Below are 115,343 nucleotides of genomic sequence, written 5' to 3' on the forward strand. Positions count from 1 at the left end.
CTGCGTGCGGCTCATGCCTGGCCAGCAATCCGCGATGAAGAGCGTTACCGTGCCGGGCAGGGACTCATGCGCGACGCCCTGTGGAAGCGTCAGTCCGGCGAGCAGATAGATATCAGCCATGCAGCTCATTTCCCCGGTGGTAAGTACCTTTGCGCTTATACCGCTTTTTTGCGACGCGTTGCTGGTTTGGCGGTCGGCACGGCGCGAGAGAAACGGGCCGGGAGTGGCGTCTTCGGGACGCCTGTCGAAGCGGCCGATGGCCGGGTTTCCCGCGCACGCGCTTCCGCCTCCCGCAGCGCCATCACCTCCGCCTGCAGCCGCACATTTTCTGCCTGAACAGCATCCAGCCGCCCCTGCAGCACCCCCGCCTGATGACGTGCATCGCCCAGCTGCGCCTGCATGGCTTCGGATGCACGGCGATGGTCGGCGTCTTTCCGGTCCGCGCGACGCGTGGCTTCGTCCAGTTCCTTCTGCAGCTTTGTTGCGGTACTGCGCTCGCGGTCAATCTCCAGCAGCGCGCGCTTTTCAGAAGCGCGCAGCCGCTCCTCCGCGCGTTCAGCCGCTTCGCGCTGCTTTTCCAGATCGCGCGAAAACCCTTCCCTTGCCTCCACCAGTTCGCGCTCGCGCGCGGCCAGCGCCGCCTGGACCCGCGCCAGTTCTGCCTCCAGCGCCAGTCGCTGCGTGTGGCCTTCGGCCTGCGCCCTGTCCAGGTCCCGTACCTCGACCTGCGCGGCAAGCAGCGCCGCGGTGCGCTGCTCGAGCGCGGTCTCGACGCGACCCAGTTCGTCCCGGGCGGCGACGACCGACTGTTGCGCCTCGGCCCGCTGCGCCTCGACTTCGTCACGCAGCGCGTCGAGCGCGGCCCCGGCTGACGCGGTGGCGCGCGTCCAGAGGGTAGATACCAGTTCGCCGGCGGCCGCACCGAGATCGGCGGGCAGATCGGGATGCTCGATGCGCACGCGGCTCTTCTCGCGCAGGTCCGCCCAGAACTCGCCGAGCACGGCGGTCGGCGTGCCCATGCTGCCGCGCCGGACCAGCTGATACAGCCGGTTCGCAGTCGGCGTGATGCCGTGACGGAAGAACAGCAGCGCGCATACCTCGCGATACAGCTCGCGGGTTTTCGGATGCGCGACCTTCAGGCGCTCGATATCGGCGGCAAGGCGGGTTTCGTTGGGCAGGACGTCGGACATGGGCGGAGCTTCCCGAAAATTTATAAAATAATACTACGTAAACCGCCCCATTTCTAACCACATTTACGCGTTACACGACATTAGGTCTATAATGTCGTGTATTTGGTCGCAAGTGCCGGCCGTCACCGCGTCACACCCATAGGAGCCGCCCGAACCGTGTCAGATACCCGGATTGCGTCCGTGCAGCCCGTCGAGTCGCTTGTCATTCCGGAACGTCTGGACGGGCGCGACGGCACCAACCGCGGCGACGCCCGCAATTCCCAGCTGGCGGCCCGCAATGACCTCGATGCGGTGCGCGCGTGGCTTGCCAACTACGCGGACACGAAGACGACTTTCGACAGTTACCGCAAGGAAGCCGAACGGCTGCTGCTGTGGGCCGTCGTGCAACTCGGCAAGCCGCTGTCGTCGCTCACGCACGAGGATCTGCTGCTGTTCAGGTCGTTTCTCGTCGATCCCCAGCCGGAGCATCGTTGGGTGTCCGCCACCGGCGGCAAGTACCCACGCGGCGACGCCCGCTGGCGGCCGTTCAACGGCCCGCTGTCACTGGCCAGCCAGCGCCAGGCGCTGATCATCCTGAACGGCATGTTCACCTGGCTGGTGGACGCCGGTTACCTGCGCGGCAACCCGATGGCGTTGCTGCGGCAGCGTGGAAAACACGCGGCGCCGCGGGTTACGCGCTACCTGTCGGTCTCGCTGTGGGATGACGTCAAGGGCTTCGTCGCACAGTTGCCGCAGGACACCGCGGTGCAGCAGGCGTACTCCGCCCGCTGCCGGTGGCTCACTACCCTCTTCTACCTGCAGGGCATGCGCGTTTCCGAGGTCGCCGCCGGAAAGATGGGCGACTTCTCGCGGCGGCTCGGCGCCGACGGACGCGAGCAGTGGTGGCTTCACATTGTCGGCAAGGGCGAGAAGGAGCGGATCGTCCCCGCGTCGCCCGAACTGGTCGCCGAGCTGGCCCGCTACCGGAAGGTGAACGGCCTGCCGCCGCTTCCGGGCCGCACCGACGACACGCCGCTGGTCATCCCGTTCAGGGGAAAGCGCCGCTGCATGTCGCGCTCAGCCATGCATGACGCGATCAAAAGCATATTCGGCAACGCCGCCGCGTGGCTGCGCGCCCGCGGACCTGAGTTCACGGATCGCGCCGACGAGCTGGACCGTGCATCGGCGCACTGGCTGCGACATACCTCGGGCTCGCACCAGGCCGACGGGGGTGTCGACCTGCGCACGGTGCGCGACAATCTCGGTCACGTGTCGCTGAACACCACCAGCCTTTACCTGCACGAGGAAGAGGACAAACGCCATCGCGAAACGGTGAAACGCCACCGGATGAACTGGGAAGCGCGGCCTACCCCGGAACCCGGCATTGCGAAGGACGACGCATGAACCCGGACGAGAACGACCAGGCCTGGCGACTGCGTTGAGCCACAGGCCGACCGCCGCATAACGCCGGACGGCCGCGCACTGTCCACGCCAGAGTCAGGCATTTACGGGTATTGGGGAACTGGACGTCCCAGCGAGAAACGCCCTGAGCTTCTGCTCCGCCGCGAGTACTTCGTGCCGTGGCGCACTGGCGAGTTGCGAATCGTAAAGAGCGAGAAGTGCCTCGAAATCGACGATCATTTCGTCTGGTAGCCGCCACTCGCCACATTCGTGAGCATGGGCCAGGGTCGCTTCAACGGCATACTCGACAACCTTGAATTGCCCGGCCGGACAGTTGCCGTATCCGGCTCGCTGCAGAAACCAGCCAGATACACCACTCGCATGAGTTCATTGGCATGGTGTCCGTTTCCGTGACCACTCCGGCATGCGACCAGCGCAAGATGACTGGCGAGAGACTGTGCATTTGCCGACGCCCGATCCATCGGCAACAGAAGCGCCCTGGTCAGCGGTTTATGGTCGCGGGTACTGCGGGACCTATTTCGCCTGGTCGACACGGATTCGAAGTTGCAGGGAGCGGTTTGAGAACTTGCAAATTATATCGGGATTGCTCACTGATTTTTTGCTCCTATTAGCCGTGATGCGCCGCGCCCTCCGTTACCATCCGACTTGTCCGCGTCGATCAGTCCAGGTTTACCAGAACGAACAACCGTCAATGTCGGATCCAGCACGGGCTGCTGGTATGGGTGTCTGGTTGCATGAGCAGACCATCGCTTCTTTATCGACCGGGGTTCGGGGTCGCCGAATGGCAGATCGCGCAAAACGGTTAGTTGCATCCGTTTCTCGACTACCGCTCCGAAGGGTGAGTCATTACGGGAGATCTGAAGGATTGACTCGGTTACGTCTGAACCAGCATCTCCTGATCGAGCCGCCGGCAATTCATTAGTCGACGTGTGAGCGGCACGTTGATGGACGATTGAGGCGGCAGGCGAATGCTCTAAGTGACTGAACCCGGTCCGTCGACGACCGGCTCTGATCGACCGGTTGCGGCCCGTCAACCCAGCGCGACATCTACGGCGGCTTTCAAGCTACAACGGCCGTTGGTCGACTCGCACAGGGAGAGATCGGCCAACTCAGCCGTTCGATGCCGCGTAGCTATACGCCCACTCCCAGGTACAAAGCGACCACGCCAAGGTATGTCCCGGGGTTGCGTCCGTCTGGAACGCACCCGTCCGAACAAAGCTGCTCTGATCGCCTGCGGCGCTCAGAACTGCTCGATCCATGCCGCGAGGCGATCGGCAGGAAACTCCGTTTTGCGTTGAGTGGGTAGGAACGCGATGGCATTACCCTCACGTACCGGATCAAGCGCGAAGTCATTCCCGTCCAGCCATAGAAGGCTTGCCAACCATACAGCGTGTCGCGTCGACACGGCTTTGTTAGTCGCTTCTCCCAGAAATTCGGCAAGCGCGGCAAGCTCGTCCCAGATCAGAGCATCGCCTTCGCGCCGGACCCTGATGCCCGCCTCCTCTAGCGTCTCGGCCATCGCCGCCACTGCGTTGCCAGCGCTAGAGCCGGCGCGCCGGTTACGTAGCTCCGCAAGGTTCGCCGCCACCATGTGGCCAAAAGTCCCGCCCCGGCAACTCTCGGCCGCGACCAGATCAGAGTAGTCCAGCAACTGCCAGTCAGGCTCAGAACTTTGCACATCGGCGAGTACTGCTGCGGCCAGGTAAGTCTCCACCGGCTGGAAACGCTCGGGCCCGATCAGAATGGCAGACAGCGTGCGAATCAGACCGATCCGCGTCGCGAGAGTCTGCTTTTGCAGCACGCCCAGTTTTTCACGCACCAACTGGTCCCGCTCCTTGCGCAGGTCGGCCAGTTCGAGCGCCTGTTTCAGTTCCATGCGCAATGCTGTAATGTCCCACGGCTTTTTGATATAGCGGTGGATATGACCGAGGTTGACGGCCGCGACGGTCTGGTCGATCTCCGAATAGGCGGTGGTCAATATCCGCACGACATGCGGATAGCGCTCGCTTGCATAGCGGAGCAACTCGTTGCCGAACTCGCCCGGCATGCGCTGGTCGGAGACAAGGACCGCCACCTTGTCACCGTGTGCGTCCAGCAACGCCTTGCCTTCTTCCACCGAGCCGCCAGTCAGCACCGGCGCCAGGCTTCCAATGGCACGCTGGAAGTACTTCACGGCAGTGGCCTCGTCATCGACGAAGATGATCGCCGGTGCCGACTCCTGTGTGCCTTTCGCTTCGTTCATCAACAACTCCTGTGCGGTTGACCTTTGATATGGGGGAAATCCAGCATTACGGTGGTGCCAACCCCCGACGTGGACTCGATCCGGAGTCCGCCGCCACAGGACTGCATGACACGGTTGCATAGAATTAGGCCCAAGCCGTTCCCACCGGATTTCGCGTGCGTTGTAATCGGGTCCGTCAACAGACGGGCTTCTATCTCAGACGGGATTCCCGGGCCGTTGTCGCAGATGCGGATGCCGGGGTTGGGTTCTGCTATCACGGTAAAGCGCACCGACGGAGAGGGCACATGCGCAAGCGCGCGTAGCGCGTTGGACAATAGCGAAGAGAGCACAAGCGCCACGCAATTGGGTTGCGTCACCACGGCAAAGTCGCCAATGACCTCGACCTGTACGCACGACCGCTGCGCCGTTGCAAACGGATAGGTATCGAGCAAAGCGGAGATCAGTCCATGCGCCGTGATCTCGCTGCGGGCATCGCCTTCCGCTGGTCTCCGGTGCCCATTGTGGACCGACCGCCAGAAGGACGAGACCATCGCTATGCAGTACTGCGCGCTCTCCCGCATTGATCTGGCGGCTCCGGTAATCTCCCGCTGCGAATCGTGCTCCACGTCGGTGCGATTTTCGATGCTGCGCGCGTTCAAGGTGATGGCGGCGAGCGGTGTGTTCAGTTCGTGCGCCAGAAAGGCCAACGTCTCGTCTATTGCCGTCAACCGTTGATTTTGTATGGCGCGTTCACGGTAGCGCTCGAACGCCATTTGCAGCGTCTCGCGCACGGAAGCCGGCCTAAGCGGCTTTTCAAGGATGCGGAACACCTCACCGGTATTGACCGTCTGCAGCAGCACGTCTATGTCCGCGTAAGCAGTGACCAGAATGCGAACGATGTGCGGGTATTCCTGCGCCACCTGTCGCAACAGGTCGCCACCATCGCGGCCTGGCATACGGAAATCCGTGACTAGCACAGCAATGCGGGCGTTGTCCTGTTGCAGGATAGCGATCGCCTCATCACTGCTGTTGGCGAGCAGGACCTCATAATCCGCACCGACCGCGCGAGCGAAATATTTGCACGCCAACTCTTCGTCGTCGACGTAGAGAAGAGTGGGCTGCGTCTGCCTGATGTCATTCATTGCATTCTCATGGGGCGCGCGACAGATCAAAGCTGAATGATGCCCAACTTCCCAGTTCGCTCTCAGCGTACAGCAGGCCGCCATGGCGCTCGATGACGGCATAGCTGATCGACAGACCCAGGCCCAAGCCCTGTCCTACTTCGCGGGTGGTAAAGAACGGCTCGAACACGCGCGCGAGATGCTCACCCGCGATGCCTGGCCCATTGTCCCGTACCATCACATGTAGGCGTTGCCCCGACCACTTCACTGAGATGTGAATCGCCGGCCCAGCGGTGCCCGCGTTGCGCATGGCTAATACCGAGTTGGAGAGCAGGTTAATCAACACGCCGATGATGGCCGCTTCGTCGCCCTGCACCAGGGTATCCACGGGGAGCTCACGCGTAACTGCGACGCCACGCAATTCATGCGCAATGAGCCGGATTGCCGAATCGAGTGCCTTTTCAAACAGGAAGGGAGTTCCCGCCTCCGCCTCGGCGCCGGGCTTGCGGTAGGCGAAGGTCTTCAGGTCCGACACGATGTGCTGGATCCGCTGCATGCCCTGCCTCGCGTCGACAAGACATTCCTGCAGCGCTGGTTCCGTTTTGGCCATGGGCTCCTCCATCGCGACTTCGATCGCCATCAGGCAAAAATTTACCGGGTTATTGACTTCATGCAACAAGCCCGCTGCAAGCGTACCGACTGCCGCCATTTTTTCCTGCTGTAACAGTTGGCCCTTGATATCGAGCAGCTTGCGGTTGATCACTTCAAGTTCGGCATTTTTTTCGGATACTTCTGCCTTCAGGCGAAACAGCATGAAGCGCACCCGCTCGTTGAAGAAGGTATAGACGGCGCTAGCGGCAGCGGCGAACAGAAGGAGCAATACGTTGACGGTCATCGTGCCGATCGGCACCACGCCATGTGGAGGCAGCAGGCAGGCAAGCAGGTACAGGAAGCAGGACAACACCCCGAAAACCAAGTTTTGCCATAAGCCGAATGGTAATGCAATGCCGGAAGCGAAGATGGCAAGATTCAGACCCATGTAGTATGGCGACTGAACACCATCTGTCTGCCAGATCATCCACGAAATCATGGCCTGCGGTAGCAGCAGCCAGGACAGTGTCAACCATGGAGTCAAGCGTCGCCCTACCACGCTGCCCAGCATTATCACAATGCCACCGATCAGCAGCGAGACGAGCAGACGCGCAACTGCGAACGATGTCTGCAGTTCGGGATACTGCGCGTAATCCAGCCCCACGCCGAGTAGGACGAGCACAATGGCGGTATAGGCACCGCCGCGGCTGAAAGTCACGCGGAAGTCCGCGAGTTCAGTTTGATAGCCTGTGTGCAGTTGACTCATGGATCGGGTGTCTGCTGACGTTTCAGAGGATCGTGGCTTCTGCGAACACATTCACCCCAGTCTCGTCGACATAGAGCTTCTGTTCGGCGGACTGTGCGGGCAGCAGCGAGCGCATACTGCTCTCATTCCGATAGATCAGATACCACTCGAGCAGATGCTCCATGCCGTACTTCTCGGGGTTCGCTGAATGGACGTTGGTGACCAGCAATTGGCCACCAGGTCGCGTACGTGCAGCGAAATAATTCAACAGGCGCGCGCAGACCTTGTCCGACAGATAGTCAAAGAGACCTGCGCAGTACACTGCGTCGAATTCCCGCAAAGCCGCATCTGGTGAAATTTTACGTTTAAGCAGGTCGTGCACCGATTGATGCACCATTTCCACCGGGACCTTGTGCCCACCGTCGCCCGCCGATCGTTCGATTGCGGCCTTGGTGAAAGCCAGTGTTTCCTCGCTGAAGTCGACCAACTGGAACGAGAGCAGATCGGGCTGCGCATATTCGCGCACGAAGCGCTGGATCTCGAAAGCCGGTCCGCAGCCGACGTTGAGTACGCGGAATGGTCTGCCGGCAATGCGCGCCGCTTCGGCCTGACGCGTCAGAAAGTCGATCAGTAGCGTGATCCGGTTCCGATGTGCGGTCGCCACGGCGGCCTTGAGGAACGCCGTATTGACGATCTGGAAGTAAGTGGTCGGTCCCTGCTGCGGATCGCTCAAGATCTGGTTGACCATCTCGTAGTCGCCGGCATAGCCCAGTGGCTTTGTAAAAGTCCGGTAAACGAACGGGGCACGAAGTAGCAACGGATGCAGTGCCGCTTGCGCGTAGGTACGATGCACGGGCGCAATCTCGGCATCGACACGTTCGGCCTCTTCCTCGAGCCGCACGAGGTAAGACTTGACCTTGTGCATGACGGGGGTAGCGAGTTCGTAGAACAGATCCTCGCGCAGCCTGCCGTCGGTCTTCGGCAGGCTCTCGGTCAGATCGACCTGCTCAACCCAACGCGACACTTCCGACAGGAACGCGCGCATCTCGTTGACCACAATCTGATAGTCGCGCCGGATATTAAAGCGCGCGTCCCAGTCGCTGATGAAGAGTTCTGCTTCTCTCCCGACCGACTTGGGTTCATTGGGCAGAACGCTAAGCTCGCGCCACTCGTCGATCAGCGCCAGTGAAACCACCGCAGTGAGACCGGTATTCACCAGACTGACGACCACCGCTTTGCCAAGATAGGCATTCTTGCTGCCCATACGCACGCTCAGCTCGCTTAACACCTCACTGACCTGCACTATGGAGTAGGGGTTATAGACCTCCATCACCAAAGACTTTCTCTGGAGGTTGATAATTGTTCCACGCACCTGCTCGCGCTGCGAGTTGCGGAAGCTGACTACCGGGTCGATTTGCGTTTGAGAGTACACGGTATAAGAACCTGAGGAATCCGGAAAACGCAGTTGGGTGTTGCATGAAGTCCAGTGAATGTTCCGCACGTACGACATCGGATACGAGCCGTCGACGTGGTTCAAACCAGTGTTGCACTGGAACACCAAAACCCTTTGCCAGGATGGCTTCGGCGAGCCGCAGTGTAACATCAACACAGTTAATCCTGAACCATGCCAAATCAGGGATGAAGAACGTACGCAAGTTTGCCTTACAAACATCTACACGCTGTAGAAACTGGATTTTGCGACGAATCATTTTTCTCGGTGACCGCCGCTGTCGACAGGAAGATGGTTGCGATAAGGAATCAGACCGGTGCGCAATAGCGACGCCCGGCTGCGGCGGGTCACGAACGCAGGCGTGAGCTGCGGTGCTGTTCTGAAGTTTGGGGAAGGCCTCTCGAAGTTGGCTCAGCCTTGCTTACAAAATTCGCTTGCTGATCCGCGTATTAGGAAAGTGGTCGGAGCAGGCCACCTCGCTGTCGCAACGCCGGAAAGTGTTGACTGGCCTGCCGCCCGCGCAAGGAGTCGAACCCGGTCGACTCGAGTTGCTCGACACGCCCGCGGCGGGAGTGCCCTAAGCGAACGGCCAGTCTGTAGCGGGGAGCGGTTATTTCAGCGTCGATTAATGAATGTCGGTTTGGCCAATGAAGGAGCGTTGGCCCTTGACAATCGGATGGCCGATTACGGGGGCGGAGCCGACGCCTGAATGTCTGAACGACGACGCATGTGATCGGCGGTTTGTGACCGACTAAAGCCCGACGCGGTCGGCTGACGTCCACGCGTGACGGACTTTCAGCGTTTCAGATAACGGCAGCCCCGTGGGGCTGCATTTGCAGGGGTTACTCGCCACCGGTATGACCTGCAGGTCAGTGCTACTGCTTGCCCGCCGCGTGCAGTGCTGCTCTCATGCTCAGTTCTATGTCGTAAAGTTTCGCGCCGAGCTCCACAAAGCTGCTGCGCCCCTCACCGAATACCTCGCCGTTCATGTAGATCGTCGGCACAACGCTAATATCACGCGCCGACACCTCACTTTGAAAAATTTCTCCGTCGATCGTAATGTTGTGAATCCGTGGATTGATTACCGTCATCATGTTCAGCCCTTGCACAACGTCCACACAGCTTTTGCAAGATAGCGAAATATAGGTCTCGAAATAGTAGTCACGTTCTAGCGTTCGAATCTGTTCAATGGTCGTACGGTCGGCTATTACGGGATGTCCTCCAACCTGGAGTATTGCCAGGATAAGGGACGAAAATTCAGGCCCTGTTGGAGTGGCGGCAAACTGAATGCCGGGTTTTGCTCCCACCTGCCTGATTGAAAATGATCGCTTGCGTTGGTCGCCCTGCTGCTCCTCAATTACCGTCACCAGATCTGTCAACGACGCGATTTCGTTCAACATCGTCAGCATCTCGTGCGATTTTTGACTACCGCCCTGCGACACGATCAATTCGACAGGTCTGCGAATGTTTCGCAGATACGTCTGCAGCTGTGACCTCAGGCTGCCGTTTAACATGTTTCGATCCTGTAACGACTTACAAGTTTATGTCAGGAAGTACCAGGAGCTGAAAGAAATCTGAACAGAACGTGCAGCGCCGATCTGCCATCGGAAGCAGGACGGTGCCAGGCAATGCTCCCTCGACCGTCAGTGCGCTTTGGTGCGCTATCGCACATATTCAAAGTGTTAGCGAATCGTCTGGTATGGGTGCACTCGTGCCTGCTCCGGCGGATACTTCTATAGCAACCGAGCAAGCACGTGAACACTCTGGGCAGCTCATATTGAACGTCCGTTCCTGGCCCAGATTGTGTCAAAACGCTTAGCCGCTGGGAATTGACGAAGTCTGTCGCGGCGCAGGTCGCGGCAGGTGAAGTGCGGGAACACAAACGTCAAATCACTGACATCAAGCGCAACAGCCCATGGCCGCTTCGGCAAGGACGATTTCATTTACGACCCACAGACGAACGAATATCGCTGTCCGGTAGGCGAGCGGCTCATCTGGCGATTCTCGACCGTTGAGCGCGGCCTGAAACTCAGTAAGTATTGGAGTTCGAATTGCCAGCAGTGCTCGTTAAAAGATGCCTGCACGCCAGGTCCTCAACGCCGGGTGACACGCTGGGAGCATGAAACCGTACTCGAAGAGATGCAGGAGCGACTTGATCACGCCCCTGAGATGATGCGAATCCGGCGGCAGACTGTCGAGCATCCATTCGGCACGATCAAGGCGTGGAAAATTTTAACGCTCCAAAAATGCGTTTTGACATAGTCTGGGCCGATGACTGCCCCATGCAAGCGGCATGGATTGGCCCGGATTTCACGCGGCCGCGATCGGCAGCACGCGACCCGCTGCGGCCAGTCCCACAAAATAGATAACTGTCCAGCATAGGTCCGGATGGCCACCCATTGCACCTCCGAAGCCCCCGTTAGGCCCGGCCCGTTCAGTTGGCGTACTGGATCGCGAATGCGCAGGTTCGCAAAATCACCTGGGATCAAACCCGGCGCCAACACAGCGACAGCTTTTGTTACAAAGCGGTTTGCTGCAGTGCACGCTCGGGTTTGCCCGGTTGTCGCGCACGGATGCGAAGCATAGCCTTCGTAATGATCTGGTAAGAATCTATTCGCAGGTTGCCGGGTAAGCCAGCCGTTCTCGCGATCTGCGCAACATGCACAGGTATCTCGACTGCACTCCACAGTTCGGTGCAGGGATGCTTGCCCGTCGTCATATGGGTCACGCTGGCATGTCAAACAATGCTCTGAATGACGACTGAAGTGATTGTTTTGGGGCCCACATGGCTTCGCACAGACCGTTTTACAGATCACTTTATTTTCAGGTAATCGTCGCGATCGTCGCCGGTATCGTGCTGGGAATTTTCGCCCCGCACACCGGCGAGGCGATGAAGCCGCTCGGCGACGCATTCATCAAACTGATCAAGATGATCATCGCCCCCATCATCTTCTGCACCGTGGTCGTCGGTATCGCAGGCATGGAAGACATGAAGAAGGTGGGCAAGACCGGGGGCCTGGCGTTGCTCTATTTTGAAATCGTCAGCGCTCTCGCGCTGGTGGTCGGATTGGTGATCGTCAACGTGGTACAGCCCGGCGCCGGCATGAACGTGGACCCGAAGACGCTGGACGCGAAGGCAGTGGCTACGGTCACCAGCGGGCGGAAGATGGAGGGCACGACCGACTTCCTGATGAACATTATCCCCTCGACCGTGGTCGACGCGTTCGCCAAGGGCGAGATACTTCAGGTTCTGTTGTTCGCGCTCATGTTCGGCTTCGCGTTGCACTCGTTCGGCGGTAGAGGCACATTGATATTCGACTTTGTCGAGAAGATCTCCCACGTGTTCTTCCGCATCGTCGGCATCATCATGAAAGTGGCGCCTATCGGCGCCTTTGGCGCGATGGCCTTTACCATCGGCAAATACGGCATCGGCAGCATGCTCTCCCTTGGGATGCTGATGCTCACGTTCTATGCGACATGCCTTTTCTTCATCTTCGTCGTGCTAGGACTGATTGCCCGGTTCCATGGTTTTAGCGTGTGGAAGTTGATCAGGTACCTCAAGGAAGAACTGTTTATCGTTCTTGGAACCTCCTCGTCGGAAGCAGCGCTGCCTCGCGTAATGGTGAAGCTGGAGAATCTTGGCGCGAAGAAATCAGTGGTTGGACTAGTCATTCCGACCGGATACTCTTTCAATCTCGATGGCACGTCGATCTACCTCACACTGGCTGCCATCTTTATCGCCCAGGCGACGAATACGCCGCTGGACCTCACGCATCAGCTTACGTTGCTCGCCGTATTGCTGCTGACCTCTAAAGGCGCTGCTGGTGTTACGGGCAGCGGGTTCATCGTGCTTGCGGCAACGCTGTCTGCGGTCGGACACGTACCAGTTGCAGGTCTTGCGCTTATCCTTGGTGTCGACCGCTTCATGTCCGAAGCGCGCGCGTTGACGAATTTCATCGGGAATGCCGTGGCTACATTGGTGGTCGCCAGGTGGACCAGCGAACTCGACCAACCCAGAATGCACCGAGTCCTGGATAACGAGACTCCGGAGGAGGCGGACGAGCCGGAAAAGGTGTTTGACCGGACGGACGAAAGGATACCTATCGCTACGGTGGGACCGCGATCGCATAACCTCTAAGGAGCGTGTGGACACTGTAGTCCTGGAATGTTGTGCGCTGTTCTCGCCAGCACAGCTTCGACAAGCCTCGATTGAAGCGTGCGGTTTGACACAGTCGACATGGCCGCCGACGGTGGTCCTGCCCCGTGTGAGCATAGGTCGTGATGATCCCGGTGCGACGGTCGGTTCTCCGCACGACCTTATTTTGATCGTCGAGCGCCGACACACGCGTTCCGCGACGACGCAAAGTAGCCCTTTTGATGCAGACCTAAGGTTGATCTAGATGAACTCCGCATACTCCTCAGCCGAAATCGCGCATCAACTGTTTCATCGTCGCCCGTATCTGGCGGCTGCTGCGATAGCACTGACATTGTCTTCGTGCGGGGGTGGTTCCGACTGTCTGGACGAGGGCACTTGCTATACGGTCGGTGGCAGCCTTTCCGGGCTTCTCGCCAACAGTTCGGTTACCCTTCAAGATAACGGCACCGACAATCTGACGCTAAGCAACAACGGAGGATTTTCGTTTAACAATACGGTGGACAGTTCCCGCAACTTTAGTGTGACGGTTCTAACCCAGCCGGTCGGGCAGTCGTGCACCATCTACCACCAGGATGGCAGCGGTTACGGCCCGGCCGACGCAAATGTCAACGTCGTCTGTACCCCAAACAGGCATACCTTGGGGGGCACACTGAATGGCCTCGCACCGGGTACGGCCATCACGCTGCAAAACAACGGCGCGGATTCCCTTGCTCTCGCAGCTAACGGCAGTTTCAATTTTCCCACGAAGGTGCGATACGGTGATGTTTATTCGGTTACGGTCTTGGCGCAGCCGATCCCACCAACGCGGACGTGCGTAGTGACGAACGGCACCGGCACTGTCCCGGACAGCGACATCTCCAATGTGAGTGTGACATGCCAGTAGCGCTGCGATGATGCAAACGTCCAATCATGTTGGTTGCACGCAGGGCGCCGCCGGCGAGCAACACTGACGGCGACCTGGATGTGCCGTTCTTGTCGGCCGCAATCGTTACCGCCCTTACCGGCACGCATGGCCTCTCACCGTTGCAATCCATATCCGCCAGTCAGCCTGACCAACTCCGATTCGCGGCTGCTGTAGCCCTGTGGTTCAACGTGACAATGGTCTTGCTCGCGTCCGGTGGCAATCACCCGCGGCATGCCGAAGCGTGGTGGCGGCGTCGGCGGCAGGGGTGCAGCGAGCTCTTGAGTCACGAGGAGCTTCGATCCCAAGAATGTCTGTGTGGAGGTGGATTTTCGGTCACTGCAAGGATCTGAGTAGGTGTTGGCAATATACTTTCATGATTCTCTAAAGTGGCTGTTCGGGACGTTCCATCAGCCGTCTTTGCATGCAGCGGGCGACCATCCTTGTTGGCCGATGACGAAACGCCCTCGGTCGGTGCGTGACCGTCAGCTATCTGGGCGATGCTGTTGAAAAAGTCGCGGCAGCTGGTTAGCCCACCACCGCCCAGAAAATCGACCTCTCAGATCGGCCTACAAGCCGTTCGCTGGCCTCGATTAAGGGTAGAGCGACCCATGAAAACCTACGCTATGTAGACCGTCGCCGACTTTTTCAACAGCATCTGGGCAGGAGCCGACGTTCAACTGCCCGGTCCAAGAATGGACGAACGGCCGTAGATCGCCGCAAGCCGGCCTGACGGTAATCATTCGCCGTTGCCCCTCGTCACCTCTTCTTCATCGTGTGTCCCACTCAAGAAGGGAAAACCCCGCCGCATAGGCCTTGACGAGCGGGTACGGCCGCGATTTGTGGCATCGCCGTCGGCATGATCCGCCTTTCGACGTTGGCCATGGCCGTCGCGGCCGTAAATTGACGCCAGAGCGGGCAGGTGTCTGTGAATGAGTCGGCGCAGCGACAACTACAGATAAGTGCAACAATAAAATGCCGTCAGCGCCCTTTGAAACTCATCCTGTGACATGGAGGCGAACATGCTGGAGATACCGAGGGACCGGGTCGTGGCAACGGTAGGCAAGTTTCTCGAATCCCGGCTGACCCCGTGTCTCGTGTCGGCCCTGGCGAGCGTCGCGCTCACCATCTGTTCGGTGCAGGCGCAGGTACGACCGCCGTCGTTCGAGACCTTCGCCGTCCCGACCGGTAGTGCGCCCCATGACGTCGCACCGGCGCCCGACGGCGCCGTGTGGTACACCGCGCAGGCGCAGGGCGCGGTCGGTCGGCTGGACCCGCGTAGCGGCAGGGTCGACAGGATTCCGCTTGGCGATGGGTCGGCACCCCACGGCGTGATCGTCGGTCCCGATCGCGCGGCATGGATCACCGACGGCGGCCAGAACGCGATCGTGCGCGTCGATCCGAAGACGTTCGCCGTCACGCGTTTTCCATTGCCGAAGGACCGTCCGGACGCCAATCTGAACACCGCAGTCTTCGACAAGCAAGGGCATCTGTGGTTTACCGGCCAAAGCGGCGTCTACGGCGAGCTCGATCCGAAGCGCGCCAGCATGCGCGTCTTCGATGCGCCGCGCGGGCACGGCCCCTACGGCATCTGCGTGACGCCGGACGGCAGCCTGTATTTCGCGTCCCTGGCGGGGAGTTATCTCGGCCGCATCGATCCCGGAAGCGGCGCAACGCAGGTCATCGATCCGCCGACGCCGGATCAGGGTGTGCGCCGTGTATGGTCCGATTCGAAGGGGCGTGTGTGGGTCAGCGAGTGGAACGCAGGAAAAGTCGGCGTATTCGATCCAGCGACGCGTCGATGGCGCGAATGGCGCCTGCCCGGCGACGATCCCCATGCATACGCGATATTCGTAGACGACCAGGACATCGTCTGGCTCAGTGAATGGAGCGCCAACGCGCTAGTGCGCTTCGACCCGCGCACTACGCGGTTCGACGTGTTTGCGCTGCCGCGTCCGCACTCGAACGTACGGCAAATGATGGGCCGCCCAGGAGAAGTCTGGCTGTCCGAGTCTGGCACCGATCATCTGCTGCGCTACCGCTCCCGCGCAGCAGATGCCCGCGGGAATTGACGACGCACTGTCCCCGAGCGTCATCCACTGTACAGGAAAGACTATGAGCGACGACTTTGGACGAAAAGTCGTTCCTGGCGGTGAATCAGCGGGGCTATTTGATGCCGCATGCAACACCGTCCGCGATATGACTCAGGCCCGATGCGCAGTCGTGATAGTCATCGACGGCGCGGCTGGTTCGGGATATTCAGTGATCGGTCCTCTGGATGCGCAGGTGTTGCTACCGGACATCTTGCAGCAGATTGCCGATGCATTGCGCGGACAACTGGTGAAGAGGTTGCAGTAGCAGGACGGATACCCCGCCGACCGAGTCGCGCTCGACCCGCCAGTCACAAACGGCCGGTAAGAGCAAAGGAGCATCCGTTCAACTTGGGTAATGCGACAGTGCTTCCTGGGCCGACTGCTGTCCGACGCGGTCGGCAGAACCCGGCCCGGAAGGGACTTGCGGAATTCCCGGTAGCGGCCCCACTTGAGGCTGCGTCGGACGCTTCAAAGCCGTCTGGCCGGTCCAGTCTCCGCTTGGACGCGCCCCTTTTTCTCTTGGGCCCAAGAGCGGCCGACGATTGGTCGGGTTTCATTCGACTGGTTGCTCGCTCGTCTTGCTGTCAGTGTCCTCCGAGGTTCTTTCGGCGACTGTCACTACCGTGCTTCAAAGCGGCCTTCCGCCCCACGCCTCCGGCGTCCGACGTAATCGGCGTTCCTCGCTTCCTGTCGCATCTGTGTCTACGGCGACGAGTATTCAGGGCTTTCTCGCAGACGCGAGTACACAGGGCATCGGTACTCGCACCTCACCGTTGTTCGTATACGATGCCGCATCGTCGGCTACGGCTTTCTGGATCGAAGCCAGCGCTTCCTGCGACTGCGCCTTCAAGATCGCCGCGACGCGCACCCCGCCGCGCATCAAGACGTCGAAAGGCGTTTCGGGCGCGCGGATACGCAACGTTTGACTGACTTCCTTAATGCGGGGCTCAACGAAGCCCGCATCAAGCAGCGCACGCTCCGATTCGTGCGAGTCGCTGAAGCGGAAAAACGGAGGCCCAGGAGGCAGTTGGACATCCATGCGGCCGTGCTTCTCAATGGCCTTGAGCACCATCCCGAATCCAACGGTCTGGTCCGGCGGCGCCCAAACCGTAAACGAGATTCTGCCACCCGGGCGCAGCACGCGAAAAGCTTCGGCAAGCGCGGCCTCGGGACGAGCGAAATGTAGCATTCCGAAGCTGATACCAATCGCGTCAAAACTCATATCCGCAAAAGGCAGATCTTCGGCGCTCCCAGGACGGAACGCGAGGTCGGGAAAAATGCGTCTCGCTTGCTGAACCATCGCGTCCGCGAAATCGACGCCGACTGCATCGGCGCCACGACGCGCCGCCGCTGCCGCGAGGTAGCCGGGTCCTGACGCGACATCAAGAAACTGGACGCCGGCACGTACCTCAAGCGCGTCGAGCAACGCATCATTGGACTGCGTCGTCAGTTCGCCAAAATACGAGTGATATGGCTGTGCGACTGTTTCCCAGCCCCGACGCTCAAAGGCGCTGAATTCGTCTTGTTCCATTTCACACCTCTATCCGGGTTCACCCTATCGAGCCCCGACATTGGATTGACGCGATCCGAGCCGACGCATGATGGTCAGGTTAGTGCCGCTCGGTCACTTCTACAAGATTGCAAGGGAGTTGCGGAATCCATCCGGTCACGCCACCACCATCGACCAATACAGTGAATCCCCTCGTATATGACATCGTGGCGAGACAGGCGATTGCGTCCGCGATACGCGTCCCCTGTCCCGCTATGAACGGACGGTCGCGAGCATTGGTCGAGTGGCTCCTCCTGTTTAGGGTTGTAGGACGCCTGCCCTGATCCGTCGACACGTCAACTCGCCCAGACGCCAGCGGGCAGGCGTCCTACAAGCCCCAAGGGAGGAAACCGCGGAGTGCTCTGACATGGTCTGAACATTTCACCGCTATGGCGATTTGTTCGATCCCATTGAGGGCATGGTAGATATGAACGCGGGTAAATCTGAGGTTAGACAGTCCCGATCGCAGCAGCGGCGCAACGGCGGGTCGCCATCGCGCCGACTCGGCCAGCGCCAAACTGCCGGTTTGGAACGATAGGCGCAGGCGTCTGCTATTGGCTCTCGTTGCCGAAGAGCCGACAGTCGAATTGTGCATCCTGACACGGTGGTGTTCATACGTCGGCCCACTCGACAGGCGGTGCCCGAATAGGTCTGCTGCGTTGGAGTATGTCGATGATGATCATTGGCGAACCGCAGTGCCGGCAAACGAAGGTTGGCGGCACTGCCACGGTGGATACGACGTTGGCACTGAGGCCGATACTGACAGGCACGACGTCCAGCAACTCGCGTATCGTCGCGAGATTCTCGCGCCGCGATGGGTTCGCGATCAGACCGTAGTGGCGGATGCGGTGGAAGCCGCCAGGCAGCACGTGCAGCAGGAACCGGCGTACGAACTCATCTGCCTGAAGCGTCATGGTCTTGTTGCGTGTGCGTCCGCCCACGCGGTAGTCCTTCCAGCGGAAGGTGACGCCGTGTTCGTCGAGCGCGACCAGGCGTTGGTTGGAGATCGCCACCCGGTGGGTATAGCGTGACAGATAGGCGAGCACTGCTTTGGGTCCCGCAAACGGGCGTTTTGCGTATACCACCCACTCGCATGCACGCATTGGCGCAAGAATGTCAGTGGCGACCTGGGCATAAAGCGCCGTGGTCTCGAGCCTATTGCCAGCAGTCAATAGGCTCGACTATGTCCCGCGCTGAACTATGTCCCGCGATTGGTGGGAGCCCCGGCCCATAGCGGATTTGCGGAATGGGCGCTAGACATTGGCTTTGTCCTTTGCAGACACCTTTGCCTAAAAGGAGATGACTGCGGAGCTTTTGTATGAGTGCCGACCGCGCCGGTCCGCAGCATCACAGGTGCACGCGCGAGGTCCCTTGCAGAGTTCGTCAGATCGCTGATCGAGCGGCTATCGGCGGTCAGCTACGTATCCCAAATCTCACGTTGAAGCAGGCGGCTATCGACAGGCCGATACCCCAACGCCAGGCACGGACAGTATCGGCCCGACGACCGATTGCAGGCGTTCGTAAAGTAGATGTAGTCCAAACCTATGTCCCGCGCTGCGTAAGGCCGGCGGCTATCGTGGCGTCGGTCTCGTGCGCTATGGGACATAGTCCTGCGCGGGAGATAGTCGAGCTTCTTGTGCCCGAGCATGACCTGGATCACGCGGATATCGACCTTCTGTTCCAGTAGATGAGTGGCAAAGCTATGACGCCTATGTCGCCGGGTAGATAGGCGTCACTATGTGCCGTTCCCGACTATGTCGGGTAATCCGGAGATAGCGCGGATTTCACGGGCGATTCAAGCGATCGACTGGAGATAGTCTTGACTCCTTCCACCAGCCCCCGCATGTCGGGAAGGAGCTCATCGTGAAGTACGTCGTCCATGATCAGGTTGTGCTGTCGCGACCGCCTGAAGGGCCGCTTGCTGCCTATATCGCATCATTTGCGAGATCGCTCAGTGAGCAGGGATACAGCGCAGGATCGCTGAAGCAGCAAGTACGGATCGCAGCGGGGTTTAGCCGTTGGCTTGAACAGACGGGTCTCGGAGTGCGCAGCATCTGCGCTGATCACGCGATACGGTATTTACGATATCGTGCGCGACATGTTCAACCCCGCCGGGGGGACCAGGCTGCGCTCAGACACCTCATTGATTTTCTGCGCCAGGAGCAACTGACTCCTGCGGAGCGGGTACGACTGACCCGACTGCTGCCTACTGAGTGCTGCGTACAGGCATACGTGGCGTACTTACGCGAAGCGCGTGCCTTGGCCACAGCGACGATCGTCAACTACGTGCCGTTCGTCCGCGGTTTCCTTGAAGACTGTTTCGGTAAAGGACGCGTCACACTCTCTCGCCTCTGTGCTGGCGATGTCGTGAGATTTGTACAACGTCAGGCGCCGCGTTTGCAGCCGAAGCGTGCGAAGCTTCTGACCGCCGCGCTGCGATCCTTCCTACGCTATGCGCGCTATCGCGGGGACATTACCCTGGATTTGTCCGCCGCAGTTCCAGTCGTGGCCAACTGGTCGATGCCGTCAATACCACGTGGGATTACCCCAGATCAAACACGGCAGTTGTTAGCCAGCATCGATCGACGAAGCGGAACCGGTCGTCGCGACTATGCCATTTTGCTTTTGCTTGCTCGATTGGGGGTCCGCTCCGGGGAAGTAGCAGCACTTGAACTGGATGATATCGACTGGAGCGCGGGACGTTTGAACGTGCGAGGTAAGAGCGGGCAGCGCAACGAGTTGCCATTGCCCGTCGACGTCGGCAAAGCGATCGCTACATACCTGATTCGTGGGCGACCGCGTAGCACATGTCGTCGTGTGTTTCTGCGCGCCCGAGCCCCGATCACAGGGTTTAGCGGGCCAAGTGCAGTTAGTTCGGTTGTGCGGCATGCCCTCCAGCGTGCTGGCATCGACGCCCCAACTATGGGGGCCCACCAGTTTCGTCACGGATTGGCGACTGAGATGCTGTGCCATGGTGCCTCGCTCGGTGAGATAGGAGAGTTGCTGGGGCATCAACACCCGCAGACCACGACGATCTACACCAAGGTTGACATCAAGGCGTTGCGCACGCTGGCTGTGCCATGGCCGGGAGGTGTGCAATGAACTCGCTCCGGCAGGCTGTTGCTGCGTATATCAATCTTCGACGCAGTTTGGGATTCAAGCTGCATGATGCGGGCAAGTCGTTACTCGATTTCGTCACGTTCATGGAGCAGCATCGCGCCCCCTACATCACGCAGGCATTGGCTCTCGCCTGGGCGCAACAACCACTCGGCGTCCAACCTGCACACTGGGCGAAACGACTCAGCTTCGTACGCGAGTTCGCACGTCATCGCAGCGCCACCGATTCGCGCACCCAGATTCCAGCGCAAGGGCTGCTGCCGTTCCAACCGAAACGGGTTCGACCGTACCTGTATTCGGACGATGAGATTCGAAACTTACTGCGGGCCACCCTTCAAATGCGATGTCGATATGAGCGCAGTGCACTGCGGCCCAGGACGTTCTATTGCCTGTTTGGGTTGCTAAGTGTGTCAGGTATGCGGCTCGGGGAAGCCCGCAATCTTGAGGTTCGGGATGTGGATCTCACCACTGGGGTGCTTACAATCCGTGGCACCAAATTCGGTAAGTCCCGCCTCATGCCTTTGCATGACTCGACTCGCGAAGTGCTTGCCGACTACATCGAGCGACGTAATCGTCATTGGGCCGGTCGGCCAGTGTCTTCCTATCTGTTCGTTTCCAACCGGGGCAATCGTCTGGATGGCGCAGAGGTACATCGGACTTTCTATGCGCTGTCGCGACAGGTCGGCCTGCGTGGTGCTTCCGACCATCAGGGACCACGCCTGCACGATATGAGGCACACCTTTGCGACGAACACACTTGTCCACTGGTACCGGTCTGAACAGGATCCAGAGCGTCGCCTCCCGATCCTGTCAGCCTACCTCGGCCACGTCAATGTCGCCGATACGCAGTGGTATCTAAGCGGCTCACCGGAACTCATGCACGAGGCCATGCGCCGGCTCGAGCAGCGCTGGGAGAAGCGGCCATGACCACCCCCGCCAGCTTCGCTCCGTTGCTCGAGCGTTTCTTTACACAGCGACTGATGCAGCAGCGCCAGGCGAGTCCTCACACAATCAGTTCCTATCGCGATACCTTCCGTCAATTTCTGAAGTTCGTACAGCAGCGTTTGCATAAACTACCGTCACGCCTGAATTTTGAGGAAATCGATGCCCCTTTGATCGTCGCGTTTCTGGACGACCTGGAGAAACACAAGGGCGTAAGCATTCGCACCCGCAATCTGCGGCTCACCGCAATTCATTCGTTCTTCCGGTATGCGGCGCTCGAGACGCCGGCGCATTCCGCGCAGATCCAGCGTGTGCTTGCGATTCCCAGCAAGCGATTCACCCGCACGCTCGTTAACTTCCTGACGCGTCCGGAAATCGATGCCTTGCTTGCGGCGCCTGACCGGCGTACGTGGTCAGGTCGGCGCGATCACGCCTTCATACTGGTGGCTGTGCAGACGGGACTACGTTTGTCCGAAATGACTGGACTCAAACGCGACGATTTCGTCCTCGGAACCGGTGCACATGTGCGTGTGATTGGCAAGGGCCGCAAGGAACGCTGCACTCCCATCGCCAGATCCACGCTCGCGGTGCTGAAGGACTGGCTACGAGAACCTCAACGCGGGAATGGTGAAGTGCTGTTTCCGAGCGCCAGGGGCGAACGTCTGAGCGTCCACGGTGTGCAGTACCTGCTAAACAAACATCGCGAGGCCGCGTCCCGAGTTTGCCCTTCTTTGAAGCAGAAACGGATCAGCGTCCACCGCTTGAGGCACACGACGGCCATGGACCTTCTGCAGGCTGGCGTTGATCGTTCAGTGATCGCCTTGTGGCTCGGGCATGAATCGGTGGAAACCACACAGATCTATCTCGAAGCCACTCTCGCGATGAAAGAGCAAGCCCTTGCGAAGGCATCTCCGCCACAAGGCAAGTCGGGTCACTACCGGCCAACAGATCAGCTCCTGGCCTTCCTGAACAGCCTGTAGGACCAGGCAAACTATGTCGGGAAACAGAATGGGCTGCTTCGAGCCACGGCGCACGGATATTGGGTGGTCAACAACCTGTTCTCATTACCCGACATAGTCCGGCACGGCACATAGTGGCGCAACGTGTGCATGGACACGCGCTTGTCGATTCCCGCAGCCTCGGCGGCCGCATGGATCGCGCGGTTTAGTTGACGGGTGCTGAGCGATTCAATCGGGTTGAGCCCGGGAAAGAGCCAGCCGCCGTCGGGCATCCTGCCCTGGGCCCGGGCGACTCGCCACCAGACCCGCAGTCGCTCAAGCAGGATCGGGGAGAGCATGGCGTATCGGTCCTTCTGCCCTTTACCCTGCTCAACGCGCAACGTCATGCGCTGGCTGTCGATGTCACCGACCTTTAACGCCACCACTTCGCTGGCGCGTAATCCTGTGCCGTAGGCAACCGCGAGTGCCGTCTGATGCTTCCAGATTACTGGCTGCCGCGATCAGTCGGCCGACTTCATCGCGGCTGAGTATGACCGGCAAGGTACGGGGAAGATAAATTGAACGCATCTTCGCCATCAACGCCTCTTGAGCGAGCGTCGTGCCGAAGAAGAACTTCAGGCCGGTGATCGCGGCGTTCAGGGAAACTGGCGACACGCCGCGGTCAACCAGATGCAACTGGTAGCGCCGCAAGTCCTCGACGGTGGCAGTGTCAGGCGAGCGTCCGGGGAAGACGGTGAACTCTCGTACCACACGAAGATAGTTGGCTTGCGTGGTTGGCGCGAGGCGGCGCATACGCATGTCGTCCATCATGCGCCGGCGTAACGGACTGATGCCCTGGCGGGGGGTAGTCATGGCTGGGCTCCTGTTGAGTAACGAGGCGGAGTGCCTCATTGCTCAACATAGGAAACCGGGTGGGTTTCCTATGAAGAACCACCACGTTCAAACGGAGTGCATACCGCGCGAGCGGTTTAGTCCGATGGCCGATAGTACGCATTCGCTGCAGCTTGGAGTTGCTGTTCGTCGGCTGACCCGTCAGAAGACCGGTCTGCAGTATCAAACGGCCATATCTGCCCCGACGTCCCAACGTGAGCTAAGGCTGATCAGCGGGCGAACGCCCCTTCCCTTCCTGCACCGTAACTCCCTGACGAGAGGCGTTAGCCGCGATAAGGGGCGGGTTATCGCGGCTAAGACAGAAAGGCCGAACTCGCTGAACCGACAGTTCCAGGCCAGTTCGGTCCGAATCTGTATGAAAATCTGGCCAAAGCTCTGCTTCAATCTGATCGATCGACGGGAGCTCAGTTTCCAAATGATTCGGGTACCTGTCGCCGACAATAGAAACGGTAAGTCCACTCGCCGGGATCAAGCACATCTTTTAATCCCGCGAGATAGGCCGGCCAAACCGGATTGTCGCAATTGAACTTCCGATCGCCGACGAACCGGACATAGAAATTCGCGTAGTCGAGAAGGGCCGCATCTAGCGGCATAGCCGCTAGCTCCGCGACTCTTCGAGCGAAATGAAGTTGCAGGTCAAAAAATCCTCGACGTACACCATCGCGTCAGCGCTCCCTGCGTTAGTCCTCGCTGTCCCGGGCACCACGGGCTGTTGCCAATCGAAGGGTGACGCCCCACTTCACACCAGCGCCGTATCCGGCCACGCACCGCTCTCGACCAGTTGCGTCATCTGCTGCCGGACGGTCCGCAGGACTTGCCATTGGCTGGGAATAGGCGGCCGGTTGCGACCGGAGATGATCGCGACATCGCGCACGACGTCCGGGCCGACCAGCGGCGTGGCCTGCAGCAGACCGCTGCGCAGTTCTTCCTGGACGGCGGCAAGCGGCAGCACGGTACATCCGCAGTTTTCCGCCACCAGCTGTTTGGTGATGTAGACCGACGCATCGCATTCCATGCTGATGTCGAGCGTCTTCGCAAACCGCGCGACGAGCGACTCCGACAACACTCTCAGCCCGTGGGGATGCGAAGGCAACACCATCGGGACGTCGCCGAGACGCTCGACCGGAAAGCCCTCGCCCAGCGGGCCGAATTCAAGCGGCGCCACGAAGCTCAGCCGCTCGCGCAGGATCACGTCGACACCCAGCGATGCATGGCTTTCCGGCAAATAGACAATGGCGGCATCGATCTCGCCGCTGGCAATCCATTCCTGGATATGACCGCCGAGACCTTCCTTGAAGCGCATCTTGATGCCCGGATACTGCTGCTTCAAGGCCTTGCCGATCGAGCCGAACAGGATCTTGGCGATGGTCGGCTGCGCGGCGAGCACGATGCTCGAAGGTCCGTGGTGAGAAGGCGCGGAAAGTGCCTCGGCGGCAGCCGCGAGCGTGCCCTTGATCTCTGCCGCGTATTTCATCAGGCGGTGGCCGCTTTCGGTCAGGACGACGCCGCGCCCGCTGCGGTAGAAAAGACGCGTGTTCAGTTCGGATTCGAGTGCCGCGATGCGCCGGCTCAAGGCCGACTGCGAAAGACCGATCTCGATCGATGCGCGCGACAGGTTGCCACTGATCGCGACGTTCAGGAACAGCATCAGATCCTCCGAGTGCACTGCCGCCTCCCGATGGCGACATGCTTCACATGAGGACGAAAGCACGTCGACCTGATTTTTGGTGGCAACAGTATATCCCGGCGCCTGACGCATTCAGGCGCGCCGATGACGAGCAATGGCGCGACGGTTTTGTGACGGAGCGCCGTCCAGTGCTATGCGAAGCTAACCGCCGCCGACGTCGCGATACAGGCGCTCATCGTGCGGCGAACCAAGCAACGGGTCGAGTTGCCTGTGGAACTCGCGCGCCGTACTGGAAGTGATATGCGCGTCGTAAGCATCGCGGCTCGCCCAGTTCTCGACCAGCGTGAAGTGATTAGGGTTGGAGAGCTGCCTTAGAACCTCGATATCGAGGTTGCCCGGTTGCTGCCGCGAGGCCGCGACGTATCCATCAAGCAGCACGACTGCGCGATCGAGCGCGGTGCGCGCCACGTCGAGGTGCGCGATGACCGTGACGGGCTGACCACCTGCGTTGCCGGCCTGCTGTCCGGCACCGTTCGCACAGCCGGCCGCGCCGAGCGCAAACCACGCTGTCAACGCAAGCAGCGACACGAAACGTTTCATGATCGATCTCCTTGACTCTTGTTTTTCTGGGCCGGCGTGATGGGTCTGCACCTTTTGTGCTGCGGCACGCCTACTCTCGCGCCGCGTCGCGCGCGCGGCAAGGCACGGCAGCAAATAGCAGCTATGCGTCGGCGTCATGGACAACCGTGTCGAAGCGGTTGCCAAGCCATGCCGCCATTGGTGATACTCCTGCGTACAAGAACGCCGCAGCGCTGTGTTGCGCGATCAGTCGAACGGAACCTGCCATGCGAATCCTGATGACGAGCACGCCTCCCCGGTCACGCATCGCGTACGCCGCGATCTTTCACCGCCTGGGCTCCTGCATCCGTGCCGGCATCGGCGCTGCCGGGGTCGCGTCGCTCGTTGCCTGCTCGAGCGCCGCAACGTCGCCTCCGGCTCCCGCCGACGCCGTCGCACAACTCGCCCCTTCTGGCACCTTGCGCGCGGCAATCAACTACGGCAACCCGACGCTCGCCACCAAAGATCCGGCGACGGGCGAACTGCACGGCGTATCCGTCGATCTCGCTCGCGAACTTGCCCGGCGCCTCGGCGTGCCGGTCGAGTTCGTCCAGTACCCGGCCGCCCGCAAGGTCGTGGAAGGTGCGCGCGACCAGGCCTGGGATGTCGGATTCGTCGGCATCGATCCGGACCGTGCCAAGGACATGGTGTACACCGCCCCGTACCTGATCATAGAAGGCGTCTATATGGTCCGGCAGGATTCGGCAATCCGGACCAACGCGGATGTCGACCGGACGGGCACACGTATCGCGGTAAGCGGCGGCAGTGCCTACGACCTGTTCCTGACGCGCGAGATCAAGAACGCGCAGCTGGTGCGCGCGCCGGACCCGACGCAAGTCGCGGACACCATGATCCAGCAGTCGCTGGAGGTCGCGGCGGGCGTCAAGCAGCGCAGCGAGGTGGACGCGAAGCGCATAGGCGGTCTGCGTCTGCTCGACGGCAATTTCATGGTGATCAGGCAAGCGATGGCCACGCTCAAGGGCCGGCCCGCGGGAGCGCGTTACCTGACGGCTTTTGTCGAGGACGTGAAGGCTTCGGGGTTCGTCGCGGCGTCGCTACAGCGCAACCATATCGAGGGGGCGAGCGTTGGGCCGCTGACGGCCTCAGGCGCGCCTTAAAACGGAGCGATCCGCACGCTGCGGAACCTGACGACGCCACCGCGATACTGCAGCACGATGCGCCCGTCGGCGAGCTTGCCGTCCTCTACGTCTACCGTGCGCACGCCGTTCAGTATGACCTTCAGATGTGAGCCGCGCGCGATAATGTCATAGGTATTCCAGCGGCCGCCTGCTAGCATCGGAGTCGATGCGTCCGCAACGTTCACGATCGCCCCGGTCCGGTAACGAGGTTCAGGACGCTGATCGTAGATCTGCACTTCGTAGCAGTTCTTGCTCGTGAACGCCTGCGGGTCGGCGCAGCGCAGGAAGATGCCGCTCTTGGCGTCCGGACCGACCCAGAACTCCACGTGCAGCCGGAAGTCCCCGTAATTCCCCTTCGATACGAGATAGCCGCCCGCATTGCTGGACATCCCGTCCGCCTCGATAACGTCGTCCTGCGCGCGCCAGTTCGCGCTGCCTAGCGGCGTCCAGTTGTCCATGCCGTTAGCGCCGTCGATCAGTGCGCCGCTCCCACGGTCGACATGAGCACACGCCCCTACCATGCCCAGCAGACACGCGGCCGCCAACGCCTTTGCCTTTGCAAGAACCCGCTTCATGGCCGAACCCTCAGGCGTTGCGGCCGGATAAAGGGAAGATGCGATTCGCGTCTCATTGCATGCGTCCGTGGATGCGCTGGTCACTGGGTCCGACCAGCCATTCGCCGATCTGTTGCCTGAGCGCGACCGTCGACTCGGCGCGACGATGCTGATCGAACGCTGCGCCGTCGGCCCACACCTCGAGCACGACGTAGCGGCTGTGCCGTTCCGCGTCGTCGAGTATCCGGAAGGACATGGCGCCGGGCTCGTTGGTGGCTTTCGCCACGTAGTCCGCGAAGATTACCGGTGGTCGCGCACCTGTGGGACCCGGCTGGCTGGCGGGCAGCAGTTCGTAATACGTGACGACATAGAGCGGCGCGGCTGAGACGGGCGCGGCTGCGGGAGCAGATGAAGCGGCGGCTGGAGGCGCGGGCGAAGGCACCTGAGCGGCGCCTGTGCGGCAAGCAAGAACCAGTAACGCGCCAACTACCGCGAGTCGTCGCTTCATGTCTCGTCTCCTGTCCTATCCCTGCGACATGGTTAGCTGTCCCTGTGGCGCGCGTTCAGCGACATCAATCCAAGGCGCATCGGGCATTGCCGCCCGAAGCTGTTTGCGTCGATTGTAGCCGCTGCTTTCCCACCGCCCGGTGCAATTCAGCTATGCGTCGCTCACAACGCCGCCCTTGCACACGTTCGATAGCTGCTGTGCATCCAGCACATGGCCGCACCGACACGGCTGTGGCATTCTCGGAACAGCGACTCAGGCATCGATCCCGTGCCGGCGCACACAAACATTAGAAGATGAGGAGACGACATGGCGACCTGGTACGGCAGCATGAATCCCCCGCAAAAGCGCACCTTCTGGGCCTGCCTGATGGGCTGGGCACTCGACGCCATGGACGTGCAGCTGTTCGCCTTCGTGATCCCGACGCTCATCACGCTGTGGGGCATGACGAAGTCGGAGGCCGGCATCATCGGCACGTCGGCATTGATTACGTCGGCGCTCGGAGGGGTGCTGGCCGGCCTGCTCGCCGACCGCATCGGCCGGGTCAAGGTGTTGCAGATCACGATCGTGTGGTTCGCGGTCTTCACGGGTTTGTCCGCCTTCACGCACAGCTTCCACGAACTGCTCATCACGCGCAGCCTGCAAGGACTCGGCTTCGGTGGCGAGTGGGCGGCGGGCGCAGTACTGATTGGCGAAGTCGTTGACAAGCGCGTTCGCGGGCGTGCCGTCGGCACCGTTCAGGCAGGCTGGCCGATCGGCTATGCGCTAGCGGCGCTGGCCTACTTCACGATCTTCAGCCTGCTGCCCGCCGACACCGCGTGGCGCGCGCTCTTCATGGTCGGCATTCTGCCCGCGCTGTCGGTAATCTGGCTGCGCCGCAACGTGAATGAGTCGGACGCCTATCTCGCCGTCAAGACAGCCGGCGCGCGCGGCAGCATGGGGCGCAATTTCAGGCTGATCTTCTCGCGCGGCATCGCGGGCAAGACGCTGACAGCTTCACTGCTTGCCGGCGGCGCGCTGGGCGGCAACTACACCATCCTCACCTGGCTCGTCACGTATCTGCGGCAGACGCACAGCATGTCCGTCGGCGTCACCACCTGGTATCTCGCCATCAACATCTTCGGTTCGTTCTGCGGCTATGTCGGCGCGGCTTATCTGAGCGATCTGCTCGGGCGACGCCGGACCTTCGTGTTGTCCGCACTCGGCGCGACGCTCGCGGTGCTGACCTATACGTTCCTGCCCGTCGTCGGCGTGACGATGCTGCTGCTCGGCTTCCTGGTCGGCATGTTCCAGTCTGGCATCGTGTCGGGGATGGGCGCCTGCTTTTCCGAACTGTTTCCCGCGCAGATCCGCGCCAGCGCGGGTGGCTTTTCCTATAACTTCGGCCGCGCCTTCGGCTCGCTGATCCCGGCCGCGGTGGGCATCACGAGTGCCCGTTACGGACTCGGTCCGTCGATCGGCGCCTGGGCGGCCGCGTCCTACGCCCTCGTTTTCGTGGCCGCGCTGGCGATGCCGGAAACGCGCTTCAAGGAGCTCGAACTACATGTCTAACCCAACCTTTCCCGGCACCCGCAATGGCGGCCAGATCGTGGTCGCCGCCTTGCTCGCGAACGGCGTGGATACGGTCTACTGCGTGCCGGGCGAAAGCTATTTGCCTGTGCTCGACGCGCTGCACGACGCAACGTCGATCCGCACCTACGTCGCCCGCCATGAAGGCGCGGCGGCCAACATGGCCGACGCCTACGGCAAGCTCACCGGCCGCCCCGGCATCTGCTTCGTGACGCGCGGCCCGGGCGCGACGCACGCGAGCATCGGCGTGCACACGGCCAGCCAGGACTCCACGCCGATGATCCTGTTCATCGGCCAAGTCGACACGCTGTTCTCCGAGCGCGAGGCGTTCCAGGAGGTCGACTACCGCCGCATGTTCGGCGGCATGGCGAAATGGGTGACCCAGATCGAGGACCTTGCGCGCATTCCGGAAGTGCTGGCGCGCGCATTCAGCGTGGCGACTTCCGGGCGACCGGGCCCGGTCGTGATCGCGTTGCCGGAAGATGTGCTGTTCGCGTCCGGCATCGCCTACGACGCCGGCCCTTCACCCGCCACGCAGCCCGGCCTTGCGACGGGCGCAACCGAAGCCTTGCGCGGCTTGCTCGCCGAGGCGCAGCAGCCGCTGCTGGTGGTGGGTGGCTCGGGCTGGGACGAAGCGGCGTGCGCGGACTTGCGCACCTTTGCCGAAACCTTCGACCTGCCGGTTGCCGCGTCCTTCCGGCGTCAGGATCTGTTCGACAACCGTCACGCGAACTATGTCGGCCAGATCGGCCTCGGCATATCGCCGCAACTGGCCGATCGCGTGCGAGCCGCGGACCTCGTGATCGCCCTGGGCACGCGCCTCGCTGAAGTGACCTCGGACGGCTACACGCTGTTCCAGAGTCCGTTGCCCAAGCAGACGCTGGTTCATGTGCACGCCGATGCCGGCGAACTGGGCCGGGTCTATCAACCGGCGCTTGCCATCAATTGCGGCGTGCGCGAGTTCGCCCGCGCGCTGGCCGCCATGCCCGCTGCGAACGTCGGCTGGCAGGTGTGGACGCAGTCCGCACGCGCGGACTACGAGAAGCATTCGGGCGCAGCGGCATCGAACGTGCCGACGGAAGGTGTCGACATGACCCAGGTGCTGATGCACCTGAACGCCACGCTGCCCGACGACGCCATCATCACCAACGGCGCGGGCAACTATACGGTCTGGGTGCATCGCTACTATCGCTACCGCAGGCCGCGCACGGAACTCGCGCCGACGAGCGGTGCAATGGGCTACGGTCTGCCCGCGGCGGTGGCTGCGAAGCTGCAGCATCCCGAGCGAACCGTCGTGTGTTTCGGGGGCGACGGCTGCTTCATGATGTATCCGCAGGAACTCGCGACTGCGATGCAATATGGCGCAGCGCCGATCGTGATCGTCGTCAACAACGGCATGCTCGGCACGATCCGCATGCATCAAGAGCGCGAGTATCCGGGGCGCGTCGCAAGCACGGGATTGAGCAATCCGGATTTCGTCACGCTTGCGACAGCGTTCGGGGCCTTCGCGGAGCGGGTCGAACGCAACGAGGATTTCCCTGCTGCATTTGCCCGCGCGCAGGCTTCTGGGGTCGCGGCGTTGATCGAGCTTCGCGTCGATCCACGCCAGATCACGCCTGTCGCAAGGCTTTCTGCCTGAGACGAGTTGCGTCGGCTTGAACCGTGTTCGGCCGACGCCGTCGACTCATGACGCGCGACTTGTTCGATCAGTAGTTTTATGTGCTGAGTCGCGGTGCGCACTGTGGGAACAGCTATCTGATGCGGTAGAGACCGTACACTGTTACATCGCTTGGACCGCGATCAAGACGCCGCAGAGGGATCGCGAGAGTAAGAACCACCTCGATCAGGCGATCCTGTCGCTGCAACGCGCGCACGCGGCCCTGACCGACGACGGAAGGTCCGAGCACGCCAGACCAGATCGGATGGTCTGGTTGACCGCCGCCCCGCACATCGAGACGTATAAAGTCCTCAAACAGGATGTTACAGAGCCGTCGCACAACGTGCTCCGCGAGCACCACGAGGAGTATTGGTGGCATTGCATCTACCTCGCCATCGACATGTACGATCTACGCCCGCCGAGTTGGTACGACGAGGATCGCGCCACGGAGAAATCCGGGCTGACCCCGCCCTCGCTTCTAATCGTGTACCGCTTCGCTTCATGGCCCGCAGGGAAAGACGATCTGATCGGCCGAGTGGACCTTGCGGGGATCGTCGCTTCGTGCGACCTGCGCTAGGGCAACCACGGTCTCAGGACTTATCTGGAAAAGTATTCGGCGATCAACGCCGTGCTCGACGCCGCCGACGCCCGGCGAACGCCACGGTAGTTGCGGTTATTGATCAGGGTGACGCGACAGTCCCTTGTCGACCCGTTGCGGACGGCCACATTTCTCCAAAGCGGTCGTTCAAACGCCGCCACTGTTTGCCAAGGGACGACCTCATGACAACGCCGAGGTGCACTCACTGGACACCGTGCAAGAGCGCAAGACGCGACGCGGTCTCTTGGATAGCCAGACATTTTCTTATTGCGGGAGAGCCTACAAAGGCCGCTTCGGGTTGAAAATCCATCCTTCGCGGGCTGCCGGCCGGCCCCGAGGCGCAGCGGGTCGTCCATCAGCTTGATCACTGGCCCCCATGTCGCTTGCTCGGCGGCGTTGTATTGGAAACGCACGACGACGAGCACGTCTTTGCGGATCGCCACCTTCTCGTAGACAATGCGTCATTTGGGCGTCAGACGGGAGGGCGCCACGAAGCCGGACCCGCTTAGCTCACAAGAAAACTTCCATGGCGCACAGTCGGCTTCGTCGTCGCAGCGATTAATCAATACGGGATGTGAATGGCAACTTCTAGCGAAAAATCTTCGGGACAAGCACGTTACGCGAGCTATCCCAGTCTAGTAGACCGGGTCGTGCTCATTACGGGCGGCGCGAGTGGCATTGGCGCTTCGTTCGTCGAGCACTTCGTTGCGCAAGGCGCACGTGTGGGCTTTCTCGACATCGACACGAACGCGGGAACAGCTCTTGCCAAATCGCTCGGTAACGCGCGCCATAAACCGCTCTTCGTCGCCTGCGACGTCACCGACATTCCCGCGTTGCACGCGGCCATCGCCGAAGTGCGGGCAGCATTTGGACCGATCGAGGTGCTCGTGAACAACGCGGCGAACGATCGCCGCCACGCGCTCGCCGACGTTACGCCCGAGTCGTTCGATGCAGGCGTTGCAGTTAACGTGCGGCATCAGTTGTTCGCAGCGCAGGCCGTGGTCGAGGATATGAAGGCCGCACGCGCGGGCTCGATCATTAATCTCGGCTCGCATTGCTGGATGCTCAAGAGCAGCCAGTTCCCGGTTTACGCAATGAGCAAGGCGGCAGTACAGGGCCTGACGCGCGGGTTCGCCAAGGACCTCGGCGCGTATGGGATCCGCGTGAACACGCTCGTGCCGGGCTGGGTGTTGACTGAGAAGCAGCGCAACCTGTGGCTCACCGACGAAGGCCGCGAAGAGATACGACGCGGCCAGTGCATCGACGAGGAAATGGAGCCCGGCGATCTCGCGCGCATGGCGCTCTTCCTCGCGGCCGACGACAGCCGCATGATCACGTCGGAGGATGTCATGGTGACGGGTGGCTGGTCGTAATAAGGCCGATTCTCGCCCGGCGGTTTGGCCCATTGACGAGCGGTAGTGGCATGGCAACTTCCGAGGAAAGGTTGGCCGATGGTGGAAGCGCGTTCGCGAGCTCGCGCAACCAAGCGAGGCCTCGAAGATTGTCGACGATTTCGCCCGGATCGTCGACTGGCCGTTCATGGCCGGGAGCCGAAGATCGAGCCAATCGACGAAGGGCCACACTGGTAAACTCGTGCGGCCAAGCAACTTTACATCGGACTTATGGCTGCACCGCATCGATCGGGTACTTCCGGTGCAATCGGATATTTACTCCCCGCTCTCGCGAACCGGTAGCACGGTCTTGTACTGGACACGCCGCAAGGTGATCGACGTGCTGACGTCGCGAACACCCTTGATGGTCGCGAGCCGTGTCATCACGAAACGCTCGATTCCCGCCATGTCGCTGGCCACCACCCGCACGATGTAATCGAACGCGCCCGTCATCAGATAGCACTCCATCACCTCCTCGCAAACCCAGCAGGGCGCGCTCGAAAGCAGCCAGCTTTGCCGCGGATTTTTCCATTGCGACCGATACGTAAGCGGTGACTGGAAATCCAACCTTCTCCTGGTCCAGAAGTGACACATATTTTGTAATGACGCCTGCCTCTTCGAGCAGGCGAATGCGCCGGTAGAACGGCGAAAGCGAAATGCCCAGCGATTCAGCGAGGTCCGCAGCCTTGACATGAGCGTCCCGCTGTAGCGCCTGCAAGATGTCAATGTCGATCCGGTCCAATTTCATTGGCTCATTGTCTCAAATAAACACGAAAATTTGCCTAATGTTGCCACGCACAGTTAATTCATTGGCTTATTTTGGCACGTACGACCGGCGCAGACTAGCTAGAATTTTTCACACGACATGTCGTGTCCTGTCGCAGCAGCGCAGCGATGCCAGGTTCAGAAGTGAGCCGCTCACACATGCTTCCCGCTTGCTGATAGACGAGGCAAGCGTGGCCGATCTGAACGAGCAGAGAATGCAATTGAAAGGAACAAACGTGGCTTTTTCTAATGGACAACTGGCTGGCAAAGTGGCGCTCGTGACCGGTGGCTCTCGCGGGATAGGCGCGGCCATCGCAAGACGGCTCGCAAGCGATGGCGCGGCCGTGTCGATAACCTATTCGAACTCGAGTGCCGACGCGGATCGCGTCATCGAGGACATCGAACGCGACGGGGGACGGGGCGTGGCGATTCGCGCGGATTGTGCCGACGCGGAAGCGGTAAAAGCCGCGGTCGGATCGACCTCGAAACGCTTCGGGGGACTGGATATTCTCGTGAACAACGCCGCGATGTTCCGCCGCGGCCTGATCGACGACTTCCCACTGGAAGATATCGACCGGATGCTGGCCATCAACGTCAGGAGCCTGCTTGTCGCCATTCAGGAATCGCTCCGTTTCATGGAAAAAGGCGGGAGGATTATCAATATCGGCAGCATCAGCAGCGACTACATGCCGATTTCGGGCGTGTCCGTCTACGCCGCGACGAAAGGTGCGGTAACCAGCATGACGCGGGCGCTGGCAAGGGATCTTGGCAGCCGGGAAATTACGATCAATAACGTCCAGCCCGGACGGATCGATACGGTGATGAACCCGGCTAACGGTCCAATGGCCGACCAGATCCGGGGCTCAATTGCGTTGGGCCGGTACGGATCAGGCGACGATATTGCGGGACTTGTCGCCTGGCTGGCAAGCCCCGAAGCGGCGTTCATAACGGGCACCAGACTGAAGGTCGATGGGGGCACAAGTGCTTGACCGATGGCCTCGGGCCCAGGACGGCACTCCGTATCGTGAACGAATCACGCACACGCTGAGCGACCGGGATGGACTGCTTCTGGACTATAAAGTACATGGACAATCGCAGATCCAAGGGTGCCAAACTCTATCTTGAAGACCGCATGGCGCTTAGATTGGGTCCTATCGCGCAAAACACCCTCTCTTGGAACGGGATTGACTGCATGAGAAACCGACTGTATTTTTCCTAACGGGGCATCACGCCCGCTGCGCCGCCTCACAGTGCATTTCGATTCCGTGCCGGCTGTGGAGGCTCGTCGGCACGGAAACTCGGACCGAAGCCATGCGTATCTACTTTCAGAACTCGTCTATCCCGACGCGGGCCGCCAACCGGCTCAAATACCGCCTTTCGCTAAAGGAATCCCACGCGCGACAGGTGACCTCCGAAGTCTTCGGCTATAGAGACTGGACCGACCTCCACAGCGAGCTGGGCAGCAAAGTAGCTTCCGCGCTCGACGAGGCGTGTGACAGCACGACAGTAACCGAGAGACGCGTATATCAGGCGTCGCAATTGGTCGCTTCGGCAGTTGATCTCCACGGTGAATCAGCGGACGACTTTGTTCGATGGTGGCAACCATCGGCCGCGCATGCGCAAGAAGAGGGCGGGGACCCGACAGAAACGCCGTTTGCCGGCTCAAAGGAAGATCTGAGTTTTCAAGAGGCGCTGAGCACGTTGGCTCACGCCGTGCACCATCCCGTTGGCCACTTCGAACAAGCGCTCATGACGGGCATACACAGAACGGAAAACGAAAGCTCGCTGAGGTTTGTGGAATCGATTGCTGACGAGTTGCTAAGCGGCAACCGAAACCGGGAACCCGAAGTGGCTCGTCACCTCCTCGAGGCTTTGGCCTCGCGAGGGCTGCCTCGGTCGATACTTAACCTGGCGACGAGCTTGACGCTTGGCGATGGTGGGCCGAAAGACGAAAACAGAGCCACGGATTTGCTTGAGCAGTTGGCTGAATCTGCTTCAACTCCCGACGATCTGAAGCGGATTGCCGAATCACGCCTGGGCACCGCCTAAGCACCTGGCGTCCCGCAGGCGACAATCCCCGCTGCATTCAACGCCGGGCTGTCTCGCGATCACTCTGCGGAAAAGAGGATCAACCGGCGAATCCGGCGAAAGCTTACGAGGCTCTTAAGTTCTTGGAACGCCGGTTCGACCACGTTATGAGCGACTCGGCGTGCAGCACCGATGCCGCGCCAATTCGGAGTCCCGCGACGTTGCCGTTTGTGCGATGGCCACCGTGCACAACCGTCCCTACGTGCGACGGGCCTCGTCGACCCTGCTTCCAGCGTCTCAAACGGGTACGACGATTTCTTCGAATTCCCTCCACTGGCATGATGCTGCTGCCCGCATACCGAATTCATTAGACCATGTGGCCTTGTCAGCCAATGACTTGCTAACGAATTCGGTCACTTGTTCCACACTGCCTGAACCGAAATCTCTGCACTGCCTGGATTGGTGACGCGAATTCGGAAGACTGGCTTACCCGCCCTGGCGAACGTGTTTCCGTTGATGGCATGGCCGGACAACGACAGTTGGCATTCATGTTGACCGCTGATTGAAAGGATCGTGACGGCAACGTGGACGACGGACTTTGCAGCGGAAGATCGGCCGCTTCAGTCACTCGAGCCTCGCCGCACTTTGGTCATTTCTGAATGACCGGTCCTGGGGAAGTCGAATAGGCGCTGTCGATCCGACGGCCAGTTAGATATCTTCGGAAGCGGACACCCATTGACGGCGATCCGACACCTACCACGACAACCACTCCGGTTCTCAGCGAGAGCAAACCTGATCGTAGCGAACTGCGCCAGGCCGTAGGATGCCGAGAAATATCGAGCATTGACAACTTAAGTCTAAGCGATCGCCGGAAGCGACCGCTCTTCATGGGGCAACTTTAGGTTCGCCCGCCGCCGCCTCTTTTGGTGCCTCGCGTACCTGGGACGCGCGGGCACAGCGCCCTTCAGTTTCAGGGTTTCAGGCGTGCTAAAGTGGCTTGCGCACGATCTAGATCGCCTGCTCGTTTTTCGTTGTCGCAACTCGCGGCGCGTTTGCAAGAACCATCACCGATTCAGGAGAAGGTAATGAGCGAAATGCATGACTTAAAGCGGGTGCTGTTCGTCGGCCAGGAGCCTGAAACGGTCGACTTCTCCGACCCCGCGTTATCGCCGGGGCTCGACGCCGCGAAGATTCATGCCGGGATTTCAATCGGCATGCAGCAAATGGAGGTGCATGGATGGCGTGCCGATCTCTGCTTGGTGAGACCAGATGAAACCGCGCCCATTACCCTTGAGCGCCAATTGACAACCTCAACTTACGATTGCGTTGTAATCGGCGGCGGGGTACGTATTCCCCCAAAAAGCTTGCTGCTCTTTGAGGCACTCCTTAATACCGTGCACAAATGTGCTCCCGATGCGTCCATTGCCTTCAATACTCGCCCTGAAGACACTGCAGACGCCGCAGCTCGCTGGCTTAAAGATAAATAACTGCGCCCGAGCGGTTAGCCGAGTACGCTCGCCTGCAAATCGGAAGAACAGGTAGGTTGCGGGCTGCTTCTCCGATGCTCCAATTGTCGACAATCCAGGCACTGCTGTCGAACGTCCGTAACTGGCCCAGATGGAATGGACACCGTCCTCCCTTCGGGGACGCAGGGTCCAGCAGGAACGCGGAGGCCCTCCAGAACCGAACGGCATCAATGTGCCAGAGTGGAGTTTCGACACGTCCACTTGAGGAACGGAGGGCTCAAATGAATGCTACGACATACGGACTGGATGTTGCAAAGCAGATTTTCCAGATGTACTGGGTCGACGCGCAAACCGGTGAGATTGCCAATCGGCGCTTTCGACGCGACGAGCTGATCGCGTTTCTGGCGAAGCGGCCTGCGGGTCGTGTGGCGCTTGAAGCATGCGGCAGCGCGCACTGGTGGGCCCGCAAAATCAAGGCGCTCGGGCACGAGGTGGTGCTGTTGCATGCGAAGTTCATCCGACCGTTTGTCCAGACGAACAAGACCGACGCGGCGGATGCGCGGGCAATCTGGACGGCTGTACAGCAGCCGGGGATGCGAACGGTAGCGGCAAAGACGGAAGACCAGCAGGCGATGCTCGGCCTTCACCGGATGCGCTCGCTGCTGATCAAGTTCCGCACCATGCAGGTGAACCAGTTACGAGGCCTCCTCTACGAGTTCGGTGTGTCATTCCGGGCCGGACGCGTGGCCGGCCTCACCGAGATGCGGGCCCGCATGGCAGAGCTCGAGGATGCGCTGCCGGGAACCATGTTCAGCAGTCTGCGCGACCAGTTGAGACGCATCGACGGGATCGAGCAGGATATCGACCACCTTGAGAAGCAGATAAGTGGCTGGCACAAGCAGGAAGCTGCATGCCGGGCAATCGCGGAAGTGCCAGGCATCGGCAGGCTTACCGCGACTGCGCTGGTCGCTACGATTGGGGATGCAAAAACGTTCAGGTCCGGGCGCGAGTTTGCCTCGTTCCTCGGGCTGGTGCCCAGGCAAAGCGGCACCGGCGGCAAGATCCGGCTGGGATCGATCTCCCGGCGAGGTGATCCGTATCTGCGCACGCTGTTGATCCACGGCGCGCGCTCGGTGATGTGTCACGCCAAAGTGCCGACTACATGGCAGAAGGCGATCCAGGAGCGACGACCAGCGAATGTTGCGGCGGTGGCCCTCGCCAACAAGATGGCACGCACCGCATGGGCCATTCTGGCCCACGGCAAGACGTACGAGAAGAATCACGTCAGCGTGAAACCCGCTTAGCAGATGAGCAACGAAAGACGAGGTGAAGGCCGATAGGTTGCTGAGGTTGATTAACATGTGATGGCGAAACAGGTCGGACCGCAGGAACATAAACCTGAACACAGCCTTGCGCTTAAAAGTGCGTGGCCCAGATGAGGATGTTCCCGGCGAATTCCATCAGGGCCCGCGGGCTTCGGCTTGCACTACAGGCCGGATATAAGACCGCAGCCGATACCTCGTTTTAACATCACATCAAGATCAACCTGGCAAACCGGACGGTGTCCATATAAGACTGTGTCAAAACGCCTGGCCACTGGGGATTGACGAAACCTGTCTCGGCCCAGGTCGCGGCTGGTGAAGTGCGGGAACACAAACGTCAAATCACAACCACGCATTTTTCCCAGGCTCAGCAACCCGATGCGGGCGTTACGCCCGCGTCGCCTTCATAAGCGTTTCTGAACCGAGTAACTTGATCACCCGCTTCATGTTGTACGCGAGCACGTGCAAGCTCATCTCCGTGCTCACACGCTCGATGGTTCTTGTCAAGAAGTGGGTCGCGCCCATCCATGCCTTGATCGTGCCGAATGGATGCTCGACAGTCTGCCGCCGGATTCGCATCATCTCAGGTGCATGATCAATTCGCGCCTGCATCGCTTCGAGTACGGCTTCGTGCTCCCAGCGTGTCACCCGGCGTTGAGGACCTGGCGTGCAGGCATCTTTTAACGAGCACTGCTGGCAATTCGAACTTCAATACTTACTGAGTTTCAGGCCACGCTCAACGGTCGAGAATCGCCAGATAAGCCGCTCGCCTGCCGGACAGCGATATTCGTTCGTCTGTAGGTCGTAAATGAAATCGTCCTTGCCGAAGCGGCCATGAGCTGTTGCGCTTGATGTCACTGTCTTCGGTACAAATACGGTGATTCCAGCCTCATGGCATGCGAGTATCTCTTCGCTCTTGTAGTAGCCGCGATCTGCAACTGCGGTGAGCTTGTCGACACCCATCTCTGTATGGGCAAGCTTCGCCATCGACGTCAACTGATCACGATCAATGCCGTCATTGGTAACGACGTGCGCGACGATCAGATGGTGCTTCGCGTCAACCGCCGTCTGGACGTTGTAGCCGATGACTCCCGTTCCTCGTGTCTTCATCGAACGGGCATCCGGATCTGTGAGCGATACCTGTGCGTCAGGCGCCGCGTTGAGTTGGACCTCGATCTCCTTGAGGCTTCGCATCTGTTCCTTCAAGGCCGCAATCTTGTCTTGCGGTCGCTCTGTCCTGACCTTCGCGATTGCAGGCTCCTGACGATCCGCTGTATCCATCGCCGCGAGATAGCGAGCGATACTTGACTCGATGTCGCGCATGCGTCGTTCGAGCTTGGCACTGATGAAGTTGCGGTCGCGATGGTTCACCGCCTTCAAACCCAAGCTTATGAAGATCAAGCTCATCGACAAAGACATCAACTACGCGCACAGGATTCGTGTCCGTCACGTAGTCATCAAGCGCTTCTGGCAGGAGAAAGCTTTGCGTACGATTGTCGCCTTGAACGAAGCGCTTCATCTTGCTCATCCCCCGCTATCGGATGGAAAATTTTAATGCTCCAAAAATGCGTTTTGACACAGTCTGGGTCGCTCGCAGTCTCACGCAAGCGGCATACGCAACCCAGCCACCTGAAGCGATTTGCGCGGCTCGACGCGTTCGGCAGCACAGCTCGGCTACCGACTTACGACGGCAGATCCGCCAGCCGCCCGAACCACAGACCTTCAGGCACGTTCCGCTCGAGGAATATGTTGCTGGCGAAGTCCGGGTTGCGCTCAGGAAAGTCTTCGCGGTAGTGACCGCCGCGACTCTCACGCCTGGCAAGCGATGCCGAAGCCATCAATTCACCGACCTGAATCAAGTTCGCCAATTCGATGCCCCGCATGAGCTCAGCCGGCGTGCCGATCACTGTGTCCTGAAACAACTGGTCTCGCGTCTCCCTGCAGACCCGCCTGAAAGTCTGAAGCCCGGCTTCCTCGCGCACGATCAGCAAATGCCGGTTTGCACACTGCTGAATCCGTGCTTTCAGTTGGTCCAGCGTGTGCCTGCCCTTTCGGCGGAATTGCGTGACGACCGTGCGGTTGTCGTCCAAGGCCCCGGTAGTCGCGCGGTGCGTCATCTTTTTCGCGCGCTCGGCCGCGGCGAGGCCCGCCCGGCGGCCGAAGACCTGGCACGTCAGGGCCATATTGCCGCCGAGACGGTCGGCGCCATGTGGACCCGCTGCCACCTCACCCGCGGCGAACAGACCCTTCAGATTAGACTGTGCGTTTTCGTCTATATATAAACCGCCGTTGATCGCATGCGCGGAGCAGGTGATCTGCACTCTGTCGCGATAAAGGTCGACGCCGTGCCCCTTATACCATTGGCAGGTTAGCGGCCACATCCTTGCGATGCTTCGGCTCTTGTCGGCCAGTATCGATTCGAGATCGCATCCGGCGAAGTCGAGAAACACGCCGCCTTCAGCCGTGCCGCGGCCATCGTTGAGTGCCTTCTGAATCGAAATTTCGACGTAGCGTGAGATGTCGCTTGAGCTGAATGGAAAGTGCCGCTCTTTTTGCCGAATGACATCAGCCTGAGCGAGCCCCGTCGGCAGATAGTCAGGGACGAACGCCCTGCCATCGCGGTCGGTGAGATTCGGGTGCGCGTCCCACAGGTAGTTGCCGAACAGGTTGACGAAAGGCGTCAGCACGCTCACACCGGCCTGCATGAACTCCATGTTGACCAGTCGCGCGCCCGCTCGATAAGCCATTGCATAGCCGTCGCCGGTAATGTCCGATGGATACAGGTTTTGGGCGAACAGCTGACTTGCACCGCCGGTGGTAAGAATCGTCGACTTGGCACGGATCAGCACCGGGTTTCCATCCGAATCGATCGCGTAAGCGCCGAGACATTCGCCGCCCTGCGAAAGCAAGTCGACGAGCATCAACCGGTCCATGACCTTGATGCCTCGCCGGGACGCTTCAGTCCCCAGCGATTTCACGATTGGTTTGAAGTGCTCATGAATCACATGCGAGCGCGGCTTGGAAGAAAAGCATGCGCGAAAAACCAGGTAGTGGTCATCCTCGCGCTCAAACTTTACGCCGTACTGTTCGAGGTAGCGCAGGGAGTCATACGCTTCGTTCGCGAGAATCGCGCTCAAGCGCGGGTCGGCCATGCCTTGAGCGGCATGCAGGATATCGGCGAGAAAAACATCAGGATTATCGCTGGGATCCCCTGCTCCGTCCGGCACATTGAAGGCGCCTACTTCGGCTACGCTATGAAACGTAGCACCGCTTTTGCGAAATTCGCCTTTGATCACGACCAGCACGTCAGCGCCGCTGGAGTCTGCCTCGAGCGCAGCCCGCAACGCAGCGCCGCCGCTGCCAACAACGAGCACATCAGTACTGACTTCTCTGTACCTGTCACTCATATCTACTTCTCCTGTTTTGATCGACATGCGCGGCACGCTCGCCGCATGGACGGCTTCATCCTCGCTTCACGCAACTCCGCCTTTTGCCGCGTCCGCGGCAACGGCCGTGGCATCGTCGGCAACGCCGATTACGCCGTCCGCCAGCAGCGAGTCGATCATCGGCCGGTTCATTCCCAACCCTGACAAGATGTCGATCGTGTGCGCGCCCAATCGTGGCGGCGGCGTGCGGATAGCCGGCGCGCTGCCGTTGTAGCGCACCGGGTGATTGACGAGCGTCACCGGGCTGCCGGTTGCACCTTCGACTGTCTCGAAGCTCTTCAAGTGGCGCACCTGCGGATCGGCGACCACCTGTGCATAATCGTTGACGCGCGTGTGCCAGACATGATGCCGCTCGAAGAGTGGCAACCAGTGCGCCGTCGTGTCCTGCGCAAGCCGGCGCGCAAGCCGGTCGGAGATTTCCTGCTGCGCGTCGAATGCACGTTTCGCGGGAATCCGTTCCTTTTCCGGGATCTCGAGGACCTGATAGATGATGTCGAGAGGACTCAGCGACAATGCGACGAAACCGTCCGCAGTTGCGTATATGCCGTATGGTGCGGGGAAGTACCAACCTGATACACGCCCCGCCTGTCGCACGTCGTCATGGCCGTCGCCGTTCAGGAAGCACGTGAGAGACTCCTGTTGCAGATCGAGCGCAGCCGCCAGCAAGCTGACGTCGACCCGGCAGCCCTCGCCCGTACGCTCACGGTTGAGCAGTGCCGTCAGAATGCCGTTCGCATACAGCGCAGCGCCGTGATGATCGACGACGGACACGCCCGCCGCGCGCGGACCGTCCTGCCGGGTTCCGGTGATTGTCGCGATACCCGACATGGCCTGAATGATCAGGTCCTGCCCCGGCCGGCTGGCATAGGGTCCGTCCGGACCGAATCCCGAGCCGGACGCATAGATGATGTCCGGCTTGACTGTCCTGAGTACCTCGTAACCCAATCCCAGCTGTTCCATCACACCGGGACGGTAGTTCTCGGCGACCACGTCGACTTGAGGCAGCAAGCTCATGACGATTTCGATCGCCCGCGGGTCTTTGAGATTCAGCGCCAGACTGCGCTTATTGCGATTACCCATCAGAAGCAGCATCGTCTGCCCATCGATGGCGCGGTTCGCGCCGCCCCACTTGCGCTGAAATGCGCCGTCGACAGGTTCGACCGATATGACTTCGGCCCCGCAATCGGCGAGGTGCTGCACGCCCAAAGGCCCCATCAGAAAATGATTGAAGCTGAGAATGCGGATACCATTCAGCCCGTTCATGCAATCTCCGTTACGTCGTGGGTCCGGCTATCTGGTGAGGTGGACCAAGGCCCTACTGAATTCCGCGTGGGCCCTGAACATTCGAAAGACCGCGGCGTGGATACCTGCATCGATGCCGGTCAGAACTATAGGCAAGCGTTGCCCATCGCCGTCGAGAGGCGCATGCGCGACGCGCCAGTGGTCAGCGCCCCTTAAAGCGCGGCGGCCGCTTTTCGACGAATGCGCGGTGGCCTTCGGCGCGATCCTCGGTCTTGAACACGTCGAGATTCGCCTGATGCTCGCGCTCCAGGCCTCGTTGAAGGCTGGTCTCGAACGAATCGAGCACCGCGCGCTTGGCCAGTCGGACCGCGAGCGGCGCGCGGGCGGCGATCAGCGACGCGATCTCGATAGCGCGCGCGATGCTGCGTGCCGGCGGTACGACCTCGGTCACCAGTCCGTGGCGCTCGGCCTCGGCTGCCGTCAGCGGCTCGCCGGTAAGCACGAGTTTCATCGCCAGTGTCTTGCCGAGCACCCGTGGCAGGCGCTGTGTGGCGCCATCGCCCGGGAGGGCGCCGATGACGATCTCTCGCTGCGAGAAGGTCGCGTCGTCCGCCGCGACGACGATATCGGCCAGCATTACCAGCTCGTGGCCACCACCGATGGCGAAGCCGTTGACCGCGGCGATCAGCGGCTTCGGAAACGTTTCGATCGCCTTCCAGCTCGCGAGGCGAACCGGGTCCGCATACCCTGCGACCCCGCGGGCCGCCATGTCGGCAATATCCGCCCCCGCGCTGAAGAAACGCTCGCCGCCGGTGAGCACGACAGCCCTGACGTCGTCGCTGACTGCGGCTGCCGCGAGCACGCGCGCCAGTTCCGCCAGCAGCGGCACACACAGCGCATTGCGCTTATCGTGATGATTCAACGTGATCACCCACACGAACCCAATTGGTTGTTCCAGCTTCAGGTACTGCAGGTCCTCGAATGCGGCCCGCGGGACCGGCGCCGCGCCGCTTCGCTCGATGTGAGCCGTGTTCATGATGAGCCTCTCGGTAATTCGATCGCTTTTCGCGTGCGAACAGTCGACGCATATGGGGTCGTGGAGCTTGGGCCAGTGGCGTGCAGCCGCCGATCCATCGTCCTCGTGTTATTTGATTGCCAGCAAGTTCGGCAGGAAGCGCGGGATATGCGGGAAGACAATGATCAGCAGCAGGTCGACCGCCAGCGCGAAGATGAACGGCAGGATCGCCCGAGTCGCTTTTTCGACGGACACACCGCCGATCGACGCCGCCGTAAAGAGGCAAAAACCGATCGGTGGCAGGTTGATGCCGATGGCCGAGTTGACCAGTACGATGACGCCGAACACGACCGGGTCGATATGCATCTGCACGACGAGCGGCAGAAACACAGGGATCACCACCGCGATACTCGAGATCGTTTCCAGTACCGTATGGGCTGCCAGAAGGAAGAGATTGATCAGGATCAGCAGCACGAACGCGCTGGTCGTCACGGCCAGGAAGCTGTTGGCGACGTGCAACGGAATTTGCGCCTCAATCAGATAGCGGCCGAGCACGAACGCGAGCCCGAGAAGAAACGATACCCGCGTGGTATTGATGGCCGTGCGCGTGAGTATTTCCCTGAAGTGCGACAGCTTGAGCGACTTGAAGATGAAGCCGCTCACCAGCGTCACATAGAGCGCCGCGACGACGCCTGCTTCAACCGGCGTGAAGACGCCGCCGAGGATTCCGCCCAGGATGATCACGGGAGTCAGCAATGCCCAGATCGCCTGTCTGAACGTGGTCCACAGCCGCTTGGCGGAGAACGCCTCGACCGCCGTATAGTTCTGGCGCACGGCAGTCACGTAATTCACGAGCATGAAGGAAACGACCACCAGCAGCATCGGCACTATTCCCGCGACGAACATCGTTCCGACCGAAACGTTGGCGGTGTAGGCGTACACCAGCATGCTCATCGACACGGGCGACAGCAGTCCGAGTGAGCCCGCTGCCGACTGCAGCGCCACTGCGAACGCGCGTGAATATCCCTGCTTGACCATCCCAGGGATCATGACCGAGCCGATCGCTGCGGTATCCGCAGTCGCCGAACCGGAGAGGTCGGCGAAGAACATGCTCGCAACGATCGTCACCTGCCCGATGCCGCCGCGCATAAACCCGACAAGCGCCTGCGAAAAGTCGATGATCCGGCGCGAGACGCCGCCCGCATCCATGATTGCGCCTGTCAACATGAAGAACGGGATGGCCAGCAGGCCGACGTTATTCAGGTTCGAAAAAAGCTGCTGCGGAATCACCAGCAGCGGGGTTCCATTCAGCGTCAATGCAATCGTCGCCGCAATGCCGATGCAAATGGCCACCGGTACACCCAAGCCGAGAAACCCGGCGCCTAGAGCGAGTGCCCACATGTTGATTCACCTCAGATATGTTCGGAGACGCCCTGCAACAGAGACGGCCTCGTTTGCGCGCCGGGCGCGAGATGGGAAACCGCGATTCGCACCGCGGAATGAAAGACCAGCAACGCGCCGCAGACGGGAATCGAGAGATACGGGTACACCATCGAGATCGGCAGAGAGGTCGCAGTTTCGGTGCCCATCAGATCCAGCATGTCGCCACCGTACATAACGAACACCACTCCGAGCCCGAGGACGACACAGTCGGTCAGGTCCGCCAGTGTCTGCGCGAAGGCGGGCGGACAACGGTCGGCCAGTACCCGCACCTCCGGATGAACCCGCAGCTTGGCTCCTGCCGCCGCACCGAGGCACGTGAGCCACACGAACAGATAAGCCGCGAGCTCGTCGGACCACGACAGCGAGTTGTGCAGGATGAAGCGAAAGACCACCCCGAGGCCAGCGACGAGCACCATCATGAGAAGTAGTCCACCGCAGAGGAACAGCGTGATCTTCAAGACCAGGTCGTCGATCAACAGGAGATTACGGGCAAGCTTTTGCATCGCACTCTCCCTTCATTTCGAAGCGACAGCGGACTTGTCGGCCGCCTTGATTTCCTGATAAAGCGCCTGGCCATCGGGAATGTCGCTGAGCAGGCTCTGGCGCGCCCTTTCGGTCGCGGCGGCCCACGGCGCTGTGTTGATCCCGGTCACCTGGGTGCCGTTCTTCTTCATCGTGGCGAGCGCGTCGTCGTACTCGTGCTTGTATTCCTTCACGTCATAGTCCGCGGCGACGGCGGCAGCGGCCTGAAACGCCTTCTGTTCGTCAGGCGAAAGACGCGTCCAGGCGCTCTTGCTCATTGCCAGCACCACGGGCAAGTAGTTCACGTGGGTCAGGTAGTAATGCTTGGCGACATCGGAAAATTTGTCCTGGATGAACTGCTCCGGGGAGGTATCGCCGCCGTCGACCAGGCCTTGCGAAAGCGCCAGAAATAACTGGTTATAAGGCAGCGGCGTCGGGTTTGCGCCCAGTGCCTTATAGCCCGCGATATAGCCGCGACTCTGCATCACTCGCACTTTCATATCCTTCATGTCACCGAGCGAGCCGACGGGCTTTTTCGCCGTGAACAGATTGCGTTCGCCGACCGACAGCCACGTCAGGCCGATCATGTTGACCGCCGGCATCATGTCGAGGAACTTGCGGCCGACCGGTCCTTGCAGAACCCGGTTGGCGTCGTCGATGCTGCTAAAGAGATAAGGCGTATCGAAGATCTGCCACTGCTTGATCGTGTTTCCGATCGGCGCCTGTGCGGAAATCATGAGCTCCTGGGTGCCGGTGCGCAGCGCTTGCGCCATCTGCACTTCGCCGCCGAGCTGTGACTGCGGAAAGATCTCGATCTTGACCTTGCCGTGGGTTCGCTGCGCGACCTCCTTCGCGAACACCTGGGCAGTCAGCTGATAGTGGTTGTCCGGAGCGAGGGTGTGGCCCAGCTTCATGACGATCGGCTCGTCGGCACGGGCAACGCTTGCGACAACGACGCCTGCTGCGAGCAGCGTACCTACCATCACGGCGCGTCCTGCGCGGCGCGCGCTAAAGAATGATTTCATTTCGTCTCCTTCCGTACTGGAATGTAATTTTCGCGCCGCATCAGGTCGATCCGTCTGCAGGCGCTTCAAGTATTCGTGAGTGCACGCAACGGGCGTTAGGACCGGTCGCCCGATTTCTTGTACTTTTTTACGGCGTCTTCGATAGCAAGCGTTTCCCGGACTGTCTGGCGATTTATCCGGCGCGCACGGGGAGAAAACCCCTGGCGATACTGACGAATGGCTGACCGGGGGCTATCCGCGGGCTCCTTGCGGATCGGCGAAGACTGAAATCACCGCGTGCGTGCAGTCAAAAAAGTCCAGGCATTCGCCCAAACCGTCCTAACGGTCAGCAACCCGCACTGATTAAATTTGAGTCACGCCCGCCGGCCCCCATCAACAAGGAACAGGCCGGCTCCTCAACCGATTCTCACTTTCAGAACCACCATGGCCAAACGCCCGCACATGGATTGTTACGTGGTCGGCGACACTGCCGATTTCGCCAAGACCGTAACTGAATTCGATATCTACGGCTTCGCCGGGATCGTCGGCGATTTCTATGCCGTGCATTTGAACGAGGAATTCGCCAAAACCACGCGCTTCGAGAAGCGCATCGCGCAGGGATGTCTGTCGGTCGGCTTCTTATCGACTGTGATGGGCTATATGGCGCAAAAGGCGCCGAGCCCCGGTGCGGTTTCTTACCGCTACGACATCACGTTCAACGCGCCGGTATTTATCGGCGACACGGTCACTGCCCGGCTCACGCTGCGCGAGAAGGACGACGATCGCAACCTATGCGTGTTCAGAGCAGACGTCACGCGCCAGGACGGCACGGTGGTCGCATCTGGCGATACCTATCTGAAGGTGCTGTAACACAGCGCCCTGCCTTTAACCCCTCTCCCGCTTTTCACAGAGTCGAACATGCCGCATTGGTTAAACGAACAACACACCGCGATACGCGACGCCGTGCGCCGTTTCGCGGAAAACGAAATCGCTCCTGTCTCGGAAGAGCTTTGGGAAGCGGAAGCCTTTCCCTACGACATCTGGCAGCGTGCCGGCGAGCTCGGCTTCGCCGGCCTGCCCTATCCGGAGAGTTGGGGTGGCGGCGGTGGCGAATGGCTTTCCTATGTGATCGTGTTGGAAGAACTCGCACGGGTAGATTGCGCAATCGCCAACTCGCTCATGGCCAATTCGACGGTCGCGAGCCTGCTCTCCAACTATGGCACCGATGAACAAAAGGACCACTATTTGTGCCCTATCCTCGACGGCCGCAAGGTCGGCGCGATCGGATTATCGGAGCCCAACGCGGGCTCCGACGCGGCCAACATCGCCACGCGTGCGACGCTGGAAGGCGACCGATGGATCATCGATGGATCAAAGACCTTCATTAGCAACTCCGGCACGGAAGTGACCGGACCAGTCGTCATCGCCGCGGTAACGGGCACGCGCCCTGACGGTCGCAAGGAAATTTCCAACTTCATCGTGCCCAACGGCACCCCCGGTTTCAGCTACGGGCGCAAGCTGCGCAAGATCGGCTGGCGCGCATCGAGCACCTACGAGTTGTACTTCGAGCGCTGCGCGATCCCGGCCGCCAACCTGCTCGGCGAACGCGGTGCGGGCTTGCGACAGACGCTCGCCCAGATCAGCACGGGCCGAATCCTGATCGGCGCGCTCGCGCTAGGCATCCTGCAGGGTTCACTAGATCGGTCGATCGCGTACATGAAGGAGCGGCGCGCATTCGGCAAGCCGATCGCCGAGTTCCAGGCGCTGCAGTTCAAGATCGCTGACATGGCGGCCCACGCGCACGCCGCGCGGCTGATGCTCTACGATGCCGCCGCGCTGAAAGATGCGGGCGTTCGCTTCGATCAGCAGGCGTCGATGGCCAAGCTTTTCGCCACCGAGCGCGCGATGGAGGCGGCTCATCAGGCGTTGCAGATACATGGCGGTTACGGCGTGATGAGCGAGTACCCCGTGTCGCGCGCATTCGGCGACGCCAAGGTGCTGGAGATCGTCGAGGGGACCTCGGAGATTCAAAGAATGATCATTTCGCGAAACCTGCTTGCCTGAGCCCTCAGTCAAACAGATATGGACACGCGGTCAGGAGACAAGTCATGCTGGAAGGCATCAAGGTGTTAAGTTTTACTCACTTCTTGCAGGGCCCCGCCGCCGTGCAGATGTTGGCCGACGTCGGCGCGGACGTGATCAAGATCGAACCGCCGGGCGGCGCGTTCGAGCGCAGTTGGACCGGCTTCGATGCGTATGTCGAAGGGGTGAGCATGTTCTTCCTGCTCGGCAATCGCAATCAGCGCAGCATCTCGCTGGATCTGCGCGACGAGCGCGCGCGAGAGATCGTCTGGCGGCTGATCAAGGAAGCCGATGTCCTGATCGAAAACTACCGCCCAGGCGTCCTGCAGCGCATGGGCTTCGGTTACGACGATGTCCGCGAGATCAATCCGCGGCTCGTGTACTGTTCGTGCACCGGCTACGGGTCATCGGGACCATATCTCAAGCGGCCAGGGCAGGACCTGCTGCTGCAGGCCATAAGCGGCATGACGATGCTCTCCGGCGAAGCCGATTCCCCGCCCACGCCAGTCGGATCCGCGATCGTCGACCAGCACGCGGCGGCGTTGGCAGCCTTCGGCGTCGTCGCGGCCTTGCAGGCGCGTGAACGTACCGGCAAAGGCACGCTGGTCGAAAGCAATCTGCTCAACGCGGCGCTCGATCTTCAGATCGAGCCGTTCACCTACTACCTGAACAAGGGGCCACTCTGGCCGCGCACAAACCCGCCGACCGGCAGCCGGTTCCATCCGGCACCCTACGGGATTTACCGGACTCTTGACGGCTGGATCGCCGTTTCGCTGACGCCCACTGAGAAGCTGGCGGCGGCCTTGTCTCAACCCATGCTCGCCGGGTTTTCGCACCCAAAGGACAATGTGCGCCGCCGCGACGAATTGAACCGCATCGTGTACGACGCGCTGACCACGCGCACGACGGCCGACTGGATGACGACCTTCGACGAGCACGACATCTGGTACGCGCCCGTGAACGATTACGATCAGGTCGAGGCCGACCCGCAAGTGGCGCACAACCGCGTCATCATGGAGGTCGACCATCCGCAGGCCGGACCGGTTCGTTTGCTCGCGCATCCGGTTCGATACGACGGCGCAGCACCACCGCTCACCCGTCAGCCGCCGCGCCAAGGCGAGCACACCCGCGAGGTGCTCGCCGAACTGGGCTACGAGCCGCACGAAATCAATACGCTGGTCGAAGCCGGCGCGGCGCTGACCGGGCGGAGAACCGCATGAACACTCATCTGAATCAGAGCCACGAGATGCTGCGCTTCGACGATATCCAGATTGGCCGCTGCCAGATCCTCGTGCGTACCATTGCGGAAAGTGACGTGAACGCTTTCGGCCATCTGTCGGGCGACCTGAATCCGTTGCACATGGATCAGCACTTCGCAGCACGCACGCCATTCGGCCAGCGCGTGGCGCACGGCCTGCTGACCGCGGCATTGGTGTCGACGACGCATACCGGGTTGACCGGTCCCGGCTTCGTCTACGTTGGGCAGGAGTTGCGCTTTCTCGGACCGGTCTTCATCGACGATACGATCAAAATCCATGTGACCGTAGTCGAGAAGAAACCCGCCAAGCGCATCCTCGTGATGGACACGATGGTTCGCAATCAGGACGGCAAGCCGGTGCTGACCGGACTGTCGGCGCTGAAGGAATTGCGTTTCCAATGAGCTGACAATCAGCACGCCAGGCCGAACCTGTGCGGGTTTTCGACAACAGCCGTCACGCCGCTTTGCTAATTACAATTACACTACTTTCGATGACGAACCGGCGAAGGAGAAACAGCACGCTTGACTTAGCTGGGGGTCAGCCGGCTAAGCGAGCCAGATAAGTGCGCTGGATGCAGGAGACAAATCAGATGCCTAGCGGTTGTGGTTGTGAGTTGCCGGTTTTCAAGATCGCCCACTATGAGTATGGGTCGCGAATCAAGTCGATCGATTTTCATCTCGCGCCTCTCGAAGATATGAAATCGACGTTGCCGTATCCTCATCGGCACGAGTTCTATCACATCGTCTGGGTCGAGTCGGGCAGCGGTCACCACATCATCGACTCGATTCGCTACGAGGTGCGGTCCAATACGCTGTTTTTCATGGCCCCCGGCCAGATCCACGATTTCGCGTTGTCCGAAGATACCGTCGGGCACGCGATCAGTTTCTCGTCCGAATTTTTCGCGTTCAAGGTGCAGAACCGCCATTCGCAGACCGAGATTCCCGTCTACGATTTCGAGCGAATTCCGAACACGGTTTATATGAGCGACGCACAGGCTCAGGACCTTCATCGTGTGCTGGATGGAATCAATGCGGAATATCAGGGTGAAGAGGCAGGCTACGAGGACGTGATCTGGTCATATCTGCGGGTTCTGCTAATCAAATCCGCGCGCCTGGGCGGCGACGCCGTCACCGAGGTCAATTCGTCGCGTAGCGTGCTGTTGTCGCGACGCTTCAAAAGCCTGCTGGAAAAACATTTCACCACGATCCACGACGTCGCTCGCTACGCATGCCTGCTGAACGTCACGGAACGCGCGCTGAACGATGCAACGCGCCAGGCGCTCGGCAGCACCGCGGCCAAGCTGATTCGTGAACGCGTGATGCTGGAAGCGAAGCGTCTGTTGCTGCATTCCGAGGTCAATGTGGCGGAGATCGCAACACAGCTTGCCTTCGACGACCCGGCCTACTTCAGCCGATGTTTTCGCAAGCATACGGGCCGCTCGCCAATCGACTTCCGCCGCAGCCTGGAAAAACTGAGCATCTGAAGCAGTGGCACAACAGACGTCCGGTGCGAGTAGGAAAGTCCAACACAAGCCGCACTTCGTCCTAACTGCCAGAACCGCCGCACTCCTAGAATTGGCGTGTCCCCGTCACTCGGGAAACGTGAAAGTAATCAGGAGACAAAGGCGTGAATGCTTCGTTCCAAGATCAAGGGCTGTCCTCTGAACGGTCCGCCCTCTTCACCAGTATCCTCGATCGCATGGCGGCCAAAGTTGCAGAGGACGAGCCGACGCTCGGCGTCGAATTCCCTCAGATCACGGCGCCCGATGGAAAGTGGGTGCTGCTTCCGGCGTCGCTGTCCGCGGGCTACAGCGGTTCAGCGTGGAGCCACGGCAACTGGTTTTGCGGGTTCTGGGTCGGACTTCTGTTGACGTCGTATTTGCACACCGGCGAGGACAAATACCTCTCGTGGGCCCGCGAGCGCATGCGCCTCGTCGCGCAGCGCGCGCAGGACCCTAACACGCACGACATTGGCTTCATCTTCGACAGCAGCGCCGTCCCCGGTTATGAAATCACCCGCGACCCGTGGTACGCGCAAATTGCAATGGAAGCCGCGGACAAATTGCGCGCGCGTCTTGTCACCACGCGCAGCGGCGCCTATCTCGCTTCCTGGGGCCCGCTCGACGATCCGCGCGGACGCAGCGCCTCAGCTATCGACACGATGGCTAATCTATCGTTGCTTTACTGGGCGGCGAACCATTCCGGGGACGGCAGTTATCGCCTCGCCGCCGAAGCGCACTCTGTCATGACCGCGAAGGCGTTTATCCGCCCCGACGATTCGACTTACCACGCGGTCGAGTACGACGTGACAACCGGTGTGCGCCGGCGCGGCTACACGTTTCAGGGCGCATTCGACGAATCGGCGTGGAGCCGGGGCCAGGCGTGGGCCGTCTATGGCTACGTGAACACGGCGCGTGAAACCGGCAAGCGCGTCTGGCTGGATCTTGCAGGCCGGCTAGCGGCGTACTATCTGCGCCGGCTCGATGGACGGCCGGTGCCACCGTGGGATTTCGACGCCGCTGGCGCGGACGCGGAAATCAAGGACACTGCCGCAGCAGCGGTGATGGCGTCAGCGCTGATCGAGATGGGCCGTCTGCATCCCGATCCTGCCGATGCGGTTCGCTGGCGCGAACACGGACTTGCGATGCTCGAAGCTCTATGTCGTGACGAGTTTGCCTACGAACCTGCGCAGCGCGGACTCCTGAGGAATTCCTGCTATTCGAAGCCACACAATGAAGGCGTCGACGGCGCGACGATGTTCGGCGATTTCTTCTTCGCCGAAGCACTGAGTCGCGTGATGCTGCCAGGCAGGCTTCGGCCCGACACGCAACGCGTATCGCTCGCTTGAAGCGTACCTCCCTCGCGGTTCCCAACTTTCGCTAGCCAGGCCGTCCATGATATCGAACGATCTTCCGCATTTCGTACCTGCTGACCTACCCGATGCCCTGCTGATCGGACGCATCTGGCGAAACGCGCCGATAGACGGGCCGTCGGTCGTCGTTGTTCGTGCCGGTCGGGTCTTCGACATCACGGCGTCGGCGCCGACGACCTCCGATCTATTCGAGCGCGTGGACCTGTTAGAGTTTGCGCGTCACGTCGAGGGCGAGGCGCTCGGTCCCGTCGGGAACATCGGCCAGGCATTGCTCGCGCCATGCGATCTTCAGGCCATCAAGGCATGCGGCGTGACCTTTGCCGTGAGCCTGCTCGAACGGGTCATTGAAGAACAGGCTGCCGGCGACGCGACGCAAGCCGACACTGTGCGCGCGACGATCGCGCAACTGATCGGCACTGATCTCTCCAGGATTCGCCCCGGCACGCCAGCTGCCGACAGTCTGAAGCGGGAACTGGAACGGCGCGGCGCATGGTCGCAATATATGGAGGTCGGCATTGGGCCTGACGCAGAGGTGTTCACCAAGTCTCAACCGATGTCGGCAGTCGGCTACGGCGCGGACGTTGGACTTCACCCGGCCTCCCACTGGAACAACCCCGAGCCGGAAATCGTTCTGGCGGTAAACGGTGGGCGCTTGCCCGCGCCGCGGGGCAGGTAAGCAATGCGTAAATCCGCGCTGAGCGTGATAGGAAAGTTTCCGCGAGACCGTCGGTGACGGTCGGTCGAAGGCGGTCGGTCGCGTTGTGCTGACGCGGCCGAGCGCACTTTTTTATGTACAGGTGCGCTTGGGGTGGTGGTGTGGTCGCTTGTCTAGAGGCGAAACACCGCGACCGTTTCCTTCAACTGCCGCGCCTGTTGCTCGAGCAACTGCGCCGCTGCCGCCGCCTGCTCGACCAGTGTGGCATTCTGCTGAGTCGCGGTATCCATCTGCGCTACCGCGTGAGCGACCTGTTCGATACCCGAGCTTTGCTCGGACGAAGCGGACGATATCTCGCCCATAATATCGGCCACGCGCTTCACACTGGTGAGAATCGCCTGCATGCGGCCGCCCGCCTCGTTCACCAGCGTGCCTCCCGCCTGCACTTTTCCGCTCGACGTCTCGATCAGTTCCTTGATCTCCTTGGCCGCCGCCGACGAGCGCTGCGCAAGCGTGCGCACTTCGGAGGCCACCACCGCGAATCCGCGCCCCTGCTCACCCGCACGCGCGGCTTCGACAGCCGCATTGAGCGCAAGGATATTGGTCTGAAACGCGATTCCTTCGATGATCGCGATAATGTCGCCGATGCGTGCAGAACTCTGATCGATCTCGGCCATCGTCGCTACCACCCCCTCGACCGCACTGCTGCCATGGTGGGCCGTTTCCGTGGCGCTGGTCGCGAGCGTCAGCGCCTGGCTCGCGTTCTCGGCATTCTGCCTTACCGTACCGGTCAGTTCCTCCATGCTTGCCGCCGTTTCCTGCAATGACGCCGCCTGCTGTTCCGTGCGCGAAGACAAATCGAGGTTGCCCGAGGCGATCTGCTGCGCGGCTGTTGCGATGGTGTCGCTCGCGTGGCGCACAGCATTTACCGTGTTCGCGAGACCGTCGCGCATCTGCGAAAGACCCTGTAGCAGCGCGCCCATTTCATCGCTTGAACGAATTTCGATTCGTTGCGACAGGTCACCCGCCGCGATCCGGTCGAAGTGTCTCAGCGCCTCGTCGAGCGGACCGCTGATCGCGCGGCGCAGCGACATGAACGTCAACGCGCCGGCGAGCAGGCCGAGCACGGCGGTACCGGCCGTTATTGCGCGAAAAAGCCGGAAACCGGCTTCTGCACCAGCGTACCGCGCCTTCGCTTCGTCGCGCTGAAGCTGCTTGAGATTCGCACTTGCCGTGACATAGTCGGTATTGGCCAAAGCAATTTTCTTCAACGCGAGTTTGACCGCCGCGCCGTCCATGCCCTTGACCGAATCCGCGAAAGCATCGAGGTCATTCTGCACCTGGCTGCGCTTTGCGTTGACCACTGCAGCAAGACTGCTTTCAGTCGACGTGGCGGGCAGAGCCAGGTATTGCGTCCAGGCCTCCATGCCTTGCCCTTTGAGCATGCGGTAAGTGGCCACGTCTTTGTCGACGGTCGGTGCTGTGGGATCGAAGGCGATCCGGTCGACGGTCGTCCGCTCACGGCTGATCGACAGTTCGGCATCGCCGATCAGCCGTGTGCTGGCGAGCCGGTTTTCGTACGTCTCGCGATTGGCGTCGTTGCTGCGCGCCATACCGATCACGCCGAGCGCGCCGATGACGATCAGCAGCACCGACAGCAAAAGTATCGCGGCGCCAAGTCGCGCGCGTATGGACAATTTTGGCATCGTGTTTATCCTCAACGGGCGCTCGAACCGTCGAGCGGACGCTGCGTCATTTCGCCATCGACGAGCCGCATCAGCTTGAGCGGATTGGCATTCTTCAGCGCGTCGGGCAGCAGTTCGTCCAGGTAGTTCTGGTAGCACACCGGCCGCAGGAAGCGGTCGATGGCGAGCGTGCCGACCGAGGTGCCGCGCGCATCGGATGTGGCGGGCCACGGTCCACCATGGACAATCGCGTCCGACACTTCGACGCCGGTCGGATAGCCGTTCACGAGCAGACGGCCAGCCTTTTCCTCGAGCCGCTCGATCAGCGTGCGATGCGACCGCAGATCATCGAAGGAGGCGATCAGCGTGGCCGTCAGTTGACCGCGCATTGCCGATGCAAAGCGCAATAGCTGGTCAGCGTCATCGACTTCGACGACGATCGTCGCCGGTCCGAAGATTTCTTCTTCGAGCGGCCGGGTTCGATCGAACAGGAGGTTCGCGTCGGCCATGAACAGTTGCGGTGTGGCTTGCCGGGTGTCGCCTCGGGCGCACGCGTGCAACCGGATGCCGCGCTGTGCGGCGGCGCGTTCGACGGCCGCGTTGAAGTTCGAAAAAATGCCTGGGTTCAGCATGGTCTGCGGCGCCTGCCGCTCGATCGCGCGGCCGAGATGGTCGACAAACGCGCTGAAGCTTGCCGAGCGTATGCCGAGCACAAGACCCGGGCTCGTGCAAAGCTGCCCGCAACCGGTTGCTACCGAGGCCGCCAGTTCATTGGCGATCGCCAATCCCCGCTCCTCCAATGCGCCATTCAGCAGGAACACCGGATTCACGCTCGACATTTCCGCGAACACCGGAATCGGCTGCTCGCGAGCCGCCGCGAGATCGCATAGCGCACGCCCGCCACGCAGTGAACCGGTGAAGCCTACCGCCTGAATGCCGGGCGCCTGCACGAGGCGCGCGCCGACGCGTTCGCCGTAGATCATGTTGAAGGTTCCCGCCGGCATGCCGGTGCCTTGCACCGCCCGTTCGATTGCGTCCGCCATGTATTCGGCTGTGACAAGATGGCCGGAATGCGCCTTGACCACCACGGGGCAGCCGGCCGCCAGCGCGGACGCAGTGTCGCCGCCAGCAACGGAGAACGCCAACGGAAAATTGCTCGCGCCGAACACTGCGACCGGGCCGACACCGATCCGGTACTGGCGCAGATCGGGACGCGGAATCGGCTGCCGCTCGGGCAAGGCCCGATCGATGCGCGCGCCGTAAAAGTCGCCCCGGCGCAGGACCGCCGCGAACAGGCGCATCTGATTGCTCGTGCGTGCGCGTTCGCCGACAATCCTGCCGTTGGGCAGCGCCGTTTCGCGCATCACCTCGGCGATGAAATCGTCGCCGAGCGCGTCGATCTCCGCAGCAATCGCGTCGAGAAAGTCCGCGCGGGTGCTCGCGGGCACCGCACGATAACGCGCAAACGCGGCAGCCGCGGCCTCTGCCGCAGCGTCGATTTCTTCGTCGGTCGCCTGCGCGAAGGCCACCGGATAGGTCTCCCCAGTCGATGCCGACAGACTGTGCAACGTGACGTCGCCACGCGCGCTGCGCTGGCCGCCGATGTAGTTGTAGCCGAGAACGGTTGTTGTCATTAGCTTTTCCTGGGAAATGGCGGAGACCGGCGCCCGCCCGCCTGCCTCGTCGTGGCTGCGCCGGAAACAGGATGAAGATGAAGGCCGTTTGAAAGGCGACATAATCAAACCGTCAGCAGGAACGGCGCACCCGCCGCTTGCGCGACTTCGCGGATCTTTTCGCGCAACGAATCGGGCATCGGAATGCCCTCCACGCTGCGCGCGACGCGCGTGAGACGCTCAGGATCCCCAGGGATCAATACAGGCTGCGCCGGGTCGGCGGGCTGGCTTTCACGCAGCGCATCGATTACCGCGTCGAGGTCAGCGTGGTATTCCTCGATGGGACGGAACGCCGCCGGATTCATAGCAAGGAAGAAATGGCCTATGTTGTCCGGCTCATCGCTCCTTTGGGTGCGGTTACGCACAGGCGAGAACGAACCGCCGCCCAGCGTGCTGCCGAGAATCTGGGCGAACAAACCGAGGCCGTAGCCCTTGTGACCGCCGAGTGTCTTGCCGTCGCCGCCCAACGGCGCGAGGCCGCCACCGAGGCGCTCGAACAGCAGCCGGTAGGCTTCGGCCGAGTCGGTCAGCGGGTTGCCGTTCGCGTCCAGCGCCCAGCCCGGCGGTAACGGCTTGCCCTGCAACGCGTACACCTTGACCTTGTTCGACGCGACCACGCTGGTCGACATGTCGAGAATCACGGGCGGATGCCGGGCCGCCGGCGTGGCAAAGGCGAACGGATTGGTGCCGAGCATCGGCTCGGCCCCGAAAGTTGGCACCACCGTTGCAAGCCGGGTCGAGCACGACACCATCGCGATCAGTCCGCGTTCAGCCGCCATTTCCGCGTAGTAGCCTGCCGCGCCGAAATGCTGCGAGTTGAACACGGAAACCGCGCCCATATCGCACGCCAGCGCTTTCTCGATTGCCAGTTCCATGGCCATGCGCGACGTTGGATGCCCCATCGCCGCATTGCCGTCGATCAGCGCGGTGGTCGCGGTCTCGCGCACGATACGCGGTCTCGCCTTCATGTCGATCTGACCGGCACGATACAACTGGTCGTAGAACATCAGCATCGAGATGCCGTGCGAGTCGATGCCCTTCAGATCGGAATCGATCAGGATGTCGGCCGAAGCTGCGACCTGCTCGGGCGACATGCCCCAAGCTTCAAGGATGACCTCGATTTGCTGCCGTGCGATTGCGGCCCCGACGCGGGGCATAGTGTCTGCCATGACTGACCTGCTAAACGAAAGAATTGAATCGAAGTAAATGGGCCGGCGTGTTGCGTTGAGCCAAGCGTTAAACGTCATTGCGCGGTGGACATGGCCTCCGGTCCGCCGCGGCCGGCGAGACCAAGCCGAAACCAGACCACCACTGCGCCGGTGCCGAGCAACAGTAAGCTCACGGCGGGCACGAGCATCGGCGCGGACGTGCTGCCCGTTACCTTGCCGACCCACGGCATGATGTTTTGTGCAAGGAAACCGCCGACGCTCGAGCCCGCTGCGATCACCGCGAGCGCCGCAGCGCCGCCCGCGCCCTTCATGAACGAGGCCGGCAGCAAGCGCGGCGGCAATGCCCAGAAACACGGGATCATCAGATACAGACACGGTGCGCCGAGCGAGAGCGCCGCGAAACGCACCGCATTGCTGAACGGCCCCACGCTGGCGACGAAACACAGAATCCCCAGCAGCGCCGCGCAGAACGCGGCAATCAGCACGCGGCGCGGCGTTTTCAGACGGCGCGGCAACCACAGCAGCATCAGCGATGTGATGAACCACGGAATCATGTTGAGCATGCCGTTGACGCTGCTCGTCACGCCGAAGCCTTTGACCAGGGTCGGCAGCCAGTAGGCGATGCCGTAGATCGCGATGGAGATGGTTCCGTACCCGACGCTAAAGAGCCCCACCGTAACGAGCGCGGCCAATGACCAGCCACTGCCGCCGGCAAGGCGGGCGGCGGGCGGATCCGCGCGCAGCCGGCTTTCGACGACGTCTTTCTCGCGGGCCGTCAGAAAGTTGGCGGACTGCGGGCCATCTGGCAGGCAGTACAGCGTGACGAAGGTCAGCAGCACGGCAGGCGCGCCGGTAGTCAGAAACACCCACTGCCAGCCGGCGAGGCCCGCTACGCCATGCAGTTCCAGCGAGAAGCCGCCGATCAGCGAGCCGAGCATGTTGCCCATGCTGCTGCCGAGCGTCAGCAAGCCGATGATGCCGGTGCGCTGCCGTTCAGGAAACCACATGCCGAGATAGAGGATGATCCCCGGATAAAGGCCGGCTTCCGCAGCGCCGAGCAAGAAGCGCAGGATCTGGAAGGCCAATGCTGAAGGCGTCCACGCGAGCAGCAGAGTCGCGACGCCCCACGTGAACATGATCCGCGAGATCCAGCGGCGCGCGCCAAAGCGATGCATGAGCAGATTGCTCGGCACCTCGCACACCAGATAGCCGATGAAGAACAGCGACGATGCAAAGCCGTACGACGCCTCGCTCATCTTCAGGCTGCTCAGCATCTGCAGCTTGGCGAAGCCGATATTGGCGCGGTCAATATACGCGACCAGGAAAATCGTAATCAGCAGCGGCACGAGCCGCCACGCTATGCGCGTAAAAAGTTGGTCTTCACTGCTTCGATCGGTCACTGTCGTCTCCATGCCGGACCGCCTTTTGCGCGGTCCGTCGTAAATGCTGATGCGGGTGGTTTCGTACGGCCTCGCCGCACGGAATCGTTTGTTAGAGCGGCCACCTGCGCTCGCGCGATTGCATCATTGCGCAGCACAGGTAGCCGTTTCCCTGCTTATAGGCCAGCCCCGTTTGCAGACGGGCTCTTTTTCCATGCTTCGAAGTCGGCGCGCGTCGCCTCGTCCGGCGGGTATAGGCCGAAGGTCGAGCGGCCGGCGCGCACCTGTGCGTCGACCCAGTCTTCGAATACCGTCATTGCTGCGGCCTCTTCAGCGATCTCGTTGGCCAGATGCGCCGGAATCACCACAACTGCTTCCGCATCGCCGACGATGATGTCGCCCGGATACACCGCCACGTCGCCACACGCGATCGGCACGTTCAGATCGACAGCATGGTGATGAATCAGGTTGGTCGGCGCCGACGGCCGCGCCTGATAGCATGGAAAGTCGAGCTTCTGCAGATCCGGCGTATCGCGAAAGCCGCCGTCGGTGACGACGCCGGCCACGCCGCGCATCATCATCCGCGTGATCAGAATGCCGCCTGCGGAGGCCGCGCGCGCGTCCTTGCGCGAATCGACCACCATCACGTGACCAGGCGGAATCTCCTCGACGCCGCGACGTTGCGGATGGCCGCGGTCCGAGAACACGCCGATGTGATCGAGATCTTCGCGGGCCGGAATGTAGCGCAGCGTGTACGCCTCTCCCACCATACGCGCGGCCGCCGGGTTGACCGGCAGCACGCCTTGCACGCAAACGTTGTGAAGGCCGCGCTTGAAAAGCGCAGTGGTCAGGGTCGCCGTGCTGACGTTGCGCAAGCGGGCGCGGTTCTCGTCAGTGAGCGGGCTCGGGATAGTCACTGCGGTCGCTGAGGTCACAGATTTGCTCCTGGTTTCGGTGAAGTGGTGGCCGGCCGGGCGTCAGAACTTATGGCGAATCGCGAAACGGACCGTCGCCTGCTGGTTACCCGACGCAGGCGTCAGGCCATTGAGCGAGGCGCGCGCTGCATGCCCGGTCGAATCGGTGCCCGACGCGTGCTGCAAAACACCGATCAGATAGAAATCGGTCCGCTTGGAGACCATGTAGTCGGCACTCAGCGAGCCCTGTTGATATTTCGCGTGATTCGCGCCGCTGCCGTCGGTGTAGTTGTAGGCCGCGCCGAACGAGAGCGCCGGCGTCAACTGATACTGCAAGTTGACTTCAGCGCTGTTGAAGCTCGCGGTGCCGCCCACGCCGGCCGGATTGAGCGGCGACACCACGCCGCTCAGATTCTTGAATTTCGTGTTCGAGTAAATCCCGCCCAAGGTCGCGGCGCCGATCACGTATGTGGCGCCGGCGCTGATGATCTCTTCGCTTTGCGCCGAGGCATAGCCGTTGATCACCGGCGAGCTGCCGAAGTTGTTGGTGGCCGCCGTCGCGCTGACTGCCGTGCCGAAGAAAGACGCATTCGGATTGCGCGCATTCAGGTAGCCGACGCCGACCGTGAGCGGCCCGCGAGCGTAACCGGCGCCGAGCGAGTAGATCTGGTTGCCGCCCATGCTGCCCGGCACGCCGCCGAAGCTATACATGCCTTCCGCTGTCAAGCCTCCATAGCTGGCCGTGCGGTACTTGACCGCGTTGTTCACGCGATTGGTGTTGTTGAGGTTGTCGAGGTCGCCCGGATGCGCGCCGACGCTGCCCGAGAACATCGCGCTCGGCATCAGCGGATGGATGTAGTCGACCACCGGATCATACTGACGGCCGAGCGTGACCGTGCCGTACGGGCTCGAAACCCCCACATACGCCTGGCGGCCGAACAGCAGCGAACCTTGGCCCATCTTGCCGTTGTTCACGTCGAAACCGCTTTCGAGCAGGAAGATCGCCTTCATGCCGCCGCCCAGATCCTCATTGCCGCGCAGGCCCCAACGGCTGCCGCTCAGAATGCCGCTCGAGAGGCTGTAGAGGCTGTGGCCCTGGCCCGGACTCGTTTGTACGTTGCTCGTGTAGTTGATGCCCTCGTCAATAATGCCGTACAGCGTCACGCTGCTTTGCGCGTGAACTGCTGCCGGCGCTCCCGCAGCGGCAAGCGCGGCGAATGCGAATGCCACGTGTGCGGCGAGAGGTTTCGAGGAGGTTGCGAGGGACTTATGCACTGCGAGGTCTCCAGTCACTTTTTTTCAATGCAGAGAGGAGTTGCGCTTTGCCGATGCACGGCGGACGCAACAGAAAACCCAACGAGGCGATGACCGGCCTCGTCGGCGGAAACGGTGTTGTTCGATGAGGGTGCCGATGGGTGTGCCAGTCGGTTACGCGGCCTTCAGAATTCGATCGGCGATCATCGAGCCGATCGGCATCGCGGAGGTCGCGGCCGGCGACGGCGCGTTGCACACGTGCACCATGCGCGGCGTGTCGGCGAACAGGAAGTCGTGCACCAGCGTGCCGTCGCGCATCACGGCTTGCGCGCGAATGCCGGCTTCATAAGGCAGCAGATCGTCGAGCGTCAGCGACGGACAGTATTTGCGGCACTGCTCGAGATAACCGCGCTTGAACAGCGAGTTCTTCATCTCGCCCATGCCGGAGCCCAGGTTGCGCCAGATGGTTTTCCAGAAACCGGGGAAAGCGGCATATTCGGCGACGTCGCGCAGATTCACGGAAAGCTTCGGGTAGTTTTCGCGGCCGAACCCGAGCACCGCATTCGGTCCGACTGTCACGCTACCGTCGATCATCCGCGTCAGATGCACGCCGAGAAACGGCAGATCCGGGTCGGGAATCGGATAGATCAAATGACGCACCACGTCATTCTTCGAGGCCGGCAAGCGGTAGTACTCACCGCGAAACGGCACGATCTGGTGATCGATTTTCACGCCCGCGAGCCTGGCTAGCCGGTCCGATTGCAGACCGCCGCAGACCACCAGCTTCTTCGCCTGCCATTGCTGTTCCTCCGAGGCGCCGACGGTGACGTAATTGCCCAACTCGGCAATCGACGTGACCTGCGTGCCGAGGCGAATTTCTCCGCCTGCTTTCTTGATGACGCGCGCCATCGCTTCGCATACCTGACGGTAATCGACGATCCCGGTCGCATCGAGGAACAGGCCACCCAGACCAACAATATTCGGCTCGCGGCGCTGCAACTCGGCGGCGTCGAGCCGCTCGACGCGCAAACCGTTCTGTTGCGAGCGCGCGTAGAGCGCTTCCATGCGCGACAGTTCGAGCGGATTGGACGCGACCAGCAGCTTGCCGCACACGTCGAACGGAATGGCATGCTCCCTGCAGAACTGCTTGGTTGCCTCGGCGCCGCGCTTGCACAACTCCGCTTTCAGACTGCCCGGCTGGTAGTAGATGCCCGCGTGAATCACGCCGCTGTTGTGCCCGGTCTGATGCTTCGCTAGCGTGGTCTCCTTCTCGAGCAGCAGCAGCGAAGCCGTGGGCTCTCGCTGCAGCAATTCCATCGCCGTCGCGAGACCGACGATGCCGCCACCGATGATGCAAAAGTCATAAGTCATGTTTTTCTTCTTCGCTTCTACTTTGCGGATTCAGCTTGCTAAACGCTTTCTCGTCCGCTTATCAGGTTGTCAGACTAACTAGCCAAAAAAAGAGAACCGCTTCGCGGGCTTGAGCGCAGGACCGCCAAGGGCCGCGCTCTTGCCCGCTATCGTCAATCGCTAGGAGGTAACTCGATTTTCTGGCGTTTGGCTGCGGCGCGCAGATGCCGCTCAGCCGATTCGGCGGCGCCCCGATGGTCGCCGCGCTCGATAGCCTCGTACAGCTCGCCGTGCTCCTGGCGCGCGTAGTCGCCCGCGTGGCTCGCGGTGTTGGCCCACTGCGCGCGACGCACCGCCACCAGTTGGCCGCGCAGGAAATCGTGGAACGCGACGAAATACTCGTTCTTGGTGGCCGCGGCGATGGCCCGGTGAAACGCGACATCGGCCGCGGAAGCCGCGTCGAAATCAAGGCGTTTCTTTTCCATCTCGCGAATCGCATCGCTCATACGCTTCAGATCTTCCGGGGTACGTCGGCGCGCCGCGGTCATCGCCGCCTGCGTTTCGATCCAAAGACGCATTTCGAACAGTTGGGCAAGATCCAGCTTCTGCTTGCCACCACTCGGCAGCCGGAAAACCGTGCCCGACGGCGTCTGCGAAATGAACGATCCTGCGCCGCGCCGGGCGACCAGTACGCCGTCCGACTTCAGCTGCGCGATTGCCTCGCGCACGACTGAGCGGCTCACGTTGAGCCGTTCCGACAGTTGCTGCTCCGTTGGCAGGCGCGACTCGGCAGGAAAATGACCAGCATCAATTTCCGCGCGAAGTGCGCCTACCACACGCTGCACAAGCGAATCGGGACGTTCAAGCTCAAGCATCAACAGCATCTCGTTTTAATCAGGTTGTCAGACAATACCGAGTTACGCGAGCAGTGTCAAGCCGTGGCCGAATTCGCACGCTCATCGACCACGGATAACATGCTCTTCAGCGCTGCGCCGCAGGCGCAGACTGTGCACACCACTGGACAGGCCGTGTCGCCGTCCCTAACCGCCGCTCCTCTATCCGATCCTCGATTAACCGGGTCGACGACGCGTCCATTCAATCCGCGTTAGCGACTCGACGATCGCTGCGCGCCGGCTGCCGCTCCGGCGCCGCACACGGCCAGGTCATACACGGTATTGCAGCCGGATCGATTTGCGCTCAGCGCGGCAAAGGATGCGGCGAGTGAGCGGACGCACGCGCGCCCAGCGCTGCGGCCGCTTCATCTTCCGGCTCCGCGGACAGATCCCGCCTGAAAGTCTCGGCGAGGAAAAACGCGCACACCAGGCTCAGCAACCCGGTCGCCGCGATATAGATCGAAATGGGCAGCGTCTGGCCATACGTGGCGAACAGGTAGGTGGCGATCAATGGCGTCGGCCCTGACGTGATGATGCCGGCGATCTGATACGGCAGCGACGCACCCGTATAGCGCACCCGCGTACCGAACAGTTCCGCAAACCACGTCGATTGCACGCCGTACACCGACGCCTGGCTCAACGCGATACCGCAGACGTACGCCACGAAAATCAAGGTCGGATTGCGTGTCTCAAGCAACGGAAAGAACGCGAATCCATAGATCGCCACGAACACCGCGCCGAGCATGAAGACGGTCCGGCGTCCGATCACGTCCGACAGTTTGCCGAACAGCGGCAGCGTGATCAGCGCAAACGCGCAGCCCACAATGATGGCGTTTAGCAGTAGTCCACGCGACAAGCCGAGCCGCGTCGTTCCGTAGACCAGCACGAACACGTTGATCACGTTGAAGGTGATGTCGACCGCGAAGCGCGTGCCGATCGTCAGCACGAGGTCTTTCGGATGCCGGCGCAGCAATTCGATCAGCGGCGCCTTCACGACCTGCTTGCTCGCCTTGATCTGTTCGAATACCGGCGACTCCATGACGCGCAGGCGGATGAACAGGCCGATCGCGATCAGCGCGACGCTCAGCAGGAACGGCAGGCGCCATCCCCATGAATAGAACGCGTCCGACGGCAGACTCGACACGGCTTTGAACACCGCGGTCGAGAGCATCAGCCCGAGCGGCACGCCCAATTGCGGGAACGCGCCGAAGTAACCACGCTTCCTGGCCGGCGCCGTTTCGACCACCATCAGCACCGCGCCGCCCCATTCTCCGCCGACGCCGAGCCCTTGCAGGAAGCGCATCGCCACCAGCAGGATCGGCGCCCAGACGCCGATCGAGGCGTAGGTCGGCAGCAGGCCGATCACGAAGGTGCCGACGCCCATGATGGTCAGTGTCGCGACGAGCGTCGCCTTACGTCCGATGCGGTCGCCAAAGTGCCCGAAAAACACGGCCCCAAAAGGCCGTGCAAGATAGCCGACCGCAAAACTGCCGAACGCCGCGATGGTGCCGACCACCGGATCGAACGAGGGGAAGAACAGCTTGGCGAAGACCAGCGCCGAAGCGGTGGCATAGAGAAAAAAGTCGTACCACTCGATGGCGGTCCCGACCACCGAAGCGACCAGCACACGGTTGACGGCCGAACGGCTGATAACCGGCGCGTTGCCGGATGAAACGGGCGATGTATTCATGTCTCCTCCCTTCTCTTGGAATCTATGTTTTGAACTGCTGCGTCGGCGGCGCGGGTCCGCCGGCACGTTACAATAAATTCACTGCGCTCACCAGTGCAGTTCCATCGGGAATTGGTCGAGCGTTTCGACGCCGCCCGAGGTCAACCGCACGATACGTTCCGTGCGCAAACCGCCGACGTTCGGCACCGTGATCGTCGCCTTCAGGGTAAAGACCATGTTTTCCTGCAGCACGGTCTTGTTGCCCGGCCCGATCCAGGGCGCTTCTTCTTCCGGGTCCATGCCGGTGCCGTGACCGGTGCCATGGCCGCGCGCTTCGCTTGAGTATTGCTCGTAGTTCGATTTCACCAGCGCCTGCTGGATCACCGCGTTCAGTTCCATGGCCGCCATGCCGGGACGCGCTGCGGCAAGCCCCGCTTCGACCGCGCGCGCCGCTGCCGCGACGATCGCCATCTTCTCGGGATTCGCCGGACCGTAGGTGAAACCGCGTCCGCCATCGGCTACGTACCCACGATAACGCGCACCGATGTCGGTCATGATCAGGTCGCCCGGTTGCAGGATGCGGTCGGTGGGGCGCGCCAGGTTATACGCCGAGCGCGGACCGGATTGCACCATCGAATCGAACGCGGTCCGGTCTGCTCCTCCCGCGAGCATCGCGCGGTCAGCGATTAGAGCGAGTTCACGCTCGGTATAGGGACGGCGGTCGGCGAGCGCGTCGCGAATCGCGGCCATCGCCGAGTCGGTCAAGGCGGCGGCTTTGCGCATCAGCGCCACTTCGGCGTCGCTTTTGATCGCCTTGATTTCGGCCAGCACCATCGTCGGTTCGAGCTTCAGTTCGCCAAGACCGGCGTTCAGGCGCTGCAACAGGTCCGCGGGGATATAGGCGGCGCCGGCGAGGCCGACCGTGCCGCTGCGGTGCCGCGCCGAAAATACCTGCACCTGTTGCGTGACTTCACGCAGGCTGCGCACCTCGAAAGCGGTGACGCTCGTCGCGTAATCGAGGCATTGATCCGACACGAACAGCACGGGGTCGCCGTCCACGGGCAGCAGCAGGATCGCGTTGGCGATGTCCGATACGCCGTCGAGCGGACGAAACTCCGTAAAGTAGCCGATGTTCGCGCCACGCCAGCAATCCCCGAAGGCGAGCAGGCCGACCAGGCCCGCCTTGTCGAGTGCGCTGCGGACCTTGGCGACGCGGCCGAGGAACTCGTCGGTGGTGATGCCTTCCGGCGGGATGTCTGCGGTACGGGTGTTCATTGCTTTCTTCGTCTCCTGTGCGGCTGCCTACGCGGAGGCTAGGTGCAGCCGGTCTCGATGCCCGTGATGGGAATCCGTCCCGCCGTGGAATGCAGGACATCTTCCGCATAGTAGAATCTATCGATATGCTTTTATAATGAAAAATATCGCGACATCTATATCGATAAGGAATACGTGGAGACAACATCGTGACCTCGGCCATTCGTCCGGACAACGGCGCGGGCGCCATCGCGGCGGGCCGCTTCGACCCCACGCGTCTGAAGACACGCCAATTGGCCCTGATCGTTCAGCTCGACATCCATCGGTCGGTGTTGCGCGCGGCGGACGCCGCGCACATGACGCAGCCGGGGGCGACCAAGTTGCTGCGGGAACTGGAAGACACGATGGGTGTGCAATTGTTCGAACGGCATCCGCGCGGTGTCGAGCCCACCTGGTACGGCGAGGTGCTGATCCGCCATGCACGCAGCGTGCTAGCGGAGTTGCAACACGCGTACGACGAAGTGTCCGCGCTCAAAGCCGGCCTGACCGGGCAGGCGATGATCGGCACCGAGGTCACGGCGGCCACCAACGTCGTGCCGCAAGCGGTGGCGCTGCTCAAGAAGCGCTTTCCGCAGATTCGCGTCAACATCGAGATGGAGTTCAGCGAGGTGCTGGTGCAGCGCCTGCAGGAAGGCAAGCTGGATATGATCGTCGCGCGAATCCGCAATCCTGACGATCTGGCGGAACTGCACTACGCCCCGCTCGCAGAAGCACAGCACGCGCTGTTCGCACGCGTTGGCCATCCGCTCGTCAAGCGCAAGACGCTGCGCTGGAACGAACTGGCGCCGCAAACGTGGATCTTGCCGCCGAAAGGCAACGTGATGCGCAATCAGATCACGCAACTTTTTCTCGAACGGCAGCTCGCGTTGCCGACGGATGTGGTCGAGAGCTCGTCGCTGCCTGTCATCACGAGTCTGCTGCAGATGAGCGATATGATCGCGCCACTTGCGCGCGAGCCGGTGCGGCCGTATTGCATTGCCGGTGCGCTCGAACCGCTACCGTTCGAGCTCGATCTGAAGCTCGGACCGGCGGGCATCGTCACACGGCGCGGCGAACGGCTTTCGCCGGGCGCGCGGGCGATGCTGCAAGCGCTGCGCGAAGCCGCCGGATTCGACACTCAAGGCCCCGACGCCGACAGCGATTGACCCACAGCAACGGGACTCAGCGCGCGCCGTCCGTCGCGACGCTTGCGCCGGGTTGTAGTAGCCATTCATGAGCCGGCTCGTTGTGTACGTGCCAGGTGCGGCGCGGACCAGCCATCACATTCAGGTAGTAGAGGTCGTAGCCGTGCGCGGCGGCAACCGGGTGATAGCCGCGCGGCACCAGCACGACATGCTTGTCGTACGCCGCGAGCGTTTCGTCGAGACTGCGGTCGTCGGTGTAGACGCGCTGGATCGCGAAGCCCTGCGGCGGCGAGACGCGGTGGTAATAGGTTTCCTCGAGATAGGTCTGCTGCTCGCCATCGTCGGTATCGTGCCGATGCGGCGGGTAGCTCGACCAGTTGCCCGCGGGCGTCACCGATTCCACCACCAGCAAGCTCTCCGCCAGCTCGGTTTCCGGCAGGATGTGGCGCACGTGACGCAGATTGGCACCGGCGCCGCGGGTTTCCTGCTTGACCTCCTCAGGTGCGATGAAGCGCGGCGGCAGACCGCCCTTCGCGGGCGCGGAGCAGATGCCGAGTTCGACGTCGCCGGTGGCCACGATCGTGTAGCGCGTATGCGGCGGTACGTACATGGACCACGGCGCACCATCGAACGGCGACATCCGTGCGCCGATCGCGCGGCTCGCGAGTCCTTCGCAACCGACCACTGCGTGCCCCTTGACGAGCACGATCACGACTTCGCGATCGCCCGTCTCCTGCGTGAGCGTGGCGCCGGCCTTCAGGTCGAAAACATCGAAGCCGACGTATTTCCAGCCGGCGCTCGCCGGCGTGATATGGATGATCCGGCCGTCTTCGGCATGCCTTGTCGGTTTGACGAGCAGCTCGCTCATGTGTTCCTCCGGTTATTTAGGGTTGCTACTCGCCAGAACGCGGCGCTCGCTGCGGCTACGTGCATGGCCTGAAGCGGTACAAGCGTTCATGGCTTTGACGGCACCGTGTGCGCGAATCGCCGCCAGATGGCGTGCGACTTGCGCGACGAAGCGCGGCTGTGCACGCAGATCGCATCCGAAAATCGACTCGATTTCGAACAGTGCTTGTACCGCATCAACGGCATCGGCGTGCAAGGTCGAGCGGACCGTCTCGGTCAGTGTGTCGGCGAGCGGATCCGCGATGGAGTAGATGCGGCCTGTCTCGTCCTGACCACTGAGGTACGCGATCCAGCCGGCCAGCGCAAAGGCGAGACATTCGGTCGGCGCGCCGCTTTTCAGGTTGGCGCGCACGCTTTCCAGCCAACGCTGCGGCAGTTTCTGCGAGCCGTCGGTCGCGATCTGTTGCAAGCGGTGATCGAGCGCGGTGTTGCGAAAACGCGCGAACAGTTCAGCGCGATAGGTGGCCAAAGCGGGTCGCGACAGCGTCGGCTCCACCTCGTCACGCAACATGCTTTCGACAAAATTCAGCATCGCCGGCGCGTCGATCGCCTGATCGACGGTGTCATAGCCAATTAGCGATCCGAGGTACGCGAGCGCCGAATGCGCGCCGTTCAACATCCGCAATTTGGCCTGCTCATAGGGACGCGCGTCACCCACGAGCGTCGCGCCTGCGCGCTCCCATGCCGGCCGCGGTCCCGCGAAGCGGTCCTCGATCACCCATTGCGAAAACGGCTCGGTCATCACCGGCCACGCATCGTCGGCACCGAGCTGCTTCGCGACGCGCATGCGATCGCCGTCGGTGGTGAGCGGCACGATCCGATCCACCATCGTGTTGGGAAATGCGCCGTCTAGCTCGATCCACTCGGCCAGCAGAGGGTCCGCTTTGCGCGCAAACGCCAGCGTCAACGCGCGCATCGTGTCGCCGTTGGACGGCAGGTTGTCGCACGACAGCACGGTAAACGGGCCCAGACCGGCCGCGCGGCGCAGCGCCAGCGCGCGCACGACGAAGCCGATCGCGCTTCGCGGCGCGGCGGCCTCGCGTAGATCATGGGCAATGTCGGGATGATCGAACTGCAAGGCGCCGCTGGCCGGATTGCGGCAATAACCTTTCTCGGTAATCGTCAAGCTGACGATATGGCAGCGCGGATCGGCCATCGCATCGAGCACGGCGGCGGGCGACCGCGGCGCGACCAGCGAAGTGATCACCGCACCGACCACCTGGAACGAATCCGCGGTGCCGTCGCGCACATCCACGGCATACAGATGATCTTGCGGAGTGAGCGCCTCCGACGTGTCCGCACGCCGCAACGACACGCCGACGATGCCCCACCGGTGATCGCCAGCGCGCAACGTGTGCTCGGTGTACACAGCCTGGTGCGCGCGATGAAACGCCCCGAGGCCCAGATGGACAATGCCCGGTGCAAGGCTCGCGCGATCGTAGCCGGGAACGACGACTTCGCCAGCAGCGCGCGCCGCGAGCGAAGACAAGACGGCGTTACCCAGCCGCATGATAGGCCGGATGTTTGGCGAGGCCTTCCCAGATGCCGTTCAGGTAGACCGCGGCTTCTTTGGCCACCGGCATGAAGTTGTGGCAGACCACCTTGACGCCGCAGGCGCCGAGGTGACGCAGCGTCTGGCCGTAGTTGGCGATGAGCGCGTCGCGCGTCGCTTTGCCGAGCTTGATGTCCTCGTGCACCGGCACGCTCTCTATCACTTCCGGTGTCAGGCCGTGAGCCTTTATCTTCTCCTTCAGCGACAGGATCCTGTCGATCGGCCACACCCCGCCCCACAGGCACGTCATAGACCGCCGAGCGACCCCGACCATGCCGGGGATCAGGCGGATATAAGCGAGCGGCACGGGGTCCGTGTCGCCATACCAGCGAAAGGTCATTTTCATGTTCGAGTCTCCTCCTCACACGCTCGCTGCGCCTTCAACGACGCTGCGTTCAGTGAATGGTTGGTTCGGCCTTTCCGCGTTGGTTCAGCGCGACGACGCGGCGTATGGACGCCGTGCGCCTGTCGGGGTTCACGCGGGGGCGCAGCCAGGACTCTGCATACTAGCGACGATCGCCATGCCTTTATAATGAAGAATAATGCTTTATCTATACGATTATGGAATACGTAAACTTGCGGCGTCACCACTGCCGGTCGTCCTGAGCCTGGAGGAGATCACCACCTTCTTCGAGTCGATCGCCCGCCTCAAGCAGCGCACGATGCTGATGACCGCTTACGCGGCCGGGCTGCGCGTGTCGGAAGTCATGCACCTGAAGGGCACCGATATTGATAGCCAGCGCAGTGGTATCCAGAAACCCATCACGCCGCATTCGCTGCGGCACGCCTTCGTCATCCACCTGCTGGAGACCGGCACCGTAAGATCCAGGCGACCGCGCGACCGGTGCGGGCAGCCAGGAACTGCCGGAGGTTGGCCCGCGACTGCTCGGCGGCTGCGCCCCAGTTCGCTTCATTTGCGCTTAGATCGCACGCTGAAGTTCCGGCACAACCGTGAACAGATCGCCCACCAGACCATAGTCGGCGACGCTGAAGATCGGCGCTTCCGGGTCCTTGTTGATCGCGACGATGACCTTCGAGTCCTTCATCCCCGCCAGATGCTGGATCGCACCCGAGATACCGACGGCCACGTACAGTTGCGGCGCGACGATCTTGCCGGTCTGGCCGACCTGATAGTCGTTCGGCACGAAGCCCGCATCCACTGCTGCGCGTGATGCACCCAGCGCGGCTTGAAGTTTGTCCGCCAGGGGTTCGAGAACCTTCGTGTAGTTCTCGCCGTTGCCCAGACCACGGCCGCCCGAGACAATGATCTTCGCCGACGTCAGTTCCGGACGATCCAGCTTCGTCACTTCACGGCTCACGAACTGCGAGAGGCCCGTATCGGCTGCCGCTTCGATCTTCTCAACCGTTGCGCTGCCGCCTTCCGCCGCGACCGGGTCAAAACCGGTCGAGCGGACCGTGATGACCTTGATCGGGTCAGCCGATTGCACCGTCGCGATCGCGTTACCCGCGTAGATCGGGCGCTCGAACGTGTCGGCGCTGTCCACTGCGGTGATATCGCTGATCTGCGCGACGTCCAGCTTCGCGGCGATACGCGGTGCGATGTTCTTGCCGTAGGCAGTCGCCGGCGCGAGGATGTGCGTGTAATCCTTCGCGATGTTCAGCACTGTCGCTTCGACGTTTTCAGCGAGGCCCGCTTCGAGTTGCGGCGCGTCGGCCAGCAATACTTTGGAAACGCCAGTGATTTTCGCTGCCGCATCCGCTGCGGCGTGCGCGTTGTGACCCGCGACCAGCACGTGAATATCGCCACCAATCTTCTGCGCCGCTGCGATCGTGTTCAGCGTCGCGGCCTTGATCGACGCGTTATCGTGTTCTGCAATTACCAGATTCGTCATTTCGTCCGTCTCCACGTTCTACTTAAAGCACCTTGGCTTCGGTCTTCAGCTTCTCGACCAGCGTCTTCACATCCGGCACCTTCACACCGGCGGAGCGCTTGGGCGGCTCGACGACTTTCAGCGTCTTCAGGCGCGGCGTGACGTCGACACCGAGGTCTTCCGGCCTGATGACTTCGAGCGGCTTTTTCTTCGCCTTCATGATGTTCGGCAGCGTCACGTAGCGTGGCTCGTTCAGGCGCAGGTCCGTGGTGACGACTGCGGGCAGCTTTAAAGACAGCGTTTCAGCGCCGCCGTCGACTTCGCGCGACACAGTTGCCTTGCCATCCGCGACGACAACTTTCGACGCGAACGTGGCTTGCGGCAGGTTAGCCAGCGCGGCCAGCATCTGGCCGGTCTGATTCGAATCGTCGTCGATTGCCTGCTTGCCGAGAATGACGAGCGAAGGCTGTTCCTTGTCGACCAGCGCCTTGAGCAGCTTGGCGACCGCCAGCGGCTGCAACTCTTCAGAAGACTCGATCAGGATCGCGCGGTCCGCACCGATCGCCAGCGCCGTGCGCAGCGTTTCCTGCGATTGCGTCACGCCTGCCGACACAGCGATCACTTCGGTCGCCACGCCGGCTTCACGCAGACGCACGGCTTCTTCAACCGCGATTTCGTCGAACGGATTCATCGACATCTTCACGTTCGCGATGTCGACGCCCGTGCCGTCCGACTTGACCCGGACTTTCACGTTGTAATCGACCACTCTCTTGACTGGCACCAGGATTTTCATCGTCTACTCCGTTCTTATTGCGCCACTTCATGACTCTTATGACGCAATGAAATCTAAACCATCCGACGGGTGCAACAGGCCGGACTTGCCCATGCAGCGCGGTGCTTCACACGATCTTTGCGATGGCGCCGTCAACCTCGCGGCCCTCTCCTGTTGCCCTCACTTTTCCATTGCCGCTTGTGCCTGCTTCGCGCCGCGCAGCATGATCTCCGCCGCGCGCTCCGCGAGCATCAGCACGGTCGCATTGGTGTTGGTCGACGTAATCGACGGCATCACCGACGCGTCCACGATCCGTAAGCCCGTCATCCCGCGCACGCGTAGATTCGCATCGACCACGCTCATCGCGTCGTCGCCCATCCGGCAAGTGCCGACCGCGTGATACACCGTCGAACCGTTGTCGCGCGCGTATTGCAGCAGTTGCTCGTCGGTTGCAGCCGCGCGCCCGGGCACGGTTTCGTCAACGATGTAGCGCGCGATCTCCGGCTGCGCAAATATCTTCCGGCCGAATTTCAGTCCCTCGACGACCGTCGCACGATCGAGTTCATGACTCAGATACTCGGGCGCGATCACCGGCGCGACGCTCGCGTCGCTGCTGCGGATATGCACGTGGCCGCGGCTCTCGGGCCGCATCTGCCAGACTCCGCACGACACGCCCGGCTCCGACTCGAGCACGCCGATGCGCCCCGCCGCGAAGCTGCCCGGCGCCATCACGTACTGCACGTCCGGCCGCTTCGCGAGCGGCGTCTGCCCAAAACCGCCGACAATCGCGGCGCTATAGGTCAGCACCCCGCTTCCGCTCACCACGTAGCGCATCATTTCGCGCGCGAGCGCGAGACCGTGCGACCGTTCATTCGCCGTCTGCGCACCGCGCACGCGAAAGCCGAGCCGGACCACGTAGTGATCCTGAAGATTCGCACCGACACCCGGCAGGGAGACCCTCGTGCGGATGCCCGCGTTATCGAGCACGTCGCTATTGCCGATGCCGCTCAGTTCCAGCAGCTTCGGCGTGCCGATCACCCCCGCGCTCAGGATCACCTCATGCGCCACGCGAATCTCGACGTTTTCGCCACTGCCCGTGACGGCGCTGACGCCCGTCACCTGCGCGCCGCTGCCCGCGAGCGACGTCACCTGCAGACCGGTCAGCACGGTAAGGTTCGGACGTGCCATCACGGGCCGCAGATAACCCCGCGCGGCGCTCGAGCGGCGCCGTCCGTCGCGGGTCTGCTGGTAATAGAACACCGACGGGCCGTGCGTAGTGCTGTTGGGGTCGTCGACGAACTCGAGGCCCGCCTGCTTTGCGGCGCACACGACCGAGCCGCAGATTTCCGGCGGATTCTGCACGCGGCTCACGCGAATCGGACCATGAGTGCCGCGTTGCGGACTGCGCCCTTCTGTCCACGTCTCCGAGCGGCTGTAGTAAGGCAGGCAGTTGTCGAAGTTCCAGCCGGCCGCGCCCGCGCGTTCCCAGGCGTCGATATCCTCGGCAAACGGCCGCACATACAGCAACCCGTTGATCGCGCTCGAGCCGCCGAGCCCCCGGCCGCGCGGAAACAGGATCTCACGCCCCCCGGTGTGCTCGCTGCCTTGCGTGCGGTAACGCCACGTTACGCCCGGATGGTCGAGCAGCCGCACGAACCCGGCGGGAACGTGAATGTACGGATGCCGGTCGCGCTCGCCCGCCTCGATCAGGATCACCTTAACGTTCGGATCTTCAGTCAGACGGTTCGCGAGCACGCAACCCGCCGTGCCGGCGCCGACGATCACATAGTCCGCCGCGTAAGTTTTCATGAGCCTACCCCCGTGTCGGCCACATGCCGGCTTTCGAGTACGGCGATCTCTTCGTCGCTGAAACCGAACTCGGTAAGCACTTCGGACGTGTGTTCGCCGAGCACCGGCGGCGGCCTGCGATACGTCGCCGGGCTGCCGTGAAAATTCACCGGGCTAGCGATGTTCGTGACGGTGCCCACCCGCGGGTGCTCGATCTCGATCACTGTGCGGTTGTGGCGGATCTGTGGATCGTGCGTCAGCGCCGTGTGGTAATCCTGCACCATCGCGCACGGGACATCGGCGGCACTCAGATGCGCGACCCAATGTTCGGCCGTGTGCGTCGCGAACGCCTCTTCGAGAATCTTGTCGAGCGCATGGCGATGTGCAGTGCGGGCGGTGTTGCCGATAAAGCGCGCGTCGGTCAGCAGGTCTTCGCGCCGCAACGCGCGGCACAGGTTCTGCCAGAATTTTTCGGTGAAACACGCTGCGAAGAAATGCCGGCCATCGGAGCCGCGATAGTTGCGATACGGCACCATCGTTGGATGGCCGCTGCCGAGGCGCTCGGGCGCCTTGGCGCTACGCAGTGTCTCGCCGTCGCGTGGAATCGTGCTGAAGAGGGCCGCGGACAGCAACGACGTGTCGATGCGCTGTCCTTCGCCGTGCCGTTCGCGATGCAACAGCGCCGCCGAGATGCCGAACGCGAGCAGCGCGGCCGCGCCGAAGTCGGGCAGCGGCACGCCGAGACGCACCGGATCGCCGCCCGCCTCGCCCGTCATGTCCATCAGACCGGCCGTCGCCTGCACGATCGGATCGTTCGCGGGCCAGCCGGCATAGGGACCGCTCTGTCCGAACGCGGACACGCTCGCGTAGACGATCCGCGGATTGCGTGCCTTCACCGCTTCATAACCGATGCCGAGGCGCTCGACCGTCCCCGGGCGGAAATTCTCGACCACCACGTCCGCCTGTTCAGCCATTCGCAGGAACGCCTCGCGCCCTTCCGCCGACTTCAGGTCCAACCGTATGCTGCGCTTGTTGCGATTCTGCGAGAGGAACTGCACGCTCTCGCCCTCGACGAACTGGTTGCCGAGGCTGCGCGCCAGATCGCCCGCGCGCGGTTCCTCGATCTTGATCACGTCGGCCCCGAGGTCGCCGAGCAGCACCGTGCCGACGGGACCCGCCGTCATCACGGTCAGGTCGAGAATGCGATAGCCCGAGAACGGGCCAACTGGTTTCTTATCCATGACGAGCTGCCTGCGAAATTGGTTGGCCGGCGAATTCCGCTCGCGGGTAATCAAGCGCGTCGAAGCGGAGGCGGAACGGATCGTCGGTGCCGCGCGTGATCGTCAGCGCGTGGCCGAAGTGCGCGTCGTCGCGATCGGGGCAATCGGTGCGGTAGTGGCTGCTGCGCGATTCGCGCCGCTCGAGACACGCCGCGACGATCACTTCGGCGCTGGTCGCCATGTTCTCGATGGTGAGCGCATCGAGCACGTCAGCAGGGCTCGCGTTGCCGCCCGCCGCGAATTGCTGGCGGCTCCTTTGAGCGGCGGCGAGCGCGCGTTTCAGACCCGCCTCGGTCTTCTCGACGAGGCAATTTTCCTGCATCGAATGGCGCAATCCGGTCGCGATACGTTGCGCGTCGAAACCGGCATTCGGCTTCAGCGCGATCTCGAGTCGCGCGGCGAGCGGCGCCCCGTCCGCGACGCCCGGCGCCGCGCTTTGCGAGGCGAACGCAGCCGCGCCCGCACCCGCGCGATGGCCGAACACCTGGCCTTCCGCGAGCGAATTGCCGCCAGGACGGTCCGGTCCGCGCACGCCGCCCGCGAGTTCGCCGATCACGAAAAGTCCTTCGATGGTCGACATCGCATTCGTATCGGCCATCCGCACGCCGCCGTTCAGGCACTGGAACGCGATGCCGACGTCGAGCAGATCGCGCTTCGGATCGAGCCCCTTCGCACGCATCCAGCGCAGCGTGTTTGGGATCGTCGCGGCGAGCCGCTCCTCCGGAATGTCGGCGAACGAAAACTGCACCGCGCCGCGCGTCGTGCCGCGGCCTTGCGCGATCTCGGACGCGATGGCGATATCGACATAGCGCGATTCGTTCGAGATCGTGAATGGGAATACCTTCTCGTCCATCACTGCTTCGGGCGTGACACCCGCGGGCAGATAGTCGGCAAGGAATTCATGACCGTCGCGATTGAGCATCTTCGGATGCAGGATGAAGCACGATTTGCTGAAGAGCTGCACGTACGGATGAACCATTGCTGGGCCGAACTGGTGGAACTCCATGTTGACGAGTTCCGCGCCGTGGCGAAAGCAGATCGCCTGGCCGTCGCCGGTCATTTCGGCGGTCGACACCTGTTGCGAGAACAGTCCATGCGCGCCGCCCGTGCCGAGCACGACCGCGCCCGCCGTGACGACGAGCAGCCGCCGCGAATTCAGATCGAAGCCGACCACTCCGCTCACCCGTCCGCTTGCATCGCGCAGCAGGTCGATCAGCGCAACGGAATGACGCGTCTCGACGCCCAATTTCTTCGCTTCGTCCGCAAGGGCGTTGACGAACGCCTTGCCGGTCTTGCCTTTCACGCCGAGCGCGCGCGCATAACTGCCGAAGTCGCTGCGGATCAGCTTGTAGCCGTCGTCGCTGCGATCGAACGGCACGCCCATCGCGATCAGATCGGCAATCCGGGCGGGCGCGTCTTCAGCCAGCACGCGCACGAGGTCGCGATCGACGAAGCCGCCCGCCGGCCTCATCGTGTCTTCGTAGTGGACGGTCGGGTTGTCCGCCGCGCTGCCGTAGCCCGACGCACCCATGCTCATGATTTCACTGGCGCCGTGCACGGTGCTGCCGCCGCTGCCGACCGGCGCCTTCGCGAGCACGAGCACGCTCGCGCCCGCCTGCGCCGCGGACACCGCCGCGCGCGACGCCGCGCCGCCGCCGCCGACCACCACCACATCGGCGCGCGCCGTATCGACGCCGAAACCCAACTTCTCGAATGTCTGAACCAGAGTCACATCCGTCTCCGCTTATGATTTCAGCGCGCGTGCCACGATGTTGCGCTGAATTTGATTAGTGCCGCCGAAGATCTGGAACATCTTGGCTTCCCGAAAATGACGCTGCATCGCGTATTCGGCGGAATAGCCGTTGGCGCCCATGATCTGGATACCGTCGGTTGCGACCTGCACGTACGTGTCCGAGGCGAAATACTTCGCCTGCGACGATTCCACGTCGCACGTCTCGCCTTCGTCGAGCAGCTTTGCCGCGCGAAACGCGAGCATGCGGGCCGCGTCGACGCGGGTCTGCATGTCGGCGAGCAAGTGCGAGACGGCCTGGAAATCGATGATCGACTGGCCGAACTGCTTGCGGTCGTTCGCGTACCAGCGCGCCAGATCGATCGCCGCCTGCGCTCCGCCCACGCACATCGCCGACAACGCGATGCGCTCCTTCGACAGCACTGTCGTGAGCTTCTTCCAGCCCACATGCAGACCGCCGACCAGCCGGTCCTTCGACACGCGCACGCCGTCGTACACGACCTCGCAGGTGCGGATCGCATGGCCGCCGAGCAGGTCGATCGGATTGATCGTCAGGCCCTTCGATTCCTTCGGCACCAGAAAGAGGCTGATGCCGTCGTGCTTCTTCGCATCGGGATTGGTGCGCACGGCGGTGAGGATGTAGTCGGCCTGCAGCGCGCCGGAAATCCACATTTTGGTGCCGTCGATCAAAAAGTCGTCGCCCTGCGCGACCGCACGGGATGCGAGCGACGCGGCGTCGGAGCCCGAGCCGTTCTCGCTTAGCGCGAACGCGAGCCACGCCTTGCCGGCAGCGAGCTTCGGCAGCACTTGGGCCTTGATGTCGTCGGAGGCGAAGCGCGACAGCGCGCCGCCCACCATGTTGACGTTCGCGTTCCAGAAGCGCGCGAGCGCGATCGTGTGGTACGCGACGATCTCGAGATAAGCCGCCATGTCGAGATAGCCGCCGATGCCGCCGTACTGCTCGGGCAGTGTGAGGCCGAACCAGCCCTGCTGCGCGGCGACGTCGACGAGTTCTTGCGGAAAGCGCTTCGCTTCATCGCATTCGCGGATGTACTCGGGCGACGCATGACGCGTCAGCACGCGATGGATCGAGTCGCGAAATTCGAACTGATCGGCATTCAGATACGGCTTCAGGTCGCGCCGATTGACGAGCTGGCTTGCGTATTCCTGATTCACGGTGTCTCCTCCAGAAAAATCACCAGGCTTTGCGCTGGTCGATTTCGTCAAGTGCAATCGAACGCAGCATGCTCGAACGGGATTTCGCGCCGGCCATCAGGAACGCGAGGTCGGAGCCCGACAGGATGAAGCGCGCCCCCTTTTGCACATAGGCGGTCATCAGCGCTTCGTCGTACACGCCGCCTACGCCGGGCACCTTGCCGTGCCGCGCGCACGCAGCGCACACCATGTCGATCGCCGCGCCGATACGCGGATGGCCAAGCTGTCCCGTGATGCCGAGGTCCGCGGCGAGATCGGTCGTGCCGACGAGCAGCACGTCGATGCCGGGCACCGCCGCGATCGCCTCAACGTTTTCAAGCCCCTCGTGCGTTTCGATCATCACCACAACCAGCACTTCATCGTTGATCGCGTGCACGACATCGGCGATCGGCAACGCTTCGAAGCCGACCTGCGGCAGCAAGCCGGGAATGGAGCGGCCTCCCGCGGGCGGGAAGCGGCACATGTTCGCGACGTGCGCAGCCTGGCCGGCAGTGCTCACGTGCGGCACGACGATGCCCATCGCGCCCGTGTCGAGCAGGCGCGTCGCGTGAAATGGCTCGTGGCTCGGCACCCGGATAATCGGCGTGACACCGCCGACCAGCGCACCCGCGCAGATCTGCGCGGCGGTGTCGATGTCCATCGAGTTATGTTCCATGTCGATGAACAGCCAGTCGTAACCGCTCGCCTTTGCGATCTGCGCGATATCGACGGTGCGGGCCTGGCGCAGGCCCATGCCGAGCGCGAGTTCGCCGGCGGCGAGTTGCGCCTTCGCGTGATTCTTGATGCTTTTCATGTGGGTTTCCGTTCGGATCGTATGGGGAGGCCAGCGTGCGGGGGCTCTTACGCAGCGCCGTTCGCGGATTCCAGCGAGGCGTCCTGTGCCGGTTCCAGGTTGATGAATTTGGTATCGAGGTAATCGCGGATCGCGTGCGGGCCGCCTTCGCGTCCGAAGCCGCTGTCCTTGCTGCCGCCGAACGGGCTTTCGGCGGTCGACGCAACGAATGTGTTGACGCCGATCACACCCGCCTGCAGGCGCTCGGTGGTTTCGAGCGTATTGCGCATGGAGCGCGTGAACACGTACGCGGCGAGCGCAAACGGCAGACGGTTCGCTTCGCCGATCACTTCGTCCATCGTCGAGAACGGCGTCAGCGTGCCGACCGGGCCGAACGGCTCGTCATTCATCAGGCCGACGTGGGGAGCGGGATTGGCGACCAGCGTCGGCTCATAGAACCAGCCGCGACCGAATTGCGCGGGGCGGCGGCCGCCGCACAGGATCTGCGCGCCGCTGCTCGCCGCTTCATCGACGAGCCGTTCAATCGCGGTACGCCGTTTTTCGGTGGTGAGCGGGCCGAGGTCGGTGTTCTGCTCGAGCGGGTCGCCGACGCGCAGCGCTTTGGACCGTTCGACGAGCGCCGCGACCGTCTGGTTGAAGATCGACTCGTGCACGTAGAAGCGCGTCGGCGATGCGCACACCTGGCCGGCATTGCGGAACTTGCCGAGCGACGCGAGCTGCGCGAAAGCGGCGACATCCGCGTCGCGGTGCACGATCACGGGTGCGTGGCCGCCCAGTTCCATCGTGACCTTCTTCAACGTTTGCGCCGACATCTCGACGATCTGCCGGCCGACCGGCACCGAGCCGGTGAAGCTGATCTTCGCGACGCGCGAGTCCGCCATGATCACCGGCGTGATCACATCCGGCTTGCCGATCACGAGGTTGACCGCGCCTTCGGGAAAGCCGGCATCGGTAAAGCAGCGCACCAGCGCCATCGTCGCGCCGGCGGCCTCGTTCGACGGCCTGATAACGATCGCGTTGCCCGCGGCAAGCGCCGGCCCCATCTTGCGCGCCAGCAGCAGCAGCGGGAAATTCCACGGCGTGAACGCCGCAACCACGCCGAGCGGCTCGTAGTGCACCAGGTAACGGCCGCCCTTCACGCGCCCTTCGTACGACATGCCGAATACGCGCCGTGCTTCGTCGGCGAACCAGTCGATCGATTCCGCGGCTGCATTCGCTTCACCGGTCGCCTGCGCGATCGGCTTGCCGGTTTCGAGCGCGACGATGCGGCCAATCTGCGCCGCACGCTCACGGATCAGCGCGCCCGCACGGCGCAACAGCGCCGAGCGCTCCCACGGCGTGAACTTGCGCATTGCAGCAGAGCCGACGACGGCCGCTTCGATAGCCTCCACGACCTGTTGCTTCGTGGCGAGCGGGGTGTGTCCGAGTTCGGCCTCGGTGGCCGGATTGACCGAAATCTGCCCATTTTCCGCCGACGCGGCGTACCAGCGGCCGCCGATCAACATGCCGTGGTCGCGGTAGTGGTTCTGCAATTCCATGCTGCCTCCTGAAGGGTTTATAGAGCGGCTTCTCTGGACGCGCCTACTGCCGAGGGTGCCGACGCGGCCTTCCTTGTTGTCCGCACGCTTTTTCTTATAACAACACCTTGACACAAAAGTGTCAACACTTTTAAAGTGAGTGTCAGCGAATTGATGATGATCGCATGCAAATGACCGACTCGGAGTCAGGCCATCCATAAGAACGCAGCGGCGCCGCCGACTGCGTCCCCTACGTAGCGCTTCCTTACATGGAGAGAGACACATGAGTGCATATGACCGACGCAGCTTCCTGCGCACGCTCGGCGCGGCATCGGCCGCAGTGGCCGGCAGCAGCGTGCTGGCCCCCGTCGCGCGGGCGCAGACCGCTCAGTACAAGCTGAAATACGCGCACAACCTCGCGGTCGCGCATCCGCTGAACATCCGCGCGAAACAGGCGGCCGACGCCATCAGGAAGGACACCAACGGCCGCGTCGAACTGCAGATCTTCCCGAACGGCCAGATGGGCTCTGACACCGACATGCTGTCGCAGGTCCGCTCGGGCGCGATCGACTTCCAGACGCAAGGCGGCGTCGTGCTGTCGACGCTCGTGCCGGTGTCGGCGATCAATGGCATCGGCTTCGCGTTCAACGACTACAACCAGGTCTGGGCGGCGATGGACGGCGACCTCGGCGCGCATATCCGCCAGGCAATCTCGAAGGTCGGCCTCGTCGCGATGGACAAGCCGTGGGACAACGGCTTTCGCCATATCACGAGCTCGATAAAGCCGGTGCAGACGCCGGCGGACCTGAAGGGCCTAAAGATCCGCGTGCCGGTCAGTCCACTGTGGACCTCGATGTTCAAGGCGTTCGATTCGGCACCCACCAGCGTGAACTTCAGCGAAGCGTATTCGGCGCTGCAGACCAAGGTGGTAGATGCCGAGGAAAATCCGCTCGCGCTGATCGAGACCGGGCGTTTTTTTGAAGTGCAGAAATACTGCTCGCTGACGCGCCACATCTGGGACGGCTTCTGGTTCCTCGGCAACGCGCGCTCGTGGGGCAGCCTGCCGCCCGATCTGCAAACGATCGTCGCAAAACATCTGAACGCGGCGGCGGTGGCCGAACGCGCCGATATCGCCGCGATGAACGGACAGCTCGAAACCAGTCTCAAGTCGCACGGCATGGTGTTCAACCAGCCCGATACGCAGCCGTTTCGCGCCGTGCTGAAAAAGTCCGGCTTTTACGGGCAATGGCGCAAGGCGTATGGCGACGAGGCGTGGTCGCTGCTCGAGAAGTACACACAGAAGCTCGCATGAAGTCGAGCCGACAAAGCGTTTCAGGAGAACAAGCCATGACATCCCAAGTGCATCCCGAGCAGCCGTTCGCCGCCGATATGAGCGGCCCCGCGTCCGGCAGCCGCGCTTCCCCGTCGAAGGTCATGCGCCTTGGCGGCATGCTGGAAAGCGTCATCAAGTGGAGCACCGAAGTGCCGGCGGCGATTCTGCTGGTGGCCGAAGTGATCCTGCTGCTCAGCAACGTGTTTTGCCGCTACGTGCTCGAGAACCCGCTGGTCTGGGGCGACGAACTCGCGTCGATGCTGTTCATCTGGCTATCTATGCTCGGCGCCGTGATCGCGCTGCGGCGCGGCGAACACATGCGGTTGTCAATGTTTGTCGCACTGATGTCTCCGCCGGCGCGCCGCTTCGCGGAAACCTTCGGCAACGTCGTCGTAGTGACGTTCGTGCTGCTGCTGGTCGGCCCTGCAACCGACTGGGCGATGAACGAGTGGATCATCACGACACCCGCGCTCGGGCTGCCGAATGCGATCCCGGCAGCGGCGATTCCGGTCGGCTCCGTGCTGATGCTCGCGCTTGCCGTCACGCGGCTGCTCGGACGCGCGACGCTGCGCGACTGCGCTGCGTCGCTTGCGATCGTCGGTGGCCTCGCGGTAGTGCTGTATTTCGCGAGCAGCGCGCTCGCGCCGCTGACGGCCGCGAGCCTGATACTGTTTTTCGTAGTCGGGCTTGTCACGATCATCTGTCTTGGCGTGCCTATCATGGTCGCGTTCGGCGTCTGCACGCTCGCGTATCTCGCGACCGTCACCGGCGCCCCGCTCACCATCGTCGTCAGCACCATGAACCAGGGCATGTCGAGCCTGATCCTGCTCGCGGTACCGCTCTTCGTTCTGCTGGGCGCGCTGATGGAAGCGATGGGTCTCGCGGAAGCGATGATCCGTTTTCTCGCGTCGATGATCGGCCACAAGCGCGGCGGTCTCGCATACGTGCTGATCGGCGCGATGTATCTGGTGTCGGGGATCTCCGGATCGAAAGTGGCCGACATGGCCGCGCTCGCGCCGGGACTCTTCCCCGAGATGAAAAAGCGCGGCGCGAACGAAGGCGATCTGGTGGCGATGCTGAGCGCCGCCGCGGCGATGTCGGAGACGATCCCGCCGAGCCTCGTGCTGATTACGATCGGCTCGGTCACGGGTGTGTCGATTGCCGCGCTCTTCACCGGCGGCTTCATGCCGGCGGTGGTCGGCGCGGTTGCGCTTGCCGGCGTGATCTGGTTCAAAAGCCGCAAGGAGCGCCTGCTGGGCGTGCAGCGCGCGTCGCGTGCCGAGATCGGGCGCTCGCTGCTGATCGCGGTGCCGTCGCTCGCGCTGCCGTTCGTGATTCGCGCGGCGGTCGTCGAAGGTGTCGCGACCGCGACCGAAGTGGCGACGATCGGCGTCGCTTACACGTGCGTGGTCGGGCTGCTGCTGTACCGCCGCTTCGAGTGGAGCCGGCTGTACCCGATTCTGGTGGAGACCGCATCGCTGTCGGGCGCTATCCTGATCATCATCGGCTCAGCAACGGCAATGGGCTGGGCGCTTACGCAGTCCGGTTTTTCGGCGCAGCTCGCGTCGCTGATGGTGGCGTGGTCAGGCGGCAAACTCGGCTTTCTGGCGATTTCGGCAGTCACCTTTGTGATTCTCGGTAGCTTTCTCGAAGGGATTCCGGCTATTGTGCTGTTCGGACCTCTGCTCTTTCCGATTGCCCGCGCAATCGGAATTTCGGAGGTGCACTACGCGATGGTCGTGGTCTTCGCGATGGGGCTCGGACTCTTCGCGCCGCCGCTCGGGCTCGGCTTTTACGCAGCGTGCGCGGTCAGCAAGGTAGATCCGGGCGTGGCGATGCGGCGAGTCTGGCCTTACCTGGGCGCGCTTGCGGCCGCGCTGATCGTGATCGTCGCGGTGCCGTGGGTGTCGGTTGGCTTTCTCCGATGAATGCTATGCAAAAATAGAGGCAACAATGGCAATGAGGAAGGCGATTCACATGAAAACCGACACGACCGGCGTTGTAAACGGCAAGGCCAATGCGCGTGCCCCCGAGGTGATCGCTTCGAAACTCGACGAAATCCGCGACCAGGTGCGCGGCATGATCCAGCGTGGTGAATTGCGCCCCGGCGAGCGGGTCAACGAACAGGCGCTCGCGCAGCATATCGGCGTCGGCCGCAATTCCGCTCGTGAGGCGCTGCGCGCGCTCGAACAGGCTGGGCTTGTACGCATCGTGCCGAATCGCGGCGCCGAGGTGCGGCGGCTGTCGCTCGAGGAAGCGATGGATCTTTACGAAATCCGTGCCGGTCTGGCGCGCACGGCTGGCCGGCTTGCCGCGCTGCGCCTGACCGCCGAAGAGGAACGCTCGCTGTCCGCGCTGATCGACAGCATGGACGCAGCGGTCGCCGCGCGCGACACGCCCGAATATCAAGCGCTGAACACCGAGTTTCACAGCCAGTTGATGAAAGCGACGAAGAATCCGCGGCTCATCAAGATCAATCAGGCCGTCGAGGAAGAACTGACGCTGTATCTGCACAAAGGGGTCTACTCGTACACGCAGATGCAGCGCTCGGCGAAGGAGCACCACGATCTGTTCAATGCGCTACGCACGGGTCACGCGGAGGCCGCCGCGCAAGCGTTCGAAAATCACGTGCAGACCGGCAAGAAACGCATGCTCGATACCGTGTCTACGAGCGAGTCGGATCGTTGAGCAGACATATAACAAACTGGCGCACGCAAGGCGCCCCCCCGTCTCATCCCCACTGGAGTCGTAGTTGAGGACCATCGTCTTTCTTGATCGCGCGACGCTGTCCGTCGATCTGCCGGATTTTCCGTTTCCCCATCGTTGGATCGAATATCCTTGCACCACACCGGAACAGGTTGTGGAGCGCTGCCGCGACGCGCAGATCGTGGTGACCAACAAGGTGCCATTGCCGGGCGACGCGCTTGCGCAATTACCGCAACTGGAACTCATCGGCGTGCCGGCCGCCGGCGTCAATCATCTGGATCTCGAAACGTGCCGCAAGCGCGGCATTGGCGTGGTCGCATGCCCCGGCTATTCGACGATTTCCGTGCCCGAGCACGCGTTCGCGCTGATGCTCGCGCTGCGTCGCAATCTGGTGCCCTACTGGCGCGACGTTCATGCGGGCGGCTGGAGCGGCTCACCGACCTTCTATGCCGAATTGCACCCGCTCGAGGATCTGTACGGGTCCACGCTAGGCATCGTCGGTGCGGGTCACGGCGGCAAGCGCCTCGCCGAACTGGCCAGCGCTTTCGGCATGCGCGTGCTGTTCGCGGAGCGCAAGCGCGCGAGCGCGGTGCGCGACGGTTACATCGCATTCGACCAGGTGCTGCGCGAGGCCGATACGATCAGCCTGCATTGCCCGCTGACCGACGAAACGCGGCATCTGTTCGGTATCGCCGAGTTCGAGCGGATGAAGCGCAGCGCGTCGCTCGTGAATACCGCGCGCGGCGGAATCGTCGACGAAGCGGCGTTGATCGAGGCGCTCGACCGCAAGCTGATCGCGAATGCCGCGCTCGACGTGCTCGAACAGGAACCGCCCGCAGCCAATCATCCTCTGCTGTCCAACCCCCGCACCGATCTGATCGTGACGCCTCATGTCGCATGGCGGACTCAGGTCGCGATGACGCGGCTCGTCACGCAACTCGCGCAAGGAATCGAACAGCATTACGCGCAATGTTGAACGCGGCGCAGTTGAACTGCCGCCCGCGAAGAGGCCTGCGCCGCGCCTCTTTACATGCCGCTCCGCGCCGCAGGCGCGGAGTCGCTTCGTAATCAGGCCGGCGGCCGTCACACGTCGCAGTGCTAAATTTTCCTCAGCCGATGCAACAGGTGCGGCACGCCGTTCAACGCGTCAGAACTTGTGACGGATTGCAAACCGCACGGTTGCCTGCTGGTTGCTCGACGAAGGCGACAGTCCGTTGATCGCCGCGCGCGCTGCGCGTCCCGTCGAATCGACGCCCGACGCATGCTGCAACACGCCGAGCAGATACACGTCTGTGCGTTTTGACAGCACATAGTCGGCGCTCACCGCGCCTTGCTGATAAGTCGCACGGCTCGTCGTGCCGCCGTCGGTATAGGTGTAAGCGGCGGCGAGCGACAGCGCGGGCGTCACCTGGTACTGCAGGCCGAGTTCCGCGCTGTTGAACGTCGCCGTGCCGCTCAGGCCGGCCGGATTCAATACCGATACGACGCCGCTCAGGCTGTTGTAGCGGGTGTTCGCGTAGACGGCGTTCAGCATCGCCGCGCCGATCGTGTAGGTCGCACCGGCCGTCAGCACCGCTTCGCTTTGGGCCGACGCGTAGCCGTTGATCACCGGCGAGCTGCCCAGGTTGTTGCTAGCCGCCGTCGCGCCCACCGCGGTGCCGAAGAACGACGCGTTCGGATTGTGCGCGTTCAGATAAGCGACGCCGAGATTCAGCGGGCCGTGCGTATAACCGGCGCCGATCGAATAGATCTGATTCGCCCCAATGCTGCCCGGTACGCCGCCGAAGCTATACATGCCCTCGGCCGAAAAGCCAGCATAGTTCGCGGTCTGATACTTGACCGAGTTGTTCACGCGGTTCGTATTGTTCAGGTTGTCGAGGTCGCCCGGATGCGCGCCGAGATTGCCGGCGAACATCGCGCCCGAGGTGAGCGGATGGACGTAATCGATCATCGGATCGTACTGACGGCCGGCCGTAAGCGTGCCGTACGGCGTCGACACGCCGACGAACGCCTGGCGGCCGAACTCGAGCGAGCCCTGGCCCAGCTTGCCGCCGTTGACGTCGAACCCATTCTCCAGCACGAACAGCGCGCTGAAGCCTCCGCCCAGATCTTCGTTGCCGCGCAGGCCCCAACGGCTGCCGCTTAGCACGCCGCTCAACATCCCGTACTGCTGATGACCGTTGCCCGGGCTCGTCTGCACGTTGCTCGTGTAGTTGACCCCATCATCGATGATCCCGTATAGCGTGACGCTGCTTTGCGCGTAGGTGCTGCCCGCCGCCGTGGCAGCGGCCGTGGCCGCGAGCGCACAGAGCGTGCGCGTGAGCATCCGGCCAGCCGGCGCGTGCGCCGACGCTGCGTGCCCGGGAGGGTGTTTCGGTGATGCGTTCAGAAGCTGATTCACTGCTGAGTCTCCTTTCACTTGTTGTTGGACGGAGGTGGATGTTGCGCATGCCTGGAAACGGCGCGCGCAACAGGACAAGCGGCAAAGCGCGGCGCGCCCTGTCGCAGGAAAAGTTGGACCTTCGGGGTACTAAGTTCGATGTCTGAACGTTGGCACGGCCGTTCGTTGCGAGTTCATCTGCGTCTCCGTTCTTCTTGTTTTGACTGCCTGCATTGTCTTTTTTAATAACAACACCTTGACACCAATGTGTCAACACTTTTAAAGTCCGTGTAGACAATAAAACAAAACCCTTCGCCTTGCATCGTGCGGCTCTACATCGGCTCGCGGAACAATGCGCTCACTTCCAGAACGGAGACAAGATGAACCACCTTTCACGCCGCGCCTTCTTACAGAGGTCCGGTGCCGTGTCGATCGCCGTGGCAGGCGCCGGCGGCGCATTGCTCACACCGCGCTTGTCGGTTGCGCAGAGCGCGCAATACAAGCTGAAGTACGCGAACAACATGCCGCTTTCGCATCCGATGAACGTGCGCGCGAAAGAAGCCGCTGCTGCGATCAGCAAGGAAAGTAACGGCCGCATCGATTTGCAGATCTTCCCGAACAGCCAGATGGGAAGCGACACCGATATGCTCTCGCAGGTGCGTTCCGGCGCGATCGATTTCCTGACCGAAGGCGGCGACATCATGTCGTCGCTCGTGCCGGTCGCGGGGATCAACGGCGTCGGTTTTGCGTTCAACGATTACAACGAGGTATGGGCCGCGATGGACGGCGACCTCGGCAAATACATTCGCAACGCGATCTCCAAGGTCGGCCTCGTGGCGATGGACAAGACGTGGGATAACGGCTTCCGGCAGGTGACGAGTTCACTCAGGCCGATCAATGCGCCGGCCGACCTGAAGGGCCTGAAAATCCGCGTTCCGGTGAGCCCACTGTGGACGGCGCTGTTCAAGGCGCTCGGCGCGGCGCCGACCAGCGTCAACTTCAACGAAGCGTATTCGGCCATGCAGACGAAGGTGGTCGATGCTGAAGAAAACGCGCTGACGCTGATCGAAACCTCGCGCTTCTATGAAGTGCAGAAGTACTGCTCTTTGACCAACCACATCTGGAGCGGCTTCTGGTTCCTGGCGAACGAGCGCTCGTGGGACAAGCTGCCGCCGGATATGCAGGCGATCGTCGCAAAACATGTGAACGCCGCGGCGATGAACCAGCGCGCCGACGTCGCCGCGCTGGACGCGACGCTGCAAACCAAGCTGAAGTCGCAGGGGATGGTGTTCAACAAGCCGGATGTCGCGCCGTTCCGCGCCGTGCTGCAAAAGGCCGGGTTCTACCAGCAATACCGGAAGCAGTACGGCGACGAGGCGTGGTCGCTGCTCGAGAAGTACACGCATCCGCTCGCCTGACGGCGGGTCGCGCCAGCTCGACGACGCGCGGCCTAAGGCAGCACTACAGCAATCGCGGTATCGGCCGGAACCGTCGAAGCCAGGATCGGTCTGGCATCGGCTGCAGCGGTTCAACACGGCGCCTCGAGCACAGCTCGCGGCGCCGTTTGTTCGCTAACGATGACGCCAGAGCGGTGTACGCTTTTCGAAGAACGCCTGATTGCCTTCGGCCGCATCGCTCGACTGATACGCCAGCACGAACGCCTCGAGTTCGACTTCGAGATGACGCCGGAATGCACTGCGGAATTCATGATCGGCGAGACTCGTGATGGTTCGCACCGACTGCCCGGGCTTCGACGCGTACAGCGACGCAAGTTCGAGCGCGCGTTGATCGAGCGCGTCGTTATCGACGATTTCATCGACGATGCCGAGCGCCAGCGCCTGCTCGGCGTCGATCCGCTGGCCGCCGTATAGCATTTTCTTCGCTGCCACCGGGCCGATCAGACGCGTCAGCAGCGCGATGCCGCCGGTACCCGGCCACACGCCGCGGTCGATCTCCGGTAATGCGAACAGCGCGTTGCGTGCGGCCAGCCGGAACGTGCAACCGAGTGCGAGCTCGAGCCCGCCGCCCATGCAGAAGCCGCGAATCGACGCGATCACCGGAATGTCGAGTTCGACCAGCGCGCGCATCATCCGATGCGCGTTCTCGCCGTGCGCGCGCGCGACCGTTGCGTCGAAACGCAGCGGGAATTCACGCAGGTCGGCGCCCGCGGAGAACGCGCGTTCTCCGCTGCCAAAAATCACGCAGCGCAAGTCGCGCCGCTCCTGCGCGCCGGCAAAAAAAATGCCGAGCTCCCGGCGCACCGCCTGAGTCAGCACATTCAGCGGCGGGTTTGCAATCGTGACTCGCGCGACGGCCGGTGCGATCTCTTCGACCTCGATTGCAGCTGCCAGGGCCTCACGGGGTTGTATCGGGTCCATTTCTCCTCCAGGTGTCGACCCGACCCACATCTGATGTAGGTCGGACTACGTGTATTCACTATTGAATACTTTACATACACAATAATACAATGTGTCAACACTTTTAACAGCAGAGCCGGCGTGGAAGCGGCGTTGGCCGAAGCCGGCGACGGCACTTCGGGTTTGAGTTTTCCTCAAGCAGAAGCGAATAAAAACTCGTTAGGGATGCAATCGCGTCGCCCCTAGAATCAAAAATAGACAAACGCGGACGAATACCGCGGCGAGGAGATCTTCACCACCAGAACATAAGGGCACTGCCCGTAACCGGAGGAGACATGCAAGCCACGAAAGTGAAGGCGCACGCACGCCTGTCGCAAAGCAAAACTACACGCCGGACGCTGATCAGGAGTGCACTGGCGTTGCCGCTCTTCGGCATTCTGCCCAAAGGGGTGAGAGCCGCAGAATTCAACTACAAGTTCGCGACTGCGCTGCAAGGCGACCATCCGTTGAACGTGCGCGCGAGCGAGGCGTTTGGCCGCATCCGCGAAGCGACGCACGGCCAGGTCGAGATCAAACTGTTCCCCGCCAACGTACTCGGTTCCGACGCCGACACGCTGACGCAGACGCGCACCGGTGCAGTCGAATTCATGGTCCTCGGGCATGGCAACCTGGGCAACTATGTGCGATCGTCCGGCATCCTCAGCACCGGCTTCGCATTCAGCGACTACTCGCACGTATGGGCCGCCGTGGACGGCGCGCTCGGCGACTACATCCGCGACGGCATCAACAAGACCGGTACGATTGTCGCGGTCGCGCGCATGTGGGACAACGGCTTCCGCCAGGTCACGTCCTCGTCGCGGCCGATCAGACTGCCCGCCGATCTCGCCGGCTTCAAGCTGCGCGTGCCGCCGACACCGGCCTACACGATGCTGTTCAATGCATTCCACGCCGGCCCCACACCGATCAACTACTCGGATCTGTACACCTCGCTGCAAACACACATCGTGGATGGCGAAGAGAACCCGCTCGCGATCATCAACTCCGGCAAGCTGTACGAGGTTCAGAAATACTGCAGCTTCACCAATCACATCTGGGACGGCTTCTGGCTGCTCGGCAATCAGCGCGCGTGGATGAAGCTTCCGCCCGCGGTGCGTACGATCATCACCGATGAGTTCAATCGCTCGATCGGCGATCAGCGCAGCGAAATCGCGGCCAGCAGCGTGAGCTTGCGCAGCAGTCTGGGGGCGAAGGGCCTGCAATTCATCGACGTGGATCAGCAGGCGTTCCGCGCCGCGCTCAGCAAGACGTCGTTCTACAAGGACTGGCAGCGGCAGTTCGATCCGAAAGCATGGAGCCTGCTCGAACAGACCGTGGGCAAGCTCGCCTGAGCACGGCCCCGGCGCCGCCCTGCGCGGCGTCCGGGAACATGACGGGAAGCAATCACGAGACTTGACCATGAGACACAATCTGACAATGACCGCCGCCCCCTCGCAAGACGTCGAAACGGGGCTGGCGAAAGCCCGCGCGGCGCTGGTCTGGGCCATCGAAAGCGCTGCGGCGCTGCTGGTCGCCGTGGAGACGGTGATTCTGTTCAGCGGCGTCGTCGCGCGCTACATATTCCAGCATCCGCTCGACTGGTCGGATGAACTCGGCTCGCTGCTGTTTCTGTGGCTCGCGATGCTGGGCGCGGTTATCGCCTTCTGGCGCGGTAACCACATGCGGATGACGGTGCTGGTCGACCGTGCGTCACCCACGCTGCGCGCGATGCTCGATGTATTCGCGATCGCCGCCGCACTCGTGTTCCTGCTGCTGATCGTGCTACCGACATGGAGTTACGCGAACGATGCGATCGACGTTACGTCTCCCGCGCTCCAGATTTCGACGGTATGGCGAGCCGCCGCGCTGCCGGTCGGCGCCGTGCTGCTGGTGATATCGAGCGTGATTCAGCTCGCGCAGGTGGCTCAGCGGCGCACGGTGCTGCTGGCGATCATGGGCATCGCGTTGCTCGCCGGCGCGCTATATACGCTCCAGCCGGTGTTCGAGAATCTCGGCAACCTGAATCTGGTGATCTTCTTCGTCGTCATCGTCGCGATCGGTATCTTTTCCGGCGTGCCGATCGCGTTCACGTTCGGTATCGCGACGTTCGCCTATCTGGCGTTGACGACCAGCGTGCCGCTGACCGTGGTGGTCGGCCGGATGGACGAAGGCATGTCGCATCCGATCCTGCTGGCCGTGCCGCTCTTCGTGTTCCTCGGTTATCTGATGGAGATGACCGGCATCGCCGCCGCGCTCGTCAATTTTCTCGCGCAGGCGCTGGGTCCGGTTCGCGGCGGGCTGTCGTATGCGCTCGTCGGCGCAATGTATCTGCTGTCAGGAATTTCAGGTTCAAAAGTCGCCGACATGGCAGCGGTCGCGCCGGTTCTGTTTCCCGAGATGAAGCGGCGCGGCTCGGATCCGGGCGAACTGGTTGCGTTGCTGGCCGCGACCGGCGCGCAAACCGAGACGATTCCACCTGGCATTGTGCTGATCACGATTGGTTCGGTTACCGGAGTATCGATTACCGCGCTTTTCACCGGCGGCCTGATGCCGGCGATCGCGCTAGGCCTCGCGCTGTGCGCGGTGGTGTGGTATCGGCACCGCAAGCATGCGCCCGACACGGTGGGTCGCATTGACGTGCGGCGTCTTCTGAAAACCTTCGTGATTGCGCTACCGGCGCTTGCGCTGCCCGTGGTGATTCGTGGCGCGGTGGTGGAAGGCGTGGCGACCGCGACCGAAGTGTCTACGGTCGGCGTGATGTATTCGCTGATCGTCGGCTTGCTCATCTATCGCAAGTTCGAATGGCGCCGGATGCGGCCAATGATGATCCAGACAGCCGCGCTGTCGGGCTCGATTCTGCTGATCATCGGCACGGCGACGGCGATGGCATGGGCGCTGACGCAATCGGGATTCTCGATCGAACTCGCCGCTGCGATGGCAGCGCTGCCCGGCGGCGCGCCGACCTTTCTTGCGGTGTCGGTGATCGCGTTCATCGTGCTCGGCAGCGTGCTCGAAGGCATTCCGGCAGTGGTGCTGTTCGGACCGCTGCTGTTTCCGATCGCGCGCACCATGGGCATCAGCGAAGTTCACTACGCGATCGTTGTGGTGCTTTCGATGGGGATCGGGCTGTTCGCACCACCGTTCGGTGTCGGTTACTACTCGGCCTGTGTGATCGGCGGCGTGGATCCGTCGAGCGCGATGCGCAAGATCTGGCCGTATCTGGCGGCGCTCCTCGTAGGCATCGCCGTCGTCACGGCCGTGCCGTGGTTCTCAGTCGGATTTCTCTAATGCGAGCCCGTGCCGTTCATCGGCGCGGTGTCGCCGGCGCCTTCCTTGCGCAGCCACGCGACGAGCGCCTGCAGGTCTTTCGACGAGCGCAGGCTGGGCGCGATCCACAACACGATGTTGTACTCCCCTTCTTCGAAGCCATACGGCGCGACGAGCCGCCCCGAGCCGATCTCCTCCTCGACCATCATGCGCGGAGCGATCGCGATGCCAAGCCCGCACGACGCCGCCTGGATCATCAGATAGAAATGTTCGTAGACGTCGTGCGGCATCACGTCGAGATCCTGCCGCCCCACGCGCGCAAGCCAGTCGCGCCATGCCCGTGGCCGCGTCTTGGTGGCCAGGATGCGCATTTTCAGCAGATCGTCGAGGCCACGCTCACCGTGCTTTTCGAAGAATCCGGGCGCGCAGACAAGTCCTGTCTCTTCCTTCATCAGATGCTTGACGATCACGTCCTGCGGCGGCGCCAGCATGTCGTTGCGGATCGCGACGCTGACCTCCTCGCGCGCGAGATCCAGCGGCCCGTAGTTGACGTTCAGCAGCACTTCGACATCCGGATACGCCTGCTTGAACCGCGCAAGCCGCGGAATCAGCCAGTACATCATGATCGTTGCGGAACACGACACGGTCAGCGGGCCGGGCTGCAACTGCTGCACGCTCGCGTTGATCAGTTGAAATCCTTCGGACAGGCTGACCGCAAGCCGCCTGCCTTCGGACGTGGGTTCGACCGACTGTCCGAGGCGCTTGAGCAGCGTGATCGAGAAAATCGTTTCGAGCGATTGAATGTGACGGCTAACGGCGCCGGGCGTCACCCCCAGTTCGTTGGCGGCAAGCGTCATGCTGCCGAGCCTGACGGAAGCTTCAAAGGCTCTAAGGGCGTTTAGCGATGGACGAAGCACTGACATTGGGAATGGAAGTAAGCGATGGAAAACGAAGTGTTTAAATCGAAATGAATCTCGTCAGTTATTCTAACCATCTGCATTGCGTTTTTCTCACGGCTTGCCGAAAAAAAGTCGATTGTCTGCTTGCTACGCGGATCCTAGACTCGTCGCAAGTCATGCAAAGCTTTTCGCAACCGGACCAAGGAGAACACCATGCCTGACATCGAGGCGCGCCTGCGCTCGCCTGGCGTAGCAACGGGAATCGCATCATGAGCCAGGATCGCGTCGTAGCCCGTTATCTTGTCGAATCGCCGTACCCTCTCGGACATGCGGCCGAGCTGATCGCCGGCGAACAGTCGAGCGGCACCTTCGTTACAGTGCCGGGCGAAACCGCCGAACTCAAGGAGCGCTTCGGCGCGCAAGTCGTCAGCATCACGCCGCTCGAAACGGTCGATGCGCCGGCACTGCCCGGCTGCACGCCGGCGCGCTCGTCCGGCCCGGTACGTTATCAACGCGGCGAGATCGCGATCTCTTTTCCGCTACACAACTTCGGGCCGTCGCTGCCGAACCTGTTCACCACCGTCGCGGGCAATCTGTATGAATTGCAGCAACTGTCAGGCTTGAGGCTGCTCGACCTCGATCTGCCCGATGCGTTCGGCGCACGTTATCCGGGGCCGGCCTTCGGCATCGAAGGCACGCGCAAACTGGTCGATGTGTACGACCGCGCGTTGATCGGCACGATCGTCAAACCGAGCATCGGTCTCTCGACGCAGGAGTTGCGCGTTCGGGTGCGCGAACTCGCGCTAGCGGGTCTCGACTTCATCAAGGATGATGAACTATGCGGCAACCCGCCGTATGCGCCGCTCGCCGAACGGGTCGCCGCGGTGATGGACGAGATCGAACGCGCGGCGGACGAGACCGGCAAGAAGGTGATGTACGCGTTCAACATCACCGGCGACATCGATGAACTGCGGCGCGGCCACGACCTCGTGCTCGAACACGGCGGCAACTGCGTGATGGTGGCGGTCAACAGCATCGGCTTCGCGGGCGTAGCGTGGCTGCGCCGTCATAGCGCACTGCCGATTCACGGCCACCGCGCGACGATCGGCGCGCTGTCGCGCTGCCCGCTGCTCGGCGTGGGCTTTACCGCGTACCAGAAGCTCGCGCGTCTCGCCGGCGTTGACCATCTGCATGTCGGCGGAATCGACAGCAAGTTTTATCAGGCGAACGAAGAGGTGACGCAGTCGATCAAGGACTGCCTCACGCCGATGTTCGGCGGCTATACGGTGATGCCAGCGGTGTCGTCCGCACAGTGGGCCGGCTCGGCCATCACCACGTATGCGGCGACCGGCACCGTCGATTTGTTGCATATGGCGGGCGGCGGCATCATGGCGCATCCGCATGGCGTCACTGCGGGGGTGCGCAGCATGCAGCAGGGGTGGGAAGCGGCGCTTGCCGGCGCCGACCTCACCGAGTACGCGAGCTCGCGGCCTGAATTGCGGGCGGCGATCGACAAATTCGGCAAGTAGGCTGCAGGCGCCGCTAACGGATACCGGCATCGACACCACAATCAGCAAAGACGGATCAGGAGACAGGCAATGAAACTTACTGCGGAACAACATCAACAGTTCGACGACAACGGCTTTCTGCTCGTGCCGGACGTGTTCTCGCTCGACGAAGTAATCGCGCTGCGCGACGAATCGAACGCGATCTTCCAGCACCATCGGCCGGAAATCTGGCGCGAGAAAAACGGCGAGCCGCGCACCGCGTTCGGCTGCCATGAATACAACGAGGTATTTCGCGCGCTGACGTTGGACAGCCGGCTCGTCAAACCAGTCGAACAGATCATCGGTGAGCAGTTGTATATCCACCAGTTCAAGGTCAATCCAAAAGTCGCGTTCGAGGGCGACACCTTCCCGTGGCACCAGGACTTCGTGACCTGGCATGAAGACGACGGCATGCCTGAAGCCCGCGCGATGAACGCCGCGATCTTTCTCGACGACGTCCACGCGTCCAACGGGGCGCTGATGTTTGTGCTGGGTAGCCACAAGGAAGGCATGATCTACGCGGAAGACGTCAACGGCCGCCGCTGGCTCGAACGCAAGGACGTGGTGCGCCTGATCCGCTCCGGCGACGACATCGCGATCGCCGAGGGCCGCGCGGGCAGCGTGCTGCTGTTCCACGGCGACGTCGTGCATGGTTCGGCGGGCAACATCACGCCGCTGCCGCGCCGCATCCTGTACGTCACCTATTCGGCGCTGTCGAACCATCTGCTCCGGCCGACGCGTCCGCCGTATATCGCGCACCGGTCCTTCGAGCCGATTGTCGCGGTGGAACGGGCGGTCCAGCACGCGACCGCGCATCACACGGCCTGAACCGCGAGACACGGCCGATGCGAGAGCCCATCTGTTTCTACGGCGACGACTTCACGGGCGCCGCCGCGAACCTGCTTGAGTTTCATTGCCGCGGACTGCGCGGCGTGCTGTTCGTCGATACGCCGAGCGCCGCGCAACTCACCGCTTACCGTGGTAATGCGGACGTGATCGGCATCGCTGGCGTGAGCCGCTCGCTCGCGCCGGCGGCGATGGAGCGCGAAGTGCGGCCCGCATTCGAACTGTTCCGCACGATGGGGGCGCGCCTGATCCAGTACAAGATCTGCGCGACGTTCGATTCGTCGCCTGTGCGCGGCAACTTCGGCACCGTGCTCGAACTGGCGCGCACGCTGTTCGGCACGCGCACGATACCGATCGTGCCAGCCCATCCGGACTTCGGCCGCTACACGGTATTCGGCAATCACTTTTCCGTCTATCAGGGCAGCGTGTTCCGGCTCGATCGCCACCCGAGCATGGCGAACCATCCGGCCACGCCGATGCACGAGGCGGATCTGCGCAGGCATCTGGCCGCGCAGACAGCGCTGCCGATCGCGCTGTGCGATCTGCCGTCGCTGCGTGCGGCGAGCGACGGCGCGCTCGACGACCTGCTGGCGAGCTCCGATGCGGCGGCGACCGTATTCGACGCGATCGAGCGGCGCGACCTTGTAACCGTCGCGCGCGCGGTGTGGCGGGCGTCGCGGCAACAGCCGCTGTTCACGCTGTCGGCGCACGGTTTCGCCGCGGGCCTCGGCAGTCATCTCGCCGAACTCGGCGAGACCGGCACGGTGAGCCACGCGCCGCAAAAGCCGGTGGAAAGCCTCGTCGTGCTATCGGGAAGTTGCTCGCCGCGCACGGCGTCGCAGATCGCGTATGCGCAGGCGCATGGGTGGCGCACGCTGCGACTGCCAGTCGAAAAGTTCGGCACACAGGACGAAACGCAGGTCGTCGAACAACTTGTCGCCGAGATTCTCGACGCGCTCGCCGCGCGGCGCAGCATCATCGTCTATGCGGCCGCCGGTCCCGACGATGCGTCGATCGCCGCGGGCCGCAGCGTGTTCGACAGCATGGCCAGCGAATCGTCGGCGGTGATCGGCGCCGTGTATGGCGCTGTATTGCGGCGTGTCGTAGCGAGCCGGCGCCTGCCGCGCGTTGTACTCGCAGGTGGCGATACGTCGAGCCAGACGATGCGCCGACTCGGCGTCGACGCATTGACGATCGACGCGGTCAACACTGCGACCAACGAAGCCTTCATGCGGGTCCGCGCGCAGGGCAGCCCGTTCGATGGCATGCAGGTACTGCTCAAGGCCGGGCAGAACGGCACCGACGACTACTTAGGCCGCGCGCTCGAAGGCGACGGCTGGGTGTGAGCGGACACCGTTGCGCGCATCTGCCTGGCGCCCCACCCGTTTTTATTCCTTCATACCATCGGCATCGAGAGGCGTTCGAATGAATACATTGCACCCCGCCACGGGCGTCATCGGACTTGGCGCGATGGGCTCGGGCATCGCGCGCTCGCTGCTGCGCGCCGGCTTCGCGACTCACGTATGCGACGCGCGCGCGGCCGCTGTCGAAAGCTTTATCGCCGACGGCGCGACCGGCTGCGCAAATCCGGCCGAGCTGGCCGCACGGTGCGACGTGGTGATCAGCGTGGTGGTCGATGCCGCGCAGACCGAGCAGGTGCTGTTCGGCCCGGCTGGCTGCGCCGCGGTGATGAAACCCGGCAGCGTGTTCGTAATGTGCAGCACTGTGCCGCCCGACCGCTCGAGCGAATTCGCCGCGCGCATCGCCGAACTCGGCGTGCTGTATCTGGACGCGCCGATCTCCGGCGGCCCCGTCCGCGCGGCGAACGGCGAGCTGACGATGATGACGTCCGGCGTCCCGGCTGCATACGAGCGGTGCGACGTGGTGCTCGAGGCGATCGCCGCCAAGGTGTACCGCCTTGGCCACGAAGCCGGCGCTGGCAGCAAGGTGAAGCTCATCAACCAATTGCTGGCCGGCGTGCACGGCGCGGTCGCCGCCGAAGCGATGGCGCTCGGCCTGCGCGAAGGCGTCGATCCGCATGCGCTGTACGAGGTCATCACGCACAGCGCCGGCAACAGCTGGATGTTCGAGAACCGGATCGCGCATGTACTGGCCGGCGACTATACGCCGCTGTCCGCGGTGGACATCTTCGTCAAGGATCTTGGACTTGTGCTCGATCTGGCGCGCTCGAGCAAGTTTCCGCTGCCGCTGTCGAGCTCCGCGCACCAGATGTTCATGCAGGCGAGTGCGGCCGGTTTTGCGCGCGAAGACGACAGCGCGGTCATCAAGATTTTCCCGGGTATTGAACTGCCACGATGCAAACAGACAGACGGCGATCGCTGATGCATCCTGGCTTCATTCAACGGCTCAATGACACTAGGGACACACTCATGCTTGAAGGAAAAACAGCGCTTATCACCGGTTCCACTGGCGGCATCGGCCTCGGCATCGCGATCGCGCTGGCCAGGGCCGGCGCCAACATTGCGCTAAACGGCCGCGCGGACGACGCGCACGAAGCCACCGCGCAGGTTGCGGCGCACGGCACGCAGGTCGCCTACTTTCGCGCCGATATGGCCGGCCCGATGCAGATCGCGAACATGATGCGCGCCGCCGCGGAACGCTTCGGCCGGATCGACATCGTCATCAACAATGCCGGCATGCAGTACATCGCCGCGACCGAAGATTTCCCGGAGGACCGCTGGGACGCGATGATCGCAGTGAACCTGTCGAGCGCATTTCACACGACCCGTCTCGCGCTGCCGGCGATGAAGGCGGCGAACTGGGGGCGCATCATCAATATAGGTTCGACGCATTCACTCGTCGCATCGCCGAACAAATCGGCCTATGTGGCCGCCAAACACGCAATCATCGGACTGACCAAGGCCGTCGCACTGGAGAACGTAACGAGCGGCGTGACTTGCAATGCGATCTGTCCGGGGATGGTGCTGACGTCGATGGTCGAGCGGCAGATCGCGGCGTTCGCAGCCCAACGAGGCATGTCGCACGATGACGCCACCCATGCGTTTCTGGCCGCGAAGCAGCCGTCGCTGCAGTTCACGACGCCGGAGCAGTTGGGCGCGCTTGCGGTGTTCATATGCTCGCCCGGCGGGGACAATGTGCGCGGCGTGGCGTGGCAGGTCGATGGGGGGTGGACGGCGCAGTGACGGATGCGCCCGACGGTCCGCCTTGTCCGTGCCGTTGTCCGTGCGGTCGGTGATCTATAGCACCTTGCGATCCGTTACCGATCCGCACTTCCATCGCGCACTTCAGATGAAAGCGCCACCCGCGCCCTCGCCCTCGCCCTCGCAAAGTATGCGACGACGACTTGTGGTCACAATACGCGATCACGCCACCCGTGAAGAGCAGCGTGACGCCAAGATGCATTTCACGCGATACCAGGGCGCCGTGGCCGCAACATAATCGTCACGAAACTGGTATGAGCGCGCTCTGAAGTCCGCGTCGTATTTCATTGATGTCTCCTGTATCTGAGCGATGCTGGCGCGCTTTTGCGCCTGCTGGAATGTATTAGGCCGGCTCACGAGCGGCGTCGTTATCGAGCTTGCCGCGTGTCTCCGGCACGACGAACGCCCCCGCGAGGAAAATCACGCTGATCGCACCGGCGAAGATCGCGAGGGTCATCGGCAACTGGCTGGCGTCTTTCGCCACCAGCGAGACGGCGGTCGGCATCATCCCGCCGATCGCGAAGCCGATGTTCCATGACAGCCCCGTGCCGGTAGCGCGAATCGCGGTCGGAAAGCGTTCGTTCAGGAAGATCAGAAGCGGCGCGTAACCGGCGCTACCGAGCGCGCTCAGAATCACCGCGTAAACGCCGATTATCGTGATGCTTTGCGCCGTGGGCAGCAGCAGGAACAGCGCAGGCAGCGCGAACAGGCGAATCAGGCCTATCCAGACGAACGCGCTCTTGCGTCCGATGAAGGTGCTCAGATGTCCCGCCGCGATGGACGCGATGAGCACCGCGACGCTGGAGATCATGAGAATCGCGGCCGCGGCGCCGTTCGGTGCGTGGCTCACCACCTTGAGGAAGGTCGGCAGGTAGCCGGACGTGAGGTAATAACCGCTGCCACCACCGATCGTCAGCAGCAGATTGACGAACAGAATCGAGCGATAGTCGCGTGAAAACAGCGTGCGGATCGGCGAGCGCACGACCTCGACCGGCGCGCCTGTGTTCTGCATTGCGGCCATGGCGGCCTTCTCGGCGGCCAGCTTCTTCCACAGCGGCGACTCTTCCAGACTACTGAAGACGAACAAGCCGAGAATCGAGCTGACGATGCCGGTGAAGAACATGCAGCGCCAGCCCCACACGTCGAACAGGTCGCCCGGGAAGATCGCCGACATCGCCAGATAGGCGAGCGATGCGAGCAATGCGCCGAGTCCCGCCCCGCCACCACCGATCAGCCCCGACACGGCGCCGCGATATTTCGGCGCAACCGATTCGGTGCCGATGGTGTGCGTCGACGCCACCACGCCGCCGACGAATACGCCTTGTATCAAACGCAGCATCAGGAACAGGATCGGCGCGACCAGGCCGACTTGCGCGACCGTCGGCAGCAAGCCGAAGGCTGCCGTCGAGAGCCCCACGCCGACCACCGCAGTGATCATTGCGCCCTTGCGTCCGTGCCGGTCCGCGTAGGAGCCGAACCATGCCGAGCCAAGCGGGCGCATCAGCAGGGTCACGGCAAACGATGCATAGACCGCAGCCAGCGAGAGCATGGCGTGTTCGGACGGAAAGAACAATCGTCCAACTACCGGGGCGACGAACAGCAAGACGAACAGATCGAACAAATCCAGTGCCCAACCGAGGCACGAGGCCACTACTGCACCCATCACTTGCCGCTGGTTTACCGCGGGCAAGGCGGCGCCATTCTGCGCTGCTACGGACATCGTCATCTCCTTGAATTTCAGCGGGACGTCTTTTGATCGTCCCTGTTTTAAGGCACGTTCTGGATTGCGTGCTGGTAGTGGTGCTAAAAAAGCTTTATCGACCGGCCACCGGGAGCGCCGTCGTGCTCGACGCTGAGGCCGGGTAACCTCGCGCCAGCATCGCGTCGGCGATCTTTTCGGCCATCATGATGGTCGGGATATTCGTATTCGCGGAGGGCAGCCGTGGCATCAGTGACGCATCGACGACCCGCAAGCCCTGCGTGCCACGCACGCGGCCCGCGTTGTCCGTCACAGCCATGAGATCGTTCACATCGCCCATCTTGCAGGTGCCGCTCGCGTGCCATACGCCGAACACATTGGCGCGAATGAACGCCTCGAGCGCGTGCTCATCGGCAAGCAGTGCGGACATTTGGTGGCCTCGCGTGAAAAACCGTTCGATCAACGCCCGCCGGATCGGCGCTGGTGTGTCGAGCAACATGCCGAGCATCGAGGTCAGCGCGGCGTTGCGGGTTCCAACGCGGCTAAGCGCCTTGACCCACGGCGAAAACGCCGCGGGAAAAAAGTCGCGTGGATCGTGACCGAGCCCCGAGTCCGCGACGATTTTCGCCAGCATTCGTACGCCGACAGCGAGGCGCGCGACATCGCGTGGATCGTCGAGCAGATTCAGATCGACGCGTGGCGGCACTGCGGGGTCGGGTGAAACGAGTCGCACATGGCCGCGAGAATACGGGCGGTTGCACCAGAGAAAGAACAACCCGAGCCGGTTGCCGAGCGCATGCCATGCGGCACGAGTCGCACTCGACAGATACAGGTCGGACACATCGCACCCTGCAACGCCCGAGGTGAAACGCGCGGCCGTCATGCTCGCGCGGCGCCGCGACAAAGGCATGCGATAACGTCGCTCGAGAAAATGGCAGAAGGTCAGCGACGGATGATCCTGGAGATTACGCCCCACGCCCGGCAGATCGACCAGGCATCCGATGCCGAGATCGTCGAGTTCATGCTTCGAGCCGATGCCCGCGCGCATCAACAGCGCGGGCGACTGAAGCGCGCCCGCGCTTACGATCACTTCGTTCGCGTCCAATTGCACGTGCTCGCCGTTGGGCGCGACTGCCACCACGCCTTGCGCAGCGGTGCCTTGCATCACGATGCGCTCGACCCGCAGGTTCGAATACACGGTGAGATTGGGCTGCTTGCGTGTCGCTTCGTCGAGATAGGCGACAGCGGTGGACACGCGCTTGTCGTCGAGATTCGAGAACGCGCCGGGAAAGTAGCCGTCACCGAATTCGCCGTTCTGGTCCTGCAGGCTGGCGAAGCCGTTCTTACGCATCCCGTCGGCAAACGCATGGCAGAACGGCGGCCAGTCGGCCTGAAGGACACGGCGAATCGGTACCGGCCCATCGCCGCCGTGCAATTCGCCTTCCGGGAAATTCACGTCTCGTTCGAGCTTGCGGAAATACGGCAGCACGTCCTGCCAGGCCCAGCCGGTTGCGCCATTGGCGGCCCAACCGTCGTAGTCGCGCGGCAGGCCGCGATTGGCCGATTGCACGTTGATACTCGATCCGCCACCCATTACGCGCGCTTGCTCATACACACGCGGTGCGGCCGTTCGGGTCGCGCTCGCTTTGAGCTCCGGCCAGATGTACGTGTCGCCACAGAAGACTGGCATGGGATAGCTGTCGAGAATCGCCGCGGGCACGGCACCCGGCGGCGTATCCTTGCCCGCCTCGATCAACGCGACGCGCAACGACGGTACCGCCGATAACCGATGCGCAAGCACACATCCGGCCGATCCACCGCCCACAATCACGTAATCGAAACGATCCATATGCCTTGTCTCCTGCGGTCTTTTATTCGCTACGGGGTGTTGCGGCTATGTTGTGCTGCGTTCGGTTCAACTGCCCCGAAACACCGGCTTGCGTTTGCCATGAAACGCTTCGACCCCCTCGCGGAAATCGTCGGACGTGCGCAGACGGCTATAGCAATGCCCTTCGAGTTCGATCGCGATCGAGAGCGGCGCATCTTCGCTATCGTTCAGCAGCTTCTTGGCGGTGCGTTGCGCGAGCGGCGAGAAGGCCCGCAGTTCTTCCACCAACGCATCGGTCGTGGCTTCGAGTTGCGCATCGGCCACGCACTCCACCGCGATGCCCCAGTCGTAGGCCTGCTTACCCGGAATGCGGCGCGAGCGCATGACGATGTCCTTGGTTCGGCCGACGCCGACCATCTGCTGCAAACGCGCCGAGCCGCCCGAGCCCGGGATCTGGCCGAGCTTCTGTTCCGGCAGTGCGTAGAAGGTCGTGTCGGTAGCGATGCGGAAATCGCACGCGAGCGACAGTTCGAAACCCACGCCGAAGCAGAAACCGCGATTGGCGGCGATCACCGGCTTCGAACAGCGCGCGGGTGCCGCGATATTCCAGGCGAGTTTGGACACGTGTTCCGGCGACGCCTCGAGAAAGCCCTTGATGTCGCCGCCGCTCGAGAAGTGTTCACCCGTGGCGCGCACGACGATCACGCGCACGCGCTCGTCTTCGTCGAGTGCTTCGAAGGCCGCACGCAACTGGTCGCGTGCATGCATCGAAATCACGTTAAACGGCGGGCGATGCAGGACAATGTCGGCCCGCTCGCGTTCGGCGTCGATCTCTATCGAAAAGCCGTCGAGTTCTTGCAGCAGGCTCTGGCCGCGGTGGATCAAGTCGGTCATGGGGTTACTCCTTGGTAGTTTCCGTGTGTGTGGCAATGAATTCGCCGCTGGCGCGGCTGTCGTTGCCGTCGTTACCGTCGTGAGGCTGACCACGTTCGTCGCGTTCGTACTCGCCCGCGGACAGCTTGCGGCGCAAAATCTTGCCAACCGGCGATTTCGGAATGTCGTCAACGAAGACGTATTCGCGCGGCCGCTTGAAGTTGACGAGATCGGACGTGCGGCAATACGCATCGAGCGTTTCGGCATCGACGTATTCGCGGCGTTTGACGAAGGCGACGACCCGTTGGCCCCACCGCTCGTCTTTCACGCCTGCCACCGCCACGTCGTCGACGGCGGGATGCAGAGACAGCACCGATTCGATATCGACCGGCGAAATATTCTCGCCGCCGCTAATGATCATGTCGTCGACGCGTCCCGACACGTACAGGTCGCCTTCGACGTCGAAGAAGCCGGTGTCGCCGGTGAAATACCAGCCGTCGCGCAGTGACCTGGCGTTGGCGTCGGGGCGGTTCCAGTAGCCTTCGAAAGCTTCGTCGCCGAGCAGGTCGGCGATGATCTGGCCTTCTTCGCCAGCCTGTGCCAGATCCTCCGGCGTTTGCGCATCGAGCTTCACGACACGCAGGCGCGTATTGATGCCAGCACGCCCTGCACTGCCCGGTTTCTGCGTTGCGTCCTGATCGATGCTGAAGGTGTAGACCTCGGACGAGCCGTAGTGATTGACGAACAGTTCGGGTTTGAAAGCAGCCGAGAGCCGCTTGAGCAAACCGTCGTTCATCGGTGCGCCGGCAAAGCCGAGCTTTTTGACCGAGGTCATGTCGATATCGGCGAAAGCCGGATCGGCCAGCAGATCGTGATAAAGCGTCGGCACCAGATAAAGACAGCTGATCTGATACTGCGCGATTGAATCGAGCGCGAAGCGCGCGTTCCAGCGGCGTGCGCAAACGAACACGCCGTCAACCATTGCCATCGAGAGCAGCGAGCGCACGCCCATCGTGTGATACAACGGCATCACCCCGAGCGTGCGCTCGCCATGCCGGTACAGGTTCTGCGCGACATGGGCGAGCGCGGCAGCCCGCTCATGACGGTGACGGCGCGGCACGCCTTTGGCCTTACCTGTCGTGCCCGACGTGTAGAGAATCAGCGAGTAGTCGTCCGCATTCGCACGAGTGGTCTGGATGCTTGCATCATGCGAGCACTCGACAAGGAGAGTTGAGAATCTGGCGGTGTGGCCTTGCGCGTCGTCGAGCCCGATGCGCGGCAGATTCTGCGCAGCCGTGCTTTGCGTGACCGCTTCGGCACTGGCCGGTTCATAGACGATCGCCTTCACGCCGGCATCGGTCACGCAGTAGTCGAGTTCGTCAGGCTTGGCGCGCCAGTTCAACGGCACGATCACGATGCCGGCGAACTGGCAGGCCCAGTGTAAGGTTGCCATTTCCCAGCGGTTTTGCAGCACGACGAGCAGCCGGTCCCCGTGCGCGAGACCCAGTTCGCGCAGGCCTTCGGCGACGTTCACAATGATGCGATGCCACTGCGCATAAGTCAGCGTCAGGCCGCCATCGACCAGAGCGAGCGCGTTCGGGCTGCGCTCCACGCTTTGCAGATAGGTTCGACCGAGATCAAGCATGAGCGGTCTCCACAGTCTCACCGGCCTGCTTGCCTGCCTGACGTCTTGCCGCCACGTCCAACACCGCTGCGACGATCGGCGTATAACCCGTACAGCGGCACAGATGGCCCGAGAGCATGTCGCGCACCTGCGCCTCGGTGGGATCGGGCACGCGCTTCAGATAGTCCGCGCACGACATCAGAATGCCGGCCGTACAGAAGCCACACTGCAACGCGTGGTGGCGTTGAAACGCCTGCTGCAGATCGCCGAGCACGATATCGGGCGCGAGGCCCTCGACCGTATCGATGCGACGCCCTTGCGCCTGCACCGCCAGCATCAGGCAAGAACGCCCTGCCACGCCGTCGATGTGTACCGTGCACGCGCCGCAGACGCCATGTTCGCAACCGACATGCGTGCCAGTCGCGCCCAGTTCGTGACGGATAAAATCCGACAGCAGTTCGCGTGGCTCGCAATAGCCGCTGCGTTCGCGGCCATTGAGCGTCAGCGTGATGCACTGCCGGTCGCCTTGCCGCATGATGTTGTCTTTGGATGTGTTGCTCACTTTGCCTCCTCGATCACGCGCCATCCGAGTTGCCGGACCAGATGCCGGCGATAGGTCGCGCTAATATGCGCGTCGTCCTGCGCGCCCAGCTTCCAGCTCAAATCGTTCAACGCACTGCGTAGGTCTTCGCCGTGCAAATGGGGCCATTGTTCGACCATGGGCCGATCCGCGACGCCACCCACGGCGAGACGGATCGAGTCGTTCGTCACCACCGCCGCGCACGCCACGATCGCGAAATCGCCATGACGTGCGGAGAATTCCGTGAAGCCGTAGCGTTCGCCAGGCTTCTTCAGCGGAAAGCGCACAGCTTCAACCAACTCGTCCGGTTCGCGCGCGGTCATCAACATGCCCTGGAAAAAGGCCTCGGCCGTCAACACACGCTTGTGCTTTTTCGAGCGCAGCATCACCTCGCCGCCGAGCGCTGCCAGCACCAGGGGCAATTCCGCGCTCGGATCGGCATGGGCGATCGAGCCGCACACCGTGCCGCGATTGCGAATCTGAAAGTGCGAAATGTGCGGGAAAGCCATCGCCAGCAGAGGCACTTCGTCGCGCAGTGACGCGCGCCATTCGACGCTGCCCTGCGTGGCAGCCGCGCCCACGATCAGCCGGCCTGCTTCGTTATCGACGCGCACCGCGTTCAGTTCGTCCGTGCGCGAGATATCGACCAGCATGCGCGGCTGCGCAAGCCGCATGTTCAGCACCGCCATCAGCGACTGCCCCCCGGCCAGCACGCGGGCGTCTTCGCCGTTTTGCGCGAGTGCGTCGAGCGCGTCCTGCGTGTTCATCGCGCGCAGATAATCGAACGGCGCGGGTTTCATACCTGTCTCCTGAAACGTGCGAGCAACCGCGATAGCCACCCGCCTCCGGTTTTCACCGGTTTGCCTGCGGCCTGGCGTCCAAGCGATTCGAACAGTTGCCGCAAGACGACCTTGGCCGCCCCTTCGAGCATCCGTCCGCCGACGGCTGCGACCTTGCCCGACACCTGGGCTTCGTAGTCATAGGAAAGACGCGTACCGCTTGCGATCGGCGTCAACTCGACGAGGCCGCTGCCGCGCGCGCTGCCGAGCGACGACATGCCCGCACCCGCCAAACGCAGCCGATGTGGCGCGTCGATTTCCGACAGCCCGATCTTCGCTTCGAAGCGCGCCTTGATCATGCCCACGCCAACCGTCACGTCGGCGCGATACCGGTTCGTGCCTTCGGCCTCGAGCGCGTGGCAACCCGGTATCACTTTGGCGAGCGCGTCCGGATCGAGCAGCACGGCGAAAATGGCTTCCGGCGACGCCGGCAAATCGACGCTGCCTTGCGCGGTCAGCGCCTTGCCGCCGCCGGGCATCGCCGGTTTCGCCGATGGCGTGTCACGCAACTCGGGACGCGACGGCGCGGGGTCGTCGATACCGATGAGCGCCATGACCTTCGAAGGCGTCAACGGCAGACGGATATCGTCGACGCCGAGCGCGTCCGCCACCGCATTCGCGATGCACGGCGGCGTGCTCATGTTGTTGCCCTCGCCGAGGCCTTTCGCGCCCAACGGCGTGAACGGACTCGGCGTTTCCAGATGCACGATCACCGGATCGGGCACTTCGCAGGTGGTCGGCATCAGATAATCGGCGAGCGTGCCCGACTGGAAGCTGCCATCCGCGCCGTAGCGGAATTCCTCCATCAACGCCGCGCCGAGACCTTGCGCGAACGCGCCGCGAATCTGGCCATCGGCGAGCGCGGGGTTCAGCAGCGTGCCGGCGTCGTGCGCGGTGACATATCGGTCGATCCGCACGCGGCCCGTGGCGCGGTCCACTTCCACTCCGCACATGTCGAAGGCAAAACCGTAAGCCGCCGACGTGTTGATGCGATCGTTCTCGTCCGGCGCCGCCATGTTCGGCGGATTCCAGAACACGGTCTCACGCAGGCCGGGCTCCTCGCCTTCGGGCAAGAGCGCGGGCGCCCAATGTGGCGCATTGGCGGCGACGCGGCCGAACGGCTGCGCGCGATCCTCTGCTCCCCTGGCATAAATGCGGCCGCCTTCGAAACGGACATCTTCCGGCGCGCAATCCAACTGCTTCGACACGATGCGCGCGACCTTGTCGCGTACGCGCATGGCCGCCAGATGCACCGTGCCCGCCACCGCGCCGGCAAAGCGGCTCGAGTAGTTGCCCGCCGCCACCGACCACGCGTCCTTATGCGTATCGAACTCGACGTTGACGACGACGTCTTGCGGCGAGACGCCGAGCACATCCGCGACCACCTGCGCGCACACCGTCATATGCCCCTGGCCCGCGGGCGTCGACGCGATCGTCACCACCACGCCGCCTAGCAGATCGACGCTAACCGTGGCGCTCGCGATCGCGCCGCTCTTCGGGCCGGCCTTCCTGCGCGCGTCGGCAGGCATCACCGTCGTGATATAGCCCATGTTCGACACCGACGGCTCGACGATTGCCGCGAAGCCGATGCCGTACAGCCGCCCTTCCTTGCGCGCCGCCTCGCGGCGCGCAAGCAGTTCGTCGTAGCCGCCTTCGGCGAGCGCGCGCCGTTGCGCTTCCTGATAGTTGCCCGAGTCGAGCACGGCGCCTGCGGCGGCACGATAGGGAAAGGCATCCGCGGCGACGAAGTTGCGGCGGTACACGTCGAGCACATCCAGCTTCAACTCAAGCGCGATGCGTTGCATCAACCGTTCGAGCGCGAAGTAAACCTGCGGGCCGCCGAAGCCGCGCACGAGACCCGTCGGCGTCTTATTGGTCAGCACGACGCGATTGCGCACCAGCAGATTGTCGATGGCATACGCGCCTGTCAGGCAGCCATGCATCCGGTAGAAGGTCGCCGGTTCCGGCGCGCGCAGATAGCCGCCGCAATCTTCAAGTTGATCGTATGAGAGCGCGGTAATACGGCCGTCGCTTTCGACAGCCGCCTCAAGCGTCGACAGGCGTGCCGTCGCGGAGGTCGCCGCGCTCAGATGTTCGAGCCGGTCCTCGACCCACTTCACCGGCGCGCCGGCCTTGCGTGACGCGAGGCACATCAGCACGACATACGGAAACACCGCCTGCTTCACGCCGAAGCTGCCGCCCGAATCGCGCGGCGCCTTGTGACGCAACCGATTGGCCGGCACGTTCAGCGCCATCGCCATGACCGCGTGCAGCGAGAACGGGCCCATGAAATTCGACGTAACGTCGTAGCCTTCGTCGCCCGCCAGATATTCGGCGATCACCACGCCGCATTCGATCGGCGCACAGGTATTGCGCGGATAATGCGCGACCAGTTTCACGCGATGTGGCGCGTTCTCGAACGCGGCTTCGGGATCGCCATAACGGAAGCGGCGGTCGCTGATCACATTGGTGCCGACCTTTTCATGCAGCACCGTTGATTCCTCGCTCGCCGCCTGTTCGATCATCGTGACCGGATCGAGCGTGGCGTATTCGACCTTGAGAAGATCGAGCCCGTCTTCGGCGATGGCGCGCGATTCCGCCAGCACCACCGCGACAGGTTCGCCGACATAGCGTACGCGGTCCATCGCGAGCGCCCACTGCTCCATCGGCGATTTCACGCCCACCACGAAGGGCCGCGACCACGCGCGAAGGTCGTCGCGCGTCAGGATCGCGCGCACGCCGGGCAGTTTCGACGCGGCGTCGGTATTGATGGCAACGAGTTCTGCATGTGCATGCGGTGAGCGCAGAATCGCCGCATGCAGCGTGCCGGGTCTGGTACCGATGTCGTCGCCATAACGGCCACGGCCCGTCAGGATTGCGGGATCTTCGAGACGCTCCATCGGGCGGCCAAGATGGCGCCGTGTACGCTCTACGCTTTCGTCGCGGGTTGGTTCAACCTCTAGAGTCGCCGCATTGCCTGAGTTGATCATGTCGCGCTGGTTCATTCGTCAGCTCCCTCGCGGCGGCCCGCGAATTCATCGGCGAGTCCGCTCCAACGCTGGGCGATCTCGCGGTGCTCGACGCCGAACAGATCGAGGATCCGGCCGACGGTGTGATCGACCACGTCCTCGATGGTCTTCGGATGCGCGTAGAACGCGGGTACCGGCGGCATCACAATCGCGCCCATCTCGGTGGCGAGCGTCATGTTGCGCAAGTGCGCGAGATTGAGCGGCGTTTCGCGCGCGACCAGCACCAGCCGGCGGCGCTCCTTGAGCATGACGTCGGCGGCGCGCGTGAGCAGGTTGTCGGCGAAACCATTGGCCACGCCCGCGAGCGTTTTCATCGAACACGGCGCAATCACCATTCCCGCGGTGATGAAGGAACCGCTCGCCACTGCCGCGCCGATATCGCGCACGTTGTAGATCACGTCGGCGAGGCTCTCCAGATCGCCGCGCGCCATGCCCAATTCCTGAGCCGCCGTCACGGCGCCGGAGGCCGATACGACCAGATGCGTCTCATGCGTGCCGAGGCGGCGCAGCGCGGCAAGCAGGCGCACGCCGATCAACGCGCCGCTCGCGCCCGAAATGCCCACCACAATCCGCTCACGCTTGTGGTCAGACATGAACGTCACCCAGATAGGTATTTAACGCGGCGTTGTCGCCGGCGACGAGCGCGTCCAGATCCACCGAGTCCTGCCCCGGAATGCGCACGCGCGTGAACACATGCGACGCATAAACCACCGGCCGTGTGGCGTCGAACCCCATCTTCGCGCTGATGCCCTGAATATGCGCCGGGGCATCATCCGGCTGGCCCACCGTGGTCGACGGATCGAGTGGCGAGCCCTGCGCGCCTTCGATCACCACCAGGTCACGATCGGCCTGAAAGCGCGTAGCAACGGCCCATTCGATTTCGGCGGGGTCGTGCACGTTCACGTCGGTATCGACCACCACGACCTGCTTGATGTCGTAATGGGCGCCGAACGCGCACAGGATCACGTTTTTCGCTTCGCCTTCGCGTTTCTTCTCGAACTGGACCCACAGGTGATAACGGCATACGCCGCCGACCGACAGATGCACGTCCTTCACGTTCGGATGGCTGCGCTGCAGATGCGCGAGCAGCGTCGCCTCGCGTGGAATCGCACCGAGCAGCAGATGCTCCATTTCGGCCGGCACAATCGTATGAAAGATCGGATTCCGGCGATGCGTCAGCGCAGTGACTTCGATCACCTCGCGCGCTTCCCGCGCGCTGTAGTACTTCGGGAATTCGCCGAACGGGCCTTCCATCTCACGCACGTTCGGCAGGATGCGCCCTTCAATCACGATCTCTGCGAAGGCCGGCACGTTCACGCCGTTGCTCACGCACTTCACGACCGGCAACGGCGCGCCATGCAGCGCGCCTGCGATCTCCAGCTCGTCGTGATCGATCGGCGTAATCGCCTGCGAGGCGAGCATCGTCAGCGGGTCGACACCAATCACCACGGCAAGATCCAGCGGCTCTCCCGCGGCTTCCGCGGTTCGGTGAAACGCATACAGATGGCGCGGCAGCAGAAGGATCGCCATGCGGTCCGGTCCATGCACCTGGATCCGGTTGATCGATACGTTCTGAACGCCGGTGCGCGGATTGCGCGCAATCACGAGACCGGCGGTAATGTACGGGCCATTATCGTGTTCGCTATGTGTCGGAATGGGCAGCAGCTTGTGTAGATCGATCCCTTGTGTATGGACAACCTGCTGGCACAGCGCGGTATCCGCCGGCACCTCCTGCCACGCGAGCGGATGCTCGGCGGCTTCGCGAAAGCGTTGCAGTAGCTGGTCCTCGCTCACGCCCATCGCTTCGGCGATCCACGCACGCCTCGACATGAAACCGCTGACCACCGGAATCGCATGGCCGCCTGGCTGCACGAATACTGCGGCGCGCGAGCCGTCGAGCTTCTTCGCGATCGCTGCGAGTTCGTGCTCGAGCGCGACGGGCTTTTCGATGGTGGCCACCCGCCCGCTCGCCGACAGGTGCTCGAGCCAGCTTCGCAGCGAGCGGGCGGGATGAGCTCCGGCGCTCAGAGAAACCGTCGTATCGAGGGAAGCGGTACCGCGTGAGCTCATCTACGTCTCCATGTGTCGTGTCGATGTCCGCCCGTTACTTTGTCTGGTGAGCGCACAGTGGGTTTTGAAGGAGCGTAGCGAGAACGGTCTATAACTTCTAATATTGTTTTTTGATCTCCGACATCATTTACACTGATATCAGTGTTACCCCTGATGACGTTGGGCCGCGCCAATGAGTATCAATAGCGGCGACCATCTCTAACCGTACTGTGACGGGCATCTGGTGGTTGAGCGACGTGGCCGGTGTCTGCGAAATAACGCGCCGCGACCGCACTGGAATTGATAACGGTGCAAGCTGACATCAAAAGCAATGACAGTGCCGAACCCTGATCGAGCACACTCATGGACCTGAGGCAGATTCAATATTTCATCGCGCTGTTCGAAGACGGCTCGGTCACGCGCGCCGCCAAGCGTCTGAATATCGTGCAACCCGCGCTCAGCATGCAGATCGCGAAGCTCGAGGAAGAACTGCATCAGCAACTGTTCGAGCGCGGTTCGCACGGGATGACGCCGACCGCCGCCGGGCGGCTCATGTACCGGCTCTTCCTGCCGATCATGCGCGACCTTGCGCACGCGCGGCAGCAGCTGATCCAGCGCGACGAGATCATCACCGGGCGTGTGTCGATCGGGTTGATCGCGTCGATCAGCGAAAGCGTGCTGGCCGATTCACTGAGGCGCTATCACGAGAAATATCCGTACGTCGAAGTCACCGTCTCCGACGGCTACAGCGCGACCTTCATTGACTGGGTCGCCGGCGGCCAGCTCGATGCGGCGCTGATCAACAAACCGCGCGGCAAGCTCTCGCTCGATGCGCAAGCGATCCTCGACGAAGAAATGGTACTTGCCGCCAGTGCGGCCCACGGTCCAGACCTGCCACACGCGATCGAACTGGCCAGGCTGCCCGAACTCGAACTGGTGCTGCCGACCAAGCGGCACGGCCTGCGCGGCGTGCTCGATACCGCCGCGCAGCACGAGGACGTGCTGCTGACGCCGCGCTTCGAAATCGATGTGCTCAGCTCCATCGTGCAACTGGTCGGCAATACGCACTTCGCGACCATCCTGCCGCGTATCGTGGTCGAGCGCGCAGTCCGAGCGGGCACGCTGCGCGCCTATCCGATTCTGGCGCCGCGCATCGTGCGTCACATCGTTTGCATCACGCATCCGCGCCGGCCGCTGAGCGCCGCCGCGGACGCGCTAATCTCGATCATCGCCGACGAACTGCGCCAGGTGCTGAACGCCGCGCCGTTCGATGCGACGAAGGACACCCCTACCCCGACCAGGAAAGTTTGATGAATCACAACACTGGATCGCCGGCACCTGGACCGGGACGTCGACGTTACCGAAACCCTCGTGAAGGTTCGGTTCCTCAAGAACTCGATGAGCGTGAAGCCCGATAGACGCACTCCGTTTCTTGCTATCTAGTCCCTTGTGAAGGCTAATTGGGGCCGCTTCGATTGCAGCGCATCGCCGTTAGATATCGGGTTTCTGGCTTTCGCACGCGTGAAAACGCGCGGAGGCAGATGCCGGCTCACCGGGCGCTTTCGTCGTCGCAGGGCATACGAAGCGGATCGCGCTAGCAGTCAACGCGTAATCGCCCGGTTCGCATTGCTTCAGGTTATCTAAGCAAGCGTACGAACCGAGGAAGCAACTGATGACCGCTTTCGCCTGGCGGATTCAACCGGTGGCTGCCTCTCAGTTGCGTCGGTGTCGGCAGTGCGCATCGAACCTTCTGCAGAGACGCGGTTTGGCCCGGCGCCGACTGTTCAGCGGTCGAGCCCTTCGTCGCTCATTCCCATCGTCTGAAGCCATCAAACAGCGTCATGTACACAGCGCCCATTCCATCGAGCTTGCCCCGGGCCTCTTCGTCCGGTGTGCCGTAGACAACAAAGCCAGCCGGCGTTACGAGTGACATGAACCTCTCTGCGAAGCGTCCGAATGTCTGGTCGATGTGCGTCACGACAGCCGCCGAGTCGCGGTAACGCTCAAAAACGTGAACCGCGCTCTGATCGGAACTTACGCTGTACTCGTATGCGAGAGCACCCGCTTCCTTCCCGGTTTCAGCCACGATTTCCACGACCAGCTTCTTAAACTCGTCAAATCGTCCAGGCTTAACGGAAACTGTGAAGATCCAGTAAATTTCTTGATGCATTAAATTCCCTCCTTGCAAAACGATCCGTGCCGGTCTGCGCTAGCGCAAACCAGCGGCGGAATGTTCAGTGAATATGACTGCCGCCATTCACGTCGATCGTGGCACCTGTCACATATCCGGAAAGGTCGGATGCAAGGAAAAGACATGCACCCGCAATCTCGACCGG

At 62.2% G+C, this 115,343-nt stretch carries 91 protein-coding genes and 7 pseudogenes (1 of these 98 running past the window's edge); 39 read left to right on the plus strand and 59 right to left on the minus strand.

Annotated features, from left to right (window positions below; all coding sequences use genetic code 11):
• Positions 1-155: 155 nt before the first annotated feature.
• Entirely contained in the window at positions 156-1,190 is a 1,035-nt protein-coding gene (locus P0D84_RS45085) for a DNA-binding protein (protein ID WP_408349934.1), read from the minus strand.
• A gap of 171 nt (positions 1,191-1,361) precedes the next feature.
• Here P0D84_RS45085 and P0D84_RS45090 point away from each other — a divergent pair, with 171 nt between their 5' ends.
• On the plus strand, positions 1,362-2,573 hold the full coding sequence (locus tag P0D84_RS45090) for a tyrosine-type recombinase/integrase (protein ID WP_408351886.1): 1,212 nt from the start codon (positions 1,362-1,364) through the stop codon (positions 2,571-2,573).
• Positions 2,574-3,831: 1,258 nt separating this feature from the next.
• Here the strand turns inward: P0D84_RS45090 and P0D84_RS45095 are convergent.
• The 5 genes from P0D84_RS45095 to P0D84_RS45115 all read right to left on the minus strand — a co-directional run bounded on the left by P0D84_RS45095 (position 3,832) and on the right by P0D84_RS45115 (position 10,233).
• On the minus strand, positions 3,832-4,833 hold the full coding sequence (locus tag P0D84_RS45095) for a response regulator (RefSeq protein ID WP_408351889.1): 1,002 nt from the start codon (positions 4,831-4,833) through the stop codon (positions 3,832-3,834).
• Positions 4,833-5,954, minus strand: coding sequence for an ATP-binding protein (locus P0D84_RS45100; RefSeq protein WP_408349937.1), 1,122 nt, complete (start codon positions 5,952-5,954; stop codon positions 4,833-4,835). The genes P0D84_RS45095 and P0D84_RS45100 overlap by 1 nt, the downstream gene beginning before the upstream one ends.
• 7 nt (positions 5,955-5,961) lie before the next feature.
• Entirely contained in the window at positions 5,962-7,290 is a 1,329-nt protein-coding gene (locus P0D84_RS45105) for a sensor histidine kinase (RefSeq protein WP_408349940.1), read from the minus strand.
• A gap of 22 nt (positions 7,291-7,312) precedes the next feature.
• A complete protein-coding gene (locus P0D84_RS45110) occupies positions 7,313-8,701 on the minus strand; it encodes a class I SAM-dependent methyltransferase (protein ID WP_408351892.1) in 1,389 nt (462 codons plus the stop codon).
• A gap of 893 nt (positions 8,702-9,594) precedes the next feature.
• Positions 9,595-10,233, minus strand: coding sequence for an alkyl hydroperoxide reductase subunit F family protein (locus tag P0D84_RS45115; RefSeq protein WP_408349943.1), 639 nt, complete (start codon positions 10,231-10,233; stop codon positions 9,595-9,597).
• Positions 10,234-10,606: 373 nt separating this feature from the next.
• On the opposite strand from P0D84_RS45115, the pseudogene P0D84_RS45120 reads away from it, so the two are divergent.
• The 5 genes and pseudogenes from P0D84_RS45120 to P0D84_RS45140 all read left to right on the plus strand — a co-directional run.
• Positions 10,607-10,945 (plus strand): annotated as a pseudogene (locus P0D84_RS45120) (transposase); the annotation flags it as partial.
• Between the two features lie 559 nt (positions 10,946-11,504).
• Positions 11,505-12,857: a dicarboxylate/amino acid:cation symporter gene (locus tag P0D84_RS45125; protein WP_408349946.1), complete on the plus strand. Its 1,353-nt coding sequence runs from the start codon at positions 11,505-11,507 to the stop codon at positions 12,855-12,857.
• 262 nt (positions 12,858-13,119) lie between these two features.
• Positions 13,120-13,758 (plus strand): hypothetical protein, encoded by a 639-nt coding sequence (locus tag P0D84_RS45130; RefSeq protein ID WP_408349949.1) that lies wholly within the window; start codon positions 13,120-13,122, stop codon positions 13,756-13,758.
• A gap of 1,040 nt (positions 13,759-14,798) precedes the next feature.
• Positions 14,799-15,848, plus strand: a complete 1,050-nt coding sequence (locus P0D84_RS45135; protein WP_408349952.1) for a Vgb family protein — start codon at positions 14,799-14,801, stop codon at positions 15,846-15,848.
• A gap of 43 nt (positions 15,849-15,891) precedes the next feature.
• Complete coding sequence (locus P0D84_RS45140; protein ID WP_408349955.1) at positions 15,892-16,134, plus strand: hypothetical protein; 243 nt, start codon at positions 15,892-15,894, stop codon at positions 16,132-16,134.
• Between the two features lie 453 nt (positions 16,135-16,587).
• On the opposite strand, the gene P0D84_RS45145 is transcribed toward P0D84_RS45140, so the two are convergent.
• The 3 genes and pseudogenes from P0D84_RS45145 to P0D84_RS45155 all read right to left on the minus strand — a co-directional run.
• A complete protein-coding gene (locus P0D84_RS45145; RefSeq protein ID WP_408349958.1) occupies positions 16,588-17,400 on the minus strand; it encodes a class I SAM-dependent methyltransferase in 813 nt (270 codons plus the stop codon).
• A 629-nt stretch (positions 17,401-18,029) separates the two neighbouring features.
• Positions 18,030-18,539 (minus strand): annotated as a pseudogene (locus P0D84_RS45150) (IS91 family transposase); the annotation flags it as partial.
• A 503-nt stretch (positions 18,540-19,042) separates the two neighbouring features.
• Positions 19,043-19,126, minus strand: a pseudogene (locus P0D84_RS45155) (tyrosine-type recombinase/integrase); the annotation flags it as partial.
• A gap of 155 nt (positions 19,127-19,281) precedes the next feature.
• Between P0D84_RS45155 and P0D84_RS45160 the strand changes: the two are divergent.
• Genes P0D84_RS45160 through P0D84_RS45170 form a run of 3 tightly spaced genes read left to right on the plus strand, consistent with a single transcriptional unit; the run spans position 19,282 to position 22,456 of the window.
• On the plus strand, positions 19,282-20,520 hold the full coding sequence (locus tag P0D84_RS45160; protein ID WP_408347067.1) for a site-specific integrase: 1,239 nt from the start codon (positions 19,282-19,284) through the stop codon (positions 20,518-20,520).
• Positions 20,517-21,461 (plus strand): tyrosine-type recombinase/integrase, encoded by a 945-nt coding sequence (locus P0D84_RS45165; RefSeq protein WP_408347064.1) that lies wholly within the window; start codon positions 20,517-20,519, stop codon positions 21,459-21,461. Before P0D84_RS45160 ends, P0D84_RS45165 begins: the two co-directional genes overlap by 4 nt.
• On the plus strand, positions 21,458-22,456 hold the full coding sequence (locus P0D84_RS45170; protein ID WP_408261565.1) for a site-specific integrase: 999 nt from the start codon (positions 21,458-21,460) through the stop codon (positions 22,454-22,456). Before P0D84_RS45165 ends, P0D84_RS45170 begins: the two co-directional genes overlap by 4 nt.
• An 11-nt stretch (positions 22,457-22,467) precedes the next feature.
• Here P0D84_RS45170 and P0D84_RS45175 read toward each other — a convergent pair.
• The 3 genes and pseudogenes from P0D84_RS45175 to P0D84_RS45185 form a co-directional block, all read right to left on the minus strand.
• Positions 22,468-23,287, minus strand: a pseudogene (locus tag P0D84_RS45175) (tyrosine-type recombinase/integrase).
• A gap of 778 nt (positions 23,288-24,065) precedes the next feature.
• A complete protein-coding gene (locus tag P0D84_RS45180; protein WP_408349961.1) occupies positions 24,066-24,974 on the minus strand; it encodes a LysR family transcriptional regulator in 909 nt (302 codons plus the stop codon).
• A 180-nt stretch (positions 24,975-25,154) separates the two neighbouring features.
• Positions 25,155-25,553 (minus strand): putative quinol monooxygenase, encoded by a 399-nt coding sequence (locus P0D84_RS45185; RefSeq protein ID WP_408349964.1) that lies wholly within the window; start codon positions 25,551-25,553, stop codon positions 25,155-25,157.
• A 245-nt stretch (positions 25,554-25,798) separates the two neighbouring features.
• Here P0D84_RS45185 and P0D84_RS45190 point away from each other — a divergent pair, with 245 nt between their 5' ends.
• Positions 25,799-26,689: an ABC transporter substrate-binding protein gene (locus tag P0D84_RS45190; protein WP_408349967.1), complete on the plus strand. Its 891-nt coding sequence runs from the start codon at positions 25,799-25,801 to the stop codon at positions 26,687-26,689.
• Here the strand turns inward: P0D84_RS45190 and P0D84_RS45195 are convergent.
• Entirely contained in the window at positions 26,686-27,285 is a 600-nt protein-coding gene (locus tag P0D84_RS45195) for a 3-keto-disaccharide hydrolase (RefSeq protein ID WP_408349970.1), read from the minus strand. The two genes, P0D84_RS45190 and P0D84_RS45195, sit on opposite strands and share 4 nt — an antisense overlap.
• Positions 27,286-27,337: 52 nt before the next feature.
• Positions 27,338-27,772 (minus strand): putative quinol monooxygenase, encoded by a 435-nt coding sequence (locus tag P0D84_RS45200; RefSeq protein WP_408349973.1) that lies wholly within the window; start codon positions 27,770-27,772, stop codon positions 27,338-27,340.
• A gap of 306 nt (positions 27,773-28,078) precedes the next feature.
• Between P0D84_RS45200 and P0D84_RS45205 the strand changes: the two genes are divergently transcribed.
• The 4 genes from P0D84_RS45205 to P0D84_RS45220 all read left to right on the plus strand — a co-directional run bounded on the left by P0D84_RS45205 (position 28,079) and on the right by P0D84_RS45220 (position 32,966).
• Positions 28,079-29,320: an MFS transporter gene (locus tag P0D84_RS45205; protein WP_408349976.1), complete on the plus strand. Its 1,242-nt coding sequence runs from the start codon at positions 28,079-28,081 to the stop codon at positions 29,318-29,320.
• Complete coding sequence (locus P0D84_RS45210) at positions 29,313-30,977, plus strand: thiamine pyrophosphate-binding protein (protein ID WP_408349979.1); 1,665 nt, start codon at positions 29,313-29,315, stop codon at positions 30,975-30,977. The genes P0D84_RS45205 and P0D84_RS45210 overlap by 8 nt, the downstream gene beginning before the upstream one ends.
• A gap of 283 nt (positions 30,978-31,260) precedes the next feature.
• A complete protein-coding gene (locus P0D84_RS45215) occupies positions 31,261-31,572 on the plus strand; it encodes a hypothetical protein (protein WP_408349982.1) in 312 nt (103 codons plus the stop codon).
• 599 nt (positions 31,573-32,171) lie between these two features.
• Positions 32,172-32,966, plus strand: a complete 795-nt coding sequence (locus P0D84_RS45220; protein ID WP_408141728.1) for an SDR family NAD(P)-dependent oxidoreductase — start codon at positions 32,172-32,174, stop codon at positions 32,964-32,966.
• A 294-nt stretch (positions 32,967-33,260) separates the two neighbouring features.
• On the opposite strand, the gene P0D84_RS45225 is transcribed toward P0D84_RS45220, so the two are convergent.
• Positions 33,261-33,551: an Lrp/AsnC ligand binding domain-containing protein gene (locus P0D84_RS45225; RefSeq protein ID WP_408349985.1), complete on the minus strand. Its 291-nt coding sequence runs from the start codon at positions 33,549-33,551 to the stop codon at positions 33,261-33,263.
• Positions 33,552-33,642: 91 nt separating this feature from the next.
• Positions 33,643-33,732, minus strand: a pseudogene (locus P0D84_RS45230) (AsnC family transcriptional regulator); the annotation flags it as partial.
• Positions 33,733-33,940: 208 nt separating this feature from the next.
• On the opposite strand from P0D84_RS45230, the gene P0D84_RS45235 reads away from it, so the two are divergent.
• The 4 genes from P0D84_RS45235 to P0D84_RS45250 all read left to right on the plus strand — a co-directional run bounded on the left by P0D84_RS45235 (position 33,941) and on the right by P0D84_RS45250 (position 38,547).
• Complete coding sequence (locus tag P0D84_RS45235) at positions 33,941-34,738, plus strand: 3-oxoacyl-ACP reductase family protein (protein ID WP_408349988.1); 798 nt, start codon at positions 33,941-33,943, stop codon at positions 34,736-34,738.
• 322 nt (positions 34,739-35,060) lie between these two features.
• On the plus strand, positions 35,061-35,798 hold the full coding sequence (locus P0D84_RS45240; RefSeq protein ID WP_408349991.1) for an SEL1-like repeat protein: 738 nt from the start codon (positions 35,061-35,063) through the stop codon (positions 35,796-35,798).
• A gap of 1,064 nt (positions 35,799-36,862) precedes the next feature.
• Complete coding sequence (locus P0D84_RS45245) at positions 36,863-37,264, plus strand: hypothetical protein (RefSeq protein ID WP_408349994.1); 402 nt, start codon at positions 36,863-36,865, stop codon at positions 37,262-37,264.
• A 260-nt stretch (positions 37,265-37,524) separates the two neighbouring features.
• Positions 37,525-38,547 (plus strand): IS110 family RNA-guided transposase, encoded by a 1,023-nt coding sequence (locus P0D84_RS45250; protein ID WP_408341795.1) that lies wholly within the window; start codon positions 37,525-37,527, stop codon positions 38,545-38,547.
• Between the two features lie 405 nt (positions 38,548-38,952).
• On the opposite strand, the pseudogene P0D84_RS45255 reads toward P0D84_RS45250, so the two are convergent.
• From P0D84_RS45255 to P0D84_RS45285, 7 genes and pseudogenes are all read right to left on the minus strand, one after another.
• Positions 38,953-40,084, minus strand: a pseudogene (locus P0D84_RS45255) (transposase).
• Between the two features lie 163 nt (positions 40,085-40,247).
• On the minus strand, positions 40,248-41,972 hold the full coding sequence (locus tag P0D84_RS45260) for an FAD-binding protein (protein ID WP_408349997.1): 1,725 nt from the start codon (positions 41,970-41,972) through the stop codon (positions 40,248-40,250).
• Positions 41,973-42,038: 66 nt separating this feature from the next.
• Positions 42,039-43,274 (minus strand): CaiB/BaiF CoA transferase family protein, encoded by a 1,236-nt coding sequence (locus P0D84_RS45265; RefSeq protein ID WP_408350000.1) that lies wholly within the window; start codon positions 43,272-43,274, stop codon positions 42,039-42,041.
• A gap of 181 nt (positions 43,275-43,455) precedes the next feature.
• Positions 43,456-44,289 carry an enoyl-CoA hydratase-related protein gene (locus P0D84_RS45270; protein WP_408350003.1) on the minus strand — a complete coding sequence of 278 codons (834 nt, stop codon included), beginning with the start codon at positions 44,287-44,289 and terminating at the stop codon, positions 43,456-43,458.
• 108 nt (positions 44,290-44,397) lie between these two features.
• The gene (locus tag P0D84_RS45275; protein ID WP_408350006.1) at positions 44,398-45,669 is read right to left on the minus strand and encodes a TRAP transporter large permease; all 1,272 of its coding nucleotides are present in this window, start codon (positions 45,667-45,669) and stop codon (positions 44,398-44,400) included.
• Between the two features lie 11 nt (positions 45,670-45,680).
• Positions 45,681-46,214 carry a TRAP transporter small permease gene (locus tag P0D84_RS45280; RefSeq protein WP_408350009.1) on the minus strand — a complete coding sequence of 178 codons (534 nt, stop codon included), beginning with the start codon at positions 46,212-46,214 and terminating at the stop codon, positions 45,681-45,683.
• A 12-nt stretch (positions 46,215-46,226) separates the two neighbouring features.
• A complete protein-coding gene (locus P0D84_RS45285; protein ID WP_408227450.1) occupies positions 46,227-47,258 on the minus strand; it encodes a TRAP transporter substrate-binding protein in 1,032 nt (343 codons plus the stop codon).
• 423 nt (positions 47,259-47,681) lie between these two features.
• Between P0D84_RS45285 and P0D84_RS45290 the strand changes: the two genes are divergently transcribed.
• The 7 genes and pseudogenes from P0D84_RS45290 to P0D84_RS45320 form a co-directional block, all read left to right on the plus strand.
• Positions 47,682-48,107 (plus strand): MaoC family dehydratase, encoded by a 426-nt coding sequence (locus P0D84_RS45290; protein WP_408350013.1) that lies wholly within the window; start codon positions 47,682-47,684, stop codon positions 48,105-48,107.
• A 48-nt stretch (positions 48,108-48,155) separates the two neighbouring features.
• A complete protein-coding gene (locus P0D84_RS45295) occupies positions 48,156-49,301 on the plus strand; it encodes an acyl-CoA dehydrogenase family protein (RefSeq protein WP_408350016.1) in 1,146 nt (381 codons plus the stop codon).
• A gap of 44 nt (positions 49,302-49,345) precedes the next feature.
• The gene (locus P0D84_RS45300; protein WP_408350019.1) at positions 49,346-50,539 is read left to right on the plus strand and encodes a CaiB/BaiF CoA transferase family protein; all 1,194 of its coding nucleotides are present in this window, start codon (positions 49,346-49,348) and stop codon (positions 50,537-50,539) included.
• Complete coding sequence (locus P0D84_RS45305) at positions 50,536-50,979, plus strand: MaoC family dehydratase (RefSeq protein WP_408237605.1); 444 nt, start codon at positions 50,536-50,538, stop codon at positions 50,977-50,979. Before P0D84_RS45300 ends, P0D84_RS45305 begins: the two co-directional genes overlap by 4 nt.
• A 188-nt stretch (positions 50,980-51,167) precedes the next feature.
• Complete coding sequence (locus P0D84_RS45310; RefSeq protein ID WP_408350022.1) at positions 51,168-52,061, plus strand: helix-turn-helix domain-containing protein; 894 nt, start codon at positions 51,168-51,170, stop codon at positions 52,059-52,061.
• Positions 52,062-52,204: 143 nt separating this feature from the next.
• Positions 52,205-53,425 carry a glycoside hydrolase family protein gene (locus P0D84_RS45315; protein WP_408350025.1) on the plus strand — a complete coding sequence of 407 codons (1,221 nt, stop codon included), beginning with the start codon at positions 52,205-52,207 and terminating at the stop codon, positions 53,423-53,425.
• A 46-nt stretch (positions 53,426-53,471) separates the two neighbouring features.
• Positions 53,472-54,092: pseudogene (locus P0D84_RS45320) on the plus strand (fumarylacetoacetate hydrolase); the annotation flags it as partial.
• A 185-nt stretch (positions 54,093-54,277) separates the two neighbouring features.
• Here P0D84_RS45320 and P0D84_RS45325 read toward each other — a convergent pair.
• The 10 genes from P0D84_RS45325 to P0D84_RS45370 form a co-directional block, all read right to left on the minus strand.
• Positions 54,278-55,810, minus strand: a complete 1,533-nt coding sequence (locus P0D84_RS45325) for a methyl-accepting chemotaxis protein (RefSeq protein ID WP_408350028.1) — start codon at positions 55,808-55,810, stop codon at positions 54,278-54,280.
• An 11-nt stretch (positions 55,811-55,821) separates the two neighbouring features.
• On the minus strand, positions 55,822-57,423 hold the full coding sequence (locus P0D84_RS45330; RefSeq protein WP_408350031.1) for an aldehyde dehydrogenase (NADP(+)): 1,602 nt from the start codon (positions 57,421-57,423) through the stop codon (positions 55,822-55,824).
• Between the two features lie 104 nt (positions 57,424-57,527).
• Positions 57,528-58,631 carry an Ldh family oxidoreductase gene (locus P0D84_RS45335; RefSeq protein ID WP_408350034.1) on the minus strand — a complete coding sequence of 368 codons (1,104 nt, stop codon included), beginning with the start codon at positions 58,629-58,631 and terminating at the stop codon, positions 57,528-57,530.
• Positions 58,632-58,705: 74 nt separating this feature from the next.
• Positions 58,706-60,043, minus strand: coding sequence for an MFS transporter (locus tag P0D84_RS45340; RefSeq protein ID WP_408350037.1), 1,338 nt, complete (start codon positions 60,041-60,043; stop codon positions 58,706-58,708).
• A gap of 143 nt (positions 60,044-60,186) precedes the next feature.
• Entirely contained in the window at positions 60,187-60,945 is a 759-nt protein-coding gene (locus P0D84_RS45345; protein ID WP_408350040.1) for a ribonuclease activity regulator RraA, read from the minus strand.
• A 42-nt stretch (positions 60,946-60,987) separates the two neighbouring features.
• Positions 60,988-62,199 (minus strand): porin, encoded by a 1,212-nt coding sequence (locus tag P0D84_RS45350; RefSeq protein ID WP_408350043.1) that lies wholly within the window; start codon positions 62,197-62,199, stop codon positions 60,988-60,990.
• Between the two features lie 153 nt (positions 62,200-62,352).
• Complete coding sequence (lhgD, locus tag P0D84_RS45355) at positions 62,353-63,549, minus strand: L-2-hydroxyglutarate dehydrogenase (RefSeq protein ID WP_408350046.1); 1,197 nt, start codon at positions 63,547-63,549, stop codon at positions 62,353-62,355.
• Positions 63,550-63,701: 152 nt separating this feature from the next.
• Positions 63,702-64,403: a FadR/GntR family transcriptional regulator gene (locus tag P0D84_RS45360; protein ID WP_408350049.1), complete on the minus strand. Its 702-nt coding sequence runs from the start codon at positions 64,401-64,403 to the stop codon at positions 63,702-63,704.
• A 322-nt stretch (positions 64,404-64,725) separates the two neighbouring features.
• The gene (locus P0D84_RS45365; protein WP_408350052.1) at positions 64,726-66,111 is read right to left on the minus strand and encodes an MFS transporter; all 1,386 of its coding nucleotides are present in this window, start codon (positions 66,109-66,111) and stop codon (positions 64,726-64,728) included.
• A gap of 87 nt (positions 66,112-66,198) precedes the next feature.
• Positions 66,199-67,365: a M24 family metallopeptidase gene (locus P0D84_RS45370; protein WP_408350055.1), complete on the minus strand. Its 1,167-nt coding sequence runs from the start codon at positions 67,363-67,365 to the stop codon at positions 66,199-66,201.
• Between the two features lie 188 nt (positions 67,366-67,553).
• Here P0D84_RS45370 and P0D84_RS45375 point away from each other — a divergent pair, with 188 nt between their 5' ends.
• Positions 67,554-68,549, plus strand: a complete 996-nt coding sequence (locus P0D84_RS45375; RefSeq protein WP_408350058.1) for a LysR substrate-binding domain-containing protein — start codon at positions 67,554-67,556, stop codon at positions 68,547-68,549.
• Between the two features lie 16 nt (positions 68,550-68,565).
• Here P0D84_RS45375 and iolB read toward each other — a convergent pair whose 3' ends face one another.
• The 12 genes from iolB to P0D84_RS45435 all read right to left on the minus strand — a co-directional run bounded on the left by iolB (position 68,566) and on the right by P0D84_RS45435 (position 81,954).
• A complete protein-coding gene (gene iolB / locus P0D84_RS45380; protein ID WP_408350061.1) occupies positions 68,566-69,396 on the minus strand; it encodes a 5-deoxy-glucuronate isomerase in 831 nt (276 codons plus the stop codon).
• A 12-nt stretch (positions 69,397-69,408) separates the two neighbouring features.
• A complete protein-coding gene (locus P0D84_RS45385; protein WP_408350064.1) occupies positions 69,409-70,944 on the minus strand; it encodes a mannitol dehydrogenase family protein in 1,536 nt (511 codons plus the stop codon).
• On the minus strand, positions 70,931-71,332 hold the full coding sequence (locus P0D84_RS45390; protein WP_408350067.1) for a mannonate dehydratase: 402 nt from the start codon (positions 71,330-71,332) through the stop codon (positions 70,931-70,933). Before P0D84_RS45390 ends, P0D84_RS45385 begins: the two co-directional genes overlap by 14 nt.
• Before the next feature lie 238 nt (positions 71,333-71,570).
• On the minus strand, positions 71,571-71,786 hold the full coding sequence (locus tag P0D84_RS45395) for a hypothetical protein (protein ID WP_408350070.1): 216 nt from the start codon (positions 71,784-71,786) through the stop codon (positions 71,571-71,573).
• Positions 71,787-71,906: 120 nt separating this feature from the next.
• Positions 71,907-72,839, minus strand: coding sequence for an electron transfer flavoprotein subunit alpha/FixB family protein (locus tag P0D84_RS45400; RefSeq protein WP_408350073.1), 933 nt, complete (start codon positions 72,837-72,839; stop codon positions 71,907-71,909).
• A gap of 22 nt (positions 72,840-72,861) precedes the next feature.
• Positions 72,862-73,611 (minus strand): electron transfer flavoprotein subunit beta/FixA family protein, encoded by a 750-nt coding sequence (locus P0D84_RS45405; protein ID WP_408350076.1) that lies wholly within the window; start codon positions 73,609-73,611, stop codon positions 72,862-72,864.
• A gap of 159 nt (positions 73,612-73,770) precedes the next feature.
• Positions 73,771-75,399, minus strand: coding sequence for a GMC family oxidoreductase (locus P0D84_RS45410; RefSeq protein WP_408350078.1), 1,629 nt, complete (start codon positions 75,397-75,399; stop codon positions 73,771-73,773).
• Positions 75,396-76,619 (minus strand): CaiB/BaiF CoA transferase family protein, encoded by a 1,224-nt coding sequence (locus tag P0D84_RS45415; protein ID WP_408350081.1) that lies wholly within the window; start codon positions 76,617-76,619, stop codon positions 75,396-75,398. Before P0D84_RS45415 ends, P0D84_RS45410 begins: the two co-directional genes overlap by 4 nt.
• Positions 76,612-78,390 (minus strand): FAD-binding protein, encoded by a 1,779-nt coding sequence (locus tag P0D84_RS45420; protein ID WP_408350084.1) that lies wholly within the window; start codon positions 78,388-78,390, stop codon positions 76,612-76,614. The genes P0D84_RS45415 and P0D84_RS45420 overlap by 8 nt, the downstream gene beginning before the upstream one ends.
• 12 nt (positions 78,391-78,402) lie before the next feature.
• The gene (locus tag P0D84_RS45425) at positions 78,403-79,584 is read right to left on the minus strand and encodes an acyl-CoA dehydrogenase family protein (protein WP_408350087.1); all 1,182 of its coding nucleotides are present in this window, start codon (positions 79,582-79,584) and stop codon (positions 78,403-78,405) included.
• A gap of 19 nt (positions 79,585-79,603) precedes the next feature.
• On the minus strand, positions 79,604-80,416 hold the full coding sequence (locus P0D84_RS45430; protein ID WP_408350090.1) for an HpcH/HpaI aldolase family protein: 813 nt from the start codon (positions 80,414-80,416) through the stop codon (positions 79,604-79,606).
• Between the two features lie 47 nt (positions 80,417-80,463).
• Entirely contained in the window at positions 80,464-81,954 is a 1,491-nt protein-coding gene (locus tag P0D84_RS45435) for an NAD-dependent succinate-semialdehyde dehydrogenase (protein WP_408350093.1), read from the minus strand.
• A 262-nt stretch (positions 81,955-82,216) separates the two neighbouring features.
• Between P0D84_RS45435 and P0D84_RS45440 the strand changes: the two genes are divergently transcribed.
• The 4 genes from P0D84_RS45440 to P0D84_RS45455 all read left to right on the plus strand — a co-directional run bounded on the left by P0D84_RS45440 (position 82,217) and on the right by P0D84_RS45455 (position 86,948).
• Positions 82,217-83,245, plus strand: a complete 1,029-nt coding sequence (locus tag P0D84_RS45440; RefSeq protein WP_408350096.1) for a TRAP transporter substrate-binding protein — start codon at positions 82,217-82,219, stop codon at positions 83,243-83,245.
• A gap of 35 nt (positions 83,246-83,280) precedes the next feature.
• Positions 83,281-85,194: a TRAP transporter large permease gene (locus P0D84_RS45445; RefSeq protein ID WP_408350099.1), complete on the plus strand. Its 1,914-nt coding sequence runs from the start codon at positions 83,281-83,283 to the stop codon at positions 85,192-85,194.
• A gap of 49 nt (positions 85,195-85,243) precedes the next feature.
• Positions 85,244-85,954 (plus strand): GntR family transcriptional regulator, encoded by a 711-nt coding sequence (locus P0D84_RS45450; protein ID WP_408350102.1) that lies wholly within the window; start codon positions 85,244-85,246, stop codon positions 85,952-85,954.
• A gap of 64 nt (positions 85,955-86,018) precedes the next feature.
• The gene (locus P0D84_RS45455; RefSeq protein WP_408350105.1) at positions 86,019-86,948 is read left to right on the plus strand and encodes a D-2-hydroxyacid dehydrogenase; all 930 of its coding nucleotides are present in this window, start codon (positions 86,019-86,021) and stop codon (positions 86,946-86,948) included.
• A 171-nt stretch (positions 86,949-87,119) separates the two neighbouring features.
• Here the strand turns inward: P0D84_RS45455 and P0D84_RS45460 are convergent, their stop codons facing one another.
• Positions 87,120-88,298: a porin gene (locus P0D84_RS45460; RefSeq protein ID WP_408351895.1), complete on the minus strand. Its 1,179-nt coding sequence runs from the start codon at positions 88,296-88,298 to the stop codon at positions 87,120-87,122.
• 434 nt (positions 88,299-88,732) lie between these two features.
• Between P0D84_RS45460 and P0D84_RS45465 the strand changes: the two genes are divergently transcribed.
• Positions 88,733-89,770, plus strand: coding sequence for a TRAP transporter substrate-binding protein (locus P0D84_RS45465; protein WP_408350108.1), 1,038 nt, complete (start codon positions 88,733-88,735; stop codon positions 89,768-89,770).
• Between the two features lie 153 nt (positions 89,771-89,923).
• Here P0D84_RS45465 and P0D84_RS45470 read toward each other — a convergent pair whose 3' ends face one another.
• Positions 89,924-90,730 carry an enoyl-CoA hydratase/isomerase family protein gene (locus P0D84_RS45470; protein ID WP_408350111.1) on the minus strand — a complete coding sequence of 269 codons (807 nt, stop codon included), beginning with the start codon at positions 90,728-90,730 and terminating at the stop codon, positions 89,924-89,926.
• Positions 90,731-91,044: 314 nt separating this feature from the next.
• Here P0D84_RS45470 and P0D84_RS45475 point away from each other — a divergent pair, with 314 nt between their 5' ends.
• Both P0D84_RS45475 and P0D84_RS45480 read left to right on the plus strand, forming a co-directional pair.
• Complete coding sequence (locus P0D84_RS45475) at positions 91,045-92,097, plus strand: TRAP transporter substrate-binding protein (protein WP_408350114.1); 1,053 nt, start codon at positions 91,045-91,047, stop codon at positions 92,095-92,097.
• Positions 92,098-92,164: 67 nt separating this feature from the next.
• Positions 92,165-94,033, plus strand: coding sequence for a TRAP transporter large permease (locus tag P0D84_RS45480; protein ID WP_408350117.1), 1,869 nt, complete (start codon positions 92,165-92,167; stop codon positions 94,031-94,033).
• On the opposite strand, the gene P0D84_RS45485 is transcribed toward P0D84_RS45480, so the two are convergent.
• Positions 94,030-94,935: a LysR substrate-binding domain-containing protein gene (locus tag P0D84_RS45485; RefSeq protein WP_408350120.1), complete on the minus strand. Its 906-nt coding sequence runs from the start codon at positions 94,933-94,935 to the stop codon at positions 94,030-94,032. The genes P0D84_RS45480 and P0D84_RS45485 overlap by 4 nt on opposite strands.
• Positions 94,936-95,180: 245 nt before the next feature.
• Here P0D84_RS45485 and P0D84_RS45490 point away from each other — a divergent pair, with 245 nt between their 5' ends.
• The 5 genes from P0D84_RS45490 (at position 95,181) to P0D84_RS45510 (ending at position 100,468) form a co-directional block, all read left to right on the plus strand.
• A complete protein-coding gene (locus P0D84_RS45490) occupies positions 95,181-96,440 on the plus strand; it encodes a ribulose-bisphosphate carboxylase large subunit family protein (protein ID WP_408350123.1) in 1,260 nt (419 codons plus the stop codon).
• Positions 96,441-96,509: 69 nt separating this feature from the next.
• Positions 96,510-97,286: a phytanoyl-CoA dioxygenase family protein gene (locus P0D84_RS45495; protein ID WP_408350126.1), complete on the plus strand. Its 777-nt coding sequence runs from the start codon at positions 96,510-96,512 to the stop codon at positions 97,284-97,286.
• Positions 97,287-97,303: 17 nt separating this feature from the next.
• Positions 97,304-98,650 carry a four-carbon acid sugar kinase family protein gene (locus P0D84_RS45500; protein WP_408350129.1) on the plus strand — a complete coding sequence of 449 codons (1,347 nt, stop codon included), beginning with the start codon at positions 97,304-97,306 and terminating at the stop codon, positions 98,648-98,650.
• 79 nt (positions 98,651-98,729) lie between these two features.
• Positions 98,730-99,647, plus strand: a complete 918-nt coding sequence (gene ltnD / locus P0D84_RS45505; RefSeq protein WP_408350132.1) for an L-threonate dehydrogenase — start codon at positions 98,730-98,732, stop codon at positions 99,645-99,647.
• A gap of 47 nt (positions 99,648-99,694) precedes the next feature.
• Positions 99,695-100,468 carry a 3-hydroxybutyrate dehydrogenase gene (locus tag P0D84_RS45510; protein WP_408350135.1) on the plus strand — a complete coding sequence of 258 codons (774 nt, stop codon included), beginning with the start codon at positions 99,695-99,697 and terminating at the stop codon, positions 100,466-100,468.
• Positions 100,469-100,829: 361 nt separating this feature from the next.
• On the opposite strand, the gene P0D84_RS45515 is transcribed toward P0D84_RS45510, so the two are convergent.
• From P0D84_RS45515 to P0D84_RS45555, 9 genes are all read right to left on the minus strand, one after another.
• Positions 100,830-102,206 (minus strand): MFS transporter, encoded by a 1,377-nt coding sequence (locus tag P0D84_RS45515; RefSeq protein WP_408350138.1) that lies wholly within the window; start codon positions 102,204-102,206, stop codon positions 100,830-100,832.
• Positions 102,207-102,300: 94 nt separating this feature from the next.
• Positions 102,301-104,034: a GMC family oxidoreductase gene (locus P0D84_RS45520; protein ID WP_408350141.1), complete on the minus strand. Its 1,734-nt coding sequence runs from the start codon at positions 104,032-104,034 to the stop codon at positions 102,301-102,303.
• Positions 104,035-104,100: 66 nt separating this feature from the next.
• Positions 104,101-104,907: an enoyl-CoA hydratase/isomerase family protein gene (locus P0D84_RS45525; protein WP_408350144.1), complete on the minus strand. Its 807-nt coding sequence runs from the start codon at positions 104,905-104,907 to the stop codon at positions 104,101-104,103.
• Positions 104,908-104,911: 4 nt separating this feature from the next.
• Positions 104,912-106,531: an AMP-binding protein gene (locus P0D84_RS45530; protein WP_408350147.1), complete on the minus strand. Its 1,620-nt coding sequence runs from the start codon at positions 106,529-106,531 to the stop codon at positions 104,912-104,914.
• Complete coding sequence (locus P0D84_RS45535; protein WP_408351898.1) at positions 106,524-107,045, minus strand: (2Fe-2S)-binding protein; 522 nt, start codon at positions 107,043-107,045, stop codon at positions 106,524-106,526. The genes P0D84_RS45530 and P0D84_RS45535 overlap by 8 nt, the downstream gene beginning before the upstream one ends.
• Positions 107,046-107,068: 23 nt before the next feature.
• A complete protein-coding gene (locus P0D84_RS45540; protein ID WP_408350150.1) occupies positions 107,069-107,890 on the minus strand; it encodes an FAD binding domain-containing protein in 822 nt (273 codons plus the stop codon).
• Entirely contained in the window at positions 107,887-110,934 is a 3,048-nt protein-coding gene (locus P0D84_RS45545) for a xanthine dehydrogenase family protein molybdopterin-binding subunit (RefSeq protein ID WP_408350153.1), read from the minus strand. Before P0D84_RS45545 ends, P0D84_RS45540 begins: the two co-directional genes overlap by 4 nt.
• The gene (locus P0D84_RS45550) at positions 110,931-111,551 is read right to left on the minus strand and encodes a UbiX family flavin prenyltransferase (RefSeq protein ID WP_408350156.1); all 621 of its coding nucleotides are present in this window, start codon (positions 111,549-111,551) and stop codon (positions 110,931-110,933) included. Before P0D84_RS45550 ends, P0D84_RS45545 begins: the two co-directional genes overlap by 4 nt.
• On the minus strand, positions 111,544-113,028 hold the full coding sequence (locus P0D84_RS45555; RefSeq protein WP_408350159.1) for a UbiD family decarboxylase: 1,485 nt from the start codon (positions 113,026-113,028) through the stop codon (positions 111,544-111,546). Before P0D84_RS45555 ends, P0D84_RS45550 begins: the two co-directional genes overlap by 8 nt.
• Positions 113,029-113,370: 342 nt before the next feature.
• Between P0D84_RS45555 and P0D84_RS45560 the strand changes: the two genes are divergently transcribed.
• On the plus strand, positions 113,371-114,318 hold the full coding sequence (locus tag P0D84_RS45560) for a LysR family transcriptional regulator (protein ID WP_408350162.1): 948 nt from the start codon (positions 113,371-113,373) through the stop codon (positions 114,316-114,318).
• 496 nt (positions 114,319-114,814) lie between these two features.
• On the opposite strand, the gene P0D84_RS45565 is transcribed toward P0D84_RS45560, so the two are convergent.
• Together P0D84_RS45565 and P0D84_RS45570 are read right to left on the minus strand one after the other, a co-directional pair.
• On the minus strand, positions 114,815-115,177 hold the full coding sequence (locus P0D84_RS45565) for a putative quinol monooxygenase (RefSeq protein WP_408350165.1): 363 nt from the start codon (positions 115,175-115,177) through the stop codon (positions 114,815-114,817).
• A 64-nt stretch (positions 115,178-115,241) separates the two neighbouring features.
• A protein-coding gene (locus P0D84_RS45570) for an SDR family NAD(P)-dependent oxidoreductase (RefSeq protein WP_408350168.1) crosses the window boundary here: on the minus strand, positions 115,242-115,343 show its 3' portion. Its footprint extends 684 nt past the window's final position; only the last 102 of its 786 coding nucleotides appear in the window; its start codon lies off the right edge, out of view; its stop codon occupies positions 115,242-115,244.

It is taken from the genome of Paraburkholderia sp. RL17-337-BIB-A (genome assembly GCF_046025895.1).
Taxonomy (GTDB): domain Bacteria; phylum Pseudomonadota; class Gammaproteobacteria; order Burkholderiales; family Burkholderiaceae; genus Paraburkholderia; species Paraburkholderia fungorum_C.

Excerpts from the sequence above, each read along its gene's own strand:
- P0D84_RS45085 (WP_408349934.1), bottom strand. The coding sequence starts at position 1,190 with ATGTCCGACGTCCTGCCCAACGAAACCCGCCTTGCCGCCGATATCGAG.
- P0D84_RS45095 (WP_408351889.1), bottom strand. The coding sequence starts at position 4,833 with ATGAACGAAGCGAAAGGCACACAGGAGTCGGCACCGGCGATCATCTTC.
- P0D84_RS45100 (WP_408349937.1), bottom strand. The coding sequence starts at position 5,954 with ATGAATGACATCAGGCAGACGCAGCCCACTCTTCTCTACGTCGACGAC.
- P0D84_RS45105 (WP_408349940.1), bottom strand. The coding sequence starts at position 7,290 with ATGAGTCAACTGCACACAGGCTATCAAACTGAACTCGCGGACTTCCGC.
- P0D84_RS45115 (WP_408349943.1), bottom strand. The coding sequence starts at position 10,233 with ATGTTAAACGGCAGCCTGAGGTCACAGCTGCAGACGTATCTGCGAAAC.
- P0D84_RS45125 (WP_408349946.1), top strand. The coding sequence starts at position 11,505 with ATGGCTTCGCACAGACCGTTTTACAGATCACTTTATTTTCAGGTAATC.
- P0D84_RS45130 (WP_408349949.1), top strand. The coding sequence starts at position 13,120 with ATGAACTCCGCATACTCCTCAGCCGAAATCGCGCATCAACTGTTTCAT.
- P0D84_RS45135 (WP_408349952.1), top strand. The coding sequence starts at position 14,799 with ATGCTGGAGATACCGAGGGACCGGGTCGTGGCAACGGTAGGCAAGTTT.
- P0D84_RS45140 (WP_408349955.1), top strand. The coding sequence starts at position 15,892 with ATGAGCGACGACTTTGGACGAAAAGTCGTTCCTGGCGGTGAATCAGCG.
- P0D84_RS45145 (WP_408349958.1), bottom strand. The coding sequence starts at position 17,400 with ATGGAACAAGACGAATTCAGCGCCTTTGAGCGTCGGGGCTGGGAAACA.
- P0D84_RS45165 (WP_408347064.1), top strand. The coding sequence starts at position 20,517 with ATGAACTCGCTCCGGCAGGCTGTTGCTGCGTATATCAATCTTCGACGC.
- P0D84_RS45170 (WP_408261565.1), top strand. The coding sequence starts at position 21,458 with ATGACCACCCCCGCCAGCTTCGCTCCGTTGCTCGAGCGTTTCTTTACA.
- P0D84_RS45180 (WP_408349961.1), bottom strand. The coding sequence starts at position 24,974 with ATGCTGTTCCTGAACGTCGCGATCAGTGGCAACCTGTCGCGCGCATCG.
- P0D84_RS45185 (WP_408349964.1), bottom strand. The coding sequence starts at position 25,553 with ATGAAACGTTTCGTGTCGCTGCTTGCGTTGACAGCGTGGTTTGCGCTC.
- P0D84_RS45190 (WP_408349967.1), top strand. The coding sequence starts at position 25,799 with ATGCGAATCCTGATGACGAGCACGCCTCCCCGGTCACGCATCGCGTAC.
- P0D84_RS45195 (WP_408349970.1), bottom strand. The coding sequence starts at position 27,285 with ATGAAGCGGGTTCTTGCAAAGGCAAAGGCGTTGGCGGCCGCGTGTCTG.
- P0D84_RS45200 (WP_408349973.1), bottom strand. The coding sequence starts at position 27,772 with ATGAAGCGACGACTCGCGGTAGTTGGCGCGTTACTGGTTCTTGCTTGC.
- P0D84_RS45205 (WP_408349976.1), top strand. The coding sequence starts at position 28,079 with ATGGCGACCTGGTACGGCAGCATGAATCCCCCGCAAAAGCGCACCTTC.
- P0D84_RS45210 (WP_408349979.1), top strand. The coding sequence starts at position 29,313 with ATGTCTAACCCAACCTTTCCCGGCACCCGCAATGGCGGCCAGATCGTG.
- P0D84_RS45215 (WP_408349982.1), top strand. The coding sequence starts at position 31,261 with ATGGTCTGGTTGACCGCCGCCCCGCACATCGAGACGTATAAAGTCCTC.
- P0D84_RS45220 (WP_408141728.1), top strand. The coding sequence starts at position 32,172 with ATGGCAACTTCTAGCGAAAAATCTTCGGGACAAGCACGTTACGCGAGC.
- P0D84_RS45240 (WP_408349991.1), top strand. The coding sequence starts at position 35,061 with ATGCGTATCTACTTTCAGAACTCGTCTATCCCGACGCGGGCCGCCAAC.
- P0D84_RS45245 (WP_408349994.1), top strand. The coding sequence starts at position 36,863 with ATGAGCGAAATGCATGACTTAAAGCGGGTGCTGTTCGTCGGCCAGGAG.
- P0D84_RS45250 (WP_408341795.1), top strand. The coding sequence starts at position 37,525 with ATGAATGCTACGACATACGGACTGGATGTTGCAAAGCAGATTTTCCAG.
- P0D84_RS45260 (WP_408349997.1), bottom strand. The coding sequence starts at position 41,972 with ATGAGTGACAGGTACAGAGAAGTCAGTACTGATGTGCTCGTTGTTGGC.
- P0D84_RS45265 (WP_408350000.1), bottom strand. The coding sequence starts at position 43,274 with ATGAACGGGCTGAATGGTATCCGCATTCTCAGCTTCAATCATTTTCTG.
- P0D84_RS45270 (WP_408350003.1), bottom strand. The coding sequence starts at position 44,289 with ATGAACACGGCTCACATCGAGCGAAGCGGCGCGGCGCCGGTCCCGCGG.
- P0D84_RS45275 (WP_408350006.1), bottom strand. The coding sequence starts at position 45,669 with ATGTGGGCACTCGCTCTAGGCGCCGGGTTTCTCGGCTTGGGTGTACCG.
- P0D84_RS45280 (WP_408350009.1), bottom strand. The coding sequence starts at position 46,214 with ATGCAAAAGCTTGCCCGTAATCTCCTGTTGATCGACGACCTGGTCTTG.
- P0D84_RS45285 (WP_408227450.1), bottom strand. The coding sequence starts at position 47,258 with ATGAAATCATTCTTTAGCGCGCGCCGCGCAGGACGCGCCGTGATGGTA.
- P0D84_RS45290 (WP_408350013.1), top strand. The coding sequence starts at position 47,682 with ATGGCCAAACGCCCGCACATGGATTGTTACGTGGTCGGCGACACTGCC.
- P0D84_RS45295 (WP_408350016.1), top strand. The coding sequence starts at position 48,156 with ATGCCGCATTGGTTAAACGAACAACACACCGCGATACGCGACGCCGTG.
- P0D84_RS45300 (WP_408350019.1), top strand. The coding sequence starts at position 49,346 with ATGCTGGAAGGCATCAAGGTGTTAAGTTTTACTCACTTCTTGCAGGGC.
- P0D84_RS45305 (WP_408237605.1), top strand. The coding sequence starts at position 50,536 with ATGAACACTCATCTGAATCAGAGCCACGAGATGCTGCGCTTCGACGAT.
- P0D84_RS45310 (WP_408350022.1), top strand. The coding sequence starts at position 51,168 with ATGCCTAGCGGTTGTGGTTGTGAGTTGCCGGTTTTCAAGATCGCCCAC.
- P0D84_RS45325 (WP_408350028.1), bottom strand. The coding sequence starts at position 55,810 with ATGCCAAAATTGTCCATACGCGCGCGACTTGGCGCCGCGATACTTTTG.
- P0D84_RS45330 (WP_408350031.1), bottom strand. The coding sequence starts at position 57,423 with ATGACAACAACCGTTCTCGGCTACAACTACATCGGCGGCCAGCGCAGC.
- P0D84_RS45335 (WP_408350034.1), bottom strand. The coding sequence starts at position 58,631 with ATGGCAGACACTATGCCCCGCGTCGGGGCCGCAATCGCACGGCAGCAA.
- P0D84_RS45340 (WP_408350037.1), bottom strand. The coding sequence starts at position 60,043 with ATGGAGACGACAGTGACCGATCGAAGCAGTGAAGACCAACTTTTTACG.
- lhgD (WP_408350046.1), bottom strand. The coding sequence starts at position 63,549 with ATGACTTATGACTTTTGCATCATCGGTGGCGGCATCGTCGGTCTCGCG.
- P0D84_RS45360 (WP_408350049.1), bottom strand. The coding sequence starts at position 64,403 with ATGCTTGAGCTTGAACGTCCCGATTCGCTTGTGCAGCGTGTGGTAGGC.
- P0D84_RS45365 (WP_408350052.1), bottom strand. The coding sequence starts at position 66,111 with ATGAATACATCGCCCGTTTCATCCGGCAACGCGCCGGTTATCAGCCGT.
- P0D84_RS45370 (WP_408350055.1), bottom strand. The coding sequence starts at position 67,365 with ATGAACACCCGTACCGCAGACATCCCGCCGGAAGGCATCACCACCGAC.
- iolB (WP_408350061.1), bottom strand. The coding sequence starts at position 69,396 with ATGAGCGAGCTGCTCGTCAAACCGACAAGGCATGCCGAAGACGGCCGG.
- P0D84_RS45385 (WP_408350064.1), bottom strand. The coding sequence starts at position 70,944 with ATGCGGCTGGGTAACGCCGTCTTGTCTTCGCTCGCGGCGCGCGCTGCT.
- P0D84_RS45390 (WP_408350067.1), bottom strand. The coding sequence starts at position 71,332 with ATGAAAATGACCTTTCGCTGGTATGGCGACACGGACCCCGTGCCGCTC.
- P0D84_RS45400 (WP_408350073.1), bottom strand. The coding sequence starts at position 72,839 with ATGACGAATCTGGTAATTGCAGAACACGATAACGCGTCGATCAAGGCC.
- P0D84_RS45405 (WP_408350076.1), bottom strand. The coding sequence starts at position 73,611 with ATGAAAATCCTGGTGCCAGTCAAGAGAGTGGTCGATTACAACGTGAAA.
- P0D84_RS45410 (WP_408350078.1), bottom strand. The coding sequence starts at position 75,399 with ATGAAAACTTACGCGGCGGACTATGTGATCGTCGGCGCCGGCACGGCG.
- P0D84_RS45415 (WP_408350081.1), bottom strand. The coding sequence starts at position 76,619 with ATGGATAAGAAACCAGTTGGCCCGTTCTCGGGCTATCGCATTCTCGAC.
- P0D84_RS45430 (WP_408350090.1), bottom strand. The coding sequence starts at position 80,416 with ATGAAAAGCATCAAGAATCACGCGAAGGCGCAACTCGCCGCCGGCGAA.
- P0D84_RS45435 (WP_408350093.1), bottom strand. The coding sequence starts at position 81,954 with ATGGAATTGCAGAACCACTACCGCGACCACGGCATGTTGATCGGCGGC.
- P0D84_RS45440 (WP_408350096.1), top strand. The coding sequence starts at position 82,217 with ATGAGTGCATATGACCGACGCAGCTTCCTGCGCACGCTCGGCGCGGCA.
- P0D84_RS45445 (WP_408350099.1), top strand. The coding sequence starts at position 83,281 with ATGACATCCCAAGTGCATCCCGAGCAGCCGTTCGCCGCCGATATGAGC.
- P0D84_RS45450 (WP_408350102.1), top strand. The coding sequence starts at position 85,244 with ATGAAAACCGACACGACCGGCGTTGTAAACGGCAAGGCCAATGCGCGT.
- P0D84_RS45460 (WP_408351895.1), bottom strand. The coding sequence starts at position 88,298 with ATGCTCACGCGCACGCTCTGTGCGCTCGCGGCCACGGCCGCTGCCACG.
- P0D84_RS45465 (WP_408350108.1), top strand. The coding sequence starts at position 88,733 with ATGAACCACCTTTCACGCCGCGCCTTCTTACAGAGGTCCGGTGCCGTG.
- P0D84_RS45470 (WP_408350111.1), bottom strand. The coding sequence starts at position 90,730 with ATGGACCCGATACAACCCCGTGAGGCCCTGGCAGCTGCAATCGAGGTC.
- P0D84_RS45475 (WP_408350114.1), top strand. The coding sequence starts at position 91,045 with ATGCAAGCCACGAAAGTGAAGGCGCACGCACGCCTGTCGCAAAGCAAA.
- P0D84_RS45480 (WP_408350117.1), top strand. The coding sequence starts at position 92,165 with ATGAGACACAATCTGACAATGACCGCCGCCCCCTCGCAAGACGTCGAA.
- P0D84_RS45485 (WP_408350120.1), bottom strand. The coding sequence starts at position 94,935 with ATGTCAGTGCTTCGTCCATCGCTAAACGCCCTTAGAGCCTTTGAAGCT.
- P0D84_RS45490 (WP_408350123.1), top strand. The coding sequence starts at position 95,181 with ATGAGCCAGGATCGCGTCGTAGCCCGTTATCTTGTCGAATCGCCGTAC.
- P0D84_RS45495 (WP_408350126.1), top strand. The coding sequence starts at position 96,510 with ATGAAACTTACTGCGGAACAACATCAACAGTTCGACGACAACGGCTTT.
- P0D84_RS45500 (WP_408350129.1), top strand. The coding sequence starts at position 97,304 with ATGCGAGAGCCCATCTGTTTCTACGGCGACGACTTCACGGGCGCCGCC.
- ltnD (WP_408350132.1), top strand. The coding sequence starts at position 98,730 with ATGAATACATTGCACCCCGCCACGGGCGTCATCGGACTTGGCGCGATG.
- P0D84_RS45510 (WP_408350135.1), top strand. The coding sequence starts at position 99,695 with ATGCTTGAAGGAAAAACAGCGCTTATCACCGGTTCCACTGGCGGCATC.
- P0D84_RS45515 (WP_408350138.1), bottom strand. The coding sequence starts at position 102,206 with ATGTCCGTAGCAGCGCAGAATGGCGCCGCCTTGCCCGCGGTAAACCAG.
- P0D84_RS45520 (WP_408350141.1), bottom strand. The coding sequence starts at position 104,034 with ATGGATCGTTTCGATTACGTGATTGTGGGCGGTGGATCGGCCGGATGT.
- P0D84_RS45525 (WP_408350144.1), bottom strand. The coding sequence starts at position 104,907 with ATGACCGACTTGATCCACCGCGGCCAGAGCCTGCTGCAAGAACTCGAC.
- P0D84_RS45530 (WP_408350147.1), bottom strand. The coding sequence starts at position 106,531 with ATGCTTGATCTCGGTCGAACCTATCTGCAAAGCGTGGAGCGCAGCCCG.
- P0D84_RS45535 (WP_408351898.1), bottom strand. The coding sequence starts at position 107,045 with ATGCGGCAAGGCGACCGGCAGTGCATCACGCTGACGCTCAATGGCCGC.
- P0D84_RS45540 (WP_408350150.1), bottom strand. The coding sequence starts at position 107,890 with ATGAAACCCGCGCCGTTCGATTATCTGCGCGCGATGAACACGCAGGAC.
- P0D84_RS45545 (WP_408350153.1), bottom strand. The coding sequence starts at position 110,934 with ATGAACCAGCGCGACATGATCAACTCAGGCAATGCGGCGACTCTAGAG.
- P0D84_RS45550 (WP_408350156.1), bottom strand. The coding sequence starts at position 111,551 with ATGTCTGACCACAAGCGTGAGCGGATTGTGGTGGGCATTTCGGGCGCG.
- P0D84_RS45555 (WP_408350159.1), bottom strand. The coding sequence starts at position 113,028 with ATGAGCTCACGCGGTACCGCTTCCCTCGATACGACGGTTTCTCTGAGC.
- P0D84_RS45560 (WP_408350162.1), top strand. The coding sequence starts at position 113,371 with ATGGACCTGAGGCAGATTCAATATTTCATCGCGCTGTTCGAAGACGGC.
- P0D84_RS45565 (WP_408350165.1), bottom strand. The coding sequence starts at position 115,177 with ATGCATCAAGAAATTTACTGGATCTTCACAGTTTCCGTTAAGCCTGGA.